The sequence below is a fragment of the Kitasatospora sp. NPDC089797 genome, from assembly GCF_040684795.1.
Lineage (GTDB): Bacteria > Actinomycetota > Actinomycetes > Streptomycetales > Streptomycetaceae > Kitasatospora.
The window spans coordinates 1-103,169 of the sequence record NZ_JBFBGS010000035.1 but is presented as its reverse complement, the minus strand read 5'-3'; the positions used below and the strand labels follow the sequence as shown (position 1 = coordinate 103,169).

Below are 103,169 nucleotides of genomic sequence, written 5' to 3'. Positions count from 1 at the left end.
TCGCACGCGAGGTCTACCGCGCGCTCACCGGCGCACCAGCCGAACACACCACGCGAACCGACCTTGCTCCAGCCGCTTGACGTCTATAGGAGCATCCACGAGGCTGCCGGCAGCACTCACCCGCGCCTCACCGCTCCGGGCGTCTCCCTGTCGGGGAACGCGCAAGGGCCCGCCCCTCGGTGAGGGGACGGGCCCTCGGTGGATCCGGAACAGGTGGCGCGGGGTCGGGCGGTGACGGCCTCGAGGGGTTCGCCGACGGCAGTGCTAGCGGAGCCGAGGCCGACGGCGACGCTGCTCCCGGCGGCCGGGTTGGTGGCTCCCCGCCCGATCGGGCACGTTCGGGGCACGGCGATAGAATTAAGCCGCCCTGCGTCGGTCGATGCCCACACCCCTAAGCGTCGGCCTGTTGTGGAGGGGGCCAGCCGTGTTCGAGCCGGGCCAGGGCGGGGCCGGCGCAGTGTGCCGACGCCACCGTCCTCGCGGACGGCGCCTACACCGACACCCGGCTCGTCGTCCCCCACCGCCGACGAGCCGACCGCTCCCTGCTGCGGGCCCAGGAGGAGGACAACGCCGAACACCGCCGCGTGCGCGCCCGCGTCGAGCACTGGGGAGCCAGCCGGCGCTCGTCGGACGAGGGCCGGCACGGGCCGGTGGGGGCGGGTTCAGCGCGGCGCGGCCAGCAGGTGGAACGCGCCCCGGACGACGGCCTGGCCGGTGGTGAGCACGGCCGCAGGGTCGGGCGCAGTGTCGGGGTCGGAGACCAGCAGGCCGACGGCCAGCGCCCGGCCGTCCGGGGTCCGCACCAGGTGGCTGAGGGTCACCACGCCGGGCTCGCTGCCGGACTTGGACCAGACGGTCGGGAACCGGGAGAGGTCCAGGTTCAGGCCGCCGTCGGCGAGGGAGAGGGCGCGGTCGATCTCCGGCTGGTCCAGGCGCAGCAGACCGGCGTAGGCGCGGCAGACGTCGACCGGCGAGGCGAACCACTCGATCCGGTCGATGTCGCGCGGCTCGGTCCAGGGCGGTGACGTGTCGGGCAGCGGGAGGCGCTCCAGCCCCTCGACCACCGCGGCGCGCTCGTGCGCGGGGGCCGACAGGTACCGGTGCGCGTGCGCGCGGACATACTTGAGCTGGAAGAACGCCCTGGTGGTCAGCAACGGTGCGTTCGCCGCTGGCCGCTGATGGCCGAACAGCTCGAACTGCCGGGCCACCGCCTCTCGGCCGAGCCGGTGGATCAGGTGGTCGGTGGCGGTGTTGTCGCTGACGGACATCATGGCGACGGCGAACTCGGCCGGTGTCAGCCGGTCACCGGCCGGACGGTCCTGAAGGATGCCGGAGGGCAGGCTCTTGGCCTCGTCGCGGACGGCCAGCAGTTCGTCCCAGGACGCCCGGTCCTCGGCGACGGCCTGCCCGAGCGCACCCAGCACGTACAGCTTGAAGACCGAGCCGGTCGGGCGCAGCGCGTCCTGCCGGAGACCGTGCACGACGTGGCAGCCCTGCGGGGTGATCTCGGCGGCGGCGAAGGAGACCCGTCCCGGCAGGGCGGCCAGCCGGTCGTCGAGTTCGGCCCACGAGGCCGGTGGTGTCTGCTCAGCGGTCATCGCCACGTGGTCGACCCGGCTGGCCGGGTCGATCCGCACGGTGAGCAGGAGGTCGCCACTGCCACTGCCACTGCGCACGATAGCCTGCGCCCGGTCGTGCCGGGCGGCCACCAGCCTGGTCACGACGATCGGGCCCATCGCGGCCGCGGTGGCGTTGAACCCGTCCGGCCCCCCGCTCGCGTCCAGCAGTGCCGGGGCCACGAGTTCGCGCAGCTCGCCCTCCGGGACCGGCACCCTGGCCGAGGCGGCCGCCAGCCAGTCCAGCCGCTCGGCGGCGGTGGTGGGTGTGGTTTCCGTCGTCCGCTCGATCATCGCGTTCCCCCCGGTCCGCTGAGGAGCCGTCGGCTCCATTGGATCCACAAATGGAAACATTACCGGAGCCGGAAACGTACTGCTAGCCTCGGCGGATGAGCACCGCGGACCTACTGCTGCACCCGGTCCGCCTGCGGATCGTGCAGGCGTTCCTCAACGACCGGGCCCTCACCACGGGCGACCTGCGCGACGAACTGTCCGACGTCGCACCGACCACGCTGTACCGCCAGGTGGGCCGACTGGTCGCCGGCGGTGTCCTCGCGGTCGCCGCCGAACGGCGCGTCCGCGGGACAGTCGAGCGCACCTACATGCTGCGGATGAACAGGGCCACCCTCGGCCTGGACCACCTCCAGGAGATGACCGCCGAAGAGCACCGCCAGGCCTTCACGGCCTACGTCGCCGGCCTGCTCGGCGACTTCGACCGCTACCTGGCCCGCGGCGACACCGACCTGCTGCGGGACCAGGTCAGCTACAGCCTGGCGGCCATGTGGCTGGACGACGCCGAGTTCGCCGAACTCCGCCGCGAACTGGCCCGGGTGCTCGCACCCCGCCTCGCCAACCCGCCCGCACCGGGTCGCACCCGCCGGATCTACGCCCGCGTGCTGCTCCCCGGCGACGGCCCGTCCGGCGGGCACCGGACACCGCCCGTCGACGAGACCGGCGCCTAAAGCTTGTTGTAGAAGGTCGGGGGTGGGCAGGTCGGTGTGTGCTCTGATCTGCTGGTTCACCGGGTTCGGGCGAGGTTGTGCAGGTGGGCGACGGCCTGCACGGCGTGGTGCAGGCCGTCGCCTTTCTGCCGGCAGTCGCGGAGGATCTTGTCGTTCTTCATCCGGGCGAAGGTGTGCTCGACGCGGGCGCGCACACGCCGGTGTTCGGCGTTGTCCTCCTCCTGGGCCCGCAGCAGGAGCGGACGGCCGGCTCGTCGGCGGTGGGGGATGACGAGGCGGGTGTTGGTGTAGGCCTTGTTGCCCGGCACGGGCCGGGCGGTGGCGACCACGAGCCGGGTGTCCGCGTCGATGACGACCTGCACGTTCGCGGAGAGCCGGTAGTTGCGGCCGGAGGCGCCCACGGTGGGGTCGCGTACCGGGATCAGGGTGCCGTCCACGATCCACAACCGCTCCACACCCGGAGCCGGGCGGGCGACGGCCTCCAACGCCAGCAGCGGCCCGAGACGCTGGACGATGCGGCACACCGTCGCTGTCGAGATCCCGAACAGCGGCGCCGACTGCCGCATGGTCAGGTCCGTCCGGTAGTAGACCGCGACCAGCAGGACCCGGTCCGCCGGCGGCAGGCACCACGGCCGGCCACCACCGGGTCCGTTGTCGCCCCGCTCACGCACCACCCGCACCAGGCCCTCGAACTGCCGCACCCGCAAACCCGTGAACGTCTCCACCCACAACGGCTCAGCCCGCAGCACCCCACCCCTACAGGAGAAATGCCCCAGCCCAAACCTTCCGCAACAAGCTTTAGTGTGAGAGCCGCGGCCGTCTGCGGGCTTGCTACGACATGGCCGTGGCTACGTGGCCGGGCAGGCACGTGTAGCGGTGGGTGCGCAGGCCGGGGTGGCGGGAGTCGGCGGTGGGGTGGCCCTGGCCGCGCCGGATCAGCTGGCCGGATTCGAGCACCTGGCGGGTTTGTCGTCACCCGCCGTTCGTAGGTGATCGGCGAGGACGCCGGGGAGGTCGAGAACGACGATCGGGTCCGGTTCGGGCGAGGGTGGCTGTCGTCCCGGCGGTCCCGCAGCTGCCCGAGGTCCCCGACATCATCCGGCTCTCGGTACCGACGTCATGGGGCACTTCAGGCTGTCACGGTCTTTGCCTGCTGTGGACCTTGCCTGAGGTTGATCAGGGTTCGATGCCGTAGAGAGCCGCGGCGTTGCCGCAGCTGAACTTCCGTCGATCCTCCTCCGAGGTGAAGTGTGCGACGAAGGCGGTGATGTCGTCGTGGGTCGGGCGCTGGAACGGGTAGTCGGTCGAGAAGATCAGCCGGTCGACAGTGGTGACCGTCAGGGCGTGCCGCAACAGCGCCGGGTTCAGCATGCCGGAGGCGGTGATGTAGAAGTTCGACCGGATGTAGTCCGACACCGAACGCTGGAGGCCGGCGAGGCGAGACAGGCTGTCGGCCCGGTCCAGCCAGAACAGCAGCATCTCGCCCCAATGCCCGAGCACCACCTGAAGCTTCGGGTGCCGGTCGAACGTGCCGCGCAGGATCAGGCGCAGCGCCGCGGTGCCGGCGTCCAGGTGCCAGCCCCAGCCGAACGTGGCCAGCGCCAGATCGGTTATGGCGTCGAAGCCGCGGTAGGAGGCGTCACGCAGCGCGTCGGAGGGAATCTGCGGGTGGATGAACACCGGCTGTCCCAGCTCCGCCGCGGCGGCGAAGAAGTCCTCGTACGCCGGGTCGTCCAGGAAGCGGTCGCCGGAGCGGCCGTAGACCATGGTGCCGACATGCCCGGCTGCCGCGGCCCGGGCGAGCTCGTCGGCGACGTGCTCCGGCGAGGACAGGGGCAACGTCGACAGCGCGCGGAACCGCCTCGGGTGGCCGGCCACAGCCGCGGCGGCAAGGTCGTTCGCAGCACGGCTGAGCCGCACGGCCTGCTCCGGGGACAACGGCTGGGTGCCGGGAGGCGTCAGAGCGAGAACCGACACGTCGATCCCCTGGGCGTCCATGGCGGCGATCCGCCCGGTGCCCAGGTCTTCCAGGCGGTGAAGGTTGTCGCCCGTCTCGTTGAGGACGAGGCTTTCGTCCGGGCGCGGCACCGTTTTGAGGGCGGCCGTCAGATCGGGGCTGAGCCAGTGCTCTTCGATGGCGATGAGGGTCATGTTCCGATCCCTGTCCGGAAGTTGTCGGAGAGCAGGTGCTGCCAGGGCACTGTCGGACCCGGCGGTGCGGGTGCGGCGGTGCGGGCCGTGCGCTGCCGTGGGTACGACGGTGGCCGGCTGGTCTTCGGACCGGCCGGCCACCTGCTCGGCTTGATGACCTTGAACGTCAAGCCACGTGGTGTCGGATCGTGCGTGCCCCGTCAGGCTGATCACCGGGTGGGGAACGTGGCCGGCGTCGTCTCAGGACCGGGACGCCAGCGCCTGATCGAGCCACGCGAAGGCGATCGGCCCGGCACCGGGTTCTCCCATGTGCGCGAGCCTGCCGCGCACGACCAGGTCCGTGTGCGTGGCGTCGCCGTGGGTGGCGGCGAGGAGGCTGTCCTCGATCGGGAAGATCGAGTCCTCCGTCCCGTTGATGACCAGCAGCCGGCAGGCCGGCGAGTCCAGCACGCCGGAGTCGACGAGGCTGAAGCGGTGGGCGTCGGCAGTGTAGGCGGCCACCGCCGCGGCCGGGTCGGCGTCGCGATAGCCGAACTTGTGGGCCAGCGCCTCGGCCAGATCGAAGGGGTACTCCATCTGGTTCTGCGCGCCGATCCATTCGGCGTCGAACATGCGGTGGCCCCCGCCGCCCTGGGCCACCGCCGCGGACAGGCGGTCGGCGTGGGTGTGCGCGACGCGCTGCGCGTAGTACCCGCCGGTGCTGACCCCCCAGGCGAGGATCGTGGCGGGGTCGAAGCCGGACTCGGGGGCGCTGTCGGTGACCCAGTCGAGGATGCTGCTCATCAGGCGGTCGGCGGAGGCCGGGTCGCTCGGCGCCGCGGGGCAGTCCCCGGTGCCGGGGATCTCGAAGGCCAACGTCGCGTAGCCGTGGTCGACGAGTGCCTGGACGCGCGGCGTCTGGTCGGTCCGGTAGCCGTCCAGACCGCAGATGAACAGCACCACGGGCCACCCGGCCTCGGGCCTCGGGCCGCTGGGCACCCACAGGTAGACGGGGATGTCGGTGTCGCTGTCGCCGGCGGCGAGGTCGGCGTGCTTGAACGGGATGGCGACGGGCACGACCGGCGGGTCCATCAACCTGCCGCCCTGCTCGTAGGCGGCCTTGCCCTTCTCCCACGCCTCCTGGCCCAGCGGCGAGCGGACCACGGGGAACCGCGCCGTCCGGTAGACGGCCGCCGCGCGCAGGAACAACTCCCGCGCCCGGTCGGTCTCGCCCCGCTCCGCCGCTGCCCGCGCCTCGTCGGCGAGGCGGTCGCCGACCGGCAGGAACGGCCGGGCGAAGTCGTCCGGGCGGGACAGGAAGGCCGGGTCGTCGCCGGAGACCGCGATCAGTTCGGTGAAGACCGGCTCGAAGTCCGCCAGCCGCCCGTCCTCGAACGGGTAGACCCCGGCGGCGCACGGCCCCCGCCACTTCTGCTCCCACAGCGCCGATACCGACTCGTGGTGCGGGAAGTAGGGGAAGCCGTCGCGGAGGTTCTCGGCGGTGGACTGGACGTGGAACGGCGTGGACATGGCTGTACTCCCGGTCAGAGGGCTCAAGGCGCTGGGAGCCCGAGATTTCCTTAGAACTCGAAGCAAGTCCCACCGTAGCTTGCTTCGAATTCTAAGGAAATGGGGATGTGAAAGTGACCTATGCCACAGAGATGCTTTGAATTAGGAGCACTATGCTGGCCGGATGACCGAGAGCCCTCCCGACCCCGAAGCCCGGCCCGGTGGCGACGAGCCGCTGAACCCGGTCGAGCTGAAGACGCTGATCGCGCTCACCGAGTCGGTCAACCTGCTCCAGTACCGGCTCGAGCAGCAGTTGCGGGAGATCGCCGGCGTCAGTTTCGTGCAGTTCCAGCTCCTGGTCCGGCTGCGCGACGCGGGCGGGACGCAGACCATGACCCAGATGGCGGACGGCGTGGTCTACAGCCGCAGCGGGATCACGTATCAGGTCGGGCTGTTGGAGAAGGCCGGGCTGATCACCCGCGGCCCGGACCCGGACGACGACCGCGCGACCGCCGTCACCCTCACCGACGCCGGCCGCGCGCTGCTGGAGCAGGTCCTGCCCCCATACGTGGAACTGGCCCGTCGCCTGCTCTTCGATTCGCTGACCGGTGGTGACCTGCCGCAGCTGGCCGAGATCATGGCGCGGGTCCGCGACCACATGCGGGCCCAGCCCTCCCGCTCGGCCACGACGGTACGGCGCCGCCGTGACGACGCCGGAGCTTGACGCTGTCGCAAACCGTCAAGAAGCTGTCGGGGGGAACTGCGACAGCGTCAGGGCTCCGTTTCGGTTGCATCGGGGCTCTGCGTGATCGTGTGAGACCCGGCCGCGTGCTTGGCACGATGGTCCCAGGATTGGCCGGGCCGTTGCGTCCAAGGCCAGGTGGGCGCTGTTACTGGGTTCCGGCGCAGTTGGTGAACGTTGCCCTGGTCCGTGCGCTGTAGATGCTCGCGCCGCCGTTGGTGTCGTACTTGAGGGGCACGGTGATGGTGTCGTCGGCGGTCCACGGGAAGTCCTGGGCGTCGAACGTTACTGCCTGCGTCCGGCGGCGCCCGGCGTTCCGGGTGTTCAACTGCGGGTGCGCGCGGTTGGACGCCTCCGGGGTGTCGGTGATCGATTGACAGAGTGTTCGCCGATCCCGGTAAATGACGCAGCAGTGGCCCGCCGTTCGCGGTCGGCCCTCCGGTCCTAGCGCGGAGTTGATGCTGTGTCAGTGCGAGAGCGTGAGCGCGAGAACGACGCCCGGCCGGACCTGCACGGCGTGGTCGCCGCCGCGCTGGCCCCCTTGGTGCCGGTGCGGGGGGTGACCGTTCGGGCCGGCGGGGCCGGGGGGCGGCGGCTTGTCGTCGAGGTGCTGCCCGAACCCGGGCCGGAGGGCGACGCGCAGGACGAGGCCGTCGTGGTGGAGTCCTGGCAGGCCGTGTTCGAGGACGCGTACGGGCTGGTCGCGGACGACGACGGCCCGGAGGCCGGCCGGCTGGCGGGGTGGACGGACAGTTTCACCGGCCGCCCGATCGGTGCCGCGCACATGGCCGAGTGGGTGGACACCACGGTGGAGCGGCTCGCCCGGCTCGGGCCCCGTGCCGTCCTGGAGGTCGGCGCCGGTACCGGGCTGCTCGCGCGGCCGCTGGTCGAGCGGCTCGGCGTCCGCGAGTACACCGCGACGGACTTCTCCGCCGAGGCGGTGCGCCTGCTGCGCCGGCTGGGCGACGACCTGCGCCGGGGCCGGCCGGAGACCGTGATCACGGTGGCGGAGGCGGCCGCCGACGTGCCCGCGCCGCCGGCCGCGGCGCCGGACGGGTACGACACGGCGGTCGTCAACTCGGTGGTCCAGTACTTCCCTTCGGTGACGTACCTGGAGTCGGTGATCGCCGCGACGCTGCCCCGGATGGCGCCCGGCGGGCACGTGTTCCTCGGCGACCTGCGGGACTCCCGCCTGCTGGAGCACTTCGCGGTGCTCAAGCACGAGCTGCGGCGGGACCCGGGACCGCGCAGCGGCCTGCGACTGGACCACGTCGCGGTCGAACTCGCCGGCGACGTCGAGCTGAGCGTGGACCCCGGCTACCTGGCCGACCTGCCGCGGCGCTTCCCGGCGATCACGGCGGTGGAGCTCGCGCCGCGCCTGGGGGCGGCGCCCACCGAGATGACGCTCTTCCGCTACGACGCCGTCCTGCACGTGGGCTGCCCGGCCCCGGCGCGGACCGGCCCGTGGCGGCCCGCCGCGCGGATCGGCCTCGACGAGCTGGACCGGCTGCTGGCGGGCGAAGCGGCGGGGTTCGGGATCAGCGGGATCGCCAACGCCCGCCTGGGCGAGGCCCGCCGGCTGCACGCGGCGCGACGGGCGGAGCCGGTCGACGGGCCCGGCGCGCCCGGCCTGGACCCGGAGGCCGTCCACCGGCTGGCCGAGCGGCACGGGCGGCCCGTCCGGCTGAGCTGGCGCCCGGACGGGCCGCCGGGGGACTACGACGCGTGGTTCCCGGGCCCGGACGCGGACGAGCACGAGCACTACCGCGTCGCGGTGCCCGTCACGGCTGCGGGCGCGGTGTGCCGGCAGCAACTGGTGCCGCCCGCCGTCTCGGAGGACTGGCGACGGGCGGTGCGCGAGGCGCTCGCCCGGCACGCGCCGGACGGCGGCGAGCCGCCGGAGGTCGAGTTCGTTCTGGCGCTCGGCTGAGTGCGGGCCTGGTGGCCACCCGGCCGCCCGGGTCATGATGCGGTGCCACGGCTTCGGCGGGGTGTCCGTCGGTTCCTTCGCGCGCTGGGCCGCGCTCTCCTCCCCTTGTCCGTGATGCCCCTGCGCCGGCCCGCCCAGGGAGCCCCACCGTGCCACGACCCCGATGAGGTGACGCCATGCCGAGCAACCCCGACCAGCCCTTCGCCGGTGAGACCCGAGTACCTCGGACCGCGCGCGAGGAGGTGCTGTGCGGGCTGTTCGAGCAGGTGCTCGAGCGCCCGCGGGTCGGGGTGGAGGACGACTTCTTCGACCTCGGCGGGCACTCCCTGCTGGCCACCTGGCTGCTCGGGCGGATCCGGGCGGTCTTCGGGGTGGAGATCGGCATCCGGGACTTCTTCGACGCCTCGACCGTCGCGGGCGTCGCCGAACTGCTCGACAGTGGCGCGGCCGAGAAGCGGGCGCCGTTGCAGGCGATGGCGCGCCCCGAGCTGCTCCCGCTCTCGTACGCCCAGCAACGCCTCTGGTTCCTGCGGGAGTTGGAGGGGGGCGCGGCCGTCTACAACGAGGTCGTCGCGGTGCGGCTGCGGGGTGAGTTGGACGAGGGTGCGCTGCGGGCGGCGCTGGAGGACGTGGTGGGCCGGCACGAGAGCCTGCGCACGGTCTTCCCGGCGGTGGACGGCGTGCCGTGGCAGCAGGTCGTGCCGGTGACGGGCGAGCCGCTGGTGCCGCTGGAGGTGCGGGAGTGCGCCGAGGGGGAGGTCCCCGGCCTGGTCGACGCGGCGGTGGCCCGGGCCTTCGACCTGGCGCGTGAACTTCCGCTGCGGGCTTCGCTCTTCCGGACGGCGCCGCAGGAGCACGTGTTCCTGCTCGTCGTGCACCACATCGCGTGCGACGGCTGGTCGATGGGACCGCTGCTGCGGGACCTGGCCGCCGCGTACGGTGCGCGGCGCGAGACGGGCGAGCCGCCGGTCTGGTCCGTCGAACTCCCGGTGCAGTACGGGGACTACGCGTTGTGGCAGCGGGAGGTGTTGGGCGAGGAGGACGATCCCGGCTCACTGATGGACCGTCAGATCGGTTTCTGGCGGGACCGGTTGGTGGAGCTTCCGGAGGAGCTGGCGCTCCCGGCGGACCGTCCGCGGCCCGCGGTCGCGACGTTCGCGGGCGACACGGTGGAGCTGGCGGTGCCGGCGGAGGTGCATGCCGGGTTGGTGGCGCTGGCGCGGGAGTGCGGGGCGACGTTGTTCATGGTGCTGCGGGCGGGTTGGGCGGTGTTGTTGTCGCGGCTGGGTGCGGGCAGCGACATTCCGGTGGGGACGGTGGTGGCGGGGCGTTCGGACGAGGCGTTGGACGAGTTGATCGGGTTCTTCGTCAACACGCTGGTGCTGCGGACGGACCTGTCGGGCGACCCGAGCGTCCGTGAGCTGCTGCGCCGGGTGCGCGAGGCGGATCTGGACGCCTTCGGGCGCCAGGAGGTGCCGTTCGACCGGCTGGTCGAGGTGCTGAACCCGGTCCGGTCGGCGGCCCGGCACCCGCTGTTCCAGACCATGGTGGTGCTGCAGAACAACTCCTGGACGACGTTGCGGCTGCCGGGGCTGGCGACCGAGGAGTTCCGGGTCGACCACCGGATCGCCAAGTTCGACCTGTCGCTCGATGCCTGGGAGCACTGTGCCGAGGACGGACAACCGGCGGGCCTCGGAGGCCAGTTGGAGTTCGCGAGCGACCTGTTCGACCGGTCGACCGCCGAGGTGCTGGTGGAGCGGTTCGTCCGGGTGCTCGCCGGGATGGCGGCCGATCCGGACGTCCGGGTGGGTGCGCTGGAGGTTCTGGCGGACTCGGAGCGGGAGCGGTTGGCGGAGTGGGCCGGAATCGTCGAGCCGGCGGCCGACCCCGAGCCGGTGCACCGGCTCTTCGAGCGGCAGGCGCGGACGAACCCGGACGCCCGCGCTCTGGTCTGCGGGGAACGGGAGGTGAGTTTCGGTGAGTTGAACGCTTGGGCGAACCGGGTGGCGCGGGAGCTGGTGGTGCGGGGGGTCGGGCCGGAGGTGCGGGTCGCGGTGTTGTTGCCGCGGTCGGTGGAGTCGGTGGTGGCGCTGTTGGCGGTGCTGAAGGCGGGTGGGACGTACCTGCCGGTGGACGCGGAGTATCCGCGTGAGCGGGTGGAGTTCATGCTGGCGGACGCGGCTCCGGAGGTGCTGGTCACCGATCGGGAGCTCGGCGCGGGCTGTCCGGGCGTTGCTCGGCTCCTCGTCGATGAGGTGGCGGTGGCGCGGCAGAGTGCCGACGATCTCGGGGTGGAGGTGGTGCCGCGGCACGCGGCGTACGTCATCTACACCTCCGGTTCGACCGGCCGGCCCAAGGGCGTCGTGGTCGACCACGGCAGCCTCGCCAACCTGGGCCACCACTACCAGGTCACGACGTACGCCGAACTGCTCGCCGCCACCGGCCGGGAGCGGGCGAGCGTCGCGACGACGGCCCCGCTCGCGTTCGACTCGTGCTGGGTCGCGTTGCTGGCCATGTGCGTCGGCCACGAGCTGCACCTGCTGGACGACGAGACCCGCCGCGACGCCGCCCGTCTGGTGGAGTACCTGGAGCGGGCCCGGGTCGAGTTCCTGGACACCACCCCGGGCTACGCGGCCGAACTGGTCGAACAGGGGCTCCTGGACGGGGAGTCCGGCTTCGCGCGGATGCTGAACGTCGGCGGCGAGGCGGTGTCGGAGTCGCTCTGGCAGCGCGTGCTGGCGACCCCGGGGTGGACCGGGCAGAACACCTACGGGCCCACCGAGAACACGGTGGACGCGCTGATGGCGTGGTTCGGTGACGCCGAGGGGCCGGTGCTGGGCCGGGCGACGACGAACACGCGGGCCTATGTGCTGGATGCCGGGTTGCGGCCGGTGCCGGTGGGGGTGGTGGGTGAGCTGTTCCTGGCCGGGGCGCAGGTGGCGCGTGGCTACCTCGGGCGTCCGGGGCTGTCGGCGTCGCGGTTCCTGCCGGATCCGTTCGGGGGTGGGGGCGGGAGGATGTACCGCACCGGGGACCTGGTGCGGTGGACGGCGGACGGCCGACTCGCTTTCCTGGGGCGGGCGGACGACCAGGTGAAGGTGCGCGGCTTCCGGATCGAGCTCGGCGAGGTCTCGGCCGTGCTGGAGCGCTGCGCCGGGGTGTCGGCCGCCGTCGCCGTGGTGCGGGAGGACCGCCCGGGCGACCGCCGGCTCGTGGCGTACGTCGTCCCGGCCGCCGGGGCCTCGCCGGACGGCGCCGCCGTGCGAAGGGAGGTGGCGTCGGCGCTGCCCGAGTACGCCGTCCCGTCGGCGGTGGTGGTGCTGGACGCGCTGCCGCTGACCGGCAACGGCAAGGTGGACCGCCGCGCGCTGCCCGTGCCCGAGGCGGAGGCGCATGTGACGCGGGCGCCCCGGGACGCGCGGGAGGAGGTGTTGTGCGGGCTGTTCGAGCAGGTGCTCGGGCGGCCGCGGGTCGGGGTGGAGGACGACTTCTTCGCGCTCGGCGGGCACTCGCTGCTGGCGACGCGCCTGGTCAGCCGGGTCCGTTCGGCGCTCGGGGTGGAGCTGGGGATCCGTGACCTCTTCCAGGCGCCGACCGTGGCCGGGCTGACCGCGCTGCTGGACCGGCGCGGGGCGGTGGCCCCGAGGCCGCCGCTGCGGCCCGTCGAGCGGCCCGAGCGGCTGCCGCTCTCGTATGCCCAGCAGCGCCTCTGGTTCCTGCGGGAATGGGAACGGGCGTCCGGCGCCTCGACGTACACCGTGCCGACCGCGCTGCGGCTGCGGGGTGCGCTGGACGAGGGTGCGCTGCGGGCGGCGCTGGAGGACGTGGTGGGCCGGCACGAGAGCCTGCGCACGGTCTTCCCGGTGGTCGACGGTGTGCCGTGGCAGCAGGTCGTGCCGGTGACGGGCGAAGCGCTCGTCCCGTGGGAGGTGCTGGCGTGCGGCCGGGACGAGCTCGACGAGCGGCTGGCGGCGGCGTCCGGCCACGGCTTCGACTTCGCGGGTGAACTCCCGCTCCGGGCCTGGCTGTTCCGGGTCGCGCCGGAGGAGCACGTGCTGCTCCTGGTGGTGCACCACATCGCGTGCGACGGCTGGTCGATGGGCCCGCTGCTGCGCGACCTCGCCGCCGCCTTCGCCACTCGCAGGACGACGGGGGACGCTCCGGCGTGGGGCGAACTCGACGTCCAGTACGGCGACTACGCGCTCTGGCAGCGCGGCGTGCTGGGTGAGGAGGACGATTCCGCCTCCCTGGCGAACCGGCAGCTCGATTTCTGGCGCTCGCGCCTGGCCGGCCTGCCGGAGGAACTCCCGCTGCCCACCGACCGGCCGCGGCCCCTCGAACCGGGCTTCGCCGGCGGCGTCGTCGACCTGGCGGTGCCGGCGGAGGTGCATGCCGGGTTGGTGGCGCTGGCGCGGGAGTGCGGGGCGACGTTGTTCATGGTGCTGCGGGCGGGTTGGGCGGTGTTGCTGTCGCGGCTGGGTGCGGGCAGCGACATTCCGGTGGGGACGGTGGTGGCGGGGCGTTCGGACGAGGCGTTGGACGAGTTGATCGGGTTCTTCGTCAACACGCTGGTGCTGCGGACGGACCTGTCGGGCGACCCGAGCGTGCGTGAGCTGGTGCGCCGGGTGCGCGAGGCGGACCTCGACGCGCTGGGCAGTCAGGACGTGCCGTTCGAGCGGCTGGTCGAGGTGCTGAACCCGGTCCGTTCGGCGGCCCGGCACCCGCTCTTCCAGACCATGCTGATCCTCCAGAACAACGCCTGGTCGGAGCCGGGCCTGTCGGGCCTGCGGGTCGACGAGCTCCCGATCGACCACCGGATCGCCAAGTTCGACCTCTCCGTCGACTTCTGGGAGAACGCCGGGTCGACGGGTGAACCGGCGGGCCTCGGAGGTCAGTTGGAGTTTGCGAGCGACCTGTTCGACCGGTCGACGGCCGAGGCCCTCGCCCGCCGGTTCGGTCGGGTGCTCGCCGGGATGGCGGCGGAGCCGGACGTCCGGGTGGGTGCGCTGGAGGTTCTGGCGGACTCGGAGCGTCAGCGGTTGGCGGAGTGGGCCGGCGTCGTCGAGCCGGCCGTGGACCGCACGCCGGTGCACCGGCTCTTCGAGGCGCAGGCCGCGAGCCGGCCCGGCGAGCGGGCGTTGGTGTTCGGCGGCCGGGCCTGGACCTTCGGTGAGTTGAACGGGTGGGCGAACCGGGTGGCGCGGGAGCTGGTGGTGCGGGGGGTCGGGCCGGAGGTGCGGGTCGCGGTGTTGTTGCCGCGGTCGGTGGAGTCGGTGGTGGCGTTGTTGGCGGTGCTGAAGGCGGGTGGGACGTATCTGCCGGTGGACGCGGAGTATCCGCGTGAGCGGGTGGAGTTCATGCTGGCGGACGCGGCTCCGGAGGTGCTGGTCACCGATGGGGAGCTGGGCGCGGAGTGTCCGGGCGTTGCTCGGCTCCTCGTCGATGAGGTGGCAGTGGCGCGGCAGAGTGCCGACGATCTCGGGGTGGAGGTGGTGCCGCGGCACGCGGCGTACGTCATCTACACCTCCGGTTCGACCGGCCGGCCCAAGGGCGTCGTGGTCGACCACGGCAGCCTCGCCAACCTGGGCCACCACTACGAGCGGGTGACCTTCGCCGGACACCGGGAGCGCTCGGGCACCCGTTGGATCCGCATGGTGTCGACGGCGCCCCTGGCCTTCGACTCCAGTTGGACCGCCGTGCTCGGGCTCTTCCTCGGCCACGAGCTCCACCTGCTGGACGACGACGACCGCCGTGACGCCGCCCGGCTGGCCGAGTACATCGGGCGGGAGGGCGTCGACCTGCTCGAGACCACGCCGGGCTACGCCGCCGAGCTGGTCGAGCAGGGTCTGCTGGAGGCGGGCCCCGGCCCGCACCGCACCCTGGTGGTGGGCGGCGAGGCGCTGCCGGCGTCGCTGTGGCGCCGGGTGCTGGACGCGGCGGGGTGGACCGGGCAGAACACCTACGGCCCGACGGAGAACACGGTGGACGCGCTGGCGGCGTGGTTCGGTGACGCCGAGGGGCCGGTGCTGGGCCGGGCGACGACGAATACGCGGGCCTATGTGCTGGATGCCGGGTTGCGGCCGGTGCCGGTGGGGGTGGTGGGTGAGCTGTTCCTGGCCGGGGCGCAGGTGGCGCGTGGCTACCTCGGGCGCTCAGGTCTGACGGCGTCGCGGTTCCTGCCGGATCCGTTCGGCGCCCCGGGCCGGAGGATGTACCGCACCGGGGACCTGGTGCGGTGGACGGCGGACGGCCGACTCGCTTTCCTGGGGCGGGCGGACGACCAGGTGAAGGTGCGCGGTTTCCGGATCGAGCTCGGCGAGGTGTCGGCCGCGCTGGAGCGCTGCGCGGGCGTCGCGAGCGGCGTGGCCGTGGTGCGGGAGGACCGCCCGGGGGACCGTCGGCTCGTCGGGTACGTGGTGGCGCGCGAGGGCGCGGCCGTCACGGGGGCCGAGGTGCGGCGCGGGCTCGGCTCGGTCCTGCCCGAGTACGCCGTCCCGTCGGCGGTGGTGGTGCTGGACGCGTTGCCGCTGACCGGGAACGGCAAGGTGGACCGCCGAGCCCTGCCGGCGCCCGAGGCGGAGGCGGACGTGACGCGGGCGCCCCGGGATGCGCGGGAGGAGGTGTTGTGCGGGCTGTTCGAGCAGGTGCTCGGGCGGCCGAGGGTCGGGGTGGAGGACGACTTCTTCGCGCTCGGCGGGCACTCGCTGCTGGCCATGCGCCTCGTCGCCCGGGTCAGGACGGTGCTCGGGGTGGAACTGGGGATCCGGGACCTCTTCCAGGCGCCGACTGTGGCCGGGCTGACCGCGCTGCTCGACCGGCGCGGGGCGGTGGCCCCGAGGCCGCCGCTGCGGCCCGTCGAGCGGCCCGAGCGGCTGCCGCTCTCACACGCCCAGCAGCGCCTCTGGTTCCTCGGGACCGTGGACAGCGAGGCCCGGACGGCGACGTACGCGATGCCGCTGACCGTCCGGCTGCGGGGTGCGCTGGACGAGGGTGCGCTGCGGGCGGCGCTGGAGGACGTGGTGGCCCGGCACGAGAGCCTGCGCACGGTCTTCCCGGTGGTCGACGGCGTGCCGTGGCAGCGGATCGTGCCGGTCACGGGCGAAGCGCTGGTGCCCTGGGCGACCGTGGCCTGTACGGCGGACGAGGTCACCGGCCTGATCGACGGGGCCGTGCACGGCGTCTTCGACCTCTCGGCCGAACTGCCGCTCCGGTCCTGGCTGTTCCGGGTCGCGCCGGAGGAGCACGTGTTCCTGCTGGTGGTGCACCACATCGCGTGCGACGGCTGGTCGATGGGCCCGCTGCTGCACGACCTCACCGCCGCCTACACGGCCCGCAGGACGACCGGGGACGCTCCGGCGTGGGGCGACCTCGACGTCCAGTACGGCGACTACGCGCTCTGGCAGCGCGGCGTCCTGGGTGAGGAGGACGACCCGGACTCGCTGATGCGTCGTCAGCTCGCCTTCTGGCGGGACTGGTTGGTGGAACTTCCGGAGGAGCTGGCGCTCCCGTCGGACCGCCCGCGGCCCGCCGTCGCGAGCCTCGCGGGCGACACCGTGGACCTCGCGATACCCGCCGACGTGCATGCCGGGTTGGTGGCGCTGGCGCGGGAGTGCGGGGCGACGCTGTTCATGGTGCTGCGGGCGGGCTGGGCGGTACTGCTGTCCCGGCTGGGCGCGGGCACCGACATCCCGGTGGGGACGGTGGTGGCGGGGCGGTCCGACGAGGCGTTGGACGAGTTGATCGGGTTCTTCGTCAACACGCTGGTGCTGCGGACGGACCTGTCGGGCGACCCGACTGCGCGCGAGTTGCTGCGCCGGGTACGCGAGGCGGACCTCGACGCGCTGGGCAGCCAGGACGTGCCGTTCGAGCGGCTGGTCGAGGTGCTGAACCCGGTCCGTTCGGCGGCCCGGCACCCGCTCTTCCAGACCATGCTGATCCTCCAGAACAACGCCTGGTCCGAGCTGGACCTGCCCGGGCTGGAGGCCGAGGACGTTCCGGTCGAGCACCGGATCGCCAAGTTCGACCTGTCGGTGGACTGCTGGGAGCTGACGGCGGCCGACGGCGGTCCCGCCGGGATCGGCGGTGAGCTGGAGTTCGCCATCGACCTGTTCGACCGCTCGACGGCGGAGGCGCTCGTCGGCCGGTTCGTCCGGCTGCTGGCCGGGATGGTGGCGGAGCCGGACGTCCGGGTGGGTGCGCTGGAGCTCCTGGACGCCTCGGAGCGGCAGCAGTTGGCGGAGTGGGCCGGATCCGTCGAACCGGTCACGGACCCTGAGCCGGTGCACCGGTTGTTCGAGCGGCAGGCGCGGACCCGCCCGGCCGAGCGGGCCCTGGTGTTCGGGGACGAGGAATTGAGCTTCGGCGAGTTGAACGCGCGGGCGAACCGGTTGGCGCGGGAGCTGGTGGCGCGGGGTGCGGGCCCGGAGGCTGTGGTGGCGGTCGCGCTGCCGAGGTCGGTGGACGCGGTGGTGTCCGTGCTGGCGGTGCTGAAGGCGGGCGGGACGTATCTGCCGGTGGACCCGGCCTATCCGCGTCAGCGGGTGGAGTTCATGCTGGCGGACGCGCGTCCGGTGCTGGTGGTGACCACGTCGGTGCTGGGGATCGACGGGCCGTGCCTGCTGCTGGACGACCCGGCGGTGACGGCAGCGGTGGAGGTCCGGGGAAGCGGGGACCTGCTCTGCCGGGTCCACCCGCAGAACGCCGCCTATCTGATCTACACCTCCGGTTCCACCGGCACCCCCAAGGCCGTCCAGGTCCCGCACGCCGGCCTCGCCAACCTCGTCCGGCACCTGGACCGTACGGTGCTGGCCGACCACCTGGCCGCGACCGGCCGCCCCCGGGCCCGCGTCGCGAGCACGTCGTCGTCCTCCTTCGACGCGAGCTGGCAGGCGCTGAGCGCGCTGTTCCTCGGCCACGAGCTGTACGTGCTGGACGACGAGAGCCGCCGCGACGCCCAGGCCGCCGTGGCCGACCTGGGCCGCGCCGGCGTCGACCTGCTGGACACCACGCCCGCCTACGCGGCGGAACTCATCGAGGAGGGGCTGCTCCGGCCGGACCCGGCCGACGGGCTGCCCGCCGTGCGGACCCTGCTCCTGGGCGGGGAGGCGCTCCCGGCGGCGCTGTGGGAGCGGCTGCGCGCGACGCCCGGCCTGGTCGCCCACAACGCGTACGGGCCGGCCGAGTGCACCGTCGACACGGTGATGGCGCTGCTGTCGGCGGCCGGGTCGCCGGTTCTGGGCCGGCCGACGACGAACACGCGGGCCTACGTGCTGGACGCCGGGCTGCGGCCGCTGCCGGTGGGGGCGGTCGGTGAGCTGTTCCTGGCCGGGGCACAGGTGGCGCGCGGCTACCTCGGGCGCACAGGCCTGACGGCGTCCCGCTTCCTGCCGGACCCGTTCGGCGCTGCGGGCGGGAGGATGTACCGCACCGGGGACCTCGTACGCCGGCTGCCCGACGGCCAACTCGCCTTCGTGGGCCGGGCGGACGACCAGGTGAAGGTGCGCGGCCACCGGATCGAGCCGGGCGAGGTGGCGGCCGCGCTGGAGCGCTGCACGGACGTCTCGGCTGCCGTCGCCGTGGCCCGGGAGGACCGCCCGGGGGACCACAGGCTCGTCGGGTACGTCGTCCCGGTGGCCGGTGCGAGGCTGGACGCCGCCGCCGTGCGCGGCGAGGTGGCGGCGGCCCTGCCGGACTACGCGGTGCCGTCGGCGGTCGTCGTGCTGGACGCGCTGCCGCTGACCGGCAACGGCAAGGTGGACCGCCGCGCCCTGCCCGCGCCCGCGGTCGTCGCCCGGGTCGCGCACGCCCCTCGCGACGCCCGTGAGGACCTCCTCGCCGGGCTCTTCGCGGAGATCCTGGGCGTGACCGCGGTCGGGGTGGACGACGACTTCTTCGCGCTCGGCGGGCACTCCCTCCAGGCCATCCGCCTGCTCGTCCGGGCCAGGGCGGCGCTCGGGGTGGAGCTGGGGATCCGGGACCTGTTCCAGGCGCCGACGGCCGCCCGGCTCGCCGGGCTGCTGCAGTCGCGCACCGCCGCGCCGCACGAGCCGCTGGTCGCGGTCGAGCGCGGCGAGCGGACGCCGTTGTCGTACGCGCAACAGCGGCTCTGGTTCCTGCGCGAGTGGGAGGGTGCCGACGGCGCCTCGACGTACGCGGTGCCGACCGCGCTGCGGCTGAAGGGCGCGCTGGACGAGGGTGCGCTGCGGGCGGCGCTGGAGGACGTGGTGGGCCGGCACGAGAGCCTGCGGACGGTGTTCCCGGTCGTCGACGGTTCGCCCTGGCAGCACGTGGTGCCGGTGACGGGCGAGCCGCTCGTCCGGTGGGAAGCGGCCGACTGCGCCCCGGTGGACCTGCCCGGGCGGCTCGCCGCGGCGGCCGGGCACGAGTTCGACCTGGCGCGTGAACTACCGCTGCGCGCCTGGCTGTTCCGGGTGGCGCCGGAGGAGTACGTGTTCCTGCTGGTGGTGCACCACATCGCGTGCGACGGCTGGTCGATGGGCCCGCTGCTGCGCGACCTCACCGCCGCGTACACCGCACGCAGCACGACCGGTGGGGCTCCGGCCTGGACTGCACTCCCCGTCCAGTACGGCGACTACGCGCTGTGGCAGCACCGGGTGCTCGGTGAGCAGAAGGTGATGGACCGTCAACTGAGTTTCTGGCGCGAGCGGCTGGCCGGTCTGCCGGAGGAGCTGGCGCTTCCGTCGGACCGGCCGCGACCCGCCGTCGCGAGCCTCGCGGGCGACACCGTGGACCTCGCGATACCCGCCGACGTGCATGCCGGGCTGGTGGCGCTGGCCCGCGAGTGCGGGGCGACGCTGTTCATGGTGCTGCGGGCGGGCTGGGCGGTGCTGCTGTCCCGGCTGGGCGCGGGCACCGACATCCCCGTCGGCACGGTGGTGGCGGGCCGGTCGGACGAGGCGCTCGACGACCTCGTGGGGTTCTTCGCCAACACCCTGGTGCTGCGCACCGACGTCTCCGGCGACCCGAGCGTGCGTGAGCTGGTGCGCCGGGTGCGCGAGGCGGACCTCGACGCGCTGGGCAGCCAGGACGTGCCGTTCGAGCGGCTGGTCGAGGTGCTGAACCCGGTCCGTTCGGCGGCCCGGCACCCGCTCTTCCAGACCGCGCTCGTGCTGCAGAACAACGCCTGGTCCGAGGCCGGACTGCCCGGGCTGGAGGTCGAGGAGGTCCAGGTCGACCTGCCGAACGCGAAGTTCGACCTCGCCGCGGGCCTCTGGGAGCGCCGGGCCGGCGACGGTCGGCCGGGCGGGATCGGCGGTGAGCTGGAGTTCGCCACGGACCTGTTCGACCGCTCGACGGCGGAGGCGCTCGTCGGCCGGTTCGTCCGGCTGCTGGCCGGGATGGCGGCCGACCCGGACGCCCGGGTCGGCGCGCTCGACCTCCTCGGCCCCGCCGAGCGGGCCGCCCTCCTGGCCTACGGGACGGGAGCCGAGCGCGCCGCGGACTCCGGCCTGCTCGCCCACGAGGTGTTCGAGGCGCGGGCGGCGGAGCGGCCCACCGCGCCGGCGGTGGTCAGCGGGGAGCGGACGCTGTCCTTCGGCGAGTTGAACGCGCGGGCGAACCGGTTGGCGCGGGAGCTGGTGGCGCGGGGTGCGGGCCCGGAGTCGGTGGTGGCCGTCGCGCTGCCGAGGTCGGTGGACGCGGTGGTGTCCGTGCTGGCGGTGCTGAAGGCGGGCGGGACGTATCTGCCGGTGGACCCGGCCTATCCGCGTCAGCGGGTGGAGTTCATGCTGGCGGACGCCCGTCCGACGCTGATCGTGACCACGTCGGTGCTGGGGATCGACGGGCCGTGCCTGCTGCTGGACGACCGGGCGGTGACGGCAGCGGTGGAGGTCCGGGGAAGCGGGGACCTGCCCCGCCGGGTCCACCCGCAGAACGCCGCCTATCTGATCTACACCTCCGGTTCCACCGGCACCCCCAAGGCCGTCCAGGTCCCGCACGCCGGCCTCGCCAACCTGGTGGCCGCCGCCGGGGCGACGCTGGGCCTCGGCCCGGGCCGCTCGCTGCTCCAACTGGCCTCGCCGGGCTTCGACGCGGCCGTCTACGAGTGGGCCAACGCGCTGCTCGCCGGAGCGGCACTGGTGCTCGCGCCCGACGGCGCGCGGTCGGGCGAGCCGCTCGCGCGGGTGCTGGCCGAGCGCGGCGTCACCCACGCCGTCATCACACCCGCCGTCCTCGCGACGTTGCCCGCACCGTCCGCGCGGGAACTCACCGACCTTGCCGTCCTGGTCGTCGCGGGCGAGGCCCTCCCGGCCGAGCTCGTGGCGCGCTGGGCCCCCGGACGTGACCTGATCAACGCCTACGGGCCGACCGAGACCACCGTCTGTGCGACCGCCAGCGCGCCGCTGCGGCCGGACGGCGGGGTGCCGATCGGTCGCCCGCTCGACGGCACCCGGGTGTACGTGCTGGACGCCGGGTTGCGCCCGGTGCCGGTCGGCGTGGCCGGCGAACTGTACGTCGCCGGCGCGCAGGTGGCACGTGGGTACCTCGGGCGTCCCGGTCTGACGGCGTCCCGCTTCCTGCCGGATCCGTACGGCGCTGCGGGCCGGAGGATGTACCGCACCGGGGACCTCGTGCGCTGGCTCCCCGACGGCCAACTCGGCTTCGTGGGCCGGGCGGACGACCAGGTGAAGGTCCGTGGTGTCCGGATCGAGCCCGGCGAGGTGGCGGCGGCGCTGGAGCGCTGCGCGGGCGTCTCGGCCGCCGTGGCCGTCCTCCGGGAGGACCGTCCGGGGGACCGCAGGCTCGTCGGCTACGTGGCGGTGCGCGAGGGCGCGGCCGTCACGGGTGCCGAGCTGCGCCGCCACCTGGGCGCCGTCCTGCCGGAGTACGCCGTCCCGTCGGCCGTCGTGGTGCTGGACGCGCTGCCGCTGACCGGCAACGGCAAGGTGGACCGCCGCGCCCTGCCCGCCCCCGAGGCCGAGGTCCGGGTGACCCGCGCCCCGCAGGGCCCGCGCGAGGAGGCGCTCTGCCGGCTGTTCGCCGAGGCGCTCGGCCTGCCCGGGGTCGGGGTGGAGGACGACTTCTTCCACCTCGGCGGCCACTCCCTGCTGGCCACCCGGCTGATCGCCCGGATCCGCGCCGAACTCGGCGAACCCGCCGAGCTCACCGACCTGTTCCGCGCCCCGAGCCCGGCCGGACTGGCAGCCCTGCTGGACGGCGGCCCGGCCGCGGACGCCGGGGTCCTGGTGCACCTCGGCGGCGAGGGCGGCGGGCCGCCGCTGTTCTGCGTCCACCCGGTGACCGGCCTCGGCCGCTGCTACACCGGCCTCGCCGCCGGGCTGGCGGACCGCCCGGTCTACGGCCTCCAGGCCCGCGGCCTGGACCCCCGCGCCGAGCAGCCCGCCGACCTGGCGGCGATGGTCGGGGACTACGTCGACCGGATCCGCGAGGTGCAGCCGGCCGGCCCCTACCACCTGCTCGGCTGGTCGACCGGCGGGAACATCGCGCACGCCATGGCCTGCACGCTGCGCGCCGCCGGTGAACAGGTGCGTCTGCTGGCCGTGTTGGACGCCTACCCGGTCGAGAGCGGACACTGGGGCGCGGAGCCGGAGGACGTCGACGCGGCGCTCGTCGCCGACCTGCTCGGCCGCGAGGGCGGCGGGTTCGCCCCCGGCACCGCCGAGCTCGACCGCCTCGCCGCCACGGCGACCACCGTCGTCCGGGCGGTGGCGGCGGCCCCGACCGGACGGTTCGACGGCCGGCTGCTGCACGTCACCGCGACGCTCGGCCGGGCCGCGGACGCGCCCGGCGCCGGGGCCTGGGCGCCGTACGCGACCGGCGGGATCGACCGGCACGAGGTCGCGGCCGAGCACTTCGACCTGACCCGCCCCGAGCCGCTGGCCGCGATCGCCCGCCTCGTCGCCGACGCCCTGGACGGGCGCTGAGCCCTCCCCGTTCGCCCGCGATCACCCGACCGAAAGGAACCCCCGTGTTCGACAACGACGCCGCCCGCTTCCACGTCGTCCTCAACCACGAGGAGCAGTACTCCGTCTGGCCCGAGGACCAGGAGATCCCGGCCGGCTGGACCGCCGAGGGCACCACCGGGACCCTCGACGAGTGCACCGCGCACATCGACCGGGTCTGGACGGACCTGCGGCCGCTCAGTCTGCGCCGGCTGATGGCGGAGCAGGCCGGGCGGGCGTGACACCCCCGCCCCGGGAGGACCGGCCCACCCGCCCGGGGGCGCCCCGGCTGCCGACCGCGCTCGCCGGGCTGGCCGACCTGCGGGTCGACACCCCGGTGACCGCCGTCCTCAGCTGGGAGCGCGCCACGGCCGGCTCGGGGCTCGCCCGGCTCTACGAGGGCGCCAAGCTCGCCCAGTGGAACGCCGCCACCGACATCGACTGGTCGCTGGACGTCCCCTTCGGCGAGCCGCTGCCGGCCGGCTCGGCGTACGCGCTGGACTCGCTGCGCGCCTCGCCGATCGGCCGGCGCGGGCCCCGGGCCTGGGACGACTTCCGCTGGCAGACCCAGGCCTGGACGGTCTGCCAGTTCCTGCACGGCGAGCAGGCGGCGATGCTCGCGGGCGCCCGGCTGGCCGAGGTGCTGCCGGACGTCGAGGCGAAGCTGTGCGCGGTCAGCCAGGCCGGGGACGAGGCCCGGCACGCGGAGGCGTTCGGGCGCTACGTGGGGGAGCACGTCCCCGAGCCGTACCCGGTGTCGGAGGGGCTGCGGCAGCTGTTCGCGGACGCGCTCGGGGCCACCGAGTGGGACCTCCTCGCGCTGGCCGTCCAGTGCCTGGTCGAGCCGCTGGCGCTGGCCGGGTTCCGGCTGGCGGAGGCCACCTTCCACGATCCGTTGATCAAGCGGATCACCGCCCTGGTGGCCCGGGACGAGGCCCGCCACGTCTCCTTCGGCGTGCTCCTGCTGCGCGACGTCGTCCCCGGGCTGTCGGCGGCCGAGCTGGCCCGGCGGGAGGACTTCCTGCTGGCGTCCGTCGAACTCATGCGCCGGCGCTTCCTGTTGGGCGACCTCTGGGAGCGCTTCGACGTCCCGGCCGCCGAGGGCGCGGCCTTCGCGCTGGCCGACCCCGGCCTGGCCGGCTACCGGCAGATGCTGTTCTCCCGGGTGGTGCCCATGCTCGCCCGGATCGGCCTGCTCACCCCGCGCGTGATGCACGGCCTGGAGTCGATGGACCTGCTCAGCCGTCTGAGTGCGGACACCGTCGCCCGCGTCCGGCGCGAACGGGCGGCGCTCGCCGAGCGGACCGGCCGTGTGCACACCTGATCACTTGTCGTGACCTCCCCGCCCTGAGTACGGTCGCTGACCGTGTCCGGTCCACCGCGGCCGTCGCGCTGCGGCGGTCCCCGAACAAGAGGTCCCACATGGCCCAGTCACCAGAATCCGGCGCCGCAGACACCGATGCCGCAGAGTCCGACGCCGCAGACACCGGCTCCGCGGACACCGGCTCCGCCGCCGACGCCCCGGCGCCGCCCGGGCTCTGGCGCAACCGCGACTTCGGGCTGCTGATCAGCGGTCAGGTGGTCTCGTTCCTGGGGAGCCAGGTCCAGGTCTTCGCCCTGCCCCTGCTGGTGCTCGCCGTATCCGGCTCGCCCACCCAGGCCGGGCTCGTGATGGGCCTCAGCTCGCTGTCCTGGCTGCTCTTCGGCCCGTTCGCCGGTGCGCTGGCGGACCGCTGGGACCGCAAGACCACGATGATCCTGTGCGACCTGGGCCGCGCCGTGGTGACGGTCAGCGTGCCGCTCGCGATCTGGTTGGACGGTCTGACGGTCACCCAGCTGTGTGCGGTCGCCGTGCTCAACGGGGTGCTGGAGACGCTCTTCGAGTCCTCCAACTCGGCGGCCCTGCCGAACGTCGTCGGCGCCGGGCAACTGGGCAAGGCACTCGGGCAGTTCGAGACCGCGACGAACACCGTACGGATCGGCGGCGGGATGGTCGCCGGCGCGCTGTACTCACTCGGACGGGCGGTGCCGTTCGTGGTGGACGCGGTCTCCTTCGTGCTCTCGGCGATCTCGCTGCGCTTCACCCGGGCGAAGTTCCAGGAGGAGCGCAGCGAGGAGACGCCGGCCGGCCTGCTGAAGGAGGTCCGGGCGGGCCTGGGCTGGCTGATGGGCCAGCCGCTGATCCGCTTCCTCGCGCTGATCTCGGCCGCGGACGCGATCCGCTACGGCGCCGGGTACCTGGTGATCATCACGCTGGCCGAGCGGATCGGCGCCTCGCCCACCGAGATCGGGTTCGTCTTCACCGGGGCCGCGGTCGGTGCGATGGTGGGGGCGCTGGTCTCCAGCCGGGTCAACGACCGCTTCCCGCTGGGCCGGATCGCCACCGTGACGCTGTGGGTCGAGGCGCTGATGTTCCCGCTGTACGCGGTCGCCCCGAACGCCTGGCTGCTCGGGGCCGTGGCCGCCGCCGAGTCGGTGCTGGCGCCGGTCTACATGGTCGCGCTGTCCACCTACCGCCTCGCGGCGACCCCGGACCACCTGCGCGGGCGGGTCTCCAGCGCGGTGCAGACCCTCGGCATGAGCGCGATGTCCCTGGGCGCGCTGATCGGCGGCGTCATGATCGACGCCCTCGGCCCGCGCACCACCACGGTGCTCTTCGGCGGCTGGCTGATCCTGCTCGCGGTGCTGACCACCGTCAACCGCGCGGTGCGCCACTCCGCCGGGACCACCCGGCCGGCCCCGGTCGGGGAGGCCGCGCGGGCCCAGTCCTGAGGCCGACGGCCTCGCTGTCCACCACCAGAAGGGCTCACACATGACCGTCCTCAGGACCGTCGACGCCACACCAGGGCAGCGGCTGCTGTGGATGATGGAGCACTACCGCGGCGCCGACACCCCGCTGAACGTCAACGCCTGCTACCGGCTGCGCGGCCCGCTCGACCGCCCCGCGCTGCGGACCGCGCTGGACCGGCTCGTCGAGCGGCACGAGGCACTGCGCACCACCTACGAGTCGGTCCGCCGCAGGCTCGTCCAGCACGTCCACGCCGCCCGGCCCGCCGACCTGGTCGAGGAGGAGGTCGGGCCGGGGCCCGGGGCGCTGGCCGAGGCGATGCTGCGGCACGCCCGCCACCGGCACGACCTGGCCGTCACCCCGCTGCACGCCGCGCTGCTGACGGTCGGCCCGGAGGAGTCCGTGCTGGTGCTCAACATCCACCACCTGTCCACCGACGGCTGGTCGGGCGGCGTCCTCTCGCAGGAGCTCGGGCGGCTGTACCGGCCCGGCGGCGAGGAGGCGGCGGAACCCGGCACGGTGGCCTGGCAGTTCGCCGACTTCAGCGAGTGGCAGCGGCAGCGCTACGAGGACGGGGTGCTGGCCGAGAGCCAGAAGTACTGGCGGGACACCCTGGCCGGGGCCGCGGCGCCCCGGCTGCCCGGTGCGTCAGCGATCCGCGACGGCGTCGGCCAGTTGCCCGGACTGGCGTCCTTCACGCTGGAGCCGGAGCTGGTGACGGGCCTGGCGGCGCTGTGCCGCAAGCAGCGCTCGACCACCTTCGTCGCCGCCCTGGCCCTGTTCGCCGGGGTGCTGTACGGCCGGGACGGGGAGCGGGACGTCGCGCTCGCCTCGATGTTCGCCAACCGCACCCGGCCCGAACTGGCCGGCACCGTCGGCTTCCTGTGCAACCTGCTGGTGCTGCGCCTGGGCCTGGAGCCGCAGGCGGGCTTCGTGGAGGTGCTGCGCTCGACCCGGGACACCGTGCTCGACTCGCTGGCCCACCAGGAGGTCCCGTACCACCTGGTGCCGCAGGGCCGGGGGGAGCGGGGCGATGGGCTGGAGAACATCCTGTTCCAGGTCGCGGTCGGGCCCGAGTACGCGCTGAAGCTGAGTGGCCTGGAGGTGACCCAGGTCCACCCGCCGGGCGGCATGGCGAGCCGGTTCGACCTGGAGTTCGTGCTGATGCCCACCGAGGACCGGATCGAGGGGCAGGTCTGGTACGACCGCCGCCGCTTCGAGCCGGCCTGGGTCGAGGGCCTGACCGGCGACTTCCGGCGGCTCGCGGCGGCGGCCGTCGCCGAGCCCGGCCGGCCGCTGGCGGAGCTGGTCGGGGAGCTCGCGGAGGGCGCCGAGGACACCGTCCGAGTGCGCGGCGGCGGCAGTTGAACACCCGCGGGTGAGGGCACGCGGGACACCGGAGGGCCCGAGCGTTTCGACGCTCGGGCCCTCCGGCGTTCCGGCCCGCCGGGCTACTCGCCCAGGTGGTGCATCACGTGCTTCACTCGGGTGTAGGCCTCGAAGCCGTACACCGACAGGTCCTTGCCGTACCCGGAGTGCTTGAAGCCGCCGTGCGGCATCTCGCTGGGGAAGCCGAGGTGGGTGTTGACCCAGACGCAGCCGAAGTCCAGCCGCCGGGTGAACCGCATCGCGCGGCCGTGGTCGGTCGTCCACACGGCCGAGGCCAGGCCCTGCTCGACGCCGTTGGCGAGCGCGACGGCCTCGTCCTCGTCGGCGAACGGCTGCACCGTGATGACCGGCCCGAAGACCTCCTGCTGCACGATCTCGTCGTCCTGGCGGACGTCGGCGACCACCGTCGGCGCGTAGAAGTACCCGGCCCCGCCGACCCGGTGGCCGCCCGTCACGATCCGCGCGTGGGCGGGGAGCCGGGAGACGAAGCCGTCCACCCGGGCCAGCTGGTCGGCGTTGTTGAGCGGCCCGTACGCCGCGCCGGCGTCGTCCGGCGGGCCGGGGCGGGCCGCCTCGGCGGCCTTGGTGAGCGCCACCAGGAACTCCTCCCGGACCGCCCTGTCGACGAGCACCCGGGTGGCGGCGGTGCAGTCCTGGCCTGCGTTGCCGTACGCGCCCTCGACGATCTTCGCGGCGGCGGCCGTCAGGTCGGCGTCGGCGCAGACCACGACCGGGGTCTTGCCGCCCAGCTCCAGGTGGACCCGCTTGAGCCCGGCCGCCGCGTCCCGCGCGACCTCCACGCCCGCCGCCACCGAACCGGTGAGCGACACCAGCGCCGGGACGGGGTGGCGCACCATGAGCCGCCCGGTGTCCGGGCCGCCGCAGACCACGTTGAGCACCCCGGGCGGCAGCACCTCGGCGGCCAGCTCGGCCAGCAGCAGGGCCGTCTCGGGGGTGGTCCCGGCGGGCTTGAGCACCACGGTGTTGCCCGCGGCGAGGGCGGGCGCGCTCTTGAGCACGGCCATCAGCAGCGGGAAGTTCCACGGCGCCAGCTGCGCGCAGACGCCGACCGGCTCGCGGCGGGTGTAGGAGGTGTGGCCGGGGGAGTACTCGCCCGCGGCCAGGCCCTCCAGCACCCGGGCGGCGCCGGCGAAGAAGCGCAGCTGGTCGACCATCAGCGGGGTCTCCCCGGCCGCCGCCGCACTGCCGGTGCTGCGGGCCTCGGCGGCGGCGAAGTCGTCGAGCCGGCCCGTGAGGGCGTCGGCGATGCGCAGGAGGGCGTCCTGGCGCTCGGCGGGGCTGGTCCAGCGCCACTGCTCGAAGGCGGTGGCGGCGGCCCGCATCGCCCGGTCGACGTCCTGCTCGCCGCTGTCGGGCGCGAGCAGGTACGGGGTGCCGGTGCAGGGGTCGAGCAGCTCGGTGTAGGTGCCGTCGGCGGGCCCGGCCGGTCGGCCGTCGACGAAGTTGCTCAGGCGGGGGAGGGTCATCAGCGCTCCTGGAAGGTCGGCGGGGTGACGGTGGTCGGGCTGCTCAGGCGCTGACCCGCAGCGACGTGAAGCCGTGGAAGCCGAGGTTGTTGTTCCAGTTGAAGCCGTCCTGCGAGACGTGCAGCGCGGGCCAGCGCCGGTAGAGGGTGGTGAGCGCGATCCGCAGCGTCTGGCGCACCAGCGGGTCGCCGAAGCACAGGTGGCGGCCGGCGCCGAAGGTGAGGTGGCGGTTGGGCAGCGGGCGGTCGAGGACGAGCTCGTCGGCCCGGCTGAAGGCGGCGGCGTCGCGGTTGGCGGAGCCGACGTAGAGCATCATCGGGCGGCGGGCGGGCAGCACGATCTCCTGGCCGGCCGCGGTGAGGTAGGTGAAGTCCTCGCGGGCGACCCGGCCGACGAACTGGACCGGGGTGCAGAAGCGCAGCAGCTCCTCGACGGCCGGGCCGACGGTGGCCGGGTCCAGCAGCAGCCCGCGCTCGTGCGTCGGGCGCTCGTCCAGGGCCTGCACGCTGTTGCCGATGAGGTAGCGGATCGAGGCGACCCCGGCGAACAGCAGGAGCGCGGCCTGGGCGACGACGTCCTCGTCGCTGAAGCGGTGGCCGTGGACCTCGGTGGTGCGCAGCGTGTGCAGCAGGCCGTTCTGCTCCTCGGAGAGCTTGGCGCACTCGGGGGAGGCGAGGAACTCGGCGAGCTCGCGGGTGCTGGTGCGGGTGCGGTCGAGGTGCTCGACGGTGACCTTGGTGGAGCCGAAGAGGTAGGCGATGTCGTCGGTCCAGCGGGTCAGTTCGGGGTGGGCCTCGACGGGCACCCCGAGGACGTCGGCGATGACCATGGCCGGCAGCGGGAAGGCGAAGTCGGTCATCAGGTCGAAGCCGGCCGGGTCGACGGCGTCGAGGAGCCCGTCGACCAGCCGCTGTATCCGGGGCTCCAGCGCCGCGTCCGTGAAGGGGACGTAACTGCGGTTGGCCTGGCGGCGGTTGCGGGTGTGCTCGGCGCCGTCGTGGAACGCCAGCCAGCGCTCGTAGACGCCGAGCATGTCGGCGTAGTCGGTGCGCTGTTCCTCGGGCAGGAACCAGAGGGGGACGGCGGCGCGGGCGTTGGAGAGCCGCTCGTCCTTCATCAGGGCCAGGCAGTCGGCGTAGCTGAAGAAGAGCCAGGCCCCGCCGAAGATCTTCTCGGAGCGGTACGCCGGGTGCTCGGCGCGCATTCGGTCGTAGAAGGAGAAAGGGTCGGGAATGTACTCGAGGTCGTTGTGCGAGAAATCTTCGGCGGCGAGCGCGTGGGTGGCCAAGGAATTTCCTCCGAGTGGGATCCGGGTCGTGGAAGGCCTCAGTGGACCAAAGGCGCGGAACGCCTGACAAGGCGTCACCGGTGAACGCCGCCGGGCGCATCACCCGAGGTCAGAACGGTGTCCGGGAGGCCTGGGTTGGACACTGGCCAGTGCGCGGCGGGGTGGCCTAACCTGCGTTTTCGCGTCCCCGCTCTCCTTGTTGTTTTCCCCGTCCGCCGACCGGCCCGTGGAGTACGGATGGCTGAAGCACTGCCCTGGCAGCAAGTCCTGCCCGGATATCCGCTGGACCGTCGGGCGTTCTCCGACGACGCGGTCCTCGACCGGGAACTGCGCCTGGTGTTCCGCGAGTCCTGGCAGTTACTGGCGTTCGCGTCGGAACTGCCCGACGCCGGCGACTACCTGGTCCGCAGGCTCGGCGACGACAGCGTGATCGTGGCCCGCGACGAGGCGGGCCGCTTCACCGTGCTGCTCAACTCGTGCAGTCACCGCGGCACCCAGCTGTGCCGGGCGACGTTCGGCAACGCCGCGCACTTCCGGTGCAGTTACCACGGCTGGACGTTCGCCAACGACGGCCGCCTGGTGGGCGTGCCGGCGCTGCGCAGCAACTACCCGAAGGACTTCCGCAAGGACCGCTACGACCTGCCCCGGGCCCGGGTGACCTGCTACCGCGGCTTCGTCTTCGCGACCTGGAGCGAGAGCGCCCCGCCGCTGGAGGAGTACCTGGGCGACGCCCGCTGGTACCTGGACGCGCTGCTCGACCTCGCGGGCGGCGAGTGGGAGGTCTACGGGCCGCCGCAGCGCTCGGTCTCGACCGGCAACTGGAAGGTCGTCACCGACAACTTCGCCGGCGACGGCTACCACATGGGCACCACCCACCAGGCCGCGTTGGAGCAGGGCATCTACGGCTCCGGCCTGGCCGACGGCACGCTCGGCAGGGGCGAGCTGGAGCTGATCGGGATCAACGTGCCCACCCGGCAGGGCCACGCGGTGCGGGCCGGCTACCTCGTCGAGAAGGGCCGGCGCACCCTGCCGGCCAAGGTCGAGGACCCGGCCTACATCGGCTACCCGCGCGAGGTGTGGGAGGCGTTCACCGCCGGGCAGACGCCCGAGCAGGTGCGCTTCAACTCGCACTGCGAGGTCGTGCACGGCGTGCTGTTCCCGAACGCCGCCTTCCTGAGCGTCTCGCACGACCGGGCGATCGGGCGCGAGGACGACCCGCTGACCAAGTACTTCGTGTGGCGGGTGCACAACCCGATCGACGCCCGGCACACCGAGTGCCTCTACTGGACGCTGGTGCCCAAGCGGCACGTGGACGAGGAGTGGAAGCGCCGCTCGTACGCCTTCCAGGCCCGCTCCCAGTCGGCCGGCGGGATCCTCTTCGAGATGGACGACTTCGAGAACTTCGCCCGGATCGACGCGGCGATCGGCGGCACGGTGGCCGACGGGGCCCCGCTGGACCTCTCGCTCGGCCTCGGCCTCGGCGAGCCGGTGCCGGACTTCCCGGGCCCCGGCCGCGCCGAGTACCTGACCCTGTCCGAGCAGAACCAGCGGGCCTTCTACCGCCGTTGGGCCGAACTGATGGGTGCCGACGATGAGTGAGGGCACCGCCGCCGGGCACGAGACCGCGTACGAGCTCCGGCCGTTCCCGTCGCGTGGGGTCCGGCAGGTCGAACTCGACGCCTCGGTGAGCGCGTTCCTCACCGAGGAGTCGGCCGCGCTGGACGAGGGCCGGCACCAGGACTGGCTGGACCTCCTCGACGAGCGCTTCCTCTACCAGGTGCCCGTCCCGCTCCTGCGCGAGGACCCGGCCCTGCCGAGGCACAGCGACCGGGCACTGCTGTTCGAGGCGACGAAGCACATCCTCGCGATGAAGCTCGGCCGCGCCGGCCTGCGGCACGCGTGGTCCGACCGCCCGGGCGGGGTGACCCGTCACTTCGTCGGCGGGGTGCGGGTGTTCGCCGCGCCCGAGGCCGACACCTGGCGGGTGGAGTGCAACGTGCTCGCCACCTGGACCCGGGGCCGGGGCGAGGCCGCCCTCGCCACCGCCGCCCGGCACGACATCGTGCGCTGCCTGCCCGGCGCCGGCTACCGGCTGCTGCGGCGCCGGGTCCTGCTGGACGCCGAGGTCGCCACGCACCAGCAACTCTCGATCATCTTCTAGTCCATCTTCTTCTGGCCCAACTTCGAGCACGCGGGAAGCGAGGCGGCGGCATGAACGGGCTGGCCTGGACGGCCGAGGAACACCGGGAGACCGAACTGTGCCGGATCTGCTGCGAGTCGGCGGCGGTCACGGTGTCGGCCCACCCGACCGGGAACGGGACCCGGCTCAAACTCGTCTCGGAACGCTCCGGCCGGGCCGTCCTGCTGGATGCCACCGTGCTGGACGCCCTGTGCCACCTGACCCCGGAGCGCGCCGCCGACCTCGTGCGCGAGCGCACCGAGGGCACGGACCCGGCCGAGGGGGACGCCACCGCCGAAGGAGCCGCCCCGTGAAACCCGCACCCTTCGAGTACCGGGCCGCCGGCACGCTCGACGAGGCCCTCGCCCTGCTCGGCCCGCCCGGGCGCAGCATCGCCCCGCTGGCCGGCGGGCAGAGCCTCGTGCCGCTGCTCAACCTGCGCCGCGCGCGGCCCGCCGTGGTGCTCGACCTCAACCGGCTGACCGAACTGGCCGGGATCGAGGTGACCGACTCGGCCGTGGTGGTCGGGGCGATGACCCGGCTGCACGACCTGGAACGGCACGAGGGGCTGCGGGCGGCGCTGCCCGTCCTGCCGCGGACGGCCGCCCGGGTGGCGCACCGGCAGATCCGCCACCGCGCGACCCTGGGCGGCTCGCTCTGCCACGCCGACCCGGCCGCCCAGCTCGCGGCCACCGCGCTGGCGCTCGGCGCGACGCTGCGGCTGCGCCGGGCGGGCGGCGAACGGACCGTGCCCGCCGAGGAGTTCTTCACCGGGCCGCACCGCACCGCCCGGCGCTCCGACGAACTGCTCACCGCCGTCGCCTTCCCGCGCAGGCCCGGCTTCCGCTACCGCTTCGAGTCCGTCACCCGGCGCGGCGGGGCGGGCTTCCCGCTGGTCGGCGTGTGCGTGGGCGTCCGGCTGGAGGCGGGTGCGGTGGCCGAGGCCCGCATCGCCGCCTGCGGAGTGGCCGACCGTCCGCTGCGGCTCCCCGGAGCCGAACAGGCCCTGGCCGGGTACGGCGCCGCCGCGGCGGACGGCGCGCTGGGCGAGGTCGCCGACGCGGCCGTCGCTGGCACCCGCCCGCCCTCCGACCTGCACGGAAGCGCCGAGTTCCGGGGCGACCTGCTGCGCGCGGTCCTGCGCCGGGCCGCCGTCCACCTGCTCACCGAGGGGAGCTAGCCGATGCGCACGACACCGATGAGCGGCACACCGATCAGCCTGAGCGTCAACGGCACCGCGTACACCGCCGAGGCCGAGGACCGCACCCTGCTCAGCGACCTCCTGCGGCACGGGCTCGGCCTCACCGGCACTCATGTGGCCTGCGAGCAGGGCGTGTGCGGCGCCTGCACCGTCCTGGTCGACGGCGAACCGGTGCGCTCCTGCCTGATGCTCGCCCGCCAGGCCGACGGCTGCCGGGTGGAGACGGTCGAGGGGCTCGCCGAGGACGGCCGGCCCGCCCCGCTCCAGCAGGCGATGACCGAGGAGCACGGGTTGCAGTGCGGCTTCTGCACGCCCGGCGTGCTGATGGGCCTGACCTACGCGGAGCGGGCCGGCCTGAGCGCCGAGGAGGCGGTGACCGAGGTCCTCCGTGGGCACCTGTGCCGCTGCACCGGCTACGCGGGCATCCGCGCCGCGATCGAGCGGCACTGGCAGGGCGAGGGGGCCCCGGCATGAGCGCCCCCGACACCGGCGGTTTCATCGGACGCGCCGTCCCGCGCGTCCACGCGCCCCGACTGGTGCGCGGCCAGGGCCGCTTCGTCGACGACATCGACGACACCGGCGCCCTGCACGCCGTCGTGCTGCGCAGCCGGGTCGCGCACGGCCGGATCACCCGCTTCGACCCGGCGGCGGCGCTGGCCGGCGGCGAGGCGCTGCTGGTGCTCGGCCCCGACGAGATCGAACGCTTCACCGACCCGATCCCCACCGCCTGGCGGATCCCCGGTCAGCTCACCGGCACCGTGGCGCTCGGCGACCGCACCGTGCGCTACGTCGGCCAGCCGATCGGCCTGGTGGTCGCGCGCAGCCGGGCGCTCGCCGAGGACGTCGCCGAGGTGGTCGCCGTCGACATCGACCCGCTGCCCGCCGTCGTCGGCCTGACCGCCGCGCTCGCGCCGGACGCCCCGCGGCTCTACCCGGAGGCCCCCGACAACACCGGCGGGCGGATCCACTTCGGCGACGACCCGGCCGCGCTCGAAGCCGTCCTCGCCGCCGCGCCGCACGTGGTGGAGCGCGAGTTCGAGGTGCAGCGGATCAACCACAGCCCGATGGAGCCGCGCGGCCTGCTCGCCGAGTGGATCCCCGCGACCGGGCAGCTGACGGTCCACAGCAGCACCCAGTCCCCGCACGCCGTGCGCCAGGAGCTCGCCACGGCGCTGCGGCTGCGGGTCGACCGGGTGCGGGTGGTGACACCGGACGTCGGCGGGTCGTTCGGCGGCAAGGTCACCCTGTACGTCGACGAGGCGCTGGTCTGCCTGGCCGCCATGCGGCTCGGCCGCCGGGTCAAGTGGATCGAGGACCGCGCCGAGAACCTGAGCTCCTCCTACCAGGGCCGCGGCCAGCGGGCCCGCGCCCGCCTCGCCCTCGACGAGGACGGGCGCTTCCTCGGGCTCGCCGCCGAGATCACCGGGGACCTCGGGGCGTTCGCGATCCAGGCCGGCAGCGGCCCGTTCCAGGTCGCCGGGCTCGCCCTGGAGGGCCCGTACCGGTTCCCGCGGGCCGGGGCCACCGTCACCACCGTCCACACCAACACCGTGCCGACCGGCGCCTACCGCGGCTACGGCATGCAGGAGGCGGCCTGGGTCCGGGAACGGCTGATCGACGAGGCCGCCCGCGAACTCGGCCACGACCCCGTCCGGCTGCGGCTGCACAACCTGCTCGGACCGGACGAACTCCCGTACACCACGCGCACCGGGCTGACCTACGACAGCGGCGACTACCCCGCCGCGCTGCGCCGCGCCGCCGAACTGGCCCGGGAGCGCGCCCGGGCGTCCACCGCGACGGTGCGCCGCGGGGTGGCGGTGACGGCCAGCGTGGAGATCACCGGCTTCGCGCCGTCCGCGCTGCTGGAGCTGTTCCGGATCGACTGGGCCGGCTGGGAGAGCACCCGGGTGCGGGTCAACCAGGACGGCACCGTCACGGTGTTCGCCGGGGTGATCCCGGTGGGCCAGGGCATCGAGACGACCCTCGCCCAGATCGTCGCGGACCGGCTCGGCGTGCCCCTGGACTGGGTCGCCGTGGAGCTGGGCGACACCGCCACCGCGCCCTACTCGGACCTCACCTCGCAGGCCAGCCGCTCGGTCACGCTGGCCGGCGGCGCCCTGGTGCGGGCCGCCGCGCGGATGCGCGAACGGATGCACGCCCTCGCCGCCGCCCACCTCGGCGCCCCGCCGGACGAAGTCGTGCTGGACGGCGCCCAGTTCCGCTGGCCGGCCGGGAACGCCGCCACGGCGTGGTCCGAGGTCGCCGCCCGTGGCTGGCGCGGCTGGGGCCGGCCCGACCCCGACCGGATCCGGCTGGAGGAGAGCGTCGACTTCGACCCGCCGGCGATCACCTACTCCTACAGCGCGCACGGCGCCGCCGTCGCCGTCGACCTGGAGACCGCCGAGGTCACCGTCGAGGACTACTGGACCGTCAACGACAGCGGCGTGCTGGTGAACCCGGCGATCGCCGAGGGGCAGATCGTCGGCGGGGTCGTCCAGGGCCTGGGCATCGCCCTGGTCGAGGAGGCCGTGCACGACCCGGCCACCGGACGGCCGCTGGCCACCGGCTTCACCGACTACATCCTGCCGGTCTGCGCCGACGTCCCGCCGGTCACGGTGGAGCACCGGTGCACGCCGAGCACGGTCATCCCCGGCGGCTTCAAGGGCCTCGGCGAGGGCGGGGTCATCCCGGCGCCCGCCACCGTGGCCGGGGCCGTCGCCGCCGCCCTCCCGCAGATCGCCCACCGGCTGACGGCCACGCCGCTGAAGCCGGAACGGATCTGGGCGGCGCTGTCGGAGGCCAAGGAGCCCGCAGGGGCCGAGGAACACCCGGCCTGAGCCGCAACCGCCCGCACCCCCGACACCGAAGGGACCACTCGCGTGCCAGCCCGTCAGGACGCGCCGACCGGCCGCCCGCCCACCGTCCGCGAGGCCACCTTCGCGCTGCTGCGGAGCCTCGGCATGACCACGGTCTTCGGCAACCCCGGCTCCACCGAGCTGCCGATGTTCCGCGACTTCCCCGCCGACTTCCGCTACGTCCTCGGGCTCCAGGAGTCCGTGGTGCTCGCCATGGCCGACGGCTTCGCCCAGGCCGTCCACCGCCCCGCCGTGGTCAACCTGCACTCGGCCGCCGGCGTCGGCCACGCGATGGGCAGCCTCTTCACCGCGTGGCGCAATCGCACCCCGCTCGTCATCGTGGCCGGCCAGCAGGCCCGCTCGCTGCTCGGCGGGGAGCCGTACCTGCTCAACGACCAGGCCGCCGAACTGCCCAAGCCGTACGTCAAGTGGAGCCGCGAGCCGGCCCGCGCCGAGGACGTCCCGGCCGCCATCGCCCGCGCCTGCTACCTGGCCATGTCCCCGCCGTACGGCCCGACCCTGGTCTCGGTGCCCGCCGACGACTGGGACCGGCCCTGCGAACCCGTCGGCCCCCGGACCGTCTCCACCACGCTGCGCGCCGACCCCGAGGCGCTCGAACGCGTCGGCCGGGCCCTGGCCGGCGCAGCCCGCCCCGCCTTCGTGGTGGGCGCCGCCGTCGACCAGGACCGGGCGTTCGCCGAGGTCGTGGAGCTCGCCGAGCGCCACCGCGCCGCCGTCTGGGCCGCGCCGATGTCCTCGCGCTGCGCCTTCCCCGAGACCCACCCGCTCTTCGCCGGCTTCCTGCCCCCGGTGCGCGAGGAGATCGTGGCCCGGCTCACCGGCCACGACCTCGTGCTGTCGCTGGGCGCACCGGTCTTCACGTACCACGTCGCGGGCGGCGGCCCGGTGCTGCCGCCCGGCACCGCGCTCCACCAGCTCACCGACGACCCGGCCACCGCCGCCTGGACGCCGGTCGGCGACGCGCTGCTCACCGGCATCCGGCTCGGCGTGCGCGACCTGCTCGCCTTCGAGCCGGCCGTCCCCCGCGAACTCCCGCCGCCGCGGCCCGCCCCGGCCCCCGTGCCGGACGCCGACGTCATCACCCAGCCGCTGCTGATGCGCACCCTCGCCGGCCTGCGCCCGGCCCGCAGCGTCATCGTCGAGGAGGCCCCGAGCAGCCGCCCGGTGATGTGCGAGTACCTGCCCAACGAGCGGCCCGAGAGCTTCTACACCTGTGCCAGCGGCTCGCTCGGCCACTCGCTGCCGGCCGCCGTCGGCATGGCGCTCGGCCGGCCCGAGGAGCGGGTGGTCGCCGTGGTCGGCGACGGCTCCGCGATGTACTCGGTCCAGGCCCTGTGGTCGGCCGCCGAACTCGGCCTGCCGCTGACCGTCGTGGTCGTCAACAACGGCCGCTACGCGACGGTGGACCGCTTCGCCGACCGCTTCGGGCTCGGCAAGGCCGTCGGCACCGGCATCGGCGGCCTCGACTTCGCCGCCCTCGCCCGCGCCCAGGGCTGCGCGGCCGGCCGGGTCGAGCACCCGGCCCGGCTGGCCCGGGCCCTGCGCACCGCCCTGGCCTCACCCCGGCCGTACCTGCTCGACGTCCGCGTCGGCGACTGAATCCCGTCCACTCCGAGAGGGAGAGCCTCTTCATGACCCAGCGCACCGCGGAAGAGACCCGGCAAGACATCCGCGACATCGTCATCGGCATGGCGCCCGACCAGGGCCTCGCCGACCGGCCCGACCCGGAGCTGGTCGAGGAACTCGGCTACCACTCCCTCGCGCTGCTCGAACTGGCCTTCGCGCTGGAGGACGAGTACGGCCTGCCGCCGATCGACCGCGAGCGGGCCCGGCTCATCCGCCGCCTCAGCGACGTCCAGGAGTACGTCGTCACCGAGCTGGCCCGGGCCGAGGCGAGCGGGGGCGCGGCGTGATCGACGAACGGCTGCGCACCGTCGCCGAGCGCGGGCCCGGGCGGGCGGCGCTGGTCTGCGGCGAGCGCCGGATCCCGCACGGCGAACTCGCCGACCTGATCGCCCGGGCGCGCGGCGGACTGCACGCACTCGGCCTCGGACCGGACGGTCTGCTGCTGCTCGCGCTGCCCAACTGCCCGGAGTTCGTGGTCGGTTACTTCGCCACGGCGGGCATCGGCGCGCGGGTGCTCGCGCTGGACCCCGGGCTGACGGAGGCGGAGTACCACCGGGTGCTGGCCGAGGGCCGGCCCGACGTCGTGGTCACCACCGCCGCGCTCGCCCCCCGCTGGGCCCGACTCGCCCCGGGCGCCGCCCTGGTGGTCGTCGGCGGCGGTACCGTCGCGGGCGGCCACGCCTTCGACGACCTGACGCGCGCCGACGCGCTGCCCGCCCGCCCGGCCGACCCCGACCGGGCGTGGGTGCTCACCTACTCCTCCGGCTCCACCGGCGAGCCCAAGCGGATCTGCCGCAGCCAGGCCAACCAACTGGCCGAGGCCGACCACATCATCGCCGGCGCCACCGTCACCCCCGACGACGTCCTGCTCTGCCCCGTGCCGCTGTACCACGCGCTCGGCCAGTTCTGCTGCATGATCGTCGCGGTGCTCGCGGGCGCCACCCTCGTCCTGCCCGAGCCCTCGGGGCAGGCCGACCCCGCCGACCTGCTCGCCCTCGTCGCCCGCCACCGCGTCACCGTCCTCCCGTCCGTGCCCTACCTGCTCGGCGCCCTCGCCGACTGGCCCGAGGACCGGCCCGCCGACCTCTCCTCCGTCCGGCTCTGCCTCTCCGGCAGCAACTTCCTGCCGCCCGCCGTCCGGGAACGCTTCCTCGCCCGGTTCGGCGTCCCCGTCCGCCAGACCTACGGCAGCTCCGAGGCGGGCAGCGTCAGCTGGGACTGCGACCCCGACGGCCACGTCCCCGAGTCGGTCGGCCGCCCCCTGCCCGGCGTGCGGGTCGAGGTCCTGGACGAGCACGGCCGCGCCCTGCCGACCGGCACCATCGGCGAGATCGCCGTCACCAGCCGGTCCGTCATGCTCGGCGAACTCGCCCCCGGCGGCACCCTGCTGCGCCCCGGCCCGGAGCGCTACCGCACCGGCGACCTCGGCCGGCTCGACGAGGACGGGCGCCTCCACCTCACCGGCCGCAAACGGATCCTCGTCGACACCGGCGGGCACAAGGTCAACCCCGTCGAGGTCGAGGAGGTCCTGGAGGCGCACCCGGCGGTCCGCGCGGCGGCCGTGGTGGGCGTCCCCCTGGCCGGCGGAGGCGACCTGCTGGTCGCCGCCGTCGTACCGGGCGACGACGGCCCCGTCCCCGCCGAGGAGTTGCGCGCGCACTGCCGCGCCCGCCTCGCCGGGCACAAGGTGCCCGCGCGCTTCGAGACCGTCGCCGACCTGCCGCGCACCGAACTCGGCAAGCTCCGCCGGGGCCGGCTGACCGCCGAACTCGCCGCCCTCGTCGACACCGGCGCGGACCGCCCGGCCGACGGGATCTGGCAGCAACCCGACCCGGAGCAGCGTGCCCACCTGGTGGTCGAACACCTCCGCCGGCGCGCCGCCGACCTGCTGGCCGTCCCGCCCGAGCGACTCGACCCGGCCGCGCCGCTGCACGCCCAGGGCCTCGACTCGCTGGCCGCGCTGCGCCTCAAGATGGCCGTCCAGGACGAGCTGCGCCGCACCGTCGGCCTGCCCGAACTCCTCGGCGGCGCCAGCCTCGACTCCCTTGCCCGGCGCCTCGCCGACGACACCGCGGGCCCCACCGAGGCGCTCGTCGCCCGCGGCCCGGTCGTCGGCGAGTTCCCGCTCTCCCACAACCAGTCCGCGATCTGGCACGCCGACCAGCTCGTCCCGGAGGCCGCCGCCTACCACCAGAGCTTCGCGGCCCGCATCACCTCCCCCTGCGATCCGGCGGCGCTGCGGCGCGCCTTCCAGGCCCTCGTCGACCGCCACCCCGTCCTGCGCACCACCTTCGCGCTGCGTGACGGCCGCCCGGTCCAGCGCGTCGCCGAGCACGCGGACGTCGACTTCGAGGTGGTCACCGTCCCCGCCGACTGGCCCGACCGGACGGAGCGGCTGAGCGCGACGGCGTTCCGCCCCTTCGAGCTCGACCGCGAGACGCCGCTGCGCGTCCGGCTCCACCTCGGCGCCGCCGACGGCCCGGTGCTGCTCGTGACGGTGCACCACATCGCCACCGACTTCTGGTCCACCGTCGCCCTCCTGCGCGACCTCGCCGCCGCCCACGCGGCGGACGGCGAGCTCTACCGGCCCGCGCCGCGGCACGGCTACACCGACTACGTCCGCTGGCAGGCCGAGACCCTCGCCGGCCCGGCGGCCGAACGCGACCGGGCCTACTGGCGCGAGCTCCTCGCCGACCCGCCGCCCGCGCTCGAACTCCCCGCCGACCGGCCCCGCCCGGTCGTCCAGACCCAGCGCGGCGCCCTCCACGTCCACGAACTCGACCAGCCGCGCGCCAAGGCCCTCCAGGACTTCGCCCGCCGCCACGGCAGCACCGTCTACACCGTCCTCCTCGCCGCCTTCCAGGGCTACCTCCACGCCTGGACCGGCGAGCGCGACATCGCCGTCGCCACCATCACCACCAACCGCCAGCGCTCCGAATTCGCCGACGTGCTCGGCTACTTCGTCAACCCGGTGGTGTGCCGTACGGACGTGGACCCGCGCCGCCCGTTCACCGACCTGCTCGCCGCGACGGGCCGCGGGCTGCTGGCCGGCCTGGAACACCAGCAACTGCCCTTCGCGACGGTCGTGGAGCGGTCGGCCGCCGAACAGCCCGGCCGCCGCCGCGACCGCAGCCGGACGCCGCTGGTGGAGATCGGCTTCGGCCAGAACAAGGCCCAGGACGGCGGGATGCTCGCCGTGAGCCGCTTCCTGTCCGGGGCCGGCCAGGAGCTGCGGCTGGGCCCGCTCGTGCTGGAGTCGCTCCCGCTGCGGCGGCGCGGGGTCGTCTACGACTTCTCCGGCGCCGTCCACGAATCCGCGGACACGGTGGCGATCGCCTGGGAGTACAACACCGACCTGTACGAGGCGGACACGGTCGAGCGGTTCGCGGCGCAGTTCGAGGAGTGGGTCGCTCGGCTGCTGGAGCGGCCCGAGCGGCCGCTGGCGGAGGTGGACGCGGGGGCGGTCGTCGCCCCGGACGAGGGCGGCCCGGTGGGGGGACCTGCGGCGGAGGCGACCGGCCCGGTCGGCAGGCCGCCCGCGCTGGCGCGGGCGATCGGCGACGTGGCGCGTGCCCACCCCGGGCGGGCCGCCCTGGTGGCGGGTGCCGGGACGCTGACGTACGGGCAGGTGTCGGATCGGGCCCGGGACCTGGCCGCCCGCATCGCCGCGCGGGGCTCGGCTCCGGGCGCGCGGGTGCTGCTCTGGCTCCCCGGACGGCCCGAGGACCTGCTCTCCGCCGGGTTGGCGGTGCTGTGGCGCGGCGCGGTCGCCGAGCCGCTCGACACCGCCGCCGAGGTCCGCCGGGCCTGCGCGGACGCGGACCTGCTGATCACCACGGCGGAGGGCCGCGCCGAACTGGGCGCGTTGCCGCTGCCGGTGCTCTGCCCGGAGGAACCGGCCGAACCGGCGGAACCGGCGGAAGCTGCCGAAGAGGCCGAAGCAGGGAGGGCCGAGCCGGTCGCCGTCGGGCCGGGCGATCCCGCGCTGGTGCTCCGCACGTCCGGGGTGACCGGCGAGCCCAGGGCCGTCGTGCAGCCGCACGGGCCGCTGGCCGCGTGGGCGCACTGGCTCGCCGGACAGTGCGGCCCGGCCGGCCGCGTCCTGGTGCACGGCGCAGTCGGCGCCGACCAGGTGCTGGCCAGGTCGCTCGCGGCGCTCGCCGCCGGGGCCACCGTCGTCCGCGAGGCCTCCGGCGAGCCGTCCCGTCTCCTGGCCGCCGGTGAGCCGTTCGACCTGGTCACCGTCACCCCGTCCGAGCTCGCCGGGCTCCTCCCCGCCCTCGCCGCGGCCGGCCGCGAGCCGGCCGTGCGGACGCTCCTCGCCACCGGGGAGCCGCTCGTCCCGGCGGTCGCGGAACGGTGGCGTGCGCTGGCTCCCGGGTCCCGCCTGCTGCACGGCTACGGCGGCGCGGAGACGGCGCCCGTCGTCTGCGCCCGTGAGGTCCTCGCCGACGACCTGCCCGCGACCGACCCCTTCCGGCCGCTGCCGGTCGGTCGGGCCCTGGACGGGATGACCGCCCGGGTGCTCGACGACGTCGGCCGTCCGACCCCGGCCGGTGTGTCCGGCGAGCTGTGGGTGACGCGTTTCCCGGGCGACGACCCCGTCCGCACCGGCGACCTCGGCTGCCGGTTGCCCGACGGCGGGATCGTCGTGCTGGGCCGCGCCGCCGACCTGACCCGGCGCAACGGCTACCTGGTGGCGCCCGGCCGGGTGGAGGCCGCGCTGCTGGGGCTGCCCGGGGTGCTCGGCGCCGTCGTCGTGGCGGAGGACGCCGACCTCGTCGCCCGGGTGGCCGTCGGGCCGTCGGCGCCGCGCCTGCGGGAGGCCCTGCGCGAGCTGCTGCCCGAGTACCTGCTGCCCTCCGTGGTGCTGCCGACCGACGGCCTGCCCGCCGCCCGGAACGGCAGGACCGCCCGAACCGGCCTGCCGGCCGCCGTGCGGCCCGGCGCCGGGGAACCGGGCCACCGGGCCGACGCGGCTGACGCGGCGGACCAGGCGGATCCGGTGGATCCGGTGGATCCGGTGGATCCGGTGGAGGCCGTCCTCGCCGCCATCTGGGCCGAGGTGCTGGGCGTCGCCGAAGTCGGCCCCGAGGACGACTACTTCGACCTCGACGGCGACTCGATCACCAGCATGAGCATCGTCTCCCGCGCCGCCGAGGCAGGCCTTCGGCTCACGCCCCGGCAGATCTTCACCCACCCCACCGTGCGCGAACTCGCCGCCGTGGCCGGGCGGACGGCCGCACCCGGACCCCTCACCCCCGCCGCGCCGGCGGGCCCCGTCGACGTGCCGCTCGCACCCGTCCAGCAGTGGTTCCTCGACCTGCCGCTCGTCCGGCCGCAGCACTGGAACCAGACGCTGCTGCTGCGCGCAGCCCCCGGCCTGGACGCCGACCTGCTGCGCCGCGCCCTGCTGGCCGTCGCCGCGCACCACCCGGCCCTGCGCTTCCGCTACCACCGGGACGAGGACGGCTGGCACCAGACCGCCCGCCCCGACGCCGAGCCGGTCCGCGTCCTGGACGCCACCGGCACGGGCAGCGACGCGGAGCGCGCCGCCGCCCGCGCCCAGGCCGAACTGGACCTGACCGACGGCCCGTTGTTCGCCGCCGTGCTCCTCCCCGAAGGCGACGACCCGGGCCTGCGGCTCCTCCTGACCGCCCACCACCTGGTCGTCGACTTCGTCTCCTGGCAGATCCTGCTGGACGACCTCGGCCGGGCCTGCGAGCAGCTGCTCGCCGGCGGGGAGGTGCGGCTGCCCCCGCTCACGACTCCCTTCGCCGAGTGGACGACCCGGCTGCACGCCCACGCCGACACCCCCGCCGTCCGGGCGGAGCTGGAGCACTGGAGCCGTCCCCCCGGAGCGCGGGCCACCACCTCCGACGCGGGCACCGAGGCCCAGGCCGCCGTCGCCGAGGCCGCGTTGCCCGCCGACGCCACCGCCGCGCTGCTGGCCGCCACCGGTGGCCGCGGGCGCGACCGCGCACAGGACGTGCTGCTCGCCGCCGTCGCCCAGGCGGTGGCCGGGTGGACGGGCGAGCGCGAGGTGGTGCTGGACGTCGAGACGCACGGCCGGGCCGAGCTCTTCCCGGACGTCGACCTCAGCCGCACCGTCGGCTGGTTCACCGCCGTCCACCCGGTGACGGTCGCCCCGGACGACGCCGGCCCGGCCGCCACCTACCGCACGGTCCGCGAGCTGCTGGACCGGCTGCCCGCCGAGGGCCTCGGCCACGGCCTGCTCCGCCACGCCGCGAGCGATCCCGCGGTGCGCGACCGGCTGGCCGCGCTCCCGCGCGCGACCGTCAACGTCAACTACCTCGGCCGGGCGGGCCGGTTGGTCGGCGGCGGCGCGCCCGCCGAGGGCCGGGCGCTCACCCCGCTGCCGCTCGCCGGAACCGGCGACCGCGGCCCCGACAACGCACGCCCCTACCCGCTGGAGGTCAGCGCCCTGCTGGTCGACGACCGGCTGCTGGTGCGGGTGCGCCACCACGCGTCGGCGCACCCGCCGGCGGACGTCCGGCGGCTGCTCGACCGCGTCCTGACCGGCCTGACGGCCATCGTGTCCACGCTCGCGACGGTCCCCGCCGCGGACCGCGCAAACCCGCTCGCAGGAGGCCAGTAGTGTCAACAGCTCCTTCCACCTCCGCCACCGCCCTGGTCCGGGCCGGCTGGGCGGCCGCGCTCGGACGCGACGACTTCGGTGACGAGGACGACTTCTTCGCGGTCGGCGGCCACTCGCTGCTGGTCGCCCGGATCATGGCCGGCCTCGGCCGCCGGGTCGGCACCCGGTTGCCGCTGCGGATGTTCTTCGACCATCCGACCGTCGCGGACCTCGCCGGCGCGCTCACGGCCCGCGGGCTCGTCCCGGGCGGGGAGAAGGAGGCCGGCGCGTCATGACCGCAACGGACCGCCTCCTGCCCCCGCCCGAGTGGTTCGCCACCGCCCGCCCCTTCCCCGACACCGCGACCGTCCCCGACCTCCTGCGGGCCGCCGCCCGCGCCCATCCCGACCGGCCCGCCCTGGTGGCGAGCGACGGCACCGTCCTCACCCACGGCGAACTCGACGCCTGGACGGACCGGCTGGCCCGGCTGCTGGCCGGGCGCGGCATCGGCCGCGGCGCGTACGTGGCGCTCTACGCCGACCGCACCCCGCTGGCCGCCGCCTCCCTGGTCGCGGTGCTCAAGTCCGGCGCCGCGTACGTGCCCATCGACCCGGCCTGGCCGCGGGCCCGCGCCCTCGAACTCCTCACCGACCTCGGCGTCAGCTGCGTCGTCGCCGGGCGCTCCCGCCTCAGGGCCGTCCAGGAACTGCGCTGGGACGCGCCCTCGGTGCGCGAGGTGGTCTGCCCCGAGATCACCGCCAAGGACACCTGGGCCGACCTGCTGGACCGCGAGACGGTCGAGGAGTTCTTCGACTTCCTCTCCGGCGAGCCCGACCCGCTGGAGGCGGCCGGCTTCAACCTGCGCCGCTCCGAACGCCCCTACCGGCCGGCCGATGTGACCGGCTACCGCGACCACGTCGGCCGGCTGGGCCGCGAGGCCGCCGGGGAGGGCGCCCGGATCCTGGAGGTCGGCTGCGGATCCGGCCTGATCACGGAGGCACTGGCCCCCACCGCCGCCCGCTACGTGGCCGTCGACCCGTCCTCGGTGGCCGTCGCGCGCAACCTGGCCGCGGCGGCCGCGGGCGGCTACGCGGCGGAGGGCGCCGTCTGCTACGCCCACGAGGTGCCGCAGGCCGTGTCCGGCCGCTTCGACCTGGCGATCATGGCGAGCACCGTCCAGTTCCTCCCGGACATGGACTACTTCGTGGAGACCCTCCGCGGCCTGCTGACGATGGTGCGCCCCGGCGGCACCCTGCTGCTGGCCGACCTGATCGACCCCGGTCTGGAGGACCACGCCGGCCTGCGGATCCCGCCCGCCATGCTGGAGCGGCTCCCGCAGCTGCTGCCACTGGTCGCCGGGGTCGAGGTGCGGCGCCGCCGCGCGGAGGACTTCGTCGGTGAACTCTCCCACCGCTACGACGCGTTCATCACCGTGGGGGAGGGCGCGGTCCCGGCCGTGCGGCCCGGCCGGGTGTGGACCGGCGCCGACATCGAGGCCACGCCCGCCGGACCGCTGCCGCCCGGCACCGTCACCGCGGACGACCTCGGGTACGCCGTGTTCACGTCCGGCTCCACCGGCAAGCCCAAGGGTGTCATGGTCCAGCACCGGCCGGTCGTCAACCTGATCGAGTGGCTGAACCGCACCTGGGCGGTCGGGCCCGGGGACCGCATCCTCGCCGTCGCGTCCTTCTGCTTCGACCTGTCCGTCTACGACCTCTTCGGGGTGCTCGCGGCCGGCGGCTCGGTGCACCTGGTGACCCAGCCGGAGATCGCCGAACCCGAGGTGCTGATCGACCTCCTGGAGGGCGGGCCGATCACCCTGTGGGACTCGGCGCCGGCCGCGCTCGCGATGCTCACGCCCTTCCTGGACGGACGGCCCGCCGAAGGCCGCGGCGCGCTCCGCCTGGTGCTGCTCAGCGGGGACTGGGTGCCGCTCACGCTCCCCGACGAGATCCGCGCGGCCTTCCCCCGCGCCGAGGTGGTGGCCCTCGGGGGCGCCACCGAGTGCACCGTCTGGTCCAACGCCTTCCCGGTCGGCGCGGTGGACCAGGCCTGGCCGAGCATCCCGTACGGGCGCCCGATGGCCAACGCCCGCTACCACGTCCTCGACGCCGCCCTGCGGCCCCGGCCCGTCGGGGAGGCGGGCGACCTCTACATCGCCGGGGCCTGCGTCGCGGCGGGCTACGCCGGGCGGGCCGCGCTGACCGCCGCCTCCTTCCGCCCCGAACCCGGCTCCCCGGAGCCCGGCGGGCGGATGTACCGCACCGGCGACCGCGCCCGCTGGCTGCCCGACGGGAACCTGGAGTTCCTCGGCCGGTTGGACGACCAGGTGAAGGTGCGCGGCCACCGGATCGAGCTCGGCGAGGTCCAGCACGCCCTGCACCAGTGCCCGGGGGTGCGCGCCGCGCTCGTCACCGCGGTGGACCGCCCCGGCGGGCGGGACCTGGCCGCCTTCTACGTCCCGGCGGCCGACGGTCCGTCCCCCGAGGAGGCCCGGGCGCACCTCCTCACCCGGCTGCCCGCGCACCTGGTGCCCGCGCGGGTGCTGGCGGTCGACGCGTTCCCGGTGCGCGACACGGGCAAGGTGGACAAGGCGGCGCTGCTGCGGCTGCTCTAGGAATCGGCCGCTCCGGCCGCTCCGGCCGAGAACGCCGGACGGGCGGTGGCGGGATCCTCCCGCCACCGCCCGTCGTCGTGCCGGTGGGTCAGAACGCCGTGCCGGCCGGCCGGGGTTCGCCCATGAAGTGAACGATCTCCTCGTGGTTCGTGGAGCGCACCGCGTTCAGCGCGCCGCTGCGGTAGTAGAGGTCCAGGCAGGTCGGGTCCGGGCCGAGGTCCGGCTCCTGGCCGGCCCGCATCAGGGCCAGCACCGCCGGGACGTTGTGGCTGAACGTCACCCCGGCCCGCCGGAAGTAGCCGCCGCCCGCGACCTGCTCGACCAGCACCTCCTGGTCCGCCACGACCGGCTGGGTCAGCAGGTCGTAGCGGAACACCTCGTCCAGGAACGCCCGGTGCTCCGCGGCCAGCCGGGGGCTCACCGCCTCGCTCCACCAGCGTTCGAGCGCCGTGCGGCCCGCCCGCTCGGTGAACAGGTACCCGATCGCCGCCGCGTAGGCCGGGGCCCCGCCGCCGTGCGCCCGCGCGGCCGCCTCGCGCAGCGGCGCGGCCTCGGTGGCCGGGGTGGTGTCGATCCAGTCGGCCAGGCTGTCGAGCACCTCGGACTGGGTCCACCCGGCCAGCCGCCGCAGCGGCAGCCAGCAGTGCCGCAGCACGGCGTTCTCGGCCACCACCCGGGCCCAGAACAGGAACCGCTGCATCCGGGCGTTGTCCTCGAAGGTCATGGTGCGGTGCGCCAGCACGTACTCGAAGTCGTCGTGGTCGCCGCGCAGCGAGACGATCCCGTGGACCTCCTTGTGTTCGGAGTACTCCGTGTTGGGCAGCAGCATGATCGGGTAGACGGCGATCCGCGAGACGTGCTCGGCGAGTTCGTCGTAGCCGCGCAGGAAGGACTCGACGGTCTCGCCCGGCGCGCCCCAGATCAGCTCGGCGTAGCAGTCCAGGCCCTCGCGGCCGAGCCACTCGACGAGCTCCCGCCAGTCGTTGACCTTCATGTTGCGCCGGCGCATCGAGTCCAGGGCGTCCGGGCTGAGCGACTGCAGGGCGAGGGTGAACGAGCTGCGCAGGCCGGCCTCCTTCATCCGCCGCACGATCTCGTAGAACACCTTGGACTTGTTCTTCGCCCAGGAGGACTCGAAGGCCCGGGGAAATCCCAGCCGGCGGTTGATGGAAATCAGGTCCTCGACCAGTTCGAGGTCGATCGGCAGCATCCCGAAGTTGGCGTCGCAGGCCACCACGGTGTGCACGCCGAGTTTCCCGAAGAGTTCGAGCTCGGCGCGCAGCCGTTCGCGCGAGAACGCGCGCACGCGCTGGCCGACGGCGCCGCCCCAGTAGCAGAAGGCGCATTTGTACGGGCAGCCCCGGTTGGTCTCGATCAGGGCGACGTCGTAACGGAAGTTCCCGGCCTCGTCGAGGAGGTCGATCGCGCCGGTCAGGAAGGGCGAGGGAATGATGTCGAGGTTCTCGATCCGGGGGCGGTCCTCCGTGGTCACGATCGTGCCGTCGGCCCGCCGGAAGGATATCCCGGCGATGTCGTCGAGCTCGTGGCGCGAACGGTCGTCCCGACGCGCTCGGACCAGCTCGGGGAAGGTCAGCTCGCCCTCGCCGTTGACGATCACGTCGACGTCCGGGTGGAGCCGGAACACCCGCTCGGCCTGGCCGCTGACGTGCGTGCCGCCGAACACCGTCCAGCCGTCGGGCCGGAGTTGGCGGTAGGTCGTGGCGAGGGCCCCGAAGGCCCGCACGTTCCAGCCCAGGACGGAGAAGCCGACGAGGTCGGGGAGTTCCTTCCGGAGCAGTCGCTGGGCCATCTCCCCGTGCGTCACGCGGCCCCGGAAGTTGCAGATCTCGACCGCCGTCCCGGACCGGAGTCCGGGGTCCTCCAGAATCATGGCCTTCAGGTATCCGGAGGCCAGCGGCATGGATTCCAGCGGCATGTCCCAGACGCCCTGCTGAACGAGTGTCACCCTGAGCTGCGGACCATGCATTCAGCGCTCCCATTCTCCTCGGCGATCGGTTGCCGAATGGTTCCGGATAAAGTCTGGCGGGCCGCGCCGGAAGGGTAAAGCGGCGTTCGGCGGGAGCGCAGACAGCGGGCGCCGGAAATGCCTATCATGCCGCCCATGGCAAAATATCGATGGCTGGTGGAGATATCCGGGCAGGCCTCCGCCGGAACGGTGTTGTACGCGTTCCCGCACGCCGGTGCGGGCGCCGCCGCGGTCAAGCCGCTGTGCCGCGGACTGGGCGACGCCTGCCAGGCGGTGGCGGTGCGGCTGCCCGGGCGCGAGTCGCGGATGGACGAGGAGCCGTACACCGAGCTCGGCCCGCTGTGCGACGGCCTCGCCGAGCAGGTCGCGGCGCACGCGGACGGGCGCCGGGTGGTGTTCTACGGCCACTGCGGCGGTGCGGTGTTCGCCTACGGGACGGCCCGCCGGCTGCCCCCGGGGCGACTGGCGGGGCTGGTCCTCTCGGCCCAGCAGGCGCCGGACCGGATCCCCTCGGTGCACACCTGGCGGCTGCCCGACGACGAGTTCCTGGCCCAGGTGGCCCGGGACGGCTACCTGCCGGAGGCGGTCCTCGGTCAGCCCGAGCTGCGGGAGCTGGTCCTGCCCGCGCTCCGGGCCGACTACGAGGCCATCGAGCGGCACGCGTTCGCGGTCGACCCGATCGGGGCGCCGGTGCTCGCGCTGCTCGGCGAGGAGGACCACTCGGTGGCGCAGGAGGACGTGGCGGCCTGGTCGCGCTTCACCACCGGCGGGTTCCGGCTCGGTCTGCTGCCCGGCGGGCACAACCTGCTGCTGGAGGACCCGGGCGCGGTGGCGGCCGTGCTGCGGGCGGAACTCGGCTGAGGGGGAGGGGCGGTGGGCCGGCCGGGTGCGTCACGTGCACGCGGCGCCGCCCACCACCCGTCCGCCCACCACCCGTCCGCCCAGCGTGCCGGCGGCGAAGGCGTCCCACATCGGCCGTCGCCGGGGCTTTCCGCTCGAGGTGCGGCGGATCAGCCCGGCCGGTCCGGCCACCACCACGACCTCGGCCCCGTCCAGCCCGCGCCGCAGCCGCTCGACGGCCGTCGCCACCCACGCGCCCTCCCGGGCCTCGACCACCGCCACGGCGGTGTCGACGCCGGCGAGGGTGCCCAGCAGCACGGCCGGGCGCCGGTGCCGCAGCTCCGCGATGCCCGCCAGGACCGCCTCCAGGTCCTCCGCGAAGACGGTCCGGGCCCGCTGCTTGAGGCTGTCCCCGAGGCGGCCGAGGACGTAGAGCTCGCCGTCGTGGAGGAAACCGCTGTCCCCGGTGCGGAGTTCGGCGGGGTCGAAGGCGGCGGTGCCGAGGTAGCCGTCGGCGATGGACGATCCGCCGCACACGATCTCGCCGACGTGGCCGGGCGGCAACTCCTCGCCCCGCCCGTCCACGATGCGCAGTCGGCCGTCGGGGAGCAGCGGGCCTCCGCAGCCGACGAGTTCGAGGTGCCGCTCCGGCGGGGTGCCGGGGCCGGCCGGCTCGATCGGGTCCCCCGTCCGCAGGGTGCTCCGGTCCACCCGCAGGGTGCGCGGCTCCTCGGTCAGCGGTACGCCCGTGACGGCCAGGGTCGCCTCGGCGAGGCCGTAGGCCGGCAGCATCGACGCGGCCCGGAAGCCGTGCGGGGCGAGCAGCTCCACGAAGCCGGACAGGATGGCCGGATCGATCCGCTCGGCACCGGTGATGACCGCCCGCCACCGCCCGAAGTCCAGCCCGGCCAGCGCCTCCGGCCGGACCCTGCGCACCACGTGGGCCAGTCCGAACGCGGGCGTCGCGGTGAGCCGCGCGCCGTGCTCGCCGAAGCAGCGCAGCCAGGCGAGCGGGGAGCGGACGAAGTCCTCCGGGCGCAGCACCCACAGGTCGGCGCCGGTGGTGACGGGGGTGAGGAGGCAGCCGACGAGGCCCATGTCGTGGTGGAACGGCAGCCAGGTGGCGGTGGGGTCGTCCGGTTCCATCCGCAGCCACCGGCGGACGGCGGTCAGGTCGGCCGCCAGGGCGCGGGCGGAGACGACGACCGCGCGGGCCGGTCCGCTGGAGCCGGAGGTGAACTGGACCAGCGCGGTCCCGGGCGCCCCCACCGGGTCGGCGTCGGCGGCGCAGCCGTCGGGCCACGCGTCGGCGAGGCCGAGTACGGGGGCGGGGGTGCCGGGGGCGGGGGTGACGGGCGGGAGCAGGCACCGGGCGAGGCCGGGGACGGCCGGGCCGGCACCGGCACCGGCCGGGTCGGCGCTTCGGCCGGCCGGGTCGCGGGCCGTCGGGCGTGGGCCGGCCCGACGGCGGCCTGCCGGACCTGGACCGGACGGGCCGGTGGCGGTCAGGTCGCGGCCCGTCGGCTCGGCCTCGCGCGGGCCGGGGTCCGCCGGGCCGGCGGCGGTCAGGATCACCGTCGGGCGCAGGGCGGCGAGTTGGGCCGTGAGCTTGGCCCGGTACGCCGCATCGTCCTGGAAGGTCGCCGGTGGTGCCAGCGGCGCGGGCACCGCCCCGCACAGCAGCGTGCCGAAGAAGGCCGCGACGAACTCCGGCCCGGAGCCGAGTACCAGGGCCACCGCCCGGCCGGGCCGCACGCCGGCCGCCCGCAGCCGGCGGGCCACGGCCCGGGCGGAGGCGGCCAGTTCGGGGTAGGGGTGGTGGGCCCAGCTGCCGTCCGGCCGGAGGAAGCGGATGCCGTGGTGCGGGTCCGGTGCGTCGAGCCAGTCGAGCAGCCCGGGCGCCGTCATCGGGCGCCCGGAGCGGTGCGGGGGAGGAGTTCCTCCAGGCGGCGGGCTCCGGCGAAGACGCCGAGCAGCCGGCCGGCCGCGACCGGGTCCTCCTGCGCCTCCCGCACGGCGGTGCTGAGGTGCTCGTCCGCGCCGGTCAGGGCGGCCTGGCGGCACGCGAATTCGAACATCGCGGCGGAGCCGGCGTCCCGCCGGGCCTGGTAGCGGGCGAGGGCGCGGTCGGCCGGCAGCTTCCCGGTGAGGGCGTCGTGCAGGGCGGCGGCGAGGTTCTCGGCGTCGGTGAAGGCATCGGAGATGCCGCGCGCGGCGATCGGGTCCTTGTGGTGGCCGGCGTCGCCGGCCAGCGCCCAACCGGGGCCGTGGGACTGGCGGTAGTAGTTGCGCAGGCCGGCGGCGCCGCGCACCGGCCCGGCGAGCGCGGCCGCGGCGATCCGTCCGGCGGCGCCGGGGAAGCCCGCGAGGGTGTCGAGGTAGCCGCGTCGCCGGTCGCGCCCCCAGGCGCGGAACGCCTCGCGGCGCAGGCTGAGCGCGACGACGGTGCGGCCCTCGTGGGTGGGCCACATGGACAGGCCGCTGCCCGGCCGGAAGTGCGCCTCGACGCCGTCGACCGGCAGTCCGGTCCAGTAGGCGTAGGCGGTGGCGGCGAGCGGGCCGCGGTCGACGAGCACGGGGGCGCTGACGGCGCGGGCCACGGTCGAGTTGCGTCCGTCGGCCCCGACCACGACCTTCGCCGCGACGGTGAAGCGGTCACCGTCGGCGGTCTCGGCGAGCACTCCGGTCACCGGGCCGCCGTCCGCGGCCCGCAGCACGTCCCGTACGGTGACGCCCTCGTGCAGGTCCGCCCCGGCCGCCCGGGCGGCGTCGGCGAGCAGCGCGTCCAGGACGGTCCGGCGCGGCGCGTAGGTGACGGCCGGGCCGGTGGCGGCGTCGTCGGTGGTCGGGGCGCCGCTGAGGGTGAGGCCGCCGAAGTCCAGGCCGATCCGTTCCAGGGGCGGGCAGCCGGTGGCGGCGAGGGCGTCCAACAGGCCCCAGCGGGCCAGCCGTTCGACGCCGGGCCGCTGCACCCAGTGGGTGGACAGGGTGTCGCTGGGGAAGCGGTCGCGTTCCAGCACCAGGACCCGGTGGCCCTGCCTGGCGAGCAGCATGGCCAGCGGGGCGCCCGTGCAGCGGGCACCGACCACGACCACGTCGACCTCGGTTCCGGGGGACGGCGCCTGCGCCGCGGGGGTGTTCAACTGACGCTCGTCCGCGCTTGAACCGCCCGGGCGGCCCGGGGCTCGTCGCCCGGCTGCAGGCTGTCGGCCAGCGACCGGAGGATCCCGGCGCAGCCGTGGCTCAGCTCGACCACCGACACCAGGCAGTGCGCGGGCAGGTGTTGGACGATCTCCTGCTGTTCGCGGACCACCGCGTGGCAGGCGTCGAACATCCGCAGCAGCGTGCGGCCCGTCTCGTTGAAGCGCAGCGACGGGTCCTTGCGCAGCCGGTCGAACAGCTTGGCCAACTCGGCCGGGGACGCCGCTTCCTGGCGCGGCGCCGCCGGTTCTCGCGGCGGCGCGTTCCGTTCGCCGCCGCCGCGGCGCCGAGCCGGTATCGGGTCCTCGCCGCGGCGCAGCCGGTCGCGCACGTCGGCCGCGGTGGCCGGGGAGATGCCGGCCGCCCGGGCGATCTGACGCAGCGAGGCCTGCGGGTTGTCGGCGATCAGTTCGACGGCGCGTTCGCGTCCCTGGGAGCAGTCCAGCGGCCGGGAGCGGCCGTCCCGGCCGATCCGGCTGGTGAGCCTGGGCAGGTGGGAGACCTGCTGCTGGCGCAGTTCGGCGACCTTCTTGGCGGACAGCCCGGCCACGGAGGCGACCATCCGGTCCGACCAGGCGGGGTGGGTGGCGAAGATCCGCCGGGCCGCCGAGCTGCGGTCGGCGAGCGAGAGCGGCAGCCCGTGCTTGATGTTGGCGGCCACCGAGAGCAGGAAGACGTCCGCCTCGCTGCCCTGGAAGAAGCGGACCTCGATCTCCTGCTGGCCGCGCAGCTCGGCGGCCCGCAGCCGGTGCATGCCGTCGACCACCCGCATCGACGGCTGGTGCACCAGGATCGGCGGGTGGGTGGCGTCGGAGGCGGCGAGCAGCCGGACGTGCTCGCCGTCCTCGCCTTCCAGTCTCGGCGAGTCGGCGTCGAGGAGCGCGCGGATCGGCACCACGGTGACGGCGGCCCGCTGCAGCTTGTCGTGCCGAAGCGACAGCAGCAGGGAGGTGGGGTCGCCGACGTGACAGAAAGGCTGAGTCGTGCTCATCTCGACGCTACTCCCCGTGTGTGACGAAACCGTTGTCCGAGAACGCACGCCTGGGTCGGCTCAGGCGGTGACGTTCCCGGAGTCGTTGAGGTTCAGCGGATTTTCGAATTCCTGGGGCGAGCCGTGGATGGGCGCCCGCCGAGCGCCCGCATCCCGTTGTCGCCCCCCGTCAATGTTCCTGACAATGCGTGATTTAGCTGCGAACAGTCAAGGGCTGTGACGGCCCGAGGGCAATTCCCGGCCCCGGGTGTGAGCCGGGCCGCGGCCGGGTAGGCATTCGTGTTCCCGGGGCCGGGGGACCGGCTGCGGACGAATCCATGGAAAGCTTCGGTCAATTCCAAAGCGAGGTCGGCGTGGTTCGTGCGGACCGGGTCCGCGGTGTGCTCGGGGCCGGGCGGAAGGGCCCGGGCGGCCGGGGGCGCGGGCCGCTCCGTCGCGCCCGGGGCGGGCTCCGAGCGCCCTGTGGGGCGTCAAGGTGTCTGTGTGGCAGATGGGGTGGCGCATGTCTGCCAGTGGCGTCGATCCGCCGGGCGACGGTCGGAATCCGGCCGGGCGGTCGGCCCGGTCCGGTGTCCGCGCGACACCGGCCGGCGAATGCGCGTTCGAGTCTTCACGGGAATGCGCGCACGGCGGACGGTCGTGGTGTGCGGGCCGCGCGCAGTCGTGGTCGGGCCTTCTGCGGGCGGGTGTGCGAATGCCGGGAGTCCGGTGACCGTCGACTTCCCCCGGAAATCCGCCTAGGGTGCGGGTCGGGGTGGAACTCCGGCCGTCCCGCCGAGTTCGCCCGGCGATTTCCCGCGCTATTCCACGGCGCGAATCCTCCGTGAAATCCTCGCGAATGTCCTCAGGAGGCAGCATGGTTCTGCACGTGCGGCATGTCGGTCTCGGCGTACCGGATCTCCGGAGCGCCGCGGAATTCTACGAGAACCGCTGGCAGCTGGAGGTCGTCGAGCGCGACGGCGACCGGATCTATTTCGGGGCGGGCTGTCCGGAGAGCCACGTGCTCCGGCTGCGCGTCACCGACGAGCCCAGGGTCGACCTGATCGCGCTCGCGGCCGGCTCGGCGGCCGAGGTGGACCTCGTCGCCGCGCGGGTCGCGGCCCACCCGCGCGGCCGGCTGCTCGGCGAGCCCGGCCCGCGCCAGGACCTCGGCGGCGGCCACGCGGTGCGGTTCCTGGACTGCGACGGCCGGACGATCGAGGTCTCCGCGGGAGTGGCGGGGCGGGTGTTCACACCTGTGACCGCGAGCGAGACCCGTCCGAAGGGGATTAGCCACGTCGTGCTCAACACGCCCGATATCCAGGTGGCGCGCGAGTTCTACGAGACGGTGATGGGATTCCGGGTGACCGACTGGGTCGAGGACGTGATGTGCTTTCTGCGCACCGGCCCGGCGCACCACACCATCGCGTTCACCCGCGCCCCGCACACCTCGCTCAACCACGTGGCTTTCGAGGTCCACGGACTTGATGAGTTCATGCGGGCCACGGGCTCGCTGATGCGCTCGGGCATTGCCCCGGTCTGGGGCCCCGGGCGGCACGGCGTCGGACAGAACACCTTCTCCTATTTCCAGGAGCCGTCCTCCGGTTTCGTGCTGGAGTACACCACCGCCGCCCAGGTGATCGACGAGGAGCACGGCTGGACCCCGAAGGTCTATCCGGCCAACGCCCAGACCACCGACGTCTGGGGCACCGCCAACGCCCGCGACGAACTCGTCTCCGCGACGCTCATCGGCCGCCCCGACCCCGGCACCTGGACGCCCCCGCCGGTGTGACGGGAAAGGGGGCCGGGCGCACCTGCCGCCCGGCCCCCTTCGCGGCTCCGCTACCGCACGTCCAGGCCGCCGTCCGGCCGCAGCACCTCGCCCGTCATCCCGTGCGCGTCGTCCGAGGCCAGGAAGCGGTACAGCGGCGCCAGTTGCCCGGGCGTCAGCACCACGCGCAGCGGATTGAAGTCCCGGATCACCGCGCTGATCCCGTCCGGATCGCCGAACACCTGCTCCGACCCCTGCGCCCCCACCGCCGCGCGCAGCCCCGTCACCACGCCGCCCGGCGCCACCGCGTTCACCCGCACCCGGGGCGCGAGATCCGCCGCCAGGTGGCGCACCAGCCCGAGTGCGGCGTGCTTGGCCATCGCGTAGGCGACCCCCGAGCCGTTGCCGCGCACCACGTACGAGGCGTCGGACAGCGTGAACACCATCGCGCCGCACCGCTCCAGCAGCGGCTCCGCCGCCGCCCGCGCCGCCAACAGGTAGCCCACGGCGTCCACGTCCAGCACCCGCCGCGCCAGGTCGGCCAGTTCGCCCGCCGACCGGTCGCGCAGCGAGACCCCGCCGTCGTGGATCCCGGCGTTGCCCACCAGCACGTCCAGCCCGCCGTGCGCCCGCACCGCGGCGCGCACCGCCCGCTCGTTGTCGGCCGCGCTGCGCACGTCCCCGAGCACCAGGGAGGTCCCGTCCGGCAGGGGCTCCTGCGGCTCCTCGTGGTCCAGCACCACCACCCGGTGCCCGTGCCGGGCGAGGTCCTCCACCACCGCCCGCCCGATCCCCGACACCCCACCGGTCACCAGGGCCACCCGCACCCCACGTTGCTGTCCCACCACGGAGAACTCCCCTGGTCCGCACGGATACCGACCCGGCAACGACTACACGCCCCGCGCTCCCGCCCACCAGCCCCGATCCCCGAACGCCCCACCCGCGTCCAACCGCGCGCGTCCGCACTCGAACACCCCGGCCGCCGGGCTACCGTGGACGGACGGGGTCGGGCGCGGTTCGGGCCGGGTGTCGGCGACTTCCAGGACGGCGAGGCCGCCAGGACGCCGGCGTCGACGTCCATGCGCTTCCGTCGCTGTCGCCGGAGGTCGCGGTGGTGACGACCCTCCTGCGTGCGCGGCGCCCTCACACGCGCTGACTGCCACGGGGCCGTGCCGGCTGGTGTCGGCTGGTGTCGGCCGGTAAGGGGGGCTTGGTGTCATGCCAGCATGAGCAGGCCGTCCCACTGGACGTGCTGCTCGGCCGGCTGGCGGTAGGTGGCCAGGGCGAGGGGATCGCGGCCGATTTGAGGCCACCGGCTCCGCACCGGACGGTGGCATGTCCTGGCGGCGGGCAACGCGCTCCGGTGTTTGCGCGCAGGAGCAGAAGGTCGAGCACCGGAGCGTCGGGGCGCGGCCACGGCGACCACCCGGCCCCCCGGGCCCCGGGTGGCCAGTCCTCCAGCGGCTGTGACCACCCTGATGCTCTGGTAGGCCCTCACCGATCCACGTCCTGGGCGGGCGAGGTGAGTTGTACGGTCAGCGGGTGCATACACGAGTGACCGGAATTGCCGTGGAGGACGGGCAGTTGCTGCTGCTGGACCAGAACACCGAGGGGGACCGGACCTGGTCCCTGCCCGGCGGGAAAGTCGAGGACGGTGAAAGCCTGGAGCAGGCCTTGCGCCGGGAGATGCTGGAGGAGACCGGCCTGGAAGTCGAGGTCGGCCGTCTGCTCTACGTCTGCGATGTGACGAGTGCTCACATTGTGCACGTCTCTTTCGAAGTCAAGGTGGTCGGCGGGCGGATCGGGGACGTGACCGAGGGAGTGGACGCGCGCCCGATCCGCGGGGTCGAGTGGGTGAAGGCCGAGGATCTTCCCGGTCGCGGGTTCAGCGGGAGGTTCGTAGGCCTGATGCGGGCCGGCTGGCCGGGCGCGGGGTCGTACATGGGGCCGAAGTCCGCCATCGGCCTATGAGTCGGTGCGAGCGCGGCACCGGTGTCCGCGGGCGCGGCGATCAGGAGCCGGGCCTGCTCGCCGAGCGAGGCGGGAACGGCGAGCTTCTCGATCCGACTGTTGATGGGCTGAGCGAGTGCCCAGCCGCTGAGTTCGTCCGCCGTCGTGGTCGCCTCATCGATGACCGGGCGATACCGCGGCCGCGCGAGGTGCCGAACAGGTGGCGGGCGCGCAGGGGATAGGAGTCCCGGGCCCGGTCGCCGCCAGGGGCGGGAGGCGGGCGAGTGCCACCGGACACCCTCAACGACCGCACGTGGCACCGACGCGGGCCTGGCAGCTGTAGAGCCGCGCGGTGGCCGGTCCGGGGCGGGAAGCACAAGGTGTCCGTCCAGGCCCGCCGTGTGCGTCAAGGAGTCCGGGTGCCGTCGAGCCCGCGAACTGGCCCCGGACATCGTCCTCACGGACCTGCACATGCCCGGAGCGGACGGACTCACCTTGACCAAGCTCCTGCTGGCGCTGCCGAATCCGCCAGCTGTCCTCATCCTGACCGCGTGCAGCACCAGCGATGCTGTCGCTGAGGTGTTGCGAAGCGGAGCCAACGGCTACTTGCTCAAGGACGCGCCGCCCGAACGTATCACCGCCGCTGTCCACATGGTCGCCTGCGGAGGCATCGCGCTGACCCCGGCTACGGCCGGCCACTTGCTGGAAACACCACGGCCGCCGGTCCCGTCGAAGTTGCCCACGCTGGCGGACCTCACCAGCCGCCAGCGCGTCCTCCTCACTCAGATGGGGTGCGGACTGTCTAACGCTCGCATCGCCCAACGGCTCTGCCTCACCGAGAGCACGGTCAAGACCTACGTCTCTCGGCTACTCAGGGAACTCGGACTGGAGAACCGCACCCAGGCCGCGATCATGGCGCACCAGCTCGGCCTGCTCGACCCCGACCCGACCTGCGACCCAACGCCGTTCAGTTAGCCTCGCGCTTTCACGACGCAGGCTGTCCGGCTGGTGCTTGGCAAAGCAGGAAGCAGGATCTGGCCCCGCCAGGTTGGGTGCCAGGCAGTAGAGCATCCCGAGCCGCGCTTTTGCGCCCAGGGGACCCAGTTCACTCGATCGGGTCATGTGGGCGCTCCAGCTCCGCGCCCTTGGCTCGCAGGGCCTGACCTCGTCCGCGATCGGGCTGGGCACCATGGGAACGACCATGGCCTACGGCGACGCTGCCGCGGACGGCGGTGCCACCGCCGTGCGCCGCACTTTCGAACTCGGCGTCACCCACTTCGACACTGCCGAGCTCTACGGCCGCGGCGCCGGCACGAGCGAGCACCTGCTCGGCCGGGTGGTCAAGGGGTTCCGCGCCGAGGTCGTCCTGGCCACCAAGTTCGGCTTCGACCTCACCGGCCCTTCCCGCTTCGGCCGCGCCCTCGACAGCCGGCCCGAGCGCATCCGCGCGGTCATCGAGGCGAGCCCGCAACACCTGGACACCGACCGCATCGACCACCTCTACCAGCACCGCGTCGACCCCGGCCGTTCCCCGTCGAGGAAGTAGCCGGCACCGTCGGCGAGCTGATCGCCGAAGGCAAGGTGCTCTACTTCGGCCTCTCGGAGGCCGGACCGGACACCATCTGCCGCGCCCACGACGTCCACCCGGTGTCGGTCCTGCAGACCGAGTACTCGCAGTTCGAGCGCTCGGTGGAGACCGAGGTGCCGCGCGCACAGCGCCCGCTGGCAGCCAGGCGTGCCCGGCCGCACTCATGCCTTGAACTGGTCCAACTGGCGCCGGACGCGCCAGGCGGCCGCCCGGCGTTGCCGCTACCAACGCCGCCTGCACACGATCGAGGGGCGGCCTCATGAAGACCGCCCCTGACAGCCCGTCCGCCCGCTACACTCCCCACTCCCAGGCCGTCGACCAGCGGGAATGGAGAAGTCCGGCTGGAGTACTAGCCGAGGCCGAAACTGAGCAGGAGGACCGAGCCGGTGACCACGGCGGCGGTGTCGTTTCAATCCGTGGGCCGATGCTGCCGCTCGGCCTCGTCCAGCGGCTCGGTGATCGCGGCCAGTGTCTGTAGGTCCGCCTCTGGCAGCGTCTCGAGCAACCGGGCAAAGCGGCCGGTACGCTTCCGGACTTGTTCGGCTGTGTGGGTGGCGGGGTTGGCATTGGTGGTCAGCCGCAGTCGTGCGCGCTCTGGTTGAGGATCACGAAGCACAAATCGGGATCAACTGGGATGGTTGGCTCGGAAATGTAACAACAACGACTAACTCGCTCGCTCGCTCGTCCCAGCTGCTCACGGTGAGCTCCTGGCGGGCACCGGGGTCAGGATGCCCGGGGCTTGCTCGCTCGTCCCAGCTGCTCACGGTGAGCTCCTGGCGGGCACCGGGGTCAGGATGCCCGGGGCTTGGCGTCGCGGACACTTTCCCGCACACTACGGCGTAGCCCTACCACGCAATCCTGGCTAGACAGCCGTCCAGCTGGGCTCGTCGTGCCCGGAGCGCAGACCCTGGATGCGCCGGCGAACCTCCTCGAACGTCGGGCTCCCGACGGCCCGGCCCGTTCGGCGTTCGTCGTGATCATCCTCAGCTCCCGCAGACCGGACAACACCGGGAAGCCTTCCCAGGAGGCCACGTCGAAGCCGTACCGGTCGGCGAACTCCTGATAGTGGGCGGGCCCGTAGCCGAAGCGACGGCAGTGGATCTCGACGGTGACGAGGTCGAGCTCCGGCTGTCCGAAGCAGGCGCTGCCCCAGTCGCACAGGACGGCCGCCTCCTGGTGGTGCAGGGCGTTCCGGTGCTGCGGATCGCCCTGCAAGAGCCCGGGGGCCAGGGCGTAGCGCACCCGGCGCCGGGCATCGTCCAGCTCGGCCAAGCGGTTCTTGAGGAAGGCGAGATCGTCCTGTGGGAGCGCGGTCGTTTCGGCGATCGAGCGTCTGATCGCCCCGACCGTATCGACGGGTCGCACGTCGAAGGGAGGCGGCGGAAGCTCGTGAAGCGTACGAAGCGGACCGGTGAGGTGCGCGGCCGGGACGGGGTGCCCGGGCTGAGGAAGATGCTGCCAGAACGTCACGGCATGCCCGTCGGCGATGACCGGCTGCTCCACCGGTAGCGACTCGGCGGTCGGGAATTCGTGGTTGGTGAGCCACTGCACCAGCTGAACGGTGCGCCGGACACCGGTCAGGGCCGTGCCGGCCCGTGCGATCTTGGCGACCACTCCGGCGGTCGGCAGGAGGTAGACGGCGTTGGTGTGGCCGTGCAGTACGACAGCGTCGGCGGGGTCGAGCCCGATCTGCGCGCAGGCGGAATTGAGGACGCTGACAACCTCGGACTCGGCGAACCCGCCGATCCGGACGATCGGAGCACTCATGCCCGCCAGCCTGCCGCGCAGCGGGCCGGTCTGTCACGTCGCGCCGCTCGGGAGCGCCAGGAGTTCGCCGAGTTCCCGGGCGGCGCGGGGCCGTACGTTCTCCGGCGTTATTTTGATGATGTCGGCCGCGCGGGCGCCGAGGATCTGCGTGCGGTGGTCCGCGGGAACCGTTAGGTATGTTTCGCGGGCCAGCTGGCACGCCTCGGACTGTGCTGTCTGACCAGGCACATCGCCTGCTCCAGCCATAGCAGCGCCGGGTCGATGCCGGTGTGGCCGACGTAGAGGCGTAGCGCCTTGCCCGGCTTGCGCCGTGTCACCGAGCGCGGTGTAGGCACCGGACAGGTACAGCTGGAGGCGCCGATAGGGGAACGCCCAGGCGTCGTCCGCCTGGGTGGTCGGGCGACTGTGCTCGAACAGGTCACGGGCGCGCGTGATCGCCGTACGAGTGCCCTCCTGGTCACCTCGGTGCGCTCTCACGCGGGCGTCGGCGGCGGCGAACGCTCCGCTCACGGTCGGGCGCCCGCGTTGAGAAGTATGGCCTCGTGGGTGAGGGCAGCCGCCTCCTCCAGCGGGCCGTAGTAGAACGGAAGCATGGCTGCCTGCACGCGTACCCGTGTGCGCAGCTCGCGGTTGCCGCTGTCGTCGGCGGCCGACCTCGCGGTGCCGTACCAGTCGCGGGCCTGTTCCTTGCGCCCGAGCTTCATCATGGCGTCAGCGGTCAGGGTGGACAGCACCGCGAGCATTTCGGACAGCCGAACCTGGACGAGCGCGGGCTGCCGCTCCTCGGAGTACTGCCGGACTTCCTCCAGGGTCGTCAGCAGTCGGGCCAGCATCGTCAGCGGAGGCTCGCTGACGTACTTCCGCCGTAGGGCGAGCCCCTTCCCTTCCAGAGAGTCCAGTTCACCACTGGTGAGAGTCGTGGCGGCCAGTGTGCGCTCGATGGCGCGACGGTGGGAGCGTGCCAGGGAATCCAACTCGTCGCCGAGGCCATACAGGGCGGGGGGTGTCGAAGAGCGGGGCCCTGGAAGGCGACTCCTGGCGGGGGTCGGGAATCTCGGCTTCGGACCTGGGCGGCATGAAGGTGCTCCGTTCACGAAGTGCTGGGGCTGGAAGCCTCCCTCGCTCCGGTCCCCGGGGGGCGGAGCCACTCCGTGCGCCGTCCGTCCGGGTGAAGCCGGTCCGGGCCTTGCTCAAGGGGCATGCCGGGGTCGGCGGCCCGGGGTCGGCGGGGGATCCCGCGCTGGTGGTTGTGGGTGCGCCCTTGCGGCTGGTGGGGACGGCGGGGGAGGTGGCCGGCCGGCCCTGGTCATGCGTGCGTTCCACTGGCCGGGGGAGGTGGGCGGTTGGGTCAGGGTGTCGGCCGTGCCGCGCTGGCGCGGTGGGGTGGGGTGTACGGACGACCCCTCGACCTCTGGAGGAATCATGCGACTTCGCCGTACCGCGGTTGCCGTGCTCGCGGGACTCTCACTGGCTCTCGCCGCACCCGCGCTCGCCCACGGGGCCGGCAGCGGGCCGGTCATCGGTGCCGGCGGCTCCCAGTCCGACACCGTCACCATTTCGGGATCGGGCCTCGCGAGCCCGGGATCTCTCATCTGGGACGGGAGCTCCACCGGGTCCATCTCCGTGGGCGGGGAGGGCGAACGCGACGAGCCCGCCCGGCACGGCCCGGGCACCACCCGCGCCGGGTCGCCCTCGGACATGGAGCTCGATGTGGACATGGGCGACATCGAGGTCGGCTTCACGTCGTCTGGGTGAGGCCGGGGTTGTGCGGGAGCCCCGCCGAACTCGTCGGCGGGGCTGCTTTCCGTTCCTCGCACCAGGGTGGTTGGTGGTGGGGCACGTCGGGGTGCGGCCTTGCCGGCAGCTGCACCGGTTGATCAGGTGCCCGACGGCGGCCAGTTCCGTGGCCGAGAGGAGCGACTGGCTGCGTCTGCTCGCCGTCCGTCATGCCGTCTCCGTGCGCACTGCGGGCTTGGGCACGTCCCTGGTCGACGGCTTCGCTCACGGTGCTGGCCGAGGAGCCGGTCAAGACCCCTCGTTACTGACCTCAAGGCCGACTTGCGCTGCCAGCCAGGCAGCCCGTTGGGCTTCGACCTGCTTCACGTGGACGTACACCGTGTGATCCGTCGCGGGCTCCTCAAGGTAGAGGTCGCGAGCATTCACACATACCGTCACGTAAGCGCCTCTGGTGCCTCCGAAGCCGAGGCCGACCTCAGGAGCCTCGGGCCAACTGCTGAAATCCCAGCGCACCATGACTGGGACGCTCCCCGCCGCAGCCAGGAACGCCTCCACATCTTCCGGGGCCATGCACCATCTGCTCATGAGGATCGGGAGGCACTCTGACGGAGAGTCGCCATCGCGCGAGGAGCCGTGCCGGTCGGCCCCGTAGGACCACGAGTCAGCGTCCGGCATGACCTCGGTCAGCCGCGCCAGCTCACGGGGCGTGGAGACCCGTGCTTCGAAGTCAACTTCGAGTTCCCCGGTGTCAGCGAGATCGAGCAACTGCCCAGCGACTCGCAATGCCTCCGCAACATCCGTCGTCCTCAGCACTGCCTGCGCGTACGAGTTGCTCATGACGAGCAGTCTGCCAAGTCACCCTGCCGGTCGAGGGTCGAATTTCCGACCAGCCACCAGCTCAGTACCCACCACACCCTCGCAGGCGCCAAGGTTAAACAACAAGCTCAGCTTCGACACGCTGATCTAATAGGGGAGGCGTCGACGGCGTCGACCCGGGCCGGAGCATGGTGGGTGGCGAGGTGGGCTGCGTGCCGCGCGGCGCCCGCGCCGAGGTCGGCCACGAGGAGGCCGGTCAGGTCACCCAGCATCTCGGCCCCCGGACCGCCGTCCTGAGCCCAGACCCAGGAGAAGAACTCGGGGGCGGGACGGTCGCTGTCGCGGCGGGTGCGGCCGTACGGGCCGACCAGGGGCACAGCGTGTGTTCCTCCGGGGCCACGTCCGGCTGCCACTGCGAGCTGGAGGTGACACGGACGGGGATGAGCACTTCGGACGGGCGGGTGTCGCTGACGGAGGTGAAGTCCCGCAGCGGCGGTATCGCGGTGGCGCAGGGTGACAGCGGCGGCCCGGCGGTGGCGAATCCGCAGGACGACTCGATGGCTCCGGTCGGGGTGATCGTGGCGGGGGACAACGGCGCGCAGGTGACGTGCTCGGCGGTGTCGTCCGCGACGAAGTGCTACTCAACTGGGTACCTCACGCCCTTGGACCCGATCGTGGCGAAGTTCGGGTGGTCGGCGCTGTGACCTGATCGGGAACGCCGAGGGCTCTGCATCACCACCAGTGACCGCTCGGTCGGCATCAGGTGCTGGTCCGCCGCCCGCTGCCCGTCCTCGGCCAGCCGCGCGATGGCCCGTTCCTGCCTTACCCTCGACCTCCGGGCACCGTCCGGCCCCCACACCCGACGCTGACCGAGGTGCCGCCCGCCCACCCGGTGGACCGCCCCAGGCGTGCCGTCCGGACCACGGGGTACCCGCACACCATGGCAGTCTTCCGCAGACCGGGTCGCTCCCAGCGACCGGGGCCTTCGGGGCCCGGCGCTTCGAGGACGAGTCCCGACAACACCGCCGATCCGGCCCCCGAGGCGGGCCCGGCCGCCCCGGACACGGCCCTTGCCGACGGCCTCGCCCAGCTGGTCGAGCGGGCCGAGCGGCCGGCCGATGCCTGGCAGGCCACCGAGTACCACGTCCAGCGAGGCCGCGCCCGGGCGCTGATGGCGAAGGTGACACGGCTGCAGGGCAGCAGCGGCCGGGGAGCGGTCCTCGGCGGCAAGGCCCTCACCGAGCAGCTGGTGCGCGCGGCCCAGCGGATCCCGATCCGTGACCTCGCCACCCTGCGCGCCCAGCATCCCGGTGCCGAGGACCCCGAGCGCCTGGCCGACCTGCTGACCGCCGGTGCCACCCGGGCCTCGGGCGCGCTCGGCGCGGGCGTCGGCGCGGTGGCGATGCTGCCCGTGCCGCCGGCGATGCTGGTGGAGATCACGGCCGAGACGATCGCCGTGGCGACCGTGGAGATCAAGCTGATCGCCGAGCTGCACGAGGTCTACGGCGTCCCGATCCACGGCAGCGCCACCCAGCGGAGCGTGGCCTACCTGGGCGCCTGGGCCAACCGCCGGGGGATCGACGCCAGACTGCTGATCCGCCCGGCGGGCCTCGCGGCGCTCGCCCTCGGGTCGGAGGTGCGCCAGCAGGTGCGTCGCCGGCTCACCCGCAGCTGGATGCGTCGGCTGCCGTCGACCGCCCCGCTGCTCCTCGGCGCGGGCATCGGTGCGACGGTCAACCGGCGTGACACCCGGCGGCTGGCTGAGCAGGTCCGCGGCGACCTGCGCACGCGCCTGCCGGCCGATCGCGGCTACTGGACGGCGGCCGGCGGGGGCTGACCGTCGGGCCCTGGCCGGGCCGTCCTGCGAAGGAAGGACGGCCGGGCGCCGGGGCGACGGAACACGGTCGTGGGCCGGCCCACGACGGCCTCCGGTGTCACGAAGACGTGCCACGCTCCGTCACGAGGTCGCGGCGTGGTCGACCAGGCCCGTCCCGGCCGCGAGGGTGGGTGGGTGCTTCGCCCGCCGGATCCGGTCACCGAGCTCGTGCAGCTGCTCGAGCGGGCGGACCCCGGCCAGGGCCGGAGAGAGGGTGTGCTCCGGATGTCCGTTGAGACCTCGGAGACGATCCGGTCGACCAGGATGCCGAACCGGGCGTCGCCGCAGTCCACGTCCTCAAGGTCCTTGAGGAGCTTCTCGACGGTCGCGTGGTCGGCGACCTCCTTGTTGGCGGGCTCCTCGCCGCCGGGCAGGTGTTTGCGCACCGCCGGGTACAGGTGCTGCTTCTCGGTCACCGTCTGGACCGCCCTGACCGGCTACGGCCGTCGCATGGGCTGGCACGCCCCCGCCCCCGCCACCACCTGAGAGGTACCCGCAGACGCCCTGCCCAGGACGTACGACCCCGGCACCCACCGGATCGGGCACGGCGCCACCCCGGCCGGGGAACAGGCGCGGGCCGACCTCGCCCGCGCCTGGGACGGCACCCTGGCCCGCCCCAAGATCGCCGGCCCCTCCAACATCGGCGACCTCCTCGCCAGCCACGGCATCCCCGCCGGCTTCGGCCTCCCCTACAAAGGCCTCCACAGCACCGACGAACGCGCCCACCTCACCGAGCGCGTCCACAGCTGCTTGCAGGGCTGATGGTCGAGCACGGCCTGCCGCACGGCAGCCTGCTCGGCCTCGGACAGGAGCTGATGCTCCCCGATCCGCCTGCCGTGAGGGCGGCAGGTCAGTGCCTCGCGGCCGCCGGCCGTCCGCCACCCTCAGAGACACCTTGAACATCGCCGCGACGTCCTCGCGGGCCCGTCCCTCCACGAGCGCGGCCACCGCCCGAAGCCGCGACGCTTCCTGAGTCGACGGTCACAAGTGCCGCGCTCCCCCCACCAGTTCACTCATGCAGCGTTCAACGACCCAGAACCCCTACCGTTTCTGGTCAATAGGGGATCACCGGGGGAGGTCACGAATCCGTGCTCCGGAGCGTGAAGCCGAAGCGGGCGCCCCGGCGTTGTCCGGGCCCCGCGCTTGGCCCCGCGCTGTGGAACCACCGATGCCGGGGTGTGCCTCGTCCTGCCGGCAGCCCTGGCGCAGAGCCGCCGGGCGGTCCGGAACCGAGCTCCGGCCGGGGACCGGTCTGCCGTCCGCTCAAAGGGGCGAACGGCAGACCGATCCGTTCAATGTCGACCCGCCACAACCACGGTTCGTGGTGGGCGAGGCCGGCGACGCCTCACTGTCGGCGCGCGGCTCGGCCTTTCCGTTGATGACGTTCAGTGCACAGGAGCTGTCGAGAAGTCCATCTACGGGGTCAGATCATGCGGGGTCGTACTCGATCTGCAGGTCCGAGGTGTAGGCCATCTCCTCGGGGGCGGTCGTGTCCGGGTCGGAGGCGGGCCTGTTGGGCCGGGAGATGCCGTCGAACAGGGAGTAGTTGAAGCGGAAGCCCAGGTTGGCCTTTCCGGCGCGGCCTTGCACCTTCACCGGGAAGGTGCAGTTCCCGTACAGGGTGTAGTCCGTGCCGCGGCGGTTGTCCGGCACGGTGGAGTGCCAGTGGTAGTCGACGGGGACGCCGCGGTGCGAGTCGCTGTAGCGGAGCTGCATGTGGCCGGCCGCGCAGTCCATCCTCCCCGTGGCGATCGCCCGGATCGCAGGAGAGGTCGTGAACGACCAGGCCATCGGGGCAGGCCTCCCGACGGTTCCCGCCATGTTCACCTGGCCGTCGAAGGTACCGTTCGCGTCAGACCTATTGTAGGAGGGCGCGGACATCTTGAACGTGTGACGGCCCTCGTTGACCCCGGCGTGAGCTGGAGCTGCACCTGCGAGCACGGCCAGCGCGAGCGTCGGCGCGGCTATGGCCGCGGGCTTGAAGAAGGGACGCAAAGACATGGAGTTCCTCGTATTCCTCGTCGGTTGAAGAAACGCGGCGTGAGGCGTGTCACTCGTCGTCGAAGGTGATGGTCAGATCTGACGAGTACCCAGGTCCTCGGCTGTCCTCGGGCTGGGGCTCGAGAGAACTGTCGGGAAGGCGCACCTGTACCGCCCGCCAATGGAAGGAGTCCTGCTCGGCCTGCTCGGCAGTGAAGTGAACGACCTGTCCAGCCGTCAGCTCCCGGTAGCCGGAACCGACGATGGCGGAGAAGTGCGCCCAAACCGGTTCCCGCAGAGAACGGGAAGCCAGGACACCCCATCCTTGATCGGCGTGCCACTCCAGGACATGCCCCATGTAGAGGGTCTCGTTCACGGCGTCAGACATCGTTTGTCCTCCTCTGCTTCGTCATGACTCACCGTCCGGCGCTCCTCCACTGCCCGGGTCGGGGCTCCCTCTGCTGCGGGGACCACGCGGATACGACCGAGTATTCCGTCTTCGTGCACGGACTCCGCCTCCGGGTGACACGTGCGACCGGATCCGGATCGGGTTCCGAGCCCCCGGAGACCTGGCCGCTCGGTACACAGTCAATCCGGTATCCCGACGACGGATCAAGAAAGACCCAGGTGCCTCATGTAAAGGCACGCTCGATTCCGGCCCGCACCCCGCTTCGGACAAACCGCCATCGCCTGGGCCACCGTCGGTCCGCGCCAACGGTTCACGACTCAGTCCGCGATAGCGATGCCGCGGCTGAGTGAACTGTGGAGGATCGGTCGCGGCGAGAGTGCTGACGGGGGGCATGCGATCGTGGGTGCCGTGGATGAATCGGCGGAACGCGTAGATGATCAAGATCGAGTGCTGGCGGTGGTGGAGCGCCGTGAGGCCATCCGTCGAGGCTGGCTGCACCGCGTCGCGACGACGGTCTGCCGCGATCAGCAGGGGCGGGTACTGGTCTATCGGCGGTCCGAGAACCTGTCCCGGTTTCCCGGCCACCATGAGGTGATGTTCGGCGGGGCTGTGGATGTGGGCGAGCCCTACGAGCGGGCGGCGGATCGGGAGTTGGCTGAGGAGATGGGCGTTGATGTACCGGTTCGCTTCTTGTTCAAGGTCCTGTGCCGGGGGCGATCAGCCCGTATTGGCTCGGCGTGCATGAGGCCGTGATCACTGGCGAGGTGTCGCCTGCCCCGGAAGAGGTTGTCTGGCACGGTTGGCTGACGGAAACGGAGCTGAGCGAGGCCGTGCCGCAGTGGCGCTTCGTTCCGGACGGGCAGGAGGCGTTCGACCGCTACACCCGGGCGACCTGGATCGGCTGCTGAACTCGGCCAACGAACCGGAGCAGGCGCCGGCAACGGCCCAGCAGTACTCGCAGATGCCCGCCGATGAACTCCAGCGGCACCTCACCTACCTGGGGGAGGAGTACTACCGGCGGGTCGGGTCGAACAGCGACCAGGGCCGCAGCACGCAGCAGATGCTCGTCACGCTCAAGCCCGGGGCCTTCCGCAACGCCGGCACCACCCAACGGAACACCCAGCTGCGGAAGGTTCCCGTACTCCAGACCCTCCAAGGACTGAAAGCCATCGCCACGAGCCCGTCCACGGCGCACACCGACGCGAAGGTCCTGGCAACCCTGCTCAACGGCGAAGCATCTGCAGCCACCCGACCTGCTGGCGGGGGCCAGCCCCGCACCCAGCGCGGACCGAACCCCAACCAGCAAGCCGCGCAGCGCCAGAGGATGCCCGCGACCCCGCTCGGTACCAGGCCGACGCCCAGCTGCTGGCCGTTCTGGCCATCAGACTGCGTCAGGTCACCGAGGCCATCAACACCCATCCTGTACCGCAGCGCCCGCCGCGTGCGCGCACCGAGCCGAGCACCAGGCCCCTGGCAGAGGCCCAGCAACAGCAGACCTGGCGACACCGGACGGTGCGGCCGCACACAGTCGGCGACACTGGATGGTCGGTGGGGTGAGCCGACGTCATCTGGGGCACCCCGGCGAGGACCTGGCCGGGGTGGGAGCCGTTCGGCAGCGTCAGGGGCAGGCCTGCGGCGTACAGTTCGGCGAAGGCGTCGATGAGCGGATCGGCGTGATCCTGGAGCGCGACGATGCAGCTGCCGCCTTCGGAGCCGGGACGTGGGCCCTGTTCCTGCGCAACCTCGTGACGCAGCTCGGTCAACCCGACCTCGTCGACTACGTCGAGGCCGGTGACGGAGCCGCGGCGTCTGACGGCATCCGGGCCGACTACCCGGCCGCCCGGCTGAGATGGTCGCACGGAGGCCTGGTCGACGTCTATCCGGGACTCGGATGACCCACGAGGACTCGCTGTCCGCGCTCCACGCGGCAGGAGGCGGGGTGCGGTTCCCGGCGACGCGATCATGTTGATCAGCCTCCTGGGAGCCCTCGCCGCTGGGTTGTTCAAGCTCGCCGACTAGGTGGGCTGAGCTGCTGGACCCCGCCCGCCCGGCCCCGGGGAGGTCTCGAGTTGTGGTCGGGGTGGGCGCCTGGCAGGTGCCCACCCCGACCCAGGTCAGGCAGGTTGTCCCGGGGCCGGCTTGTCACGGGCCGGGCCAGTGTCGCGCTGGTGCGGGATGGCGGTGGCGTACTGAGCGGCTTGGAGGAGGTAGGAGGCGCGGTAACGGCCGGCGGGGTTGGCCATGAGCTCTTCGTGGCTGCCCTGTTCGGCGAGACGGCCTTGGTGGAGGACGTAGATGAGGTCGGCGTCGGCGGTCGCGGCGAGGCGGTGGGTGATCAGGATGACAGTCAGGCCCTGGTCGGCGAGTTCGCGGATGCGGGCGAAGGCGGCCACTTCGGACTGGGCGTCGAGGGCGGAGGTCGGTTCGTCGGCGATGACCAGGTGGGTCGGGCGGTTGCCGGGCCCGTCGGTGGTGGCCCGGTGGTGGGTGCGGGCCATGCCGACCCGCTGCCACTGCCCGCCGGACAGCTGCACGCCGCCCTGGAAGCCGCGGGCGGCGAGGGTGTCCCAGCCGTTGTCCTGGGCCTCGACGATCGGGTGCAGGTCGGCGTAGTCGGCGGCGCGCTTGAGGAGCGCAGGGTCGTCGCCGTGCTCGGGGCGTCCGACCAGGACGTTGGCGCGCAGGGTGAACGGCCAGCGCTGGAAGTCCTGTTCGAGGACGGAGACGGAGGAGAACAGCTGGTCGCGGTCGGCGGTGGAGGTGTCGGTGCCATCCCACAGGACGCGGCCGGTGTCGGGGAGGTAGAGGCCGCAGAGGAGCTTGACGAGGGTGGACTTGCCGGAGCCGTTGTCGCCGACTAGCGCCACGACCTGCCCGCGCGGGACGGTGAGGGTGATGTCGGACAGGGCCGGGGTGGTGCGGCCGGGGTAGGTGAAGCCGACGTCCTCCAGGGTGATCGTGTCGGGGCGGTGCGGGAGGTCGGTGCCGCCGGTGGGGATGGCGCGGCGTTCGGACTCGCGCTGGAGGCGCTCCAGGTCGGCGACGAACAGGGCCTCCTCGTACAGGCCGTTCGCGGCGCGGACGAGGGAAGTGATGTCGGCGGCGCCGGTGCGGATACCGACGACGGCGGTGCCGGCGACGGCGAGGGCCATCTGGCCGTCGTAGACGAGCCAGCCCAGGACGGCGAAGGTCGCGGCGGCGGCGAGCCCGGACAGGGCGGAGGCGATGAGGGAGGTGGCGGCGGTGGTGCGCGCGAGCCGGTTCTGCTCCTGCTCGGATGCCTGGGCCATCGCGGTGTAGTGGCCGAGGACGAACGGTCCGATGGCGTGCACGCGGACCTCGGGCGCGGAGTGCGGCTGGGTGATCTGCTGGGCGAGGATGGCGGCGGCTCGGTGGTGCTGGAGCCAGGCCATCATCGAGCCGTAGCGGCGGCGGGCGGAGCGCACCGCGCCCCAGCCCTTCGGAGCGGCGATCAGGACCAGCATGGGCAGCAGGACGGGGTCGAGCGTGAGCAGGACCCCTCCGGCGGCGACGAGGCCGAGCAGGGCGGTGAGTACGGAGATGCTCTGGTTGATCAGGCGGCGCACCGCCGCGGTGCCGAAGCGGGCGGACTCCAGGAGCCTGCTGAACTCCGGGTCCTCGATGGCGGCCAGTTCCACTCGGGCGGCCCGGGCGAGGAACGCGACGGTGGCCGCCCGCTCGGTCTTGGGCTCCAGCCGGTTGCCCGCCCAGGTGGAGACGACCCCCAGAAGCGCTGCCAGGGCGGAGGCGCCGCCGACGGCGAAAGCGGCCGGCAGCGCGGCCCGCAGCAGGTGGTCGGTACTGCCGGAGGCGAACAGGGAGGCGAGGGCTCGGTTGGTGGCCAGCAGTCCGAACGCGGCTGCCAGAGCCCGGCCGATCTCGGCGACGGCGATGGCCGCCAGCGCGGCGCGGTCGGCCTGCCAGGCCAGCTGCACCGCGGTGCGCAGCAGGCGGGGGATCTGCCGGGCCACGGTGAGGAAGCTGACCGTGAGCATGGTCTGTTCGTGGGAGGTGAAGCCGTAGTCGTAGCGCAGCGGGCCGCCGAAGAGGAACTTCTCGCTGGGGGAGATGTCCTCGTCGGGACGGGGCTTGGTCGGGCGGGTCCTCAAGCGTGGTCCTCCAGGTGGGGTGGGCGGGTCGGCCGTCCGGTCCTACGTGCTGGCGAGGGCTGGCGTCGACGTGCTCGGCGCGGCGGGCGGGCACGGGGCAGTCGAAGCGGGGGCCTTAGCAGGCTGGCTCGTTGTGGGCGGCGGCATCGAGGGCGGTCAGCGCAGCCATCCGCCGGGGCCGGGGCGCAGGGTCATGAAGCCGTCCAGGGGCTCGAAGCCGAGGGTGCGGTACAGGTGTGCGCCGGCGTCGGTGGCGCGCAGTTCGACGGCGCCGCAGCCGCGGTCCTTGAGGGCTTCGACGAGGGCGGTGGTGACGGCTCGGCCGTGTCCGCGCCGCCGGTGGGCGGGGTCGGTGGCCACGGTGTGGATGCGGCCCCACCGGCCGGTGGGGAAGGTGGGGCCGAGGTAGCCGCGGTAGACGATGCCGATGGCGCACGCGGCGAGGCCGTCGTCGGTGCGGACAACGTAGGCGAGCAGGTTGGGGTCGGTGCCCAGACGTTCGCGCATGTCATCGCGGAAGATGGTGCGCCACTCGTCGGTGAGCCGGCCGCCGTCCAGGACGGCCACGCGCAGGCGCAGCAGTTCGTCGGCGTCCTCGGGGAGGGCGGGCTGGGCTGTGCCAGGGGTCATCGGGTGGTCCTGTCCAGGGTGGTGTGGGCGGTCAGCAGGAGGCAGAGCAGGTCGTCGAGCGGGTACTCGGCGACGGCGGTCCAGCTGAAGGAGCGCAGCAGGTCGAGGTCGGCCGGGCGCAGGCCGATCGATTCCCGGCCGGCCTGCTGGCGTTCGGCGAGCGGGGTGGTGACGAGGAGCCGGCCGCCCGGGGCGAGGAGGCGGCGCGTTCCGGCGAGGGTCGGTACGAGGTCGACGAAGGCGAGGAACAGTCGGCAGGTGATGAGGTCGAACTCGGCGGCCGGGAGGAGGTCCAGGCCGCCGCGGTCCACGTCGAGGAGGCGGAAGTCGAGGCCGTCGCGGTCGTGGTGCCGGGCCTGGGCGGTGGCGACGGCGGCATGGGAGAAGTCGACGCCGGTGGTGGTGAAGCCCAGGTCGTGGAGGGCGGCGGCGTACTCGCCGGTGCCGCAGCCCAGGTCGAGCGCTCGGCGGCCGGTGCCCGGTGAGAGGTGCTCGGCGAGGAGCCCGACCTCCGGTTCGGTGACGGGACGGAAGCCCTTGCCCTGCTGGTAGTGGTCGTTCCAGTGGTCGGCGGCGGACACTGCCGCTCCTCTCGGTCGGGCGCCTCACCAGGAGCAATCAGCCGGCGGGTGGGAGATCGGGCGGCTGCAGCGGGCCGGGGGCCAGGCGCTCCAGCAGCCGGTCGACGCGGCCGTCGGGCCGGTAGAGCGTGCGGTAGGCGTACGGGTGCGGTCCGCCCGGCAGCGTGACGACGCCCTCGTCGGTGACGGTGCGGCCCCGGGTGATGGCGAGCAGCCGCAGGTCGGCATCCCTGGGCAGGGCCAGTTGTTCGCCGGTGGGTGGGCGGCGGTGGCGGCCGGCCACTCAGGCCCCGACGTAGGCGCGCAGGTCCGCGGGGGTGTCCCAGCCGTAGGTGGAGAAGCCCCGGTTGTCGCCGGCGAGGTAGGCGATGAGCGCGGCGTGCGAGGTGGGGAACATCGGGGTGGGAAGGTTCTCGGCGTCCACCCAGCGGACGGCGAGGTGCTTGTCCGGCTCGGTGTTCGTCAACTCGCCCTGCCAGGAAGTCGCGGCGAACACGGAGAGCAGGAACGGCCCCTTGCCGTCCCAGCCGGCCTTGACCTGGATGGTGTGGACGAGCCGCAGCTCCTCGGGATCCACGACCAGCCCGCTCTCCTCGCGCAGCTCGCGGGCGGCGGCTCGGTCGAGGCGCTCGCCTTCCTCGGCCTTGCCGCCGGGGACGGTCCAGGCGGGCACCGTGGACCAGGAGTCGTTGGCGTAGTGCACGCCGGCGATCGTGCCGGCCTTCTGGTCGTGGACGATGACGGACACGGCCTGACGCAGGGACTGCATGGATGCTCCAAGAAGTAGTGGGAGGAGAGGGGTTAGAGGGCAGTATCCGGGGTGCGCAGCAGGTCCAGGACCGTGCGGGCGTAGCCGAGGACCTCCTCGTCGCGGTGGTGGTCCAGGGCCCAGCGCAGTGCGGCCGGGCAGTCGATGGCGGCCCATGCCCGGCATGCCGCCTGTTCCGGCGCGGTGAGTTCACGCCCGTAGCCGGCGGTGAACGCCACTCGCAGGTCGGCCCGGTGCGGGGTGAGCTGGAGCATGACCCGCATGAGGTCCCGGCGCACCGGTTCTTCGGCCTGGCTGCGCTCGAAGTCGATCAGTCCGAGCGTGAGCCCGCCGTCGTTGCCCTCGCGGCGCACGATCCAGTTCCGTGGGCCGAAGTCGCCGTGGCAGTAGGCGGGTGGGGTGATCGGGGGTTCGGTGCGGGTGGTCTGTGCCAGGACCTCGATGTCCTCCTGGGTGAGTTGGGCGTCGCGGGCGCGGGCGAGCGCCCGTTCGCGTTCCTCGGCCCAGGGGAGTCGGCCGCCGACGGGGGCGCCGGCCGTTGGATGGGCGTGGAGGACGGCCGCGAGCTGCCCGGCCTGCCGGTACACCTCCCGCTCCTCGGCGGTGGTGAGGGCGGCCTTGATGACCGGGGCGCCGGCCAGCGCGGTGGTGAGGACGAGCAGCGACCGGGCGTCCTCGGCGAGCAGGTCCGGTGCCCGGCCGGCACCGAGGGCCGGCGCGAGGATCCGGTAGGCGGTGGTCTCCCGCCGGTGCATGAGCGCGTTCTTGTGGCGTTTGGCGAACAGGCGGCGTCCGCGTTCGTCGGCGACCTCCCAGACGGCAGGGTGGCCCGTGCGGGCGAACGATCGCACGCCCACCGGCTCGTACCGTCCCGCGGCCGCGCGCACCAGCCGGTCGACGTCCTCGGGGACGGCTGCGGCGCTCACGCGGCCCACCCCACGGTGGACAGGCAACGGCCGCGGCCGATCTCGGCGAGCGCGTGAACGGTGTAGGGCACCGTGGTGCCCGGGAGCCCGTCCAGCGGCCACCAGCGCAGCGCGTGGCACTTGTGCGGTTCGGCGTTGCGGACCAGGCCGTCGTAGCGGGTGGGTCGGAAGAACAGTTGGAGGCGGCTTCGGTCGTCGTCGGCGTCGAGGTGGTGCAGGGTGTGGACGAGCTCCAGATCGGCCTCGGCGATGCGGATGCCGAGCTCCTCCTCGGCCTCGCGTGTCATCGAGGCGGTGACCCGCTCGCCGGGCGACATGTGGCCGGAGGGAAGGTGCCACATGCCGTTCGCGTAGGCGGTGTTGCGGCGCCGGCCGAGGAGCACGGCGGCGTCGTCGACGAGGACGAGGTGGACGCCGACGACCAGGATCAGCGGATCGGTCCCGGCGGAGCGGAGGGACTCGGTGGGGGACGGCCGGTGGGCGTCGGGCGCAGTCATGCGGTCCCCCCGCCGGGCTGGTCGGAAGCGTCGGCGAGCAGCGGCAGGTAGTGCTGCAGGTAGGGCGGGACCTTGAGGGAGAGGACCTCGTCGAGGGGGACCATGCGGACGGCCAGGCCCTCGTCGCCGAGCCGCAGGTCGCCTTCGTCGCCGTCCCAGACGGCCCGCAGGACACGGGTGAGCGGGAGGCCGAGGTCGTCGTTCGGGTCGGGGAGGGGGCGCAGTGCGGTGATCTCGATGCCGGCCTCCTCCCGGACCTCGCGCACCGCGGTCTCCGGAGCGCTCTCGCCGGCCTCGCGCCAGCCGCCGATCGGAGTCCAGTATCCCGGCCAGGGCATGCCGGGCCGGTCCTCGCGCCGGTGCATCAGCAGTCGGCCCGCGCGGTCGGTGACGAGGACCAGGACGCCCTCGAAGTCGTCGCCGTACGGGGCGGGGCGTTCCAGGTAGAGCGGGATGCCGCTGCGGTGGGCGCGCAGCACCTGGCGCAGCCGCTGGTAGCCGGCGGGTTCCATGAGCTGCCGCCAGTCGTGCGCGCTCTCGAACCGCCACTCGGTGTGTTCGGCCGGGTCCAGGCGGATGCGGGCCTGCTGCTCGGGCGTCAGGGCACCGCCGTCGAAGATGTAGCCGCATACCGGCACGGGGTAGGTGGTGCCGGCCTGCTCGTGGATGACGGCGACCAGGCGCCGCCGGGCGATCACCTCGGGGTTCTCGGTGGCGAGGTCGAGGCCCAGTTCCTCCTGGGCCTCGCGCAGGGCTGTGGTGAACGGCGTCTCGCCGTGCTCGGCGTTTCCGCCGGGGAAGTTCCACACGGCCGGGTTGATGGTCGAGCGCATCCCGAGGACACGGCCCTGCGGGTCGGTGACCAGGAAGCAGCCGTAGGTGCTGGGCCGGGCGATGGTGGCCAGGTAGCTCCCGACGGGCCGCCAGCCGGGGATGCGCAGGCGCCGGGTGAGCCACTCGATCACCGTGCGCTGCCCGTCGCTGGTGGGCGGCAGGGCTTCCGGGGACGCCCACTGGTGGCCGTCGTGGTCTGGTGAGAGGAGGACCCGGGTGCCGTCCGGGACGACGGTGGTGAAGACGAACTGGCGCACGCGCAGCCCGCGCTGGTTGGTGAAGTCGAGGTGCCGCGCGTACTCCAGCCCCAGGCCGGTGAGCCCGGTCTCCTCGGTCAGTTCGCGGGCCGCGCCGAGGGGCACCGTCTCGTCCTCCTCCCGGCCGCCGCCCGGGTACTCCCACAGGCCCGGTAGGACGTCGTTCGGGGACCGGCGGATCATCAGGATCCGGCTCGAGGCGTCGCGGACCACGACGCCGACGCCGATCCGTTGGATGCCCTCGCGTGCGGCGAGGTCGGTGAGTACATCGAAGTCGATCACTGAACATGCTCCTCGCGGTCGCGGGCGGGCACGGCCGAACGGCAGGCCGGTACGGTGCCGCCGGGGTTGTCCATGAAGACCTCCGGACATGGTGGTGTTCGAGCACGCCACGCCGCGCATCCGCCTCCCGGCCAGGCAAGTGCGCCGTCAGGGAGCCGAGTTGGGATGCTGCGCGGGAGTGGAGGTGACTGATGATGGTGCTGTTCGATTTTGCTGTTCAAGCGGATTCCCTCCGGGCGAGCCCGGGTCGAACGGGGACGTTTCGAGCACCCCCTGGGCGCGGGCCAACGCCTCCTCCAGGACGCCGCGCAGGGCACCCGGCAGGGTGCCCGAGCCCAGCGCGCAGGCGGCGAGCGCCCGTTCGAGAGCTTCCCGCCGCGCCGGGGCGAGGTGCTGGCGGACGCCCTCGTGGCCCAGGAGGTCCCGGAGCGCGTAGCCGTCGCCGGATTCACCCGTTCGGCTGGTCAGCTGGGCGAGGAGGTTTCGGGCCCGGGGGGTGTCCGAGCCGGCCGCGTCGAGTGCGGTCAGCGCCAGGCGGGTGGTGAAGACGGCCAGGCCCTCGTCGGGCTCGAAGGCGAGGCACCGGTCGATCGCGGTCTCGGCGGCCCGGTCGTCGCCGGGGCGGCACAGCGCGGTGAGGACGGCAGTGACGGCGTCCTCCCAGGCGCTGCCCGGCTCGGTGGATTCCAGCAGGGCGCGGGCGGCCGGCAGGTTGCCGTTGGTGGCGGCGGCGAGGACGGCGGTCTGGCGGCCGTCGAACATGCGCTGGCCGACGCCGCGGTGCTCCTCGATGTGGCGCAGTGCCTCGTCCCAGCGGCCGGCGGAGGTGAGGGCGCGGGTGCCGTCGGCGAGCACGACGCGCCACAGCCATGCCCGGACCTCGCCGCGCTGCCCGTCGGTCTCGGTGAGCCGGGCGGGCACCAGGATCCCGTCGACGGCGGTTTCGGTGCCGGTGCTGACCGCGCGGTAGAGGTCGAGGAGGAGCTGGTGGCCCTGCTGGTGGTGGTCCGCGCGGATGCGGAGCCGGGCGAGGTTCACCAGGGGTTCCAGGCCGCGGATGGCGCTCATCGCGGGGAGCGGGCCGCGGGTGAGGTGGAGGGCGGCGTGGCGGTGGCACAGTTCGCGCGCGTAGCCGGGCAGTCCGATGTCGGAGGCGAGGAGGGCGGCCTGGTTGAAGACGGTGGATGCCGCGCCCGGGTCGCCCTGCCGGGAGGCCGTGTCGGCCAGCTGCTGGAGCCGGCCGACACGGGCGTCGAGAGGCAGGCACACGGGCCGGGGCCGGGCGACCAGCGGGAAGCGCTGGGCTATGGGTCCGGTCGGGTGCACGCGGCTACTCCCAGATGACGGTGATGGGGTGGTCGGGGCGGTCCAGGACGAAGCGGCCGGCGGCCGGATCGGCGACGGCGGGCGCGTCCGGGAGCTCGAAGCGCAGGGCCCGGTCGCGGAAGCCCGCGTTCCAGGTGCGGAGCTGTTCGGCGACGAGGTCGGCGAGGGCGGCGCCGCCGGGGCCGTGGCCGACGACGCCGGTCTCGTAGGCCTTGCGGCCGTCGCTGCCGGGCTCGGCGGCGCGCAGGGTGAGGTAGGCGAGGGAGCCGTCCTGGACGGTGGCCATGGCACCCCAGGGGAGCATGGGGGTGACGCCGCGGTCGCGGGCGTCGCCGGTCACGCTCATCCGCACGATCGGGTGGGGCAGGGTGAGGGCCAGCCAGAGGTCGTGGTACTCGTAGGTGGTGCCGGCCGGGATGGTGACGCCGGTCCAGACCTCGTGGCGCTCGGTGTCCAGGATGCCGAGCAGCAGGTCGGCGTCGACCGCGTCGCTCTGGTCCTTGTGGACCTGGAGGGTGACGTCGCCCTGGCTGGTGAGGGCCACGGTGCGGCGTTCGTCGTCCATGCTTCCGCGCAGCGGCATGAAGACCGCGAGCTGGTCGTCGATGGACACCCAGGCGTCGCCGCGGCGTTCGAAGGCGATGACCCTGCCGGCGGTGCCGCGCAGACGCAGCGGGACGACGATCCGGCCGCTCGGCTTGACCTGCTGGAGCCAGGCGGTGGGCATCTCGCTGGTGCTCACGGTGGCGATGACCCGGTCGTACGGAGCCCCTTCGGGGTGGCCGAGGACGCCGTCGCCGAGGACCACGGTGACGTTGTCGATTCCGGCGTCGGCGAGGTGTTTGCGGGCGCCGTCGACGAGGTCGTCGTCCACGTCGACGGTGACCACGTGCCCGCCGGGGCCAACGATGTGGCCCATGTAGGCGGCGTTGACGCCGGTGCCGGCGCCGGCCTCGAAGATCCGCTCACCGGGCTGGGCAGCGAGCTGCTCCAGCATCATGGCGACGATCGCGGGCTGGGAGGCGGCGCTGATCCGGGTGCCGGAGCCGTCGGTCTTGGTGTAGGTGAAGTTGTCCGCGTAGGCGGCTTCGAGGGTGAAGCTGGGCAGGAAGTGCTCGCGGCCGATGCTGCGGACGGCGCGCTCGACCGGGCTGCTGGTGATGTGCTTGCCGGTGAGCAGGCGCTCGGTGAGGGCATCGCGCAGCTGGTCGGCGGTCGGGGTGCCGGTGCTGTCGCTGAGAGTAGTCACGTGGGCGACCCTAGTGGTGGTGCGGATGGTTGATTGCGAGGGCTCGGGGCTCTCGCCGGAGTGGAAGACTGCGGCCACCGCCCGTGCGGCGGTGGCGGATTGGTGGTTGCCGGGCGGGCGAGGTTGACCGGGGCGAGGGCGCGGACCGCGGCCTGAGCCGGGAGCGGAGTGCAGGTAGGCGACCGCGTGGCGGCGGCACATCGCGCGGGCGGTGGTGGGCTTGCCGATGTCGGAGGCGATCAGGGCGGCCTGGTTGTGGACGGTTGAGGCCGTGCTCGGGTCGTCCTGCGCGGGGGCGAGTTCGATCAGCGCCCGCACCCGCTGGGGCAAAGGCAGGCGGGCGGGGCGGGGCCTGGCCACGAGCGGGAAGAGCCGGGCCGCGGAATCAGGGGGTTTCCACATGACCGGCGGGGCTCCTCTCGGTGGTGGGGTCGGGGCCGAAGACGACGGTCTTGGCGGCGGCGGCGAACGAGGTCTGGGTGGCGTAGGGCAGGCCGCACCGGTTCCAGGCGAAGATCACGTGGTGGGCCAGGACGTCGCGCAGGCCGCGGTGGAGCCTGCCGGCGGCGTGGAGTCCAGCCAGTTCGGCTCCGGTGTCGCTGTGGGCGCGGGCCCGCTGGGTGGCGTGGGCGAGCGGACCGCCTGGCCGTAGCACGTAGTGCGGGTCGGCCGAGAGCAGATGGTGGACGGCGGTGTGCAGTCGGTCGTGCCCGTCCCTGGCGGCGGTTTCGGGTTGGGCTCGGTGGGCTGCGACGCGGGCCCAGACGTCGCCGCGCTCGTACCAGTCCAGGCCGGCGGAGTGCATCAGGAGGTTGCACAGGATCAGGGAGGTCTCGCCGCGGTGCGTGCGGGGTTCGGCCGTCAGGAAGCCGCGGCTGTCGCGGTGGAAGAGCCGGTGGGCGCTGTCCATGGCTTCGGTGCCGCCGAAGGCGTGGACCTCGGGTTCGTAGACGCTCGGCGTCCAGCCTTCGATGTGGCCGGCGGAGGTCAATTCGTCGAGCCCGCGGGTGATGCGGTCGTGCCCGCCGGGGCCGGGCTGGTAGCGCACGCGCCAGCAGGGGCGTTTGCGGATGACGAACCAGGCGGCGAGGGCCCCTTCGTCCTCGGCGGCGTGCAGGAGCGGGGCGAGGTGGGTCAGGGCGGTGGTCTCGGCGCGGTCCCAGTCGAGGAACGCAACGTTGGCTTGGCGCCAGGGGGTTGGGCGCATGAGGGGGCCTCCGGGGTTCATGCCAGGGCGAGGAAGGTGTCCCAGTGCGGTTCGGGTGTGTGGCCCATGCCGAAGGTGTGCAGGGCAAGGGCCGTCCCGGCGGCGCCGTCGAGGAGTTCCGGGTCGTGTCCGCTCTGGTCGAGTGCGGTGACCAAGCGGTCGGCCAGGTGCGGCAATTCGGCGGCGATAGCGCGGTTGCCGGTTTCGGTGGCCATGCGCCATGCGGCATGCAGGAGGCCCGCCATGCCGTGGCACAGCCCGGTCTCAGGGAGTTCGGCCAGTTGCTCCGGGTCGCGCAGGGCGGCGAGGATCGCGGCCTCGGCATCGCACACACGCTGCGGCTCACCGAGGGCGAGGCCGGCCAACTGCTGGGCGCGAGCGGTGCCGCTGGCCCCGTAGCACCAGGACGGCCGGGGTCGCAGGTCCGGGTGGAGGCGGTGGTCGGCGCTCTGTTCGACGGTGAGCTGGCCCGGCCACCAGGGGCCGCTCTGACCGTCCTGGCGCCAGTGGTCGGTCCAGGCGCAGATCCGTTCGATGGCCTCGGCCGTGCCGGGCACGGCCGTGTCGTGGAGCAGGGCCCGGGACAGCACGGACAGGGTGGCGCCGATGCCGTGGGCGGTGCCGAAGTTGCCGTGGCCGCCGGGGTAGTCGGCGTGGGGTGCGCCGGTCGGTGCGACATCCATCCACCAGGGCGGCAGCCCGGCCGCGTCGGGCAGGGGCTCGGTCAGGCGGATGAGGTAGGCGAGCACGTCCCGGGTGATCTCGTGGTGGGGGTGCCGGCTCAGGTGGTAGGCGCCCAACCCCGACAGCCCCTGGATCAGGTCGAACTCCTCCATGGGGGGCCGTTCGGCGCGGTCGATGCGCAGGCGGGCAGCGGCCAGTCGGGTGCGGGTGACGGTGGTGGTCGCCGTGTCGAGGCGGTCCAGGACGCGCCGGTAGCTGCTCTGTGTGGCGGCCGCGGTGGAGGTGATGAAGGCGAGGGCCGGGGCGCCGAAGTACAGGTTGGCGTTGGCGGCGGCGCTGATGTCGCCGTGCAGGGCGGCCAGCAGCCAGGTGTGGGCGGTGTCCCAGTCGCCGTGGCCGGTGCGGGCGCGCTCGATGTGCAGCAGGGCGATGCCCGAGGCGCCTCCGGCGAGTGACTGCGGCCAGGACCGGCCGCCTTCGGGCCGCCCGAGCGGCCACACGGCGACCGGGTCGGCGAGCGCCTGGGCGAGCCGGTCGGCGGCGGCCAGCGCGGCGGCCTCGGGGGCTGTCGTGGTCATTGCTTCCTCCGTGCGGTCCGGCTCAGGGCGGCGGCTCGGGCCAGGTGCAGGTGCGTGCGTTCCTCGTCCAGGTCCGGGCCGTGCATCCGCACGTGGTGGAGGTGCAGCAGGTCCGGCAGCAGGTCCTCGGGGCTGATGCCGGCGTTCTGGAGCGTGCGGCGGTAGGCGGTCAGCGCTTCGCACCGCTCGGCCCAGGAGGCGGCGACCTGCTCGCTCAGGGCCATGGGGCCGGTGGTCACCAGGTCGACGGCCTGGCGGTAGACGGTGCGGTCCGGGGCGGTGGGGCTGGTGCGGGTGTGGTCGATGAGCCAGCGCATCGCACTGGCGGTGTCGCCGAGCAGGCCGGCGGCGATGTCCGTCATACTCGCGGCGGTGATCGCTCCCGCATCCACCGAGCCCGCGACGGCGAGTTGGGCGAGGGTGACAGCGGAGTCGGCCGCGAAGTACCGCTCGGCCGCCTCGGTCGCGCTCGGGCCGCCGAACCGCGCGGTCTCCGGGTGGTAGGTCTCCACGCTGGTGTGGGTGATCACGCCGTGTCGCCGCAGACGGCGGGTCCACTCCCCGATGCGCTCGAAGACCGCGCCGAGGGTCCCGGGCTCGCACGCCAGCCGCAGGCGCAGGTGGTCGTCGGGTTCGCGGTAGCGGATGAACCACCATGGTGGTGAACCCAGTTCGTCCAGCAGGGCCGGCAGGTGGCGGGTCAGGATCTGGTCCTGTCGCTCGCGCCGCCCGTGCAGGTGGAGCTGGATGCGGTCGTCGCAGCCGGGCAGGTGGCCGTGCTCCTGGCCCGTGACGTGGCCCGTCGTCTTGACCGGGGCGGCGTTCTGGTCGGCGGCCAGGGGGATGACGACTTCGTGGGCGCGCCCGCCGGTCCAACCCAGGTCGTTCGGCTGAGGTGCGGCGTTGAGCGCGACCACGGCGTCGCGGTCCAGATGGGCCCGCAGCAGGGCCCGGTGCGCGGGCTGGGCGAGGTCGAGGGCGAGGCGTTGATCGGCTTCGCTCAAGTACACGTGCTCGGGCAGGTGCACGGCGCGGCGCCATCGGGTCAGGGCCTGGTCCCACATGGCCCATGGCGTGTCGGCGGCAGGTAGGTCGCCCTGGGTGAGGAGCCAGCGGGCTGGGGACAGGATCGTGCGCCGGTAGCGCAGGGCGGGCAGGAACGGCAGGTTGGAGGCGGCGGTGCCCCACAGGAATCCGGTGCAGGGGACGGCCAGTGCGACGGGGGCTTCGGCCAGGAAGCGGGCCAGCGGGTGGGAGTGGTGGCCCAGGTCGACGGCGTTCAGCAGCAGGGTGTGTACGGGCCGGTTGCGGGAGATGGAGACCAGGTGCAGTTGTCCGGCGTCGGCGGTGACGGCCAGGTCCGTCACCGGGAGCAGGGCGGTGTCCGGGCCGTGGAAGTCGCCGAGCGGGATCACCAGGTCGGCCGCCTGCGGTGCGCGGGCGACGTTCTGGGCGCGGGCGGACAGCGGGGTGGAGCTGAGCTGGGCGAGGAGCGCGTCTTCGTGCACGCCGGGCAGGCCGGCGTACGTCGCCGTCATGCGGCGGCGGTCCGTGCACGGCAGGATGCCCAGGAAACGGCCGGTCGTGGAGCCGGCCGAGCGCGCCACCCCGACGACGTGCAGGGTGAACTCGCCCTGCTGGAGGGCCGCGAGGCCGTCGGCGTGGATGCGGACCGTCAGCTCGGTGCTCGGCTGCACTCGGTGGCCCGGATCGGTGGTGGCCAGGTCCTCCAGCGCGGCGTCGTCGAGTTCGACTTCGAGCCGGTGCCGCGTGCCGGCGGTCTGGGCGAGTTTGATGAGACGGGCGTCGCGTTCGGGCAGCGGGGCGGGCGCCGGTGCGGTGGTGGCACCGAGGTAGCCGGGCAGGTAGCCGAGCGCGTCGATGGCGTCCAGAACGGGGACAGCCGCCCGGGGTCCGTAGCGTTCCAGGAAGCGGCCGTGCCATTGGGTCCAGCCGGTCAGTGCCGCCCGGGGAGCGAGGCGGGTGAGCGCCCGCGCGGCCGCTGCCGCCTCGGCGGCCACCGTCTCGGGGATGGCCAGGTCCCAGTCCACCCGCAGGTCCAGGGAGCCTCGGGGCGCCTGGCGTATCCCCGCGGCCTCGGCCGGGTCGAGATGCGGCAGGTGGTGGTGGAGGGCGGCCAGCGGGTCGGCGACGATCATGGCGGAGCGGAGGCTGGTGAGCAGGACCCCCTGCTTGACCAGGCCCGTCAGGAGCATGTCGACCGAGGCGGTCGGCGCTTTCGGGAAGGCGGCGGACAACTTCGCGGCGAGGTCGCCCCACAGGATGGGGGTCCGCGCACCGTTTAGCGCTTCGCACACCGGCGCGGAGATGCGTACGTGCACGTGCTGCGGTCCCTGCCCGACGGTGCGGCTGGGGCGGTGCTCGATGACCACGTGTCCGTCGCGTTCCACGGCGAGGGCGCTGATGGCCAGCATCAGGTGGGGGCGCAGTGCGGGGTGCTGCTCGAAGTGGTCGATCAGGGCTGTGCTGGATGCCGCGTCGGCTCGGGCAGTGGCGTGGTGCCCGGTACCCACCCGCAGTGCGGCCGCGGCGGCGATGCGCGCGGGCGCGATGCCGGCGAAGAGACCGAACGGGGTGGCGCGGGTGCGGGCCCGCAGCAGGTAGCGCACGACGGCGAGCACCGTGCGCCGTATGTCGGCGGCCGGGACGGGCCTGCCGGATCGGATCTGTTCCACCCGGTGCGCGAGGTCCGCGCTGGCGGCCGTGACGGCGGCGGCGAAGTCCCCTATCTGCCAGACCTGTTGCAACCAGGAGCTCCACGCACGCGTGCTCGCGCCGACGCCGACGAGGTCCGGCCAGGACACCTGCTGGTCCGGGTGCCAGACGGCCGCCCTGACCAATGCCGCATCGATGTGGCGGTACATGAGCCCCCCTCCTGTCGCCGTGCGGTGCCCGGCCGCGCTCCCCGCGCGGCCGGGCACCCTGATGGACTGGCCGCTACGGGCAGCTGACGCACGCGGTCGCGCACGTCGAGTTGCAGCCGTCGTTCGTCAGCCGAATGAGCTGGTCCGCGGCGGTGCCGCCCTCGACGATGGTGATGTCGAGGTCGAAGCCGCTCAGGTCGTGCTGCTCGTCGGCCTGCTGCGAGGGCGCGACGGGGCCCTCCAACTGCACGGTCATACATGCCTCCTTGGCAGATCGGTGGGTGGTGCACCCGGGCCCCGGATCGGGCCCCGGGAGTCTCAGTGCCAGGTCGCCGTGACGATGCCGTGGCGTCGCAGGACGGCGTTGCCGGGCAGGGGGGTGGGCGCGGGGCCGGGCAGGTAGCGGAACGTCGCGGCGCCGCGGCGGCGGTGGTCGCGGGCCCAGCGGCGAAGCAGCGTGACGTACTCGTCGGCGAGCACTTCGGCGCCGGGCCCGTGGGCGATCACGCCGCTCTCGAAGCCACCGGTGTCCGCGTTCTCGCGGCGGGTGCGGTAGGCGAAGCTGTCCTCACTGACCAGGGCGGGCACCCCGAACAGCGCGGACGCCTCCACGAGGCCGCGCTCGACCACATCGCCCGCGGCCTGCAGGCGGGCCGGGCTCGACAGGTTGAGGGTGAGGTAGAGCTCCAACTCGTCGGGCAGATCGTACGCCTCGCCGGACCAGCGCTCCAGGCGGGGCGCATCCAGCGCGCGGTTCAGCGCCTGGGCGTCGAGCGGCACCCGGATGTCGTCGCTCTGCACTGCGACGCCCTCACGCAGCATCACCCTGAGTTCCTCTGCGGCCCCTTCACCCTGCATGGGCACGAACCGGGCCAGGTTGTAGGAGCGGCTGACCAGGCCGGTGCCGTCGCGCTCGAAGGCGATCGAGCGGGTCGTGCCGCACACCGTCAGCGGGACGACGAGGCGCCCGGTCGGCGTCAGCCCGCCGATCCAGGACGGGGGGATGTCCCATGCGGCGGCCGTCACGATGATCAGGTCATAGGGTGCGCCGTCCGGCACACCGCCCTCACCGTCGGCCAGGACCGTGCGCACCTGCCGGTACCCGGCCTCGTCCAGGCACCGCCGGGCCTGGTCGATCACGTCGCGGTCGATGTCGACGGTGGTGACCTCGCCCTGCTTGCCGACGAGTTCCTGCAGGTAGGCGGCGTTGACTCCGCCGGAGCCGATCTCCAGCGCCTTCATGCCGGGTTCCACGCCGGCCTGCTCCAGCATCACGGCCTGCAAGTGGGCCGCGGACATGACGCTGAGCTCCAGGCCGTTCTCGTCCTTCTTCACCGGCACGGTGCGGTGCAGGTCATAGGCGATCTCCACCGGCGCATCCGGCGCGAACAGGTGGCGGGGCACCGCGGCGAAGGCGGCGGCGACCGGCTCGCTCCTGACCCCGTCCTGGGCACGCAGCGCACGGACCATGTCCGCACGCAGCGCATCCGGGTCGCGGGCCGGCGAGTCGTCAATGGCAGTCATCCGATTACCTTTTCTGTCATGGGATTGGCGCATGCGGCGCCCAACTCGGTGCTCTGCCCTGGACGCTAGCCAGGACTGCCCGCCGCACGGGCGGATACGCGCCGCCAGCAGGATCGCCTTCGAAGTTCGACTCAAAAGCAGCTCTGAAGATCGTTGCTGTCCCCGGTTCGCAGGTTGGTGGCGCGCGTGGGCTCTGGAGGTCCAGGGTCGGGTGCTGCAAGCTCTCGGCAGCCGGCGCGGATAGGGCTTTGAGTAGGCCGGGTGTTCGAAGTCTTTCCTCTTGGGGAGGGGGCGCTGCGGACGATCTCCAGGTGGAGCGGCCAGTCGCCGCCCTCGTTGTAGTCATCAAGGTCGATCAGGCCCCCGGGGGGAGCACTAGGACACACCGAATCGACTGCTCTGAACAGGGCGCTTTGGGGGGAGCTTTCGCGCATATCCGGACGAGGTCATTCCACTGGGTCGTCAGGCGGGACACAGCGGCGACGTGCTCTCTGCAGTTCCACGAAAGCCGCCGTGTCCCGAGCGGGGGAGACTGTTCCGGTGACCCCGCACACTTCGTGCGAGGGGCGGCAATTCCGGTGGACCGGCGCACCCCGGTCGGCCGATCAGCAGCGTTGTCTCGGTGTGAGGTCGCAGGAGATGCGTGACCGTTTGTGCTCAGGACATGGGTGGCACGTTCGGTTGAACGTCCGCTGTCTCCCGTCCCTCGGTGGGGCGGAGGTGCTTCGGTCGGTGGTCGTGGATGTAAAGCAGTTGGCCGAGTACCGCTACCAGGCCGTGCGCGAGGTGCTCGGCGGGTCTCCGATTGGGGAGGTCGCCGCCCGGTACGGCACCTCGCGTCAGACCCTGCACACCTGGCGGCGGAGGTTCGAGCAGGAGGGCATGCCCGGTCTGCTGGACCGCTCCCGGCGTCCGCGGAACAGCCCCACGCGCCTGTCGGCTGAGGTGGAGGCCGAGATCTGCGAGCTGCGCCGCCGCCATCCGCGGTGGGGTGCCCGCCGGATCGCCCACGAGCTCGTCGGCCGCGGGCTGGAGTCGGCGCCGTCGCGAGCCACGGTCCACCGGGTGCTGTCCCGCAACGGCCTGGTCCGCGTCCAGGAACAGCAGCATCCGCGCAAGTTCCGCCGGTGGCAGCGCGAGGCGCCCATGCACCTGTGGCAGATGGACCTGGTCGGCGGTGTTCCGCTGGCCGACGGACGGGAGTGCAAGATGGTCACCGGCATCGATGACCACTCCCGGTTCGTCGTGATCGCTTCCGTCGTGGCCGTGCCCAGCGCCCGCGCCGTGTGCTCGGCCTTCACCGCCGCGATGCGCCGATACGGCGTGCCCTTCGAGGTGCTGACGGACAACGGCAAGCAGTTCACCGGCCGGCACCAACGGCCACAACCGGTGGAGGTGCTCTTCGAGCGCATCTGCCGGGAGAACGGCATCACCCAGCGACTGACCAAGCCTCGGTCACCCACCACCACGGGAAAGATCGAACGCTTTCACCGTACCTTGCGCGAGGAGTTCCTCGATCACGTCGTGCCGTTCGAGTCGCTGGCCGCGGCTCAGGAAGGGGTCGACGGCTGGGTACACGCCTACAACCACCAGCGCCCGCACCAGGCCCTGAACATGGCCACCCCCATCAGCCTCTTCCGGCCCCACGCTGCCGTCCGGCTCCGCGGTGATGATGAGCATCCTGAACAGACACTCCCGGAAACGGAGTTGTCCATCGAGGTCGTCGAACCGCCCGTCCTTCCGCCGCAGGGCACCGCGGTCGAGTTCAAAGTGCGGGTGCCGCCCAGCGGCGAGATCACCCTGGTGACGGGCAAGCAGCGGGTGGGCATCCACCAGGCTCTGGCCGGCAGGACGCTGACGGTCTGGGCGAACCACCGCAGCGTCCATTTCCTCCTCGACGGGCACCTCGTGACCACGGTCCCGTCGCGGCTGCGGCCGGAAGATCTCGCCTACCTGACCATGCGCTACGGCGCCCGCCCGGCCGGCCCCGAACCCGCACCCGCCACCTTGCCCAGGGCTCGCAGCGGCACGGCCATCCTCGCCGCTGGCGAACCGGTCGAGGTCGACCGCAAGGTCCATCGTGACGGGGTCGTCTGCCTGGCCGGCGGTCGCTACCAGGTCGGATTCGCCCTCGCCGGCCGCACGATCACTCTCCGCCTCGACATGCACGCCATCGCCGACGACGCCCTCATGGGGACGTGGTCCTGCCCGGTTCCAGCCGACCGGCTGGGGCAGATCGACGGGGCACGGACGGTGACGTCCCGTCTTCCGCCTCCACCCCGGCCGGCCGGAGCGATCCGGGCCCAGCGCAAGGCGCATGCGAGCGGCCGCTTCATGATCAACGGCCAGTTCATCAAGGTCGGTCCGCGGCATGCGGGAAGGATCGTCACTGTCGTCATCGAGGACACCCACTACCGGATCCTGCACGGCGAGGACGAACTCGCCGTCCGGCCGCGCAAGAACCTCGGACCGATCACCAGGCTCTACGTCAAAGGCATGGGCACCCAGAAGAACCGTCAAGGATCTCCTGACGACAAACCGTCAAGGAAGTCCTGAGACCTCACACCGACATCCCCCGATCGAGTGAATAGGTCCAGCGGATGCGGAAGCACTGGCTGCGATGCTCTACTCTCTGGAACCAGCCTGGCCCGTGCGAGGGGCCAGATCCGGGTGCCTTATCCGACCTGTCGGCACCGACGGAGAACCTTCTTCGCGTGTACGTCCGCATGCCATCGCCAAGGACAAACTCACCACGTATTTGCGTCAGTTCGCGCCGGGTCGGGGCACCTCACTTCTCCAGAGTGGAAGCGATCATGATGCACCAGCAAGTAGCAGCCGCACGTGCCGACTTCACCCAGGAGCCGCTCGAAGTAGTCCGACTCCGCATCGGCCAGTTCGACGACTTCGCTCGGCTCATTCCGCAGGCCGATGGAACACAGGCGCTCCTCGAAGCGCTCTTTCTCTCCGCGGTGGCCCGCAGCACAGCCGACGTTGATCTCGGCCCGGCTCCGTTCGGCGTCATCGACGTAAGCCCGCAGCCGAATCGGCTGGACGTCCATCTCGCCGGGCCCGAGGCATTCCGGCCGGTACTCGATCTGCTCCCGACCCGGGCCAACGACAAGACGGTCCACGGAATCGCTGGCCTCCTGGCCCAACCCGTCCGTACCTCTGTGCACGTGGCCTTCGACCACAGGCAGGCCAGTGGGGAGTTGCGGTTGTGGACCGAGGGTGCCGACCTGACTGAACTCCTGGCTGAGCGCGCGGCTGCCACCACAGCGCTCGGGCATCGGGTGTTGTGGAGCACCAGTTCGCCGCTGCCGAAACCGAAGCTCCAGCACGGGCGCAGGCTCGCTCGACCGCTTCGCCGGCAGAAGCCCAGCCCCATCACACCTCCGGTCAAGACCTCGCAGTTCCTGGCCAGCGCACTGCTGCGCCGTCCCGGGATCTGGACGCGCCTGGAGGGCCACCTGGACCTTAAGGTCTCCAGCTCGGAAGTTGAGCACGGCGTCGACTGGTTGCTCGACCGCGTCGTCACCCCGGGAACGGCGGTCCACGATGACCGCATTGCCTGCCTTCTGGGCGACGCGATTGCAGGGCCCGACCTCATCTGGGATCGGGCTACCCATGCCTGCGGGCCCGAGGAGTGTCGTATGCGATTCGTCCCACGGGAGGCCGGCCACGGCTGGAACGGAGTGCTGACCGTACGAACTGCTCGGGCCGTCTCAGACCACCCTCCAGCACGCCGCCCCAGGCCGTTCACCGTTCTCGCGGAATCCCTTGTGGAGAACAGGGTCTTGCCGCTCCAACCCGCGCGCAGTAGCGTGCCTCCGTCCTCGGATGGATACGACCAGGGCCCCGGACTTGTCGTGCAGCTTGAGTCGGTGGGCTACTCCCTGAGCAAGACGTCATGTTGGAAGATCGCCTTGCACTTGGGCGCCGGCTGGGCCCAGCACGGTTCGCGAGTCCTCATCGTTCACGACGTCAGCGAGGCATCCGCGCAGCCAGCGGCGTATCCCCCTCCAGCGTGGCCCGAACGCCCTCGTCCGAAGGCCCCGACAGAGGATGCGCCCTGGCAGCGACTTCGCCTCACCCGCAGCCCGGGAGAGCTTCACGTCCACGTGGGAAGCCACAGCTGGGAAGCATTGGAGAAGCTCATCCCGCGGGCCCGGTCCGACTTCGACTGGATCATTCTGGCGGACAGCATCTCGAACAGTTGCAGGTACATGGGCCCCACGATGCTGGACGGCATCACCGATCGATTCGTGGTGGCGGTGGAAGACCCGGGCTACATGACCACGATCGCCGTCGCGAGTGCCGGTGGGCAACAGAGCACGAGCTTGGATCGCCACGTCGATCTGACTCCGGCTGAGTCGGCGACCGTATGGCGGGAGCGGAATCTCCGAATGCTGGCAAGTGACATCCCGGTAGCCGGCCTGATTCTCGTTCCGGGTAGCAAGCACTCCCAGCCCCCGGTGGAGTTCCGGGATGCCGCCGACGCTCGACTTGCCGACTTCGGCACGCCCGTCCTTACCCGTCTTACCAGCGAACTGATCTTCGAGGAGCGCACCGTCCTGGACAACGTCAGTCTTCGCGCGCGCGAGGACCTCCTGGCCACGAGTGCGCACCTCGCCCACCTGCTCGCGATGCACGCAGTCGGGCGGTCGGCCCCGTCACTAGAGGCTCGTGCCTGACTCGGAGCCGCGGGCCCGGAAGCATCCGGGCCCGCCAGCCATCTTTGAAGCCTTGTAGGCTCGGCAGGTGACGACCAGCGTGCGGGCCCGCCTGTGGAAGTTCAGCGTCCAACCCGATCCGGACGGCATCTCGGACATCGTCGCCGTCGAGGTCGGCCAAGGACATCTACCGGTGGCCCTCTCACGACTGACCCACATCAACGCCCTAGCCTGTGACCTGCGAAAAATCGTCGATCCGCGCGTACGGGATCACGAGGTTGCCCTCCTGCTCAGCTACATCACCGCAGGTGCACCCGGCACGCTCCTCACCGCGAAGCATCAGACGCTGCTGGCCAGCTCGGGGCACATCAGCAGGTTCGTCGCGGAAGCCACCGGTCTTGGAGTGATGACCGCCGCCAGCGAGTGCCTGTTCGCTTGGTCACCGGCTGACGGCTTGCACAGCTTCGATGTCCTACCTGGTCAGTTGGTGAAGCAGTACGGCGGCGGAGGAGTTCGCCCAGACCTGCTCTTCCATGTGGCAGGGGGACCGCTCGCGGGCGAGGCCCGGGGGCGCAGACGCCTAGCCAAGCAGCTGTTCCCCGGGACGGCGACAGCCGCTCAGCGAGGCCGGCTGCTCCAGCTCGCCGCGTGGTCGACCGCGCATGCGGGCCACGCATACTTCATGAGCTGGGTGTGGATCGGTCCCACTGGAGTGGGAGTCGACATCTTTCTGCCCGCCAATGACAGCGTCGACAGTGCCTTGGACTTGACGTGGATCGACGAGCCGGGCCATGCAGTCTGGGAGATCCGGGCAGAGCGCCGCAGAACACCCGAGCGGGCGGAAGCTCCAGCCGAGGAACACTGGGTAGAGGACCTGGACGGGGACGAGCCTCGGTCCCGAGCCCAGATTCTCCCAGTTCACTCCGACAACGTCTTGCACGGAAAGAAGGTGCTCAGCCCGGAAGAGCGAATGGATGCGGCGCTGAACCTCCGGTTCGAGATGACGGGCGACGTGGTGGGCGAGATTGGCGGTGTCCTGATGCGTGGACGATGGGTTTCAGCCGACCGCCTTGGCCCTGCCACCCACGAGGTTTTCCTTGGGGTCCTTGCCGACCGTCTGCCTGATCGGGCAACACGGCGCGGCCACGCCAGGCGGCACGCACAATCGCTGGACACCCATCTGGACGGACGGATGCTGACAGTGGTCCACCGTATCGACGAAGACCGGCCGTCCTGGGAGCGCGTCACTGCAGACCTCCTCATCGATCCCTCCTAGCCTAGCTAGTGAGCTGGTTCGGAGATGCGTGAGCAGTAGCGGCAGATTCGGTCGATGATCTGGTCGGCGGTCTTGGTCCACTTGAACGGTTTGGCGTTCTCGTTCCAGATCTTGATCCAGCCTTCGAGGTCGGCTTTGAGAGCGTCCAGCGAGCAGTGGACTCCTCGTTCGAGGCAGCGCTGTTCCAGTTCGGCGAACCACCGCCCGACCTGGTTGATCCACGACGAGTAGGTCGGGGTGAAGTGCAGTTGGAAGCGCGGGTGTGCCAGCAGCCAGCGGTGCACCACGGGCGCCTTGTGGGCGAAGAGGTTGTCGCAGATCACGTGGACCGCCAGACCGGGCTCGGTCTGGCGGTCGATCTCGTCGAGGAAGTCGCGAAAGTCCACCGGCTATCAGGTCAAGTAGTGCTGGCGGCACGGCCCCCGTCCACCGTCGACTCTGCCGGTGGCGCCCGGGACCTGGCCGGCCCACTCGGCGCGGCGGACACACCGGGCGGCCTCTGCTGTCGGCCGAACCGGGCGGAAGGCGACCCTGCCACACGCAGCAGCCCGAAGTGCCCGTTTGCCGGCGGGACGGGCACGACCGGGACGGTGGGGCGAGCTGGGCCGTCGTGAGGAGATGGACGGGGACGTCGCCCCACCAGGTGTAGGAGGCACTCATCTAGGCACGTCCTGATCCGTTCCGGTGATCGACTTCTCCGTCTAGGTTGAAGGCCGGGCGAAGGGGCGTCTGCCAGGCAGCCCTGCGCACGCACGGTTTCCAGGGGGTGGAGAACGAGTCGGTGGAGAACGTCTTCACTTGCGATGCGACATGGACATGATCGCAAGTGCTTCCTGTCAACCGGTTCGATCACTGCGAACCCGGCGCCGCAACCTTCGAATTCCAGGGCGGCACTTCCGGCCGTAACCACGTCTCCGGGCGGTGAGACCTGGCAGTTCGCTCTGCGAGCCGACCCGCCCCAGAGGGGCAACGTCGCGAGCTGTCGAACCAGCAGCCGTACGTCGAACGCGGAGCACGCCAGGCACTGCAGGACGCTGAGGGACGGCCGCAGAGGAAGCCGGCCAACACCTGCGTCAGGCGTGCAGTGACCGGGCGGGGCTAGCGCACTGATTTCGGGTGGGATGAACAGAAATGTTCGAGGTAAATCGCAGCGCACGTCACGAGTATCTGTTCCGAGAAAGGAACTTGATGGTTAGAGCAAAAATAGTCGCAGGAGTAGCCTTTCTGGCACTCCTACTGCCTGTTCAGCCGGCACTGTCAAATGAGCCCGTGTCCCAGAAGCCGGGGCAGTCAGCTCCAACTTCTCCGAACGGGCAGGCCGGCGGGATCAACTTCGTGGACCAAGAGCCGAAGGAAACTCTCGAAGAGCAGTCGACCCGGGACAGCGACGCGCCCGATCTGGCAGAAAAATGCAAAGCTACGCAGGTTGAATCCGAGCGGTCAGCCAGCCGGATGTCATGCTCTGGATATGACAGATCTGCTGTTAATGCCAAGAAATCCGCACCAAAAGAGCAGCAAGGTCCGGCGGCGGGCAACCCGCTTTCCTACATCATTCCATGGTGTCCAAATCACCTAAACACTGTCTATACGCGATACGAGGTGTGCGTCCAGCCGCCGCCGTACGTGGTGGAGGTATTCGACAAGGGCGCTTTCGTCGGGAAGGCGCAGTTCGCAGTCCAGCTTGAGATCAAGGCTTATCCGAATGAGAGCTCATTTTTGGAGGAGCTTTCGATGACGCCGATGCAGCTGGACGCTTCCCTCAAAGAGATCACTTACGAGTGGGAGGTCGAGTGCAAGGCGGCATGTAAGAATAGCAAGGTCATTTGGCACCACGGCACCCCGCACTGGACGGTTGGGGACGGGCACTCGGTACAGGCTCTCATTCAGCATTCGTGGACCGGCAATTCGAATCCTTCGTCGTCGGATAAGATTGCCTTGAAGTGGATCTCTCGGTCCACGATTCCTAATACTTCACCAAGTGAAGAATCGGGAACCGATGCTAATACGGATGTCCGCTGCGACAACATCATCGGGTCGGGGCCGTCCCGGGTAAACCAGGGCTGCGTCTTCTATAATTACAGGCCAACTTTCACGGTGGACCCTGTCCTGTATCCGGCGGCTCGCCTCGCCTACCTGTGGGCCCAGAGCAGGTGGGGATATGGGTCGGAATCCAGAAAGCAGCCGCTGCATCGGGATGCCGATAATTCGACTGATAACCGTCGGAGAATGTGCGACGGGACATTCATGGCTCATCCGGATACCCCCGACACCTCATGTGAGGAATTTCCGTTTGCGGTGACCAAGGAAAGCGGAGACGGTCGGACCGCGGCATCTGGATCGCAATGCTCTCAGTACTACGCATTCTCATGGCCCGAGGGTCCGGCGGGATGGGCCCTAGCGGGCGACGGCCGATACGACTACAGCGGCGCACCAAAGAAGTGCCTCAGGGCCAATATACCACTCACGCAGAACAGTGGAGTGGGAGGCGACTTGGGTCGATTCACCCAAGAGGTCCGTCTCATGAAGGGAGACGCCTACTATCTCAACACTGGGACTCTTGAGGAACTCAAGAAATCGATAATTACCGGCCCCACTCCGGGGAGCGGGAACTACACGGATCCCTCGGAGCTTCACAATATGAATTCTTTCCTTTGCCTGGGCATAAGTGGCGGGGATACGAATCGCGGGGCATGGGCGATTCAGTGGGACTGCAACGGCAACGCAGATCAGAAGTGGACGTTCTCTCATGCTCCCCTGAGTCGCGACAATCGAATATCGACGACGAAAACCGGAATGTGCCTCGCGATTCCCAATGGAAGTACCGAGGCCGGCAAAGAAGTAATCCAATGGCCGTGCATCAATGGCGCCGCTGAACAGCTGTGGACAGTGACGCCACTTCCTGACAAGGGCTGGCAGATAAAGAACAAGAACTCACAGCAGTGTCTCGCTATCAAGAACGCGGATAAGAGGCGAGGGGCCGTCGCGATTCAATGGCCGTGCGGATCGAACCCGGATCACCTCTGGAGCTGATCGGCAATGTGCGCCCGGGGTCAGCGACCCCGGGCGCACATATTTTCTCCTGCATACTCGTCTATTGAAGTCGAAGTCTGCCCGAGAGCAGGCTCCCGACTTCGGTATCCTCCGGCCGGAGGCCTATCTCAAACCGTCTCTCGACCATCGAAATGATGCCATAAATACCCGCATTCTCGGCTGCCATTCCGTCTTGCGCGGAGATCAAACCGGCATCGATCATTTCTGGGCGAAAGAGGTCTGGATCGGTACCTCGACGGAGGTGCGGCAAATCACCGTCGAACTGGCATACGATATCCCCGTCTACCGCATAGATTAGCACTGACGTGGAATCAGCTGTGCTGGAGAATGCCAGCACCTCTGTCCCCTCAGAAATCTTCATTGCAAGTAGCGGCGAAGTGCCGCGCGCTCCCCAACTCTCAAGAGCAAACGACCATCCGCCGACTCCACCGAATCGCACGACGGGGCCCAACGAGCGATCTGCTAGCTCCTCCTGTTCCGCCTCATCCCGGGTGCGCGGAGCAACAGTCCAGGGGTCCACGCCAATCCGCTCCATCAGCGATGGCGCATCCAGTCCTCGCGCAAAGGAAATACAGAATCCGAGGTCGTACGAGTGAGGCAGCCATTCTAGCTCATAACTATTACTCAACTGATTCCTCCCCAAGATTTCCGAGACTTCGGCTAAAAGGCCATGTCCTTAACGTGGTCTCGCGTCTAGCCTCTCACAGCCACCTGCTCCAAGGTGCGTAAAAGCAGTCGAATAGAGGAAAAGCTGGATGTCACTGGGTCCTTGGTCCAACGGGCCAGCCAGATTACACGGGCGGCATGAGCAGGCGAGATCACGACGGGTGCCGTGTGGGACCACGTAGTAGGCGAGGGGGCCGCTGCCGACGTCGAGGTAGCACATCGAATCGGATCGCCGCTGCCCTGGTGGGAGGTGCCGTCCAGGCAGAGCGCCTCGGCAGACCGGACATGTCGAGGGCCCCCGCCTTCGCGTGCGAGGGGCCTTCGACAGTGCCGAACGGTCGGTCAGGGTCCAGCGATGATCCAGGTCGGGCCAGGGCGCTGGGCGGGGGCGTTGCCGGGTGGAGGGCCGGCCGGACGCGCTCCGCGCATGCTCAGCCAGCGCAGGTTCTCCTCGGTCAGGCGGGACTGCACGGTCTTGAGCAGGTGTCCGTCCAGCACGAGGTGGACGCTGTGTTGGTCGGCCCACACCATGAGGAGGCGGCCCGACAAGGCGTGGTGAAGCGAGATCTTCTGGACGCCGGGAACGATGTTGAGGTGTCCGCTGGGTGGGATGCGTGCCTCGAACTCGACCGCCCCCGTGCCCGCCGGTGTTGTGGGCGGCGTTTCGATCACGCGGATCTCGAACGACTCGGTCTCCTACTCGTCCGCCGGCGGCTGCGAACGGATCGGGGCAGGGTCGATCCGGGTGGGGCCGTTGGGCCGGAACAGGCGGGACGACGTCTTCATGTCCAGGGACTGGTGGGGCCGCTGGAAGTTGTAGGCGGCCACCCATTCGTCGATGGCCTCCTGGACGGCTTCCTACCGCCCGGCCGCTCGGCACCGCCACCACCTGGGCGATCACGATGAAGCGGGGGTGGTCGTCAATGCCGGTGACCGTCTTGCACTCGCGTCCATCGGCGAGCATGACGCCGCCGACCAGGTCCATCTGCCACAGGTGCATCGGTGCCGCACGCTGCCAGCGCCGGTACTTCCGCTTGTGGTCCTGGCTCTGGGCGCGCACGAGGCTGTTGCGCACCAACACCCGGTGCACTGTCGACCGCGACGGTGCCGGTTCGGTCTACCGCTGCATCAACTCATGAGCGATACGGCGTGCGCCCCAGCGAGGATGCTGACGCCACAGGTCACAGACCGTCGCCTCGACGGAGGCCTCCAACCGTGAGGGCGAGGTGTGCGGTCGCCGGGATCGACGGAGGTGGCGGCTGTGCCGGTGTCGTCGCGCTCCTGCAGGGCCTGCACTGCTGCGCCGGTGAGCCTGCTCATGTCCATTCGCGGTCCTCTTCTTCCAGGGCTGGCCAGGGCCGGCAGCCCGCTCACTTTGCTGGATATATTCTGCACACGGAGTGTGGTATATATGCAACAAGGTCGGAGCTCGGATACGCTGGGGCCATGCCGAACGCCTCCGCTGCAGCCGCAGCCGACCCAGACGTCGCGGCGCGCCTGCAGGCGTTCGGACACCGGCTCCGGGAGCTGCGTACGACGGCTGGCCGAACGCAGACCAGCCTCGCCGCGGAGGCGGGGATCGACCGGTCCTTCTACGCGAACGTCGAGGCCGGGAAGAACAACATCTCCCTGGAGAAGGTCTTCTCCCTGGCCGATGCCCTACAGGTAGACGTCGGCGAGCTATTCAGGGGCCTCAGCACTCGGACCGGCCCGTAGCTCGCGCCGAACCCTTGCCGCGGTCAGAACACTCCGCTGCGCGCGGCCAGGCCGCGCAACTCGGTGGGTGGCGGAGCCAGAGTGGAGCAGCGTGGAGATGAGGGACTTGGTGGCCGGGCGTGACCGGGTCTCGATCACGCAGAGGACGCAGGCCGCCATCGGCCGGGCTCCTAGTAAGCCACGACCTGAGAGGGCTCTCGGCAGTCGCTCTCCTCACGGCGGGCCGCCCGGCACGTTCCACTACCCCCTCCGGGAGTACGCCGCGGCCGTTGCTGGCGGGGAGCCCTGAGTGAGTCGGGGTGCTGCCTGGCAACAGCACGCGAGAACGAGCCGCTGCACGGGCGGCGCTGGCTGCCAGCACCCGAAGTCCTTGGCCCTGACCGGCGGAAGGACAGCAGTCAGGACTGTAAGGACGACGGGCACCATGTGCCGCGAGTGCCGGTGGCAGGCTCGGCCGAGCCGCTCAGGCAACCGGTGGGAGCTCGGTCCTCACCCGGTGCGCGAGGTCGCGCACCCGGACGTCGCGCTGCCACGGGTCGAGCCTCGCCACCAGGGCGTGTAGGTAGCTGTGCGCTCGGGGTGATCGCACCCCGCTGAGGATGTCCACCGCCCGGTGCCCGCCGGCCACCGCCGCCTCGAGGTCCCGGTCGATCGCGTGAGTGCCCGCCAGCACGGCGGTCTGGATGCCGACTGCCCGGGTGAAGCGGCCCAGCTCCATTGCGCTGGCCGGGCCCGCCCAGTCCCGGGCCACCCGGGTCAGACCGAGGTCGCTGAAGAGCTCGACGGCGTCCGTCGCGACCCGCTCCTCGGACATGTAGGAGATCCAGGCCGGGTCGTACGTGCCGGGGCGGATGCCGGAGATCAGGCTCTCGCACCGTGTGAGGGCCGAACCGGCACCGGAGGCATCGCCTAGCCGGGCACAGGCGCGGGCCTCGGCCAACTTGCAGAAGGCGAGCACCCTCGGCGCCGCATGACCTCGACCGCGGTCGTACGCCGCCGATGCCATTTCCACCGCCTCTGCGGTACGTTCGCCCAGGAGGGCGGACAACGCCATGGTGGCCAGGACGTAGCTGCCCAGCTCAACATCAGCGGCGGACCGGGCCATTCGGAGGGACTGGATCAGCAGCCGGTCGGCGGCGCCGCGGTGGCCCGCGTCCATCGCCGCCCACCCCACCACCCGCAGCAACTCGGCCATCGCGGAATGCAGGGCCTGCCCTGTGTCGGCGGGATAGGTACCTCGCAGCAGGGGTGTCGCGCTCTGCAGGCAGGCCAGCACCCGGCTGGAGCGCCAGTCCCCTCCACCGTGCCGCGAGTCCCAGACCTGGGCCTCGGCCGCGACGGCCCACAACTGGTCGACGTCGCGCTGCTCCACCCGCACGCTTCCGACGTGGGCCTGCGGGAGGTCGGCCGGTCGCGCCAGCCATCGCATCGTGGGCACGCTGAATGTCGCGGCGCCCGGCAGGTGCAGAAACTGACGACGGTGCACGACACTCCAGAAGCTCACGGCCCCCTCGAGGGCGGCCTGACGGTCCTGGGGGAAAGCCAAGCCGACATCGGCGGGAGGCGTCTTGGACTTGGGGAACCCGGCATCCTCAAGAGTGACAACGCGACCAAGGATTTCACCGAGGACCTCCACGATCCTCTGCGCGACGGCCTCAGTGCGGGGGCGCGCCCCTTTGAGCCAGCGTTGAACGTGCGAATGGCCGTAGGTGGTCCGGCGTCCGGTGAGCGCGGCTCGCGCATTGACCCTTCGGGCCAGCTCCTTGTGGGACACCTGTGCCTCGATGATGAGGGCGCCGAGCCGGGTGTTGGGTGTCAGCTCGTCAGTCATGCGGCGACCTGCGACAGGCGTGCCAGAGCGGCTTGGACGAGGGCGTGATCCTGCGGGCTCCTCCCGTGGTAGAGGTGTGCGGAACGCCGGTAGAGTGCGGCGGCCTGCCCGGCCTGGCCGCGCTCCTGAAGGACCCGCGCCGTCCAGGACAGGACCCGGCCCTGCCACAGCACCGCCCCGTGGGCTGTGAAGACTTCCACCGCGGACCTGTAGGCCATCGTCGCGTCGTTGTAGAGGCCGTCCAGGGCGAGGACTCTGCCCTGCCACGCGCGGGCACGCGCCGCGCCGAGCGGGTCCGCCTCGGCCAGCAGGTCCCTCTCGGCGACCCGCAGCCGGTGGAGCACATCAGCCCCAGAAGCGCCGAGGTCGAGGTCGACCACGGCCAGCAGCAGCCCGCAGCCGGCCGCCTCACGACGCCGGCCCAGTGCGCTCCAGGCCCGCAACGACTCGGACAGGTAGGTGCGGCCGAGGTCATGCGCGCAGGCCTGGTGGTAGACCGCGCCGAGATCGCGCAGATGCTCGGCGACACCCTCCGCGTCCTGCCCGCTGCGCGCCATCGACAGGGCCTCGTGGCAGTCGTCGAGCGCCGCCGGGAAGCGGAGCAGGGAGCTGAGGGCCGTGGCACGGGCGCTGAGGAGTCTGCGGCGCAGCAGGCGATCCCCGGCGGTGGAGGGGTTGGCGAGGATGTGCAGGCCCTGGTGGTGGTCGTCGGCCCAGGTCCGCAGGTCCCGCTCGATCAGGTCGGGGTCCCAGAACGCGTGCAGGAGGTGCGGCACGGCGGCCGGGTGCGATGACTGGGCGAGGTGGAGGACGGCGGGCAGGTGGTGGTTGCGGTGCCGGAGGAAGGCGCGTGCCTGGTGCGGTGAGGTGAGGGCGAGGGGGTGCTGCGGCGGGTGGGTGACGGGAGGATCGATGGGCGGTCGGTGGGGGTTGATCAGTGCGGCGGCGGTCGTGGCCGCGGTGAGCAGCCAGTCCAGGGCCCTGTGTTGGATGCGGGTGCGGGTGGCCGGGGTGTCGGTCTGCTCGGCGGCGCGGGTGGCGTGGCGGCGCACAGCAGAGCTGGCGAAGCGATGACCCTCCGGGCCGGTGATGATCAGGTCGTGTCGGGCGAGGTGTGCGAGGAGCTCGCCGGCGCTGGCCGGGGCGAGGCCGGCGGCGGCGCAGGCCATGGGGAGGTCGATGGTGTTGCCGACGGCGGGCAGCAGGCCCAGGACGCGGTGGAAGCGCTGGGCTTCGGCGCCGGCGGTGCGGTAGGCGTGCAGGGCCTCGCTGGTGGTGGTCACGCTGGTTCTCCGGCTCAGGGCTCGGGCGCTTGGGCGGCGGTACCTGGCTGACGGTGCGTACGGCGGGTGCGCCCCCGCTTGCTCCGTCACCAGGTCATCGGGATGGGGGCGTGTATCAGGGGTCGTCGGCGGGCGGCAGCCCTGGGTCAGAGCTGCGGCTGACCGGGTCGGCCGCCCGTCCGGGGCGACGGCCTGCACGGCCGGCGTCGCGGTCACGGCCCGGGGGAGGAAGTCGGATGCGGCCGAGTGCCTGGGGGCGGGATCGCGCGGGCCCGGGCGGCGGCCGCAGGGCGTGCCGGAGGGCGGCCCGTGCCCGCAGCGGACGGCTGCCACGGGCTGGCCAGGCGTCCGCCCGCTGCCTGACGGAGCCGGTCGAGACTGACTCCCGGACTGAGGGACCGCGCGTGCAGGTCGGCCAACCGCGGGTCCGCGCCCGCCTCGTAGACGGCCCGCGTGCGCCACAGACCGACGGTCAGGACATCCGCGCCGACCATGTACTGGGCGTGATCGATCGCCAGGATCCGCGGACCACTGGACAACGGGACGACGCGCACGTCGAACGATGCGGTCTCGGCAAGGCGGGCCAGATACCGCATCTGCCCGGCGTGCAGATCCTGTCCGCCGGTCGGCCAGTGGAGCACGGACTCGTCCAGGAGCAGGACCGTGCTCGGCGCGTTCGCCGCCGTGACGCGCGCCGCGAAGGCGCGCGCCCGGGCCCGGTCGACCTCGTGCAGCCACGCGTTGACGGCCGCACGGTCGCCCAGCAGATCGCCGCGGTACAGCTGGCACGGGACACACCCGCCGCCCGGCAGAGCCCCGACCGGGCGCACACGGACTCCCCGGACCCGGGTGCCGGGCGCCGTCCTCGACACCGCGGCCGCGACAGCGGGCGACTGAAGGGGCACCGGCAGCAGCGGCCCGCCGGCCGTGAACAGCGCGGGCGCGCCGGCCGCGGCCAGTTCGACGAGCAGGCAGCGGAATCCGGCCCCGACAGCGGCGTCATCGAAGTCCGAGCCCGGGTTGCCGCGCCGCCGGTGGTCGACAACGCACTGGTACCAGTCGTCGGCCGCCGTCCGCCCGGCACCGTACGCGGCCGCCAGGGCGGCACCGTGGCCCGCCAGCACGGCGTCGCGCAGCAGGGTACTGTCCCCGGACTCGGCGGCCTCGAGAGCGCCGATGGTCACAGCGCGCCGGGGCGGGAGCCGGCCGCTGACGGCGGACAGCGGCAGCCGCTGGCACTCCCGCAGGTGACGCAGCTGCTCCCCGAGGATCTGGTCGGCCAGATCGACGGTCAGGCACGGCAGGCGAGTGGTCATGATGCTCCGGGACAAGGGAGGGAAGCGTGCGGGAGCGCGGCCGGTGCGTCCCGGTGCGCGGGGGAGGGCGCGGCGGCCGGTGCGATGCGGGCGATCGCGCCGAGCACGGCCCCGCGGCGCCCGGCGGCGGGCCGGTAGGCGCTCCTGAGGTACCCGGGTGCCGTGACGACGCCCAGTTCCTCCAGCGGGGCGTCGCGCAGCAGGGCCGCGAACTGGGCGGGTGTGCGCAGGCGTCCCCACTGGCCGTCCAGCAGATCGGCCATCGTCTCGTCGACCTGCCGGGCCTGGCGGGCGTCCTCGAGGGTGGGCTGGCACACGGCCAGGTACCCGCCGGATGGCAGCAGTCGGGCGAGGTCGGCCATGAGGCGGTTGGCCACCGGGTCCGGGACGGTCTCGAGCGTGGTGCACAGCACCGCCACGGGCTGGTCCGGGTCCAGGAGCGCGGTGACGGCCGGGTGCTCCAGGACACGGTCCGCACCCGCCGCGAGGCCGACCTCGGCGACGGCCTCGCGGCCGCTGCCCGCCAGCACGCAGCGGGCCCGGGCGTGCACCACGGGGTCGGCGTCCGCGTACACCGTGCGGCAGTGCGGGGCGGCTTCCCGCGCGATCTCGTGGGTGTTGCGCCTCGGCCCGTGGCCGGGGACGCCGTGGTCCAGGTGGACGATCTGGCGTATGCCGAGGTCGTGTACGAGGACGGTGGCCGCGTGCGCGGCGAAGTCGAGGGCGTCCTGGGCCAGCCGGTGCGCGTTCGGTAGGAGGTCGAGCAGTCTGAGAGCGGCGGTGCGGCTGGCGGAGTTGGCGTCGTGCCCGCCCCCGAGGTGGTCCCGGATCCCGGCGTAGGACACGCGGGCCAGCAGCGCCGTGGTGCGAGCCCGTTGTGCGTCATGCCGCTGCAGGCCGGACCTGGGGCCCGGGCCGGGGTCGTGCGGCCGGGCCGCCGTGGACACGGCGGTGGTGGTCATGAGCGGCTCCCGGACACGGTGGCGGGTTCGGCGTCGGTGCGCTGGGCGGACGGGTGGGCGGCGCCGTAGGCGGTCAGCCGCAGGGCGGTGTCGATCAGCGGGACGTGGCTGAAGGCCTGCGGGAAGTTGCCGACCTGGCGCTTGAGCCGCGGGTCCCACTCCTCGGCGAGCAGCCCGAGGTCGTTGCGCAGTGCCAGCAGCCGGTCGAACAGCTCGCGGGCCTCCTGCACCCGGCCGATCATGGCGAGGTCGTCGGCCAGCCAGAACGAGCAGGCCAGGAAGGCCCC

At 72.8% G+C, this 103,169-nt stretch carries 74 protein-coding genes and 4 pseudogenes; 35 read left to right on the top strand and 43 right to left on the bottom strand.

What is annotated here, in order from left to right:
- Positions 1-461 precede the first annotated feature (461 nt).
- Positions 462-605 (top strand): annotated as a pseudogene (locus AB0O91_RS26875) (IS5/IS1182 family transposase); the annotation flags it as partial.
- Between the two features lie 57 nt (positions 606-662).
- Here AB0O91_RS26875 and AB0O91_RS26870 read toward each other — a convergent pair.
- The gene (locus AB0O91_RS26870; protein ID WP_363437918.1) at positions 663-1,910 is read right to left on the bottom strand and encodes a serine hydrolase; all 1,248 of its coding nucleotides are present in this window, start codon (positions 1,908-1,910) and stop codon (positions 663-665) included.
- Between the two features lie 95 nt (positions 1,911-2,005).
- Between AB0O91_RS26870 and AB0O91_RS26865 the strand changes: the two genes are divergently transcribed.
- Positions 2,006-2,578 (top strand): helix-turn-helix domain-containing protein, encoded by a 573-nt coding sequence (locus AB0O91_RS26865; protein WP_363437915.1) that lies wholly within the window; start codon positions 2,006-2,008, stop codon positions 2,576-2,578.
- Positions 2,579-2,634: 56 nt separating this feature from the next.
- On the opposite strand, the gene AB0O91_RS26860 is transcribed toward AB0O91_RS26865, so the two are convergent.
- From AB0O91_RS26860 to AB0O91_RS26845, 4 genes are all read right to left on the bottom strand, one after another.
- Entirely contained in the window at positions 2,635-3,327 is a 693-nt protein-coding gene (locus AB0O91_RS26860) for a transposase family protein (protein WP_363437912.1), read from the bottom strand.
- Between the two features lie 82 nt (positions 3,328-3,409).
- On the bottom strand, positions 3,410-3,535 hold the full coding sequence (locus AB0O91_RS26855) for a hypothetical protein (protein ID WP_363437909.1): 126 nt from the start codon (positions 3,533-3,535) through the stop codon (positions 3,410-3,412).
- A gap of 219 nt (positions 3,536-3,754) precedes the next feature.
- The gene (locus AB0O91_RS26850; RefSeq protein WP_363437906.1) at positions 3,755-4,729 is read right to left on the bottom strand and encodes an amidohydrolase family protein; all 975 of its coding nucleotides are present in this window, start codon (positions 4,727-4,729) and stop codon (positions 3,755-3,757) included.
- Positions 4,730-4,969: 240 nt separating this feature from the next.
- Positions 4,970-6,238: an alpha/beta fold hydrolase gene (locus tag AB0O91_RS26845; protein ID WP_363437904.1), complete on the bottom strand. Its 1,269-nt coding sequence runs from the start codon at positions 6,236-6,238 to the stop codon at positions 4,970-4,972.
- Positions 6,239-6,401: 163 nt separating this feature from the next.
- Here AB0O91_RS26845 and AB0O91_RS26840 point away from each other — a divergent pair, with 163 nt between their 5' ends.
- Positions 6,402-6,941, top strand: coding sequence for a MarR family transcriptional regulator (locus AB0O91_RS26840; RefSeq protein WP_363437901.1), 540 nt, complete (start codon positions 6,402-6,404; stop codon positions 6,939-6,941).
- Positions 6,942-7,107: 166 nt separating this feature from the next.
- Here the strand turns inward: AB0O91_RS26840 and AB0O91_RS26835 are convergent, their stop codons facing one another.
- Positions 7,108-7,287, bottom strand: coding sequence for a hypothetical protein (locus tag AB0O91_RS26835; RefSeq protein WP_363437898.1), 180 nt, complete (start codon positions 7,285-7,287; stop codon positions 7,108-7,110).
- Between the two features lie 141 nt (positions 7,288-7,428).
- Between AB0O91_RS26835 and AB0O91_RS26830 the strand changes: the two genes are divergently transcribed.
- The 6 genes from AB0O91_RS26830 (at position 7,429) to AB0O91_RS26805 (ending at position 26,967) form a co-directional block, all read left to right on the top strand.
- Positions 7,429-8,889: a class I SAM-dependent methyltransferase gene (locus tag AB0O91_RS26830; protein ID WP_363437896.1), complete on the top strand. Its 1,461-nt coding sequence runs from the start codon at positions 7,429-7,431 to the stop codon at positions 8,887-8,889.
- A 176-nt stretch (positions 8,890-9,065) separates the two neighbouring features.
- On the top strand, positions 9,066-22,793 hold the full coding sequence (locus tag AB0O91_RS26825; RefSeq protein WP_363437893.1) for an amino acid adenylation domain-containing protein: 13,728 nt from the start codon (positions 9,066-9,068) through the stop codon (positions 22,791-22,793).
- A gap of 44 nt (positions 22,794-22,837) precedes the next feature.
- Entirely contained in the window at positions 22,838-23,053 is a 216-nt protein-coding gene (locus AB0O91_RS26820) for an MbtH family NRPS accessory protein (protein ID WP_329927692.1), read from the top strand.
- The gene (locus AB0O91_RS26815; RefSeq protein ID WP_363437890.1) at positions 23,050-24,135 is read left to right on the top strand and encodes a ferritin-like domain-containing protein; all 1,086 of its coding nucleotides are present in this window, start codon (positions 23,050-23,052) and stop codon (positions 24,133-24,135) included. Before AB0O91_RS26820 ends, AB0O91_RS26815 begins: the two co-directional genes overlap by 4 nt.
- 98 nt (positions 24,136-24,233) lie before the next feature.
- Positions 24,234-25,583 (top strand): MFS transporter, encoded by a 1,350-nt coding sequence (locus AB0O91_RS26810; RefSeq protein ID WP_363437887.1) that lies wholly within the window; start codon positions 24,234-24,236, stop codon positions 25,581-25,583.
- A gap of 40 nt (positions 25,584-25,623) precedes the next feature.
- Entirely contained in the window at positions 25,624-26,967 is a 1,344-nt protein-coding gene (locus AB0O91_RS26805) for a condensation domain-containing protein (RefSeq protein WP_363437884.1), read from the top strand.
- Positions 26,968-27,050: 83 nt separating this feature from the next.
- Here AB0O91_RS26805 and AB0O91_RS26800 read toward each other — a convergent pair whose 3' ends face one another.
- Positions 27,051-28,475, bottom strand: coding sequence for an aminobutyraldehyde dehydrogenase (locus AB0O91_RS26800; RefSeq protein ID WP_363437881.1), 1,425 nt, complete (start codon positions 28,473-28,475; stop codon positions 27,051-27,053).
- A gap of 43 nt (positions 28,476-28,518) precedes the next feature.
- Positions 28,519-29,763 (bottom strand): cytochrome P450, encoded by a 1,245-nt coding sequence (locus AB0O91_RS26795; RefSeq protein WP_363437878.1) that lies wholly within the window; start codon positions 29,761-29,763, stop codon positions 28,519-28,521.
- A gap of 237 nt (positions 29,764-30,000) precedes the next feature.
- Here AB0O91_RS26795 and AB0O91_RS26790 point away from each other — a divergent pair, with 237 nt between their 5' ends.
- The 11 genes from AB0O91_RS26790 to AB0O91_RS26740 are packed head-to-tail and all read left to right on the top strand — an operon-like array spanning position 30,001 to position 46,860.
- The gene (locus tag AB0O91_RS26790; protein WP_363437875.1) at positions 30,001-31,362 is read left to right on the top strand and encodes a Rieske 2Fe-2S domain-containing protein; all 1,362 of its coding nucleotides are present in this window, start codon (positions 30,001-30,003) and stop codon (positions 31,360-31,362) included.
- Entirely contained in the window at positions 31,355-31,924 is a 570-nt protein-coding gene (locus AB0O91_RS26785; protein WP_363437872.1) for an aromatic-ring-hydroxylating dioxygenase subunit beta, read from the top strand. The genes AB0O91_RS26790 and AB0O91_RS26785 overlap by 8 nt, the downstream gene beginning before the upstream one ends.
- A 50-nt stretch (positions 31,925-31,974) precedes the next feature.
- The gene (locus tag AB0O91_RS26780) at positions 31,975-32,256 is read left to right on the top strand and encodes a hypothetical protein (protein ID WP_363437869.1); all 282 of its coding nucleotides are present in this window, start codon (positions 31,975-31,977) and stop codon (positions 32,254-32,256) included.
- Entirely contained in the window at positions 32,253-33,122 is an 870-nt protein-coding gene (locus tag AB0O91_RS26775; RefSeq protein ID WP_363437866.1) for an FAD binding domain-containing protein, read from the top strand. Before AB0O91_RS26780 ends, AB0O91_RS26775 begins: the two co-directional genes overlap by 4 nt.
- 3 nt (positions 33,123-33,125) lie before the next feature.
- Positions 33,126-33,617 (top strand): (2Fe-2S)-binding protein, encoded by a 492-nt coding sequence (locus AB0O91_RS26770; protein ID WP_363437863.1) that lies wholly within the window; start codon positions 33,126-33,128, stop codon positions 33,615-33,617.
- Complete coding sequence (locus AB0O91_RS26765) at positions 33,614-35,980, top strand: xanthine dehydrogenase family protein molybdopterin-binding subunit (RefSeq protein ID WP_363437860.1); 2,367 nt, start codon at positions 33,614-33,616, stop codon at positions 35,978-35,980. Before AB0O91_RS26770 ends, AB0O91_RS26765 begins: the two co-directional genes overlap by 4 nt.
- A gap of 42 nt (positions 35,981-36,022) precedes the next feature.
- Complete coding sequence (mdlC, locus tag AB0O91_RS26760; RefSeq protein WP_363437857.1) at positions 36,023-37,618, top strand: benzoylformate decarboxylase; 1,596 nt, start codon at positions 36,023-36,025, stop codon at positions 37,616-37,618.
- 32 nt (positions 37,619-37,650) lie between these two features.
- Entirely contained in the window at positions 37,651-37,932 is a 282-nt protein-coding gene (locus AB0O91_RS26755) for a hypothetical protein (RefSeq protein ID WP_363437850.1), read from the top strand.
- A complete protein-coding gene (locus tag AB0O91_RS26750) occupies positions 37,929-44,264 on the top strand; it encodes a condensation domain-containing protein (protein ID WP_363437847.1) in 6,336 nt (2,111 codons plus the stop codon). The genes AB0O91_RS26755 and AB0O91_RS26750 overlap by 4 nt, the downstream gene beginning before the upstream one ends.
- Positions 44,264-44,539, top strand: coding sequence for an acyl carrier protein (locus AB0O91_RS26745; protein WP_363437844.1), 276 nt, complete (start codon positions 44,264-44,266; stop codon positions 44,537-44,539). The genes AB0O91_RS26750 and AB0O91_RS26745 overlap by 1 nt, the downstream gene beginning before the upstream one ends.
- On the top strand, positions 44,536-46,860 hold the full coding sequence (locus tag AB0O91_RS26740; RefSeq protein WP_363437841.1) for an amino acid adenylation domain-containing protein: 2,325 nt from the start codon (positions 44,536-44,538) through the stop codon (positions 46,858-46,860). Before AB0O91_RS26745 ends, AB0O91_RS26740 begins: the two co-directional genes overlap by 4 nt.
- Before the next feature lie 88 nt (positions 46,861-46,948).
- Here AB0O91_RS26740 and AB0O91_RS26735 read toward each other — a convergent pair whose 3' ends face one another.
- Complete coding sequence (locus tag AB0O91_RS26735; protein ID WP_363437838.1) at positions 46,949-48,826, bottom strand: KedN5 family methylcobalamin-dependent radical SAM C-methyltransferase; 1,878 nt, start codon at positions 48,824-48,826, stop codon at positions 46,949-46,951.
- A gap of 156 nt (positions 48,827-48,982) precedes the next feature.
- Between AB0O91_RS26735 and AB0O91_RS26730 the strand changes: the two genes are divergently transcribed.
- Entirely contained in the window at positions 48,983-49,708 is a 726-nt protein-coding gene (locus tag AB0O91_RS26730) for an alpha/beta fold hydrolase (protein WP_363437835.1), read from the top strand.
- A gap of 30 nt (positions 49,709-49,738) precedes the next feature.
- Here AB0O91_RS26730 and AB0O91_RS26725 read toward each other — a convergent pair whose 3' ends face one another.
- Genes AB0O91_RS26725 through AB0O91_RS26715 form a run of 3 tightly spaced genes read right to left on the bottom strand, consistent with a single transcriptional unit; the run spans position 49,739 to position 53,879 of the window.
- Positions 49,739-51,595 (bottom strand): AMP-binding protein, encoded by a 1,857-nt coding sequence (locus AB0O91_RS26725; protein ID WP_363437832.1) that lies wholly within the window; start codon positions 51,593-51,595, stop codon positions 49,739-49,741.
- Complete coding sequence (locus AB0O91_RS26720) at positions 51,592-52,830, bottom strand: NAD(P)/FAD-dependent oxidoreductase (protein WP_363437829.1); 1,239 nt, start codon at positions 52,828-52,830, stop codon at positions 51,592-51,594. Before AB0O91_RS26720 ends, AB0O91_RS26725 begins: the two co-directional genes overlap by 4 nt.
- On the bottom strand, positions 52,827-53,879 hold the full coding sequence (locus tag AB0O91_RS26715; protein ID WP_363437828.1) for a ParB/RepB/Spo0J family partition protein: 1,053 nt from the start codon (positions 53,877-53,879) through the stop codon (positions 52,827-52,829). The genes AB0O91_RS26720 and AB0O91_RS26715 overlap by 4 nt, the downstream gene beginning before the upstream one ends.
- Before the next feature lie 856 nt (positions 53,880-54,735).
- Between AB0O91_RS26715 and AB0O91_RS26710 the strand changes: the two genes are divergently transcribed.
- Positions 54,736-55,650, top strand: coding sequence for a VOC family protein (locus tag AB0O91_RS26710; protein WP_363437825.1), 915 nt, complete (start codon positions 54,736-54,738; stop codon positions 55,648-55,650).
- A gap of 50 nt (positions 55,651-55,700) precedes the next feature.
- Here the strand turns inward: AB0O91_RS26710 and AB0O91_RS26705 are convergent, their stop codons facing one another.
- Positions 55,701-56,474, bottom strand: coding sequence for an SDR family oxidoreductase (locus AB0O91_RS26705; RefSeq protein WP_363437823.1), 774 nt, complete (start codon positions 56,472-56,474; stop codon positions 55,701-55,703).
- A gap of 709 nt (positions 56,475-57,183) precedes the next feature.
- Here AB0O91_RS26705 and AB0O91_RS26700 point away from each other — a divergent pair.
- The 3 genes and pseudogenes from AB0O91_RS26700 to AB0O91_RS26690 all read left to right on the top strand — a co-directional run.
- Positions 57,184-57,600 carry an NUDIX domain-containing protein gene (locus tag AB0O91_RS26700; RefSeq protein ID WP_363437820.1) on the top strand — a complete coding sequence of 139 codons (417 nt, stop codon included), beginning with the start codon at positions 57,184-57,186 and terminating at the stop codon, positions 57,598-57,600.
- 159 nt (positions 57,601-57,759) lie between these two features.
- Positions 57,760-58,554, top strand: coding sequence for a response regulator transcription factor (locus tag AB0O91_RS26695; RefSeq protein WP_363437817.1), 795 nt, complete (start codon positions 57,760-57,762; stop codon positions 58,552-58,554).
- 145 nt (positions 58,555-58,699) lie between these two features.
- Positions 58,700-59,283, top strand: a pseudogene (locus tag AB0O91_RS26690) (aldo/keto reductase); the annotation flags it as partial.
- Positions 59,284-59,956: 673 nt separating this feature from the next.
- Here the strand turns inward: AB0O91_RS26690 and AB0O91_RS26685 are convergent.
- Both AB0O91_RS26685 and AB0O91_RS26680 read right to left on the bottom strand, forming a co-directional pair.
- Positions 59,957-60,934 (bottom strand): aminoglycoside phosphotransferase family protein, encoded by a 978-nt coding sequence (locus AB0O91_RS26685; RefSeq protein WP_363437814.1) that lies wholly within the window; start codon positions 60,932-60,934, stop codon positions 59,957-59,959.
- Positions 60,935-61,440: 506 nt separating this feature from the next.
- Positions 61,441-61,767 carry a hypothetical protein gene (locus tag AB0O91_RS26680; protein WP_363437811.1) on the bottom strand — a complete coding sequence of 109 codons (327 nt, stop codon included), beginning with the start codon at positions 61,765-61,767 and terminating at the stop codon, positions 61,441-61,443.
- Between the two features lie 589 nt (positions 61,768-62,356).
- On the opposite strand from AB0O91_RS26680, the gene AB0O91_RS26675 reads away from it, so the two are divergent.
- Complete coding sequence (locus AB0O91_RS26675) at positions 62,357-62,689, top strand: hypothetical protein (RefSeq protein WP_363437808.1); 333 nt, start codon at positions 62,357-62,359, stop codon at positions 62,687-62,689.
- 270 nt (positions 62,690-62,959) lie between these two features.
- On the opposite strand, the gene AB0O91_RS26670 is transcribed toward AB0O91_RS26675, so the two are convergent.
- Together AB0O91_RS26670 and AB0O91_RS26665 are read right to left on the bottom strand one after the other, a co-directional pair.
- Positions 62,960-63,508, bottom strand: a complete 549-nt coding sequence (locus AB0O91_RS26670) for a hypothetical protein (protein WP_363437805.1) — start codon at positions 63,506-63,508, stop codon at positions 62,960-62,962.
- Between the two features lie 119 nt (positions 63,509-63,627).
- A pseudogene (locus AB0O91_RS26665) lies at positions 63,628-63,858 on the bottom strand (SAM-dependent methyltransferase); the annotation flags it as partial.
- A gap of 69 nt (positions 63,859-63,927) precedes the next feature.
- Here AB0O91_RS26665 and AB0O91_RS26660 point away from each other — a divergent pair.
- Positions 63,928-64,191 carry a hypothetical protein gene (locus AB0O91_RS26660; RefSeq protein WP_363437802.1) on the top strand — a complete coding sequence of 88 codons (264 nt, stop codon included), beginning with the start codon at positions 63,928-63,930 and terminating at the stop codon, positions 64,189-64,191.
- 236 nt (positions 64,192-64,427) lie between these two features.
- Complete coding sequence (locus tag AB0O91_RS26655) at positions 64,428-65,324, top strand: hypothetical protein (protein WP_363437800.1); 897 nt, start codon at positions 64,428-64,430, stop codon at positions 65,322-65,324.
- A gap of 1,467 nt (positions 65,325-66,791) precedes the next feature.
- Here AB0O91_RS26655 and AB0O91_RS26650 read toward each other — a convergent pair.
- Positions 66,792-67,154 carry a hypothetical protein gene (locus AB0O91_RS26650; RefSeq protein WP_363437797.1) on the bottom strand — a complete coding sequence of 121 codons (363 nt, stop codon included), beginning with the start codon at positions 67,152-67,154 and terminating at the stop codon, positions 66,792-66,794.
- Between the two features lie 259 nt (positions 67,155-67,413).
- Complete coding sequence (locus AB0O91_RS26645; RefSeq protein ID WP_363437794.1) at positions 67,414-67,731, bottom strand: cold shock domain-containing protein; 318 nt, start codon at positions 67,729-67,731, stop codon at positions 67,414-67,416.
- A 429-nt stretch (positions 67,732-68,160) separates the two neighbouring features.
- Here AB0O91_RS26645 and AB0O91_RS26640 point away from each other — a divergent pair.
- Together AB0O91_RS26640 and AB0O91_RS26635 are read left to right on the top strand one after the other, a co-directional pair.
- Positions 68,161-68,660, top strand: a pseudogene (locus tag AB0O91_RS26640) (NUDIX domain-containing protein).
- A gap of 645 nt (positions 68,661-69,305) precedes the next feature.
- A complete protein-coding gene (locus AB0O91_RS26635; RefSeq protein ID WP_363437791.1) occupies positions 69,306-69,647 on the top strand; it encodes a hypothetical protein in 342 nt (113 codons plus the stop codon).
- Between the two features lie 219 nt (positions 69,648-69,866).
- On the opposite strand, the gene AB0O91_RS26630 is transcribed toward AB0O91_RS26635, so the two are convergent.
- From AB0O91_RS26630 to fxlM (AB0O91_RS26560), 15 genes are all read right to left on the bottom strand, one after another.
- On the bottom strand, positions 69,867-71,882 hold the full coding sequence (locus AB0O91_RS26630; RefSeq protein ID WP_363437788.1) for an ABC transporter ATP-binding protein: 2,016 nt from the start codon (positions 71,880-71,882) through the stop codon (positions 69,867-69,869).
- Between the two features lie 156 nt (positions 71,883-72,038).
- Positions 72,039-72,512 (bottom strand): N-acetyltransferase, encoded by a 474-nt coding sequence (locus tag AB0O91_RS26625; protein WP_363437785.1) that lies wholly within the window; start codon positions 72,510-72,512, stop codon positions 72,039-72,041.
- Positions 72,509-73,093 (bottom strand): class I SAM-dependent methyltransferase, encoded by a 585-nt coding sequence (locus tag AB0O91_RS26620; RefSeq protein WP_363437782.1) that lies wholly within the window; start codon positions 73,091-73,093, stop codon positions 72,509-72,511. The genes AB0O91_RS26625 and AB0O91_RS26620 overlap by 4 nt, the downstream gene beginning before the upstream one ends.
- A 37-nt stretch (positions 73,094-73,130) precedes the next feature.
- The gene (locus AB0O91_RS26615) at positions 73,131-73,376 is read right to left on the bottom strand and encodes a hypothetical protein (protein WP_363437780.1); all 246 of its coding nucleotides are present in this window, start codon (positions 73,374-73,376) and stop codon (positions 73,131-73,133) included.
- Positions 73,377-73,862: an NUDIX domain-containing protein gene (locus AB0O91_RS26610; RefSeq protein WP_363437779.1), complete on the bottom strand. Its 486-nt coding sequence runs from the start codon at positions 73,860-73,862 to the stop codon at positions 73,377-73,379.
- 32 nt (positions 73,863-73,894) lie between these two features.
- Entirely contained in the window at positions 73,895-74,788 is an 894-nt protein-coding gene (locus AB0O91_RS26605; RefSeq protein WP_363437776.1) for an aminoglycoside phosphotransferase family protein, read from the bottom strand.
- The gene (locus tag AB0O91_RS26600; RefSeq protein ID WP_363437773.1) at positions 74,785-75,285 is read right to left on the bottom strand and encodes an NUDIX domain-containing protein; all 501 of its coding nucleotides are present in this window, start codon (positions 75,283-75,285) and stop codon (positions 74,785-74,787) included. The genes AB0O91_RS26605 and AB0O91_RS26600 overlap by 4 nt, the downstream gene beginning before the upstream one ends.
- Positions 75,282-76,658: an NUDIX hydrolase gene (locus tag AB0O91_RS26595; RefSeq protein ID WP_363437770.1), complete on the bottom strand. Its 1,377-nt coding sequence runs from the start codon at positions 76,656-76,658 to the stop codon at positions 75,282-75,284. The genes AB0O91_RS26600 and AB0O91_RS26595 overlap by 4 nt, the downstream gene beginning before the upstream one ends.
- A 147-nt stretch (positions 76,659-76,805) precedes the next feature.
- On the bottom strand, positions 76,806-77,984 hold the full coding sequence (locus AB0O91_RS26590; protein ID WP_363437767.1) for a hypothetical protein: 1,179 nt from the start codon (positions 77,982-77,984) through the stop codon (positions 76,806-76,808).
- Positions 77,985-77,988: 4 nt separating this feature from the next.
- Positions 77,989-79,635, bottom strand: a complete 1,647-nt coding sequence (gene fxlM, locus AB0O91_RS26585; protein WP_363437764.1) for a methyltransferase, FxLD system — start codon at positions 79,633-79,635, stop codon at positions 77,989-77,991.
- A complete protein-coding gene (locus AB0O91_RS26580; protein ID WP_363437762.1) occupies positions 79,619-80,440 on the bottom strand; it encodes a thiopeptide-type bacteriocin biosynthesis protein in 822 nt (273 codons plus the stop codon). Before AB0O91_RS26580 ends, fxlM (AB0O91_RS26585) begins: the two co-directional genes overlap by 17 nt.
- A gap of 17 nt (positions 80,441-80,457) precedes the next feature.
- Positions 80,458-81,702: a lanthionine synthetase C family protein gene (locus AB0O91_RS26575; RefSeq protein ID WP_363437759.1), complete on the bottom strand. Its 1,245-nt coding sequence runs from the start codon at positions 81,700-81,702 to the stop codon at positions 80,458-80,460.
- The gene (locus tag AB0O91_RS26570) at positions 81,699-84,587 is read right to left on the bottom strand and encodes a lantibiotic dehydratase (protein WP_363437757.1); all 2,889 of its coding nucleotides are present in this window, start codon (positions 84,585-84,587) and stop codon (positions 81,699-81,701) included. The genes AB0O91_RS26575 and AB0O91_RS26570 overlap by 4 nt, the downstream gene beginning before the upstream one ends.
- A gap of 73 nt (positions 84,588-84,660) precedes the next feature.
- The gene (locus AB0O91_RS26565) at positions 84,661-84,843 is read right to left on the bottom strand and encodes an FxLD family lanthipeptide (protein WP_363437754.1); all 183 of its coding nucleotides are present in this window, start codon (positions 84,841-84,843) and stop codon (positions 84,661-84,663) included.
- A gap of 62 nt (positions 84,844-84,905) precedes the next feature.
- Positions 84,906-86,111, bottom strand: a complete 1,206-nt coding sequence (gene fxlM / locus AB0O91_RS26560) for a methyltransferase, FxLD system (RefSeq protein WP_363437751.1) — start codon at positions 86,109-86,111, stop codon at positions 84,906-84,908.
- Positions 86,112-86,843: 732 nt separating this feature from the next.
- Between fxlM (AB0O91_RS26560) and AB0O91_RS26555 the strand changes: the two genes are divergently transcribed.
- The 3 genes from AB0O91_RS26555 (at position 86,844) to AB0O91_RS26545 (ending at position 92,057) form a co-directional block, all read left to right on the top strand.
- Positions 86,844-88,667 carry an IS481 family transposase gene (locus tag AB0O91_RS26555; protein WP_363437748.1) on the top strand — a complete coding sequence of 608 codons (1,824 nt, stop codon included), beginning with the start codon at positions 86,844-86,846 and terminating at the stop codon, positions 88,665-88,667.
- 257 nt (positions 88,668-88,924) lie between these two features.
- Positions 88,925-90,802 carry a hypothetical protein gene (locus AB0O91_RS26550; RefSeq protein WP_363437746.1) on the top strand — a complete coding sequence of 626 codons (1,878 nt, stop codon included), beginning with the start codon at positions 88,925-88,927 and terminating at the stop codon, positions 90,800-90,802.
- A 67-nt stretch (positions 90,803-90,869) separates the two neighbouring features.
- Positions 90,870-92,057 carry a hypothetical protein gene (locus tag AB0O91_RS26545; protein WP_363437743.1) on the top strand — a complete coding sequence of 396 codons (1,188 nt, stop codon included), beginning with the start codon at positions 90,870-90,872 and terminating at the stop codon, positions 92,055-92,057.
- 5 nt (positions 92,058-92,062) lie between these two features.
- Here the strand turns inward: AB0O91_RS26545 and AB0O91_RS26540 are convergent, their stop codons facing one another.
- Positions 92,063-92,443 carry a transposase gene (locus tag AB0O91_RS26540; RefSeq protein ID WP_363437741.1) on the bottom strand — a complete coding sequence of 127 codons (381 nt, stop codon included), beginning with the start codon at positions 92,441-92,443 and terminating at the stop codon, positions 92,063-92,065.
- 883 nt (positions 92,444-93,326) lie between these two features.
- Here AB0O91_RS26540 and AB0O91_RS26535 point away from each other — a divergent pair.
- The gene (locus tag AB0O91_RS26535; RefSeq protein ID WP_363437738.1) at positions 93,327-95,087 is read left to right on the top strand and encodes an RICIN domain-containing protein; all 1,761 of its coding nucleotides are present in this window, start codon (positions 93,327-93,329) and stop codon (positions 95,085-95,087) included.
- Between the two features lie 61 nt (positions 95,088-95,148).
- Here the strand turns inward: AB0O91_RS26535 and AB0O91_RS26530 are convergent, their stop codons facing one another.
- From AB0O91_RS26530 to AB0O91_RS26520, 3 genes are all read right to left on the bottom strand, one after another.
- Positions 95,149-95,643, bottom strand: coding sequence for a DUF6461 domain-containing protein (locus AB0O91_RS26530; protein WP_363437921.1), 495 nt, complete (start codon positions 95,641-95,643; stop codon positions 95,149-95,151).
- Between the two features lie 473 nt (positions 95,644-96,116).
- Positions 96,117-96,446, bottom strand: coding sequence for a hypothetical protein (locus AB0O91_RS26525; RefSeq protein WP_363437735.1), 330 nt, complete (start codon positions 96,444-96,446; stop codon positions 96,117-96,119).
- 24 nt (positions 96,447-96,470) lie between these two features.
- A complete protein-coding gene (locus tag AB0O91_RS26520) occupies positions 96,471-96,602 on the bottom strand; it encodes a hypothetical protein (protein ID WP_363437732.1) in 132 nt (43 codons plus the stop codon).
- 618 nt (positions 96,603-97,220) lie between these two features.
- Here AB0O91_RS26520 and AB0O91_RS26515 point away from each other — a divergent pair.
- Positions 97,221-97,490, top strand: a complete 270-nt coding sequence (locus AB0O91_RS26515; RefSeq protein WP_363437730.1) for a helix-turn-helix transcriptional regulator — start codon at positions 97,221-97,223, stop codon at positions 97,488-97,490.
- A gap of 463 nt (positions 97,491-97,953) precedes the next feature.
- On the opposite strand, the gene AB0O91_RS26510 is transcribed toward AB0O91_RS26515, so the two are convergent.
- The 5 genes from AB0O91_RS26510 to AB0O91_RS26490 form a co-directional block, all read right to left on the bottom strand.
- Positions 97,954-99,321, bottom strand: coding sequence for a hypothetical protein (locus tag AB0O91_RS26510; protein WP_363437728.1), 1,368 nt, complete (start codon positions 99,319-99,321; stop codon positions 97,954-97,956).
- Positions 99,318-100,604, bottom strand: a complete 1,287-nt coding sequence (locus tag AB0O91_RS26505; RefSeq protein ID WP_363437725.1) for a hypothetical protein — start codon at positions 100,602-100,604, stop codon at positions 99,318-99,320. The genes AB0O91_RS26510 and AB0O91_RS26505 overlap by 4 nt, the downstream gene beginning before the upstream one ends.
- A gap of 212 nt (positions 100,605-100,816) precedes the next feature.
- The gene (locus AB0O91_RS26500) at positions 100,817-101,788 is read right to left on the bottom strand and encodes a Scr1 family TA system antitoxin-like transcriptional regulator (RefSeq protein WP_363437722.1); all 972 of its coding nucleotides are present in this window, start codon (positions 101,786-101,788) and stop codon (positions 100,817-100,819) included.
- A 128-nt stretch (positions 101,789-101,916) separates the two neighbouring features.
- The gene (locus AB0O91_RS26495; RefSeq protein ID WP_363437719.1) at positions 101,917-102,882 is read right to left on the bottom strand and encodes an SAM-dependent methyltransferase; all 966 of its coding nucleotides are present in this window, start codon (positions 102,880-102,882) and stop codon (positions 101,917-101,919) included.
- Positions 102,879-103,169 (bottom strand): glycoside hydrolase family 15 protein (locus AB0O91_RS26490; protein WP_363437716.1); only part of this gene is annotated, 291 nt, incomplete at its 5' end. The genes AB0O91_RS26495 and AB0O91_RS26490, both read right to left, overlap by 4 nt.

Excerpts from the sequence above, each read along its gene's own strand:
- AB0O91_RS26870 (WP_363437918.1), bottom strand. The coding sequence starts at position 1,910 with ATGATCGAGCGGACGACGGAAACCACACCCACCACCGCCGCCGAGCGG.
- AB0O91_RS26865 (WP_363437915.1), top strand. The coding sequence starts at position 2,006 with ATGAGCACCGCGGACCTACTGCTGCACCCGGTCCGCCTGCGGATCGTG.
- AB0O91_RS26850 (WP_363437906.1), bottom strand. The coding sequence starts at position 4,729 with ATGACCCTCATCGCCATCGAAGAGCACTGGCTCAGCCCCGATCTGACG.
- AB0O91_RS26845 (WP_363437904.1), bottom strand. The coding sequence starts at position 6,238 with ATGTCCACGCCGTTCCACGTCCAGTCCACCGCCGAGAACCTCCGCGAC.
- AB0O91_RS26840 (WP_363437901.1), top strand. The coding sequence starts at position 6,402 with ATGACCGAGAGCCCTCCCGACCCCGAAGCCCGGCCCGGTGGCGACGAG.
- AB0O91_RS26825 (WP_363437893.1), top strand. The coding sequence starts at position 9,066 with ATGCCGAGCAACCCCGACCAGCCCTTCGCCGGTGAGACCCGAGTACCT.
- AB0O91_RS26810 (WP_363437887.1), top strand. The coding sequence starts at position 24,234 with ATGGCCCAGTCACCAGAATCCGGCGCCGCAGACACCGATGCCGCAGAG.
- AB0O91_RS26805 (WP_363437884.1), top strand. The coding sequence starts at position 25,624 with ATGACCGTCCTCAGGACCGTCGACGCCACACCAGGGCAGCGGCTGCTG.
- AB0O91_RS26800 (WP_363437881.1), bottom strand. The coding sequence starts at position 28,475 with ATGACCCTCCCCCGCCTGAGCAACTTCGTCGACGGCCGACCGGCCGGG.
- AB0O91_RS26790 (WP_363437875.1), top strand. The coding sequence starts at position 30,001 with ATGGCTGAAGCACTGCCCTGGCAGCAAGTCCTGCCCGGATATCCGCTG.
- AB0O91_RS26785 (WP_363437872.1), top strand. The coding sequence starts at position 31,355 with ATGAGTGAGGGCACCGCCGCCGGGCACGAGACCGCGTACGAGCTCCGG.
- AB0O91_RS26780 (WP_363437869.1), top strand. The coding sequence starts at position 31,975 with ATGAACGGGCTGGCCTGGACGGCCGAGGAACACCGGGAGACCGAACTG.
- AB0O91_RS26770 (WP_363437863.1), top strand. The coding sequence starts at position 33,126 with ATGCGCACGACACCGATGAGCGGCACACCGATCAGCCTGAGCGTCAAC.
- AB0O91_RS26765 (WP_363437860.1), top strand. The coding sequence starts at position 33,614 with ATGAGCGCCCCCGACACCGGCGGTTTCATCGGACGCGCCGTCCCGCGC.
- AB0O91_RS26755 (WP_363437850.1), top strand. The coding sequence starts at position 37,651 with ATGACCCAGCGCACCGCGGAAGAGACCCGGCAAGACATCCGCGACATC.
- AB0O91_RS26740 (WP_363437841.1), top strand. The coding sequence starts at position 44,536 with ATGACCGCAACGGACCGCCTCCTGCCCCCGCCCGAGTGGTTCGCCACC.
- AB0O91_RS26730 (WP_363437835.1), top strand. The coding sequence starts at position 48,983 with ATGGCAAAATATCGATGGCTGGTGGAGATATCCGGGCAGGCCTCCGCC.
- AB0O91_RS26725 (WP_363437832.1), bottom strand. The coding sequence starts at position 51,595 with ATGACGGCGCCCGGGCTGCTCGACTGGCTCGACGCACCGGACCCGCAC.
- AB0O91_RS26715 (WP_363437828.1), bottom strand. The coding sequence starts at position 53,879 with ATGAGCACGACTCAGCCTTTCTGTCACGTCGGCGACCCCACCTCCCTG.
- AB0O91_RS26710 (WP_363437825.1), top strand. The coding sequence starts at position 54,736 with ATGGTTCTGCACGTGCGGCATGTCGGTCTCGGCGTACCGGATCTCCGG.
- AB0O91_RS26695 (WP_363437817.1), top strand. The coding sequence starts at position 57,760 with ATGACCGGGCGATACCGCGGCCGCGCGAGGTGCCGAACAGGTGGCGGG.
- AB0O91_RS26685 (WP_363437814.1), bottom strand. The coding sequence starts at position 60,934 with ATGAGTGCTCCGATCGTCCGGATCGGCGGGTTCGCCGAGTCCGAGGTT.
- AB0O91_RS26680 (WP_363437811.1), bottom strand. The coding sequence starts at position 61,767 with ATGCTGGCCCGACTGCTGACGACCCTGGAGGAAGTCCGGCAGTACTCC.
- AB0O91_RS26675 (WP_363437808.1), top strand. The coding sequence starts at position 62,357 with ATGCGACTTCGCCGTACCGCGGTTGCCGTGCTCGCGGGACTCTCACTG.
- AB0O91_RS26670 (WP_363437805.1), bottom strand. The coding sequence starts at position 63,508 with ATGAGCAACTCGTACGCGCAGGCAGTGCTGAGGACGACGGATGTTGCG.
- AB0O91_RS26660 (WP_363437802.1), top strand. The coding sequence starts at position 63,928 with ATGAGCACTTCGGACGGGCGGGTGTCGCTGACGGAGGTGAAGTCCCGC.
- AB0O91_RS26655 (WP_363437800.1), top strand. The coding sequence starts at position 64,428 with ATGGCAGTCTTCCGCAGACCGGGTCGCTCCCAGCGACCGGGGCCTTCG.
- AB0O91_RS26650 (WP_363437797.1), bottom strand. The coding sequence starts at position 67,154 with ATGGCCTGGTCGTTCACGACCTCTCCTGCGATCCGGGCGATCGCCACG.
- AB0O91_RS26645 (WP_363437794.1), bottom strand. The coding sequence starts at position 67,731 with ATGTCTGACGCCGTGAACGAGACCCTCTACATGGGGCATGTCCTGGAG.
- AB0O91_RS26625 (WP_363437785.1), bottom strand. The coding sequence starts at position 72,512 with ATGACCCCTGGCACAGCCCAGCCCGCCCTCCCCGAGGACGCCGACGAA.
- AB0O91_RS26610 (WP_363437779.1), bottom strand. The coding sequence starts at position 73,862 with ATGCAGTCCCTGCGTCAGGCCGTGTCCGTCATCGTCCACGACCAGAAG.
- AB0O91_RS26600 (WP_363437773.1), bottom strand. The coding sequence starts at position 75,285 with ATGACTGCGCCCGACGCCCACCGGCCGTCCCCCACCGAGTCCCTCCGC.
- fxlM (WP_363437764.1), bottom strand. The coding sequence starts at position 79,635 with ATGTGGAAACCCCCTGATTCCGCGGCCCGGCTCTTCCCGCTCGTGGCC.
- AB0O91_RS26580 (WP_363437762.1), bottom strand. The coding sequence starts at position 80,440 with ATGCGCCCAACCCCCTGGCGCCAAGCCAACGTTGCGTTCCTCGACTGG.
- AB0O91_RS26575 (WP_363437759.1), bottom strand. The coding sequence starts at position 81,702 with ATGACCACGACAGCCCCCGAGGCCGCCGCGCTGGCCGCCGCCGACCGG.
- AB0O91_RS26570 (WP_363437757.1), bottom strand. The coding sequence starts at position 84,587 with ATGTACCGCCACATCGATGCGGCATTGGTCAGGGCGGCCGTCTGGCAC.
- AB0O91_RS26565 (WP_363437754.1), bottom strand. The coding sequence starts at position 84,843 with ATGACCGTGCAGTTGGAGGGCCCCGTCGCGCCCTCGCAGCAGGCCGAC.
- fxlM (WP_363437751.1), bottom strand. The coding sequence starts at position 86,111 with ATGACTGCCATTGACGACTCGCCGGCCCGCGACCCGGATGCGCTGCGT.
- AB0O91_RS26550 (WP_363437746.1), top strand. The coding sequence starts at position 88,925 with ATGATGCACCAGCAAGTAGCAGCCGCACGTGCCGACTTCACCCAGGAG.
- AB0O91_RS26530 (WP_363437921.1), bottom strand. The coding sequence starts at position 95,643 with ATGGAGCGGATTGGCGTGGACCCCTGGACTGTTGCTCCGCGCACCCGG.
- AB0O91_RS26515 (WP_363437730.1), top strand. The coding sequence starts at position 97,221 with ATGCCGAACGCCTCCGCTGCAGCCGCAGCCGACCCAGACGTCGCGGCG.
- AB0O91_RS26510 (WP_363437728.1), bottom strand. The coding sequence starts at position 99,321 with ATGACTGACGAGCTGACACCCAACACCCGGCTCGGCGCCCTCATCATC.
- AB0O91_RS26495 (WP_363437719.1), bottom strand. The coding sequence starts at position 102,882 with ATGACCACCACCGCCGTGTCCACGGCGGCCCGGCCGCACGACCCCGGC.